The organism is Trinickia dinghuensis (assembly GCF_003367175.1).
Lineage (GTDB): Bacteria > Pseudomonadota > Gammaproteobacteria > Burkholderiales > Burkholderiaceae > Trinickia > Trinickia dinghuensis.
Genome location: NZ_QRGA01000016.1, coordinates 1 through 115343 on the forward strand (window position 1 = coordinate 1; position 115343 = coordinate 115343).

At 65.2% G+C, this 115343-nt stretch carries 96 protein-coding genes, 1 tRNA gene, 3 pseudogenes and 1 riboswitch (1 of these 101 running past the window's edge); of the genes and pseudogenes, 58 read left to right on the forward strand and 42 right to left on the reverse strand.

Annotated features, from left to right (window positions below; all coding sequences use genetic code 11):
• Positions 1-16 precede the first annotated feature (16 nt).
• Genes DWV00_RS34180 through DWV00_RS25020 form a run of 5 tightly spaced genes read left to right on the forward strand, consistent with a single transcriptional unit; the run spans position 17 to position 11439 of the window.
• Positions 17-5377 carry a beta strand repeat-containing protein gene (locus tag DWV00_RS34180; protein WP_220274733.1) on the forward strand — a complete coding sequence of 1787 codons (5361 nt, stop codon included), beginning with the start codon at positions 17-19 and terminating at the stop codon, positions 5375-5377.
• An 11-nt stretch (positions 5378-5388) separates the two neighbouring features.
• Positions 5389-6993: a TolC family protein gene (locus DWV00_RS25005; RefSeq protein WP_245965030.1), complete on the forward strand. Its 1605-nt coding sequence runs from the start codon at positions 5389-5391 to the stop codon at positions 6991-6993.
• The gene (locus tag DWV00_RS25010; protein WP_115536323.1) at positions 6990-7826 is read left to right on the forward strand and encodes an efflux RND transporter periplasmic adaptor subunit; all 837 of its coding nucleotides are present in this window, start codon (positions 6990-6992) and stop codon (positions 7824-7826) included. The genes DWV00_RS25005 and DWV00_RS25010 overlap by 4 nt, the downstream gene beginning before the upstream one ends.
• 12 nt (positions 7827-7838) lie before the next feature.
• Positions 7839-9287 carry an efflux RND transporter periplasmic adaptor subunit gene (locus DWV00_RS25015; RefSeq protein ID WP_115536324.1) on the forward strand — a complete coding sequence of 483 codons (1449 nt, stop codon included), beginning with the start codon at positions 7839-7841 and terminating at the stop codon, positions 9285-9287.
• A 40-nt stretch (positions 9288-9327) separates the two neighbouring features.
• Complete coding sequence (locus tag DWV00_RS25020; protein WP_115536325.1) at positions 9328-11439, forward strand: HlyD family efflux transporter periplasmic adaptor subunit; 2112 nt, start codon at positions 9328-9330, stop codon at positions 11437-11439.
• Between the two features lie 114 nt (positions 11440-11553).
• Here the strand turns inward: DWV00_RS25020 and DWV00_RS25025 are convergent, their stop codons facing one another.
• Complete coding sequence (locus tag DWV00_RS25025; RefSeq protein WP_115536326.1) at positions 11554-12411, reverse strand: hypothetical protein; 858 nt, start codon at positions 12409-12411, stop codon at positions 11554-11556.
• A 91-nt stretch (positions 12412-12502) separates the two neighbouring features.
• Positions 12503-14506, reverse strand: a complete 2004-nt coding sequence (locus tag DWV00_RS25030; RefSeq protein WP_115536327.1) for an MAC/perforin domain-containing protein — start codon at positions 14504-14506, stop codon at positions 12503-12505.
• A 274-nt stretch (positions 14507-14780) separates the two neighbouring features.
• On the opposite strand from DWV00_RS25030, the gene DWV00_RS25035 reads away from it, so the two are divergent.
• Positions 14781-18011, forward strand: a complete 3231-nt coding sequence (locus DWV00_RS25035; protein ID WP_115536328.1) for an ATP-binding protein — start codon at positions 14781-14783, stop codon at positions 18009-18011.
• A gap of 125 nt (positions 18012-18136) precedes the next feature.
• Here DWV00_RS25035 and DWV00_RS25040 read toward each other — a convergent pair whose 3' ends face one another.
• Positions 18137-19048: a LysR family transcriptional regulator gene (locus DWV00_RS25040; RefSeq protein ID WP_115536510.1), complete on the reverse strand. Its 912-nt coding sequence runs from the start codon at positions 19046-19048 to the stop codon at positions 18137-18139.
• Positions 19049-19153: 105 nt separating this feature from the next.
• On the opposite strand from DWV00_RS25040, the gene DWV00_RS25045 reads away from it, so the two are divergent.
• The gene (locus tag DWV00_RS25045) at positions 19154-20242 is read left to right on the forward strand and encodes a zinc-binding dehydrogenase (RefSeq protein ID WP_115536329.1); all 1089 of its coding nucleotides are present in this window, start codon (positions 19154-19156) and stop codon (positions 20240-20242) included.
• 53 nt (positions 20243-20295) lie between these two features.
• Here the strand turns inward: DWV00_RS25045 and DWV00_RS25050 are convergent.
• A pseudogene (locus DWV00_RS25050) lies at positions 20296-21516 on the reverse strand (multidrug effflux MFS transporter); the annotation flags it as partial.
• Between the two features lie 85 nt (positions 21517-21601).
• On the opposite strand from DWV00_RS25050, the gene DWV00_RS25055 reads away from it, so the two are divergent.
• The gene (locus DWV00_RS25055) at positions 21602-22519 is read left to right on the forward strand and encodes a LysR substrate-binding domain-containing protein (RefSeq protein ID WP_115536330.1); all 918 of its coding nucleotides are present in this window, start codon (positions 21602-21604) and stop codon (positions 22517-22519) included.
• Between the two features lie 39 nt (positions 22520-22558).
• Positions 22559-22711, forward strand: a pseudogene (locus DWV00_RS34705) (spore coat protein U domain-containing protein); the annotation flags it as partial.
• A 58-nt stretch (positions 22712-22769) separates the two neighbouring features.
• Here the strand turns inward: DWV00_RS34705 and DWV00_RS25060 are convergent.
• On the reverse strand, positions 22770-23063 hold the full coding sequence (locus tag DWV00_RS25060) for a response regulator transcription factor (protein WP_115536331.1): 294 nt from the start codon (positions 23061-23063) through the stop codon (positions 22770-22772).
• A gap of 464 nt (positions 23064-23527) precedes the next feature.
• On the opposite strand from DWV00_RS25060, the gene DWV00_RS25065 reads away from it, so the two are divergent.
• Positions 23528-24166: an FMN-dependent NADH-azoreductase gene (locus tag DWV00_RS25065; protein ID WP_115536511.1), complete on the forward strand. Its 639-nt coding sequence runs from the start codon at positions 23528-23530 to the stop codon at positions 24164-24166.
• A gap of 86 nt (positions 24167-24252) precedes the next feature.
• Positions 24253-24708, forward strand: coding sequence for a carboxymuconolactone decarboxylase family protein (locus tag DWV00_RS25070; protein ID WP_115536332.1), 456 nt, complete (start codon positions 24253-24255; stop codon positions 24706-24708).
• Positions 24709-24825: 117 nt separating this feature from the next.
• Here the strand turns inward: DWV00_RS25070 and DWV00_RS25075 are convergent, their stop codons facing one another.
• The 10 genes from DWV00_RS25075 to ybgC form a co-directional block, all read right to left on the reverse strand.
• Positions 24826-27090, reverse strand: a complete 2265-nt coding sequence (locus tag DWV00_RS25075; RefSeq protein ID WP_115536333.1) for a multicopper oxidase family protein — start codon at positions 27088-27090, stop codon at positions 24826-24828.
• Between the two features lie 251 nt (positions 27091-27341).
• Complete coding sequence (locus DWV00_RS25080; RefSeq protein ID WP_115536334.1) at positions 27342-27860, reverse strand: hypothetical protein; 519 nt, start codon at positions 27858-27860, stop codon at positions 27342-27344.
• 289 nt (positions 27861-28149) lie between these two features.
• Positions 28150-28225 (reverse strand) — tRNA-Lys (locus DWV00_RS25085).
• Between the two features lie 64 nt (positions 28226-28289).
• Positions 28290-29039, reverse strand: a complete 750-nt coding sequence (gene ybgF / locus DWV00_RS25090; protein WP_115536335.1) for a tol-pal system protein YbgF — start codon at positions 29037-29039, stop codon at positions 28290-28292.
• 22 nt (positions 29040-29061) lie between these two features.
• Positions 29062-29565, reverse strand: coding sequence for a peptidoglycan-associated lipoprotein Pal (gene pal, locus DWV00_RS25095; protein ID WP_115536336.1), 504 nt, complete (start codon positions 29563-29565; stop codon positions 29062-29064).
• Positions 29566-29584: 19 nt separating this feature from the next.
• Positions 29585-30877 carry a Tol-Pal system beta propeller repeat protein TolB gene (gene tolB, locus DWV00_RS25100; RefSeq protein ID WP_115536337.1) on the reverse strand — a complete coding sequence of 431 codons (1293 nt, stop codon included), beginning with the start codon at positions 30875-30877 and terminating at the stop codon, positions 29585-29587.
• Positions 30878-30987: 110 nt separating this feature from the next.
• Complete coding sequence (gene tolA, locus DWV00_RS25105; RefSeq protein WP_115536338.1) at positions 30988-32025, reverse strand: cell envelope integrity protein TolA; 1038 nt, start codon at positions 32023-32025, stop codon at positions 30988-30990.
• Complete coding sequence (gene tolR / locus DWV00_RS25110) at positions 32022-32471, reverse strand: protein TolR (protein ID WP_115536339.1); 450 nt, start codon at positions 32469-32471, stop codon at positions 32022-32024. Before tolR ends, tolA begins: the two co-directional genes overlap by 4 nt.
• A 10-nt stretch (positions 32472-32481) precedes the next feature.
• Complete coding sequence (gene tolQ, locus DWV00_RS25115; RefSeq protein WP_115536340.1) at positions 32482-33159, reverse strand: protein TolQ; 678 nt, start codon at positions 33157-33159, stop codon at positions 32482-32484.
• A gap of 154 nt (positions 33160-33313) precedes the next feature.
• The gene (ybgC, locus tag DWV00_RS25120; protein WP_115536341.1) at positions 33314-33784 is read right to left on the reverse strand and encodes a tol-pal system-associated acyl-CoA thioesterase; all 471 of its coding nucleotides are present in this window, start codon (positions 33782-33784) and stop codon (positions 33314-33316) included.
• 98 nt (positions 33785-33882) lie between these two features.
• Positions 33883-33982, forward strand: a riboswitch (ZMP/ZTP riboswitch).
• Between the two features lie 158 nt (positions 33983-34140).
• On the opposite strand from ybgC, the gene glyA reads away from it, so the two are divergent.
• The 7 genes from glyA to DWV00_RS25160 all read left to right on the forward strand — a co-directional run bounded on the left by glyA (position 34141) and on the right by DWV00_RS25160 (position 38968).
• Entirely contained in the window at positions 34141-35388 is a 1248-nt protein-coding gene (gene glyA, locus DWV00_RS25130) for a serine hydroxymethyltransferase (RefSeq protein WP_115536342.1), read from the forward strand.
• A 6-nt stretch (positions 35389-35394) separates the two neighbouring features.
• Positions 35395-35874: a transcriptional regulator NrdR gene (gene nrdR, locus DWV00_RS25135; RefSeq protein WP_115536343.1), complete on the forward strand. Its 480-nt coding sequence runs from the start codon at positions 35395-35397 to the stop codon at positions 35872-35874.
• A gap of 148 nt (positions 35875-36022) precedes the next feature.
• Positions 36023-36598 (forward strand): GspH/FimT family protein, encoded by a 576-nt coding sequence (locus DWV00_RS25140; RefSeq protein ID WP_115536344.1) that lies wholly within the window; start codon positions 36023-36025, stop codon positions 36596-36598.
• On the forward strand, positions 36595-37047 hold the full coding sequence (locus tag DWV00_RS25145; RefSeq protein ID WP_115536345.1) for a type IV pilus modification PilV family protein: 453 nt from the start codon (positions 36595-36597) through the stop codon (positions 37045-37047). The genes DWV00_RS25140 and DWV00_RS25145 overlap by 4 nt, the downstream gene beginning before the upstream one ends.
• The gene (locus tag DWV00_RS25150; protein WP_115536346.1) at positions 37044-37880 is read left to right on the forward strand and encodes a PilW family protein; all 837 of its coding nucleotides are present in this window, start codon (positions 37044-37046) and stop codon (positions 37878-37880) included. Before DWV00_RS25145 ends, DWV00_RS25150 begins: the two co-directional genes overlap by 4 nt.
• Positions 37877-38488 (forward strand): pilus assembly PilX family protein, encoded by a 612-nt coding sequence (locus DWV00_RS25155; RefSeq protein ID WP_147297973.1) that lies wholly within the window; start codon positions 37877-37879, stop codon positions 38486-38488. The genes DWV00_RS25150 and DWV00_RS25155 overlap by 4 nt, the downstream gene beginning before the upstream one ends.
• Positions 38489-38506: 18 nt before the next feature.
• On the forward strand, positions 38507-38968 hold the full coding sequence (locus DWV00_RS25160; protein ID WP_281272667.1) for a type IV pilin protein: 462 nt from the start codon (positions 38507-38509) through the stop codon (positions 38966-38968).
• Between the two features lie 78 nt (positions 38969-39046).
• Here the strand turns inward: DWV00_RS25160 and DWV00_RS25165 are convergent, their stop codons facing one another.
• The 4 genes from DWV00_RS25165 to DWV00_RS25180 all read right to left on the reverse strand — a co-directional run bounded on the left by DWV00_RS25165 (position 39047) and on the right by DWV00_RS25180 (position 41542).
• A complete protein-coding gene (locus DWV00_RS25165; RefSeq protein WP_115536349.1) occupies positions 39047-39511 on the reverse strand; it encodes a DUF3318 domain-containing protein in 465 nt (154 codons plus the stop codon).
• Positions 39512-39642: 131 nt separating this feature from the next.
• Positions 39643-40032 carry a phage holin family protein gene (locus DWV00_RS25170; RefSeq protein WP_115536350.1) on the reverse strand — a complete coding sequence of 130 codons (390 nt, stop codon included), beginning with the start codon at positions 40030-40032 and terminating at the stop codon, positions 39643-39645.
• Between the two features lie 151 nt (positions 40033-40183).
• Positions 40184-40486, reverse strand: coding sequence for an ElaB/YgaM/YqjD family protein (locus tag DWV00_RS25175; protein ID WP_115536351.1), 303 nt, complete (start codon positions 40484-40486; stop codon positions 40184-40186).
• 240 nt (positions 40487-40726) lie between these two features.
• On the reverse strand, positions 40727-41542 hold the full coding sequence (locus tag DWV00_RS25180; RefSeq protein WP_115536352.1) for an EAL domain-containing protein: 816 nt from the start codon (positions 41540-41542) through the stop codon (positions 40727-40729).
• 173 nt (positions 41543-41715) lie between these two features.
• Here DWV00_RS25180 and DWV00_RS25185 point away from each other — a divergent pair, with 173 nt between their 5' ends.
• Genes DWV00_RS25185 through fahA form a run of 3 tightly spaced genes read left to right on the forward strand, consistent with a single transcriptional unit; the run spans position 41716 to position 44615 of the window.
• The gene (locus DWV00_RS25185) at positions 41716-41961 is read left to right on the forward strand and encodes a DUF2783 domain-containing protein (protein WP_115536353.1); all 246 of its coding nucleotides are present in this window, start codon (positions 41716-41718) and stop codon (positions 41959-41961) included.
• 3 nt (positions 41962-41964) lie between these two features.
• Positions 41965-43305 carry a homogentisate 1,2-dioxygenase gene (gene hmgA / locus DWV00_RS25190; RefSeq protein ID WP_115536354.1) on the forward strand — a complete coding sequence of 447 codons (1341 nt, stop codon included), beginning with the start codon at positions 41965-41967 and terminating at the stop codon, positions 43303-43305.
• Positions 43302-44615, forward strand: a complete 1314-nt coding sequence (gene fahA / locus DWV00_RS25195) for a fumarylacetoacetase (protein WP_181885582.1) — start codon at positions 43302-43304, stop codon at positions 44613-44615. The genes hmgA and fahA overlap by 4 nt, the downstream gene beginning before the upstream one ends.
• A gap of 128 nt (positions 44616-44743) precedes the next feature.
• On the opposite strand, the gene DWV00_RS25200 is transcribed toward fahA, so the two are convergent.
• Positions 44744-45550 carry a crotonase/enoyl-CoA hydratase family protein gene (locus tag DWV00_RS25200; protein ID WP_115536356.1) on the reverse strand — a complete coding sequence of 269 codons (807 nt, stop codon included), beginning with the start codon at positions 45548-45550 and terminating at the stop codon, positions 44744-44746.
• 171 nt (positions 45551-45721) lie between these two features.
• On the opposite strand from DWV00_RS25200, the gene DWV00_RS25205 reads away from it, so the two are divergent.
• Both DWV00_RS25205 and DWV00_RS25210 read left to right on the forward strand, forming a co-directional pair.
• A complete protein-coding gene (locus DWV00_RS25205; protein ID WP_115536357.1) occupies positions 45722-46279 on the forward strand; it encodes a plasmid fertility inhibition factor family protein in 558 nt (185 codons plus the stop codon).
• 265 nt (positions 46280-46544) lie between these two features.
• Positions 46545-47762, forward strand: a complete 1218-nt coding sequence (locus DWV00_RS25210; RefSeq protein ID WP_115536358.1) for a pyridoxal-phosphate-dependent aminotransferase family protein — start codon at positions 46545-46547, stop codon at positions 47760-47762.
• Between the two features lie 101 nt (positions 47763-47863).
• Here the strand turns inward: DWV00_RS25210 and DWV00_RS25215 are convergent, their stop codons facing one another.
• The 3 genes from DWV00_RS25215 to DWV00_RS25225 all read right to left on the reverse strand — a co-directional run bounded on the left by DWV00_RS25215 (position 47864) and on the right by DWV00_RS25225 (position 51445).
• Complete coding sequence (locus tag DWV00_RS25215) at positions 47864-48505, reverse strand: hypothetical protein (RefSeq protein ID WP_245965032.1); 642 nt, start codon at positions 48503-48505, stop codon at positions 47864-47866.
• Positions 48506-48584: 79 nt separating this feature from the next.
• The gene (locus DWV00_RS25220) at positions 48585-49979 is read right to left on the reverse strand and encodes a selenium-binding family protein (protein ID WP_115536359.1); all 1395 of its coding nucleotides are present in this window, start codon (positions 49977-49979) and stop codon (positions 48585-48587) included.
• A gap of 260 nt (positions 49980-50239) precedes the next feature.
• Entirely contained in the window at positions 50240-51445 is a 1206-nt protein-coding gene (locus DWV00_RS25225; RefSeq protein ID WP_115536360.1) for an MFS transporter, read from the reverse strand.
• Positions 51446-51739: 294 nt separating this feature from the next.
• On the opposite strand from DWV00_RS25225, the gene xdhA reads away from it, so the two are divergent.
• The 7 genes from xdhA (at position 51740) to DWV00_RS25260 (ending at position 61187) form a co-directional block, all read left to right on the forward strand.
• Complete coding sequence (gene xdhA / locus DWV00_RS25230) at positions 51740-53299, forward strand: xanthine dehydrogenase small subunit (protein ID WP_115536361.1); 1560 nt, start codon at positions 51740-51742, stop codon at positions 53297-53299.
• A 73-nt stretch (positions 53300-53372) separates the two neighbouring features.
• The gene (gene xdhB / locus DWV00_RS25235; protein ID WP_115536362.1) at positions 53373-55784 is read left to right on the forward strand and encodes a xanthine dehydrogenase molybdopterin binding subunit; all 2412 of its coding nucleotides are present in this window, start codon (positions 53373-53375) and stop codon (positions 55782-55784) included.
• Complete coding sequence (gene xdhC, locus DWV00_RS25240; protein ID WP_115536363.1) at positions 55781-56338, forward strand: xanthine dehydrogenase accessory protein XdhC; 558 nt, start codon at positions 55781-55783, stop codon at positions 56336-56338. The genes xdhB and xdhC overlap by 4 nt, the downstream gene beginning before the upstream one ends.
• A 357-nt stretch (positions 56339-56695) precedes the next feature.
• Positions 56696-57811, forward strand: a complete 1116-nt coding sequence (locus tag DWV00_RS25245; RefSeq protein WP_115536364.1) for an NADH:flavin oxidoreductase/NADH oxidase — start codon at positions 56696-56698, stop codon at positions 57809-57811.
• Between the two features lie 2 nt (positions 57812-57813).
• Positions 57814-59499 carry a TAXI family TRAP transporter solute-binding subunit gene (locus tag DWV00_RS25250; protein WP_425452826.1) on the forward strand — a complete coding sequence of 562 codons (1686 nt, stop codon included), beginning with the start codon at positions 57814-57816 and terminating at the stop codon, positions 59497-59499.
• 51 nt (positions 59500-59550) lie between these two features.
• A complete protein-coding gene (locus DWV00_RS25255; protein WP_115536365.1) occupies positions 59551-60192 on the forward strand; it encodes a DsbA family protein in 642 nt (213 codons plus the stop codon).
• Positions 60189-61187: a LysR family transcriptional regulator gene (locus tag DWV00_RS25260; RefSeq protein WP_245965033.1), complete on the forward strand. Its 999-nt coding sequence runs from the start codon at positions 60189-60191 to the stop codon at positions 61185-61187. The genes DWV00_RS25255 and DWV00_RS25260 overlap by 4 nt, the downstream gene beginning before the upstream one ends.
• 100 nt (positions 61188-61287) lie before the next feature.
• Here DWV00_RS25260 and DWV00_RS25265 read toward each other — a convergent pair whose 3' ends face one another.
• From DWV00_RS25265 to DWV00_RS25275, 3 genes are all read right to left on the reverse strand, one after another.
• Positions 61288-62271, reverse strand: a complete 984-nt coding sequence (locus tag DWV00_RS25265; protein WP_245965034.1) for a helix-turn-helix domain-containing protein — start codon at positions 62269-62271, stop codon at positions 61288-61290.
• Between the two features lie 115 nt (positions 62272-62386).
• The gene (locus DWV00_RS25270; RefSeq protein WP_245965035.1) at positions 62387-64480 is read right to left on the reverse strand and encodes a hypothetical protein; all 2094 of its coding nucleotides are present in this window, start codon (positions 64478-64480) and stop codon (positions 62387-62389) included.
• A 147-nt stretch (positions 64481-64627) separates the two neighbouring features.
• Positions 64628-66667: a hypothetical protein gene (locus DWV00_RS25275; RefSeq protein WP_181885583.1), complete on the reverse strand. Its 2040-nt coding sequence runs from the start codon at positions 66665-66667 to the stop codon at positions 64628-64630.
• A 946-nt stretch (positions 66668-67613) separates the two neighbouring features.
• Here DWV00_RS25275 and DWV00_RS25280 point away from each other — a divergent pair.
• The 9 genes from DWV00_RS25280 to DWV00_RS25320 all read left to right on the forward strand — a co-directional run bounded on the left by DWV00_RS25280 (position 67614) and on the right by DWV00_RS25320 (position 79787).
• Entirely contained in the window at positions 67614-68612 is a 999-nt protein-coding gene (locus DWV00_RS25280) for a GlxA family transcriptional regulator (protein ID WP_115536518.1), read from the forward strand.
• Between the two features lie 15 nt (positions 68613-68627).
• Positions 68628-70133, forward strand: coding sequence for a mannose-1-phosphate guanylyltransferase/mannose-6-phosphate isomerase (locus tag DWV00_RS25285; protein ID WP_115536366.1), 1506 nt, complete (start codon positions 68628-68630; stop codon positions 70131-70133).
• Between the two features lie 37 nt (positions 70134-70170).
• A complete protein-coding gene (locus DWV00_RS25290) occupies positions 70171-71568 on the forward strand; it encodes an undecaprenyl-phosphate glucose phosphotransferase (protein ID WP_115536367.1) in 1398 nt (465 codons plus the stop codon).
• Positions 71569-71677: 109 nt separating this feature from the next.
• Positions 71678-72826, forward strand: coding sequence for a polysaccharide biosynthesis/export family protein (locus DWV00_RS25295; RefSeq protein WP_220274735.1), 1149 nt, complete (start codon positions 71678-71680; stop codon positions 72824-72826).
• 86 nt (positions 72827-72912) lie between these two features.
• Positions 72913-75156 carry a polysaccharide biosynthesis tyrosine autokinase gene (locus tag DWV00_RS25300; protein ID WP_115536368.1) on the forward strand — a complete coding sequence of 748 codons (2244 nt, stop codon included), beginning with the start codon at positions 72913-72915 and terminating at the stop codon, positions 75154-75156.
• A gap of 77 nt (positions 75157-75233) precedes the next feature.
• A complete protein-coding gene (gmd, locus tag DWV00_RS25305) occupies positions 75234-76361 on the forward strand; it encodes a GDP-mannose 4,6-dehydratase (RefSeq protein ID WP_115536369.1) in 1128 nt (375 codons plus the stop codon).
• A 37-nt stretch (positions 76362-76398) separates the two neighbouring features.
• Positions 76399-77352 carry a GDP-L-fucose synthase family protein gene (locus tag DWV00_RS25310; RefSeq protein WP_115536370.1) on the forward strand — a complete coding sequence of 318 codons (954 nt, stop codon included), beginning with the start codon at positions 76399-76401 and terminating at the stop codon, positions 77350-77352.
• Positions 77353-77358: 6 nt separating this feature from the next.
• The gene (locus DWV00_RS25315) at positions 77359-78546 is read left to right on the forward strand and encodes a glycosyltransferase family 4 protein (RefSeq protein WP_115536371.1); all 1188 of its coding nucleotides are present in this window, start codon (positions 77359-77361) and stop codon (positions 78544-78546) included.
• On the forward strand, positions 78543-79787 hold the full coding sequence (locus DWV00_RS25320) for a glycosyltransferase WbuB (protein WP_115536372.1): 1245 nt from the start codon (positions 78543-78545) through the stop codon (positions 79785-79787). The genes DWV00_RS25315 and DWV00_RS25320 overlap by 4 nt, the downstream gene beginning before the upstream one ends.
• A gap of 27 nt (positions 79788-79814) precedes the next feature.
• Here DWV00_RS25320 and DWV00_RS25325 read toward each other — a convergent pair whose 3' ends face one another.
• Entirely contained in the window at positions 79815-80372 is a 558-nt protein-coding gene (locus DWV00_RS25325) for a hypothetical protein (protein WP_147297974.1), read from the reverse strand.
• 138 nt (positions 80373-80510) lie between these two features.
• Between DWV00_RS25325 and DWV00_RS25330 the strand changes: the two genes are divergently transcribed.
• Both DWV00_RS25330 and DWV00_RS25335 read left to right on the forward strand, forming a co-directional pair.
• On the forward strand, positions 80511-81236 hold the full coding sequence (locus DWV00_RS25330; protein WP_245965036.1) for an LbetaH domain-containing protein: 726 nt from the start codon (positions 80511-80513) through the stop codon (positions 81234-81236).
• A gap of 140 nt (positions 81237-81376) precedes the next feature.
• Complete coding sequence (locus DWV00_RS25335; RefSeq protein WP_115536374.1) at positions 81377-83089, forward strand: FAD-dependent oxidoreductase; 1713 nt, start codon at positions 81377-81379, stop codon at positions 83087-83089.
• Positions 83090-83138: 49 nt separating this feature from the next.
• Here DWV00_RS25335 and DWV00_RS25340 read toward each other — a convergent pair whose 3' ends face one another.
• Together DWV00_RS25340 and DWV00_RS25345 are read right to left on the reverse strand one after the other, a co-directional pair.
• A complete protein-coding gene (locus DWV00_RS25340; protein WP_115536375.1) occupies positions 83139-84338 on the reverse strand; it encodes a glycosyltransferase in 1200 nt (399 codons plus the stop codon).
• Positions 84335-85723: a hypothetical protein gene (locus DWV00_RS25345; RefSeq protein WP_181885584.1), complete on the reverse strand. Its 1389-nt coding sequence runs from the start codon at positions 85721-85723 to the stop codon at positions 84335-84337. Before DWV00_RS25345 ends, DWV00_RS25340 begins: the two co-directional genes overlap by 4 nt.
• A gap of 328 nt (positions 85724-86051) precedes the next feature.
• Between DWV00_RS25345 and DWV00_RS25350 the strand changes: the two are divergent.
• Positions 86052-87167, forward strand: a pseudogene (locus tag DWV00_RS25350) (acyltransferase family protein); the annotation flags it as partial.
• Here DWV00_RS25350 and DWV00_RS25355 read toward each other — a convergent pair.
• The gene (locus DWV00_RS25355) at positions 87167-88408 is read right to left on the reverse strand and encodes a glycosyltransferase (protein ID WP_115536376.1); all 1242 of its coding nucleotides are present in this window, start codon (positions 88406-88408) and stop codon (positions 87167-87169) included. The pseudogene DWV00_RS25350 and the gene DWV00_RS25355 sit on opposite strands and share 1 nt — an antisense overlap.
• 293 nt (positions 88409-88701) lie before the next feature.
• Between DWV00_RS25355 and DWV00_RS25360 the strand changes: the two genes are divergently transcribed.
• The gene (locus DWV00_RS25360; RefSeq protein ID WP_115536520.1) at positions 88702-89916 is read left to right on the forward strand and encodes an oligosaccharide flippase family protein; all 1215 of its coding nucleotides are present in this window, start codon (positions 88702-88704) and stop codon (positions 89914-89916) included.
• 55 nt (positions 89917-89971) lie between these two features.
• Here the strand turns inward: DWV00_RS25360 and DWV00_RS25365 are convergent, their stop codons facing one another.
• Entirely contained in the window at positions 89972-90760 is a 789-nt protein-coding gene (locus DWV00_RS25365; protein ID WP_115536377.1) for a sulfite exporter TauE/SafE family protein, read from the reverse strand.
• A gap of 327 nt (positions 90761-91087) precedes the next feature.
• Between DWV00_RS25365 and DWV00_RS25370 the strand changes: the two genes are divergently transcribed.
• Positions 91088-92314: a glycosyltransferase family 4 protein gene (locus tag DWV00_RS25370; protein WP_115536378.1), complete on the forward strand. Its 1227-nt coding sequence runs from the start codon at positions 91088-91090 to the stop codon at positions 92312-92314.
• Here DWV00_RS25370 and DWV00_RS25375 read toward each other — a convergent pair.
• Positions 92259-93734, reverse strand: coding sequence for a sodium:solute symporter family protein (locus DWV00_RS25375; protein ID WP_115536379.1), 1476 nt, complete (start codon positions 93732-93734; stop codon positions 92259-92261). The genes DWV00_RS25370 and DWV00_RS25375 overlap by 56 nt on opposite strands.
• Entirely contained in the window at positions 93731-93946 is a 216-nt protein-coding gene (locus tag DWV00_RS25380) for a DUF3311 domain-containing protein (RefSeq protein ID WP_115536380.1), read from the reverse strand. Before DWV00_RS25380 ends, DWV00_RS25375 begins: the two co-directional genes overlap by 4 nt.
• Positions 93947-94297: 351 nt before the next feature.
• Here DWV00_RS25380 and DWV00_RS25385 point away from each other — a divergent pair, with 351 nt between their 5' ends.
• From DWV00_RS25385 to DWV00_RS25395, 3 genes are read left to right on the forward strand one after another with little or no spacing between them, the layout of a single operon-like run.
• Entirely contained in the window at positions 94298-94927 is a 630-nt protein-coding gene (locus DWV00_RS25385; protein ID WP_115536381.1) for an RNA polymerase sigma factor, read from the forward strand.
• Positions 94928-94955: 28 nt separating this feature from the next.
• On the forward strand, positions 94956-95408 hold the full coding sequence (locus tag DWV00_RS25390; protein WP_425452827.1) for a hypothetical protein: 453 nt from the start codon (positions 94956-94958) through the stop codon (positions 95406-95408).
• Positions 95405-95932, forward strand: coding sequence for a periplasmic heavy metal sensor (locus tag DWV00_RS25395; RefSeq protein ID WP_115536382.1), 528 nt, complete (start codon positions 95405-95407; stop codon positions 95930-95932). The genes DWV00_RS25390 and DWV00_RS25395 overlap by 4 nt, the downstream gene beginning before the upstream one ends.
• Positions 95933-95995: 63 nt before the next feature.
• On the opposite strand, the gene DWV00_RS25400 is transcribed toward DWV00_RS25395, so the two are convergent.
• Entirely contained in the window at positions 95996-96481 is a 486-nt protein-coding gene (locus tag DWV00_RS25400; protein WP_115536383.1) for an aminoacyl-tRNA deacylase, read from the reverse strand.
• Positions 96482-96621: 140 nt separating this feature from the next.
• Between DWV00_RS25400 and DWV00_RS25405 the strand changes: the two genes are divergently transcribed.
• From DWV00_RS25405 to DWV00_RS25435, 7 genes are all read left to right on the forward strand, one after another.
• Entirely contained in the window at positions 96622-96990 is a 369-nt protein-coding gene (locus DWV00_RS25405) for a YbjQ family protein (RefSeq protein ID WP_115536384.1), read from the forward strand.
• A gap of 201 nt (positions 96991-97191) precedes the next feature.
• Positions 97192-98580 (forward strand): DUF1800 domain-containing protein, encoded by a 1389-nt coding sequence (locus DWV00_RS25410; RefSeq protein WP_115536385.1) that lies wholly within the window; start codon positions 97192-97194, stop codon positions 98578-98580.
• A 53-nt stretch (positions 98581-98633) separates the two neighbouring features.
• Positions 98634-99731 (forward strand): DUF1501 domain-containing protein, encoded by a 1098-nt coding sequence (locus DWV00_RS25415; RefSeq protein ID WP_181885590.1) that lies wholly within the window; start codon positions 98634-98636, stop codon positions 99729-99731.
• Positions 99732-99849: 118 nt separating this feature from the next.
• Positions 99850-100077 (forward strand): hypothetical protein, encoded by a 228-nt coding sequence (locus DWV00_RS25420; RefSeq protein WP_115536387.1) that lies wholly within the window; start codon positions 99850-99852, stop codon positions 100075-100077.
• Positions 100078-100322: 245 nt separating this feature from the next.
• Positions 100323-101558 carry a paraquat-inducible protein A gene (locus DWV00_RS25425; RefSeq protein ID WP_115536388.1) on the forward strand — a complete coding sequence of 412 codons (1236 nt, stop codon included), beginning with the start codon at positions 100323-100325 and terminating at the stop codon, positions 101556-101558.
• On the forward strand, positions 101555-102862 hold the full coding sequence (locus tag DWV00_RS25430) for an MlaD family protein (RefSeq protein ID WP_115536522.1): 1308 nt from the start codon (positions 101555-101557) through the stop codon (positions 102860-102862). The genes DWV00_RS25425 and DWV00_RS25430 overlap by 4 nt, the downstream gene beginning before the upstream one ends.
• Entirely contained in the window at positions 102859-103488 is a 630-nt protein-coding gene (locus DWV00_RS25435; protein ID WP_245965037.1) for a PqiC family protein, read from the forward strand. Before DWV00_RS25430 ends, DWV00_RS25435 begins: the two co-directional genes overlap by 4 nt.
• Positions 103489-103528: 40 nt before the next feature.
• Here DWV00_RS25435 and DWV00_RS25440 read toward each other — a convergent pair whose 3' ends face one another.
• The 4 genes from DWV00_RS25440 to DWV00_RS25455 are packed head-to-tail and all read right to left on the reverse strand — an operon-like array spanning position 103529 to position 106599.
• Entirely contained in the window at positions 103529-104545 is a 1017-nt protein-coding gene (locus DWV00_RS25440; RefSeq protein WP_115536390.1) for an anti-sigma factor family protein, read from the reverse strand.
• Positions 104532-105164 carry an RNA polymerase sigma factor gene (locus DWV00_RS25445; RefSeq protein ID WP_115536391.1) on the reverse strand — a complete coding sequence of 211 codons (633 nt, stop codon included), beginning with the start codon at positions 105162-105164 and terminating at the stop codon, positions 104532-104534. The genes DWV00_RS25440 and DWV00_RS25445 overlap by 14 nt, the downstream gene beginning before the upstream one ends.
• Positions 105165-105184: 20 nt before the next feature.
• Positions 105185-105631, reverse strand: a complete 447-nt coding sequence (locus DWV00_RS25450; RefSeq protein WP_245965038.1) for a cupredoxin domain-containing protein — start codon at positions 105629-105631, stop codon at positions 105185-105187.
• Positions 105628-106599, reverse strand: a complete 972-nt coding sequence (locus DWV00_RS25455) for a metallophosphoesterase family protein (protein ID WP_115536392.1) — start codon at positions 106597-106599, stop codon at positions 105628-105630. The genes DWV00_RS25450 and DWV00_RS25455 overlap by 4 nt, the downstream gene beginning before the upstream one ends.
• A gap of 280 nt (positions 106600-106879) precedes the next feature.
• On the opposite strand from DWV00_RS25455, the gene DWV00_RS25460 reads away from it, so the two are divergent.
• Entirely contained in the window at positions 106880-107548 is a 669-nt protein-coding gene (locus DWV00_RS25460) for a DUF2239 family protein (RefSeq protein ID WP_115536393.1), read from the forward strand.
• 141 nt (positions 107549-107689) lie between these two features.
• Here the strand turns inward: DWV00_RS25460 and DWV00_RS25465 are convergent, their stop codons facing one another.
• A complete protein-coding gene (locus tag DWV00_RS25465; protein ID WP_115536394.1) occupies positions 107690-108283 on the reverse strand; it encodes an acetate uptake transporter in 594 nt (197 codons plus the stop codon).
• A 572-nt stretch (positions 108284-108855) separates the two neighbouring features.
• On the opposite strand from DWV00_RS25465, the gene DWV00_RS34185 reads away from it, so the two are divergent.
• Entirely contained in the window at positions 108856-109134 is a 279-nt protein-coding gene (locus DWV00_RS34185; RefSeq protein ID WP_181885585.1) for a hypothetical protein, read from the forward strand.
• Positions 109135-109155: 21 nt separating this feature from the next.
• Here DWV00_RS34185 and DWV00_RS25475 read toward each other — a convergent pair whose 3' ends face one another.
• Both DWV00_RS25475 and DWV00_RS25480 read right to left on the reverse strand, forming a co-directional pair.
• Positions 109156-110160 carry an LLM class flavin-dependent oxidoreductase gene (locus DWV00_RS25475; protein WP_115536395.1) on the reverse strand — a complete coding sequence of 335 codons (1005 nt, stop codon included), beginning with the start codon at positions 110158-110160 and terminating at the stop codon, positions 109156-109158.
• 309 nt (positions 110161-110469) lie between these two features.
• The gene (locus DWV00_RS25480) at positions 110470-112230 is read right to left on the reverse strand and encodes an eCIS core domain-containing protein (RefSeq protein WP_115536396.1); all 1761 of its coding nucleotides are present in this window, start codon (positions 112228-112230) and stop codon (positions 110470-110472) included.
• A gap of 347 nt (positions 112231-112577) precedes the next feature.
• Between DWV00_RS25480 and groES the strand changes: the two genes are divergently transcribed.
• Both groES and groL read left to right on the forward strand, forming a co-directional pair.
• Positions 112578-112868 carry a co-chaperone GroES gene (gene groES / locus DWV00_RS25485; RefSeq protein ID WP_102648303.1) on the forward strand — a complete coding sequence of 97 codons (291 nt, stop codon included), beginning with the start codon at positions 112578-112580 and terminating at the stop codon, positions 112866-112868.
• A gap of 50 nt (positions 112869-112918) precedes the next feature.
• Complete coding sequence (gene groL / locus DWV00_RS25490; protein WP_115536397.1) at positions 112919-114559, forward strand: chaperonin GroEL; 1641 nt, start codon at positions 112919-112921, stop codon at positions 114557-114559.
• Positions 114560-114718: 159 nt separating this feature from the next.
• Here groL and DWV00_RS25495 read toward each other — a convergent pair whose 3' ends face one another.
• Positions 114719-115343 carry the 3' portion of a nucleotidyl transferase AbiEii/AbiGii toxin family protein gene (locus DWV00_RS25495; RefSeq protein ID WP_115536398.1) on the reverse strand. The gene runs 449 nt beyond the window's last position, so only the last 625 of its 1074 coding nucleotides appear in the window; the start codon falls outside the window, past its right edge; the stop codon is at positions 114719-114721.

Consider the following 115343-nt stretch of genomic DNA (forward strand, 5'->3'; position numbering starts at 1 on the left):
GGGCGGCACGTCGGGTGTGACGATCGACAGCGGGGTCGGGGTCACCGACGCGGACAACACGACGCAAGCGTCGGCGACGGTATCGATCACCTCGGGCTTCCAAAGCGGCGATACGCTGAGCCTCACGACCAACGGCTCGACGATGGGCAACATCGCGGTGACGTCGTACGACTCGGTGCACGGGGTTCTGACGCTGACGTCGGCCAGTTCGACGGCGACGCTTGCGGACTGGCAGAGTGCGCTATCGGCAGTGACGTTCTCGAGCACGAGCACGACCTACGGCAATCGCACGATTTCGTTCGCGACGAACGACGGCACGAAGACGAGCGTGGCGAAGACCGACACGATCAACATGACGGCGCCGCCCGTGATCACGACCGATACGGGTTCGGCTGCGTTCGTGGCGGGCGATAACGTGGCGTCCACGCCGGTGGCGATCGATTCGGGCTTGACCGTGACCGACGGCAGCGCTTCGACGCTGGGCACGGTGACGGTGTCGATCACGGGCGGTTTCCATAGCGCCGAGGATAGCCTTGCCTTCACGAACGACGGCGTGACGATGGGCAACATCTCGGGCTCGTACAGCTCCGCGACGGGGATCTTGACGCTGACGTCGTCGAGTCACACGGCGACGCTCGGGCAGTGGCAAAGTGCGCTTCAATCGGTGACGTATACCGATACGGCTGTCACGCCGAACACTACGCCGCGCACGATCAGCTTCAACGCTACTGACGGTGCAGGCAATACGAGTAACGTAGCCACGCGTACGGTGACGGTCACTGACACCGACCAAACGCCTATCGTGACGACGACGGGCGGCACGACGAACTATGTGGGCGGCACGTCGGCGACGGCGATCGACGGCGGCATCACGGTTACTGACCGCGACAACACGACGGAAGTGACTGGCATCGTCTCGATCACGAGCGGTTTCCAAGGCGGCGACACGCTGACGTTCATCAATACGAACGTGCCGACATTCGGCAACATCATCGGCTCGTATGACCCGACAACGGGTGTGCTGACGCTGGTTTCGTCGGGAGGTACGGCGAACAACACGCAGTGGTCCGACGCATTTAGGGCGGTGACGTTCTTCGCCGGCTCGAGCGCCACACCGGGCAATCGCACCGTTTCGTTCACGGTCAACGACGGCACCAAAACCAGCGCGGTGGCGACCGATACGGTGACGGTGCTCGGCCCGCCGACCATCACGACCGATGGCGGTTCGGCTGCATTCGTCGCGGGTGACAACGTGACGTCGACGCCGGTGACGATCGATTCGGGACTGACGCTGACGGACGGCTCGTCGCCGACCTTGGCGCAGACCACCGTTTCGATCACGGGCGGTTTCCAAAGCGGCAGCGATGTGCTGTCGTTCACGAACGACGGCGCGACGATGGGGAACATCGCGGTCCAGTCGTACAACTCGGCGACGGGTGTGCTGACGCTGTCGTCGTCGGGTAACACGGCGACGATCGGGGATTGGCAGAGCGCGCTTCGTGCGGTGACGTATACCAATACTGCGATCACGCCGAGCAATACGACGCGCACGATCAGCTTCACGGCCGTCGACACCGGCGCGTTCACGAGCAACACGGCGACGCGCACGGTGACGGTGGCCGACACGGATCAAACGCCGGTCGTGACGACGACGGGCGGCACGACGGCGAATTACGTGGCGGGCACGACGGCCGCGACAATCGACAGCGGCATCACGGTTACCGACCGCGACAACCCGACGCAATCGTCGGGAACGGTGTCGATCACGACGGGCTTCAACAGCGGCGATACGCTTTCGTTCACGAACACGAGTTCGGCGACATTTGGCAACATTCTCGCTTCGTACAGTCCTACGACGGGCGTGCTGACGCTCACGTCGTCCGGGGCTTTGGCCAACGATACGCAGTGGGCGAGCGCGTTGAGCGCGGTGACGTTCTCGGCGAGTTCGACTGCAGTGCCGGGCAACCGCACGATTTCGTTCACGACGAACGACGGCATCAAGACAAGCGCGGTAGTGACCGACACGGTAGACGTGCTCGGCCCTCCCATCATCACGACCGATTCGGGCTCCGCCGCGTTCGTTGCGGGCGATAACGTGGTATCCACGCCGGTGACGATCGATTCGGGTTTGACCGTGACCGACGGCGGATCGCCGACGCTGGCCTCGGCCACGGTGGCGATCACGGGCAACTTCCATAGCGGCGAAGACGTGCTCGGGTTCACGAACACGAATTTGACGACGTACGGCAACATCGCCGGTTCTTACAACGCGACGACGGGTGTGTTGACGCTGTCGTCGTCGGGTAACTCAGCGTCGCTTACGCAATGGCAAGCGGCGCTCGATTCGGTGACGTACACCGACACGGCGATCACACCGAACAACGCGACGCGCACGATCAGCTTCACGGCCACGGATACGGGCGCTGTCACGAGCGCGACGTCGACACGCACGGTGACGGTAACGGACACCGATCAAACGCCGATCGTGACGACCACGGGCGGCACGACGAATTACGTGGCGGGCACGACGGCCGCGACGATCGACGGGGCGATCACCGTCAGCGATCGCGACAACACGACGCAATCGTCGGGAACGGTGTCGATCACGACGGGCTTCCACAACGGCGACACGCTTTCGTTCACGAACACGAGTTCAACGACGTTCGGCAACATCGCCGCTTCGTACAGCTCGACGACAGGGGTGATGACGCTCACATCGGCGGGAGCGTCGGCGACGGACGCGCAGTGGTCGAATGCGTTGAGCGCGGTGACGTTTGCTGCGGGCTCGACCGCGATACCGGGCAATCGCACGATTTCGTTCGCGACGAGCGACGGTACCAAGACGAGCACGGTCGCGACCGACACGGTGGACGTACTCGCTCCGCCGATCATCACGACCGATTCGGGCTCTGCCGCGTTCGTGGCGGGCGACAACGTTGCGTCCACACCTGTGACGATCGACTCGGGCTTGACCGTGACCGACGGTGGATCGCCGACGCTGGCTTCGGCCACCGTCGCGATCACGGGCAACTTCCACAGTGGCGAAGATGTACTTGGATTTGCGAACCCCAACGGGACGACGTACGGCAATATCGCCGGCGCCTACAACGCTGCGACGGGCGTGCTGACGCTGTCGTCGTCGGGTAACACGGCGTCGCTTGCGCAGTGGCAAGCGGCGCTCGATTCGGTGACGTACACCGATACAGCTGTCACGCCGAACAACGCGACGCGCACGATCAGCTTCACGGCCACGGACACGGGCGCCGTGACGAGCGCCACGTCGACACGCACGGTGACGGTGACGGACACGGATCAAACGCCGATCGTCACGACGACGGGCGGCGCGACGATTTTCGTCGCGGGCTCGACGACGCCGACGATCGTCAACCCGGGCGTGAGCGTGACCGACCGCGACAACACGACGCAATCGTCGGGAACGGTGTCGATCACGACGGGCTTCAACAGCGGCGATACGCTTTCGTTCACGAACACGAGTGCGACGACCTTCGGCAACATTGCCGCCACGTACAACTCGGCGACGGGCGTGATGACGCTCACGTCGGCGGGCGCGACGGCCACCGACGCACAATGGTCGAACGCGCTGAGCGCGGTGACGTTCTCCTCCAGCGGCACGACCTTCGGCAGTCGCACGATTTCGTTCGCGACGAGCGACGGCACCAAGACGAGCGCCGCGGCAAGCGCCACCGTCTCGATGTTCGACCGTCCGCATGTGACGACCGATTCGGGTTCCGCTTCGTTCGTTGCCGCCGACAACGCGACGTCGACGCCGGTCGTCGTCTCGCCTGGGCTGACGTTGACCGACGTCAGCGTGACCGGTGGCGCGGGCAGCCCGACGCTGCCCTCGGCAACCGTCGCGATCACGGGCGGCTTCCATGCCGGGCAAGACGTGCTCGCGTTCACGAACGACAACGCGACGATGGGCAACATCCAGGCGAGCTTCAATGCCACGACGGGTGTGCTCACGCTGACGTCGGCGGGAGGCAGTGCCACGCTGGCGCAATGGCGCTCGGCGCTCGCTTCGGTCACCTACACCGATACGGCGGTGGTGCCCGACAACAGCGCGCGCACGATCAGCTTCACGGTGACGGACAGCAACGGCGCGGCGAGTGTCGCCCAGTCGCGCACGGTGACAGTAACCGACACCGACCAAACGCCGACGCTCGCCGTCAGCGGCAGCGTGACGTTCACGTCGGACCCTTTCGGCTCATTGCCGGTGGCGGTGGCCCCGCAAGTGACGGTGGGCGATCGGGATGTCAACGCTGCGCTGACGTCGGCGCAAGTGGCGATCAGCGGCGGATTCGATCCGTCCCATGATCTGCTAGTCGCCTTCGGCCCGGCAACGAACGGCTTCACCTCGCACTACAACTTCCAAACCGGCGTGCTGACCTTGACGTGGGCCGGCAGCGGCAAGGCCTCGCTGGCGCAATGGCAGAATGCGCTGGAGTCGGTGACGTATTTCAATACGGGGTTCCGTGCGAGCGGCAACCGCACCGTGACGTTCACGATCACCGATGGTGTGAAGACGAGCGTCGCCGCGACGAACTCGATCACGATCGTCAAGGGGCGCACGCTCGGGACGCCGATTTCGACATCGCCGACTGCGCCAATCGATACGTCGACGGGCCCCTCGCCCTCGGCGGGCGCAACCAACAGCAGCGCGCCTGACGTGCTCGACGAACTGGGCAATACGCGCCCGATTGCCTCGGTGCCGGTCGTGCCGACGTTCACGTTCTCCGATCCGAGCGCGCCGACCGGCGAGTTTTCGATCGATCACGCAACGGTATCGCGCTTCGATGCGACCTCACTCGATGCGACGCTGGCCGTGACGCCCGCTTCGGATACGCCTTCGTCGCTGTCGGACGTGGCAGTTGCCGTGCCGCAAAACGATCCGTTCTCGGTCGAAGTGGCCACGCTGCTGCCGCCGTCGGTGGCGATGCAGGGCGGGGACGTTACCGTGCAGATGGCTAATGGCCGCTCGCTGCCCGGCTGGATCCATTACGACGCGGCGAGCGGGGCGCTGCGCGGCAAGGTGCCGCCCGGTGTCGAAGACGTGCGCATCGTCGTCGAGGCGCGCGATGCGGCCGGCAACGTGGTCCGTCGTGAGGTCGTGCTCGCGCCGCATACGGGTAACACCCGCCATGAAGCCAAGCACGACGTCGGGCATTCGCGTTCGCACGCACATCCGCAGCAACATCCGAATGCCAATCCGAACGGCCACGCGTCGCGCGATGTCGCGCAACCGCTCGCTTCGCGCGCGGCACGTCCCGTCGGCAAACCCTCGCTCGATCAGCAATTCGCGCAGGCGCGCGCGGCACTGCACGTGTCCCGTCCGTCCGGCGCTGGCCGTCGCGTATGAACTCGTCGCGTATGAACTCCCGTTATCTTCCCAGAACAATGACCTCACAATCGACCCTTGCCGAAGTGACTTCCTCCTCCACCGAAGCGCGTCCGTCGACGCGTTCGTCCCGCCTGGCGCGTCCGTCGCTGATCGCCGTCGCCGTGGCGGCGCTGTGGCTGTCGGGCTGCGCGATTCACCCGACGCCGTTCACCGACGCCGAGCGCGTGCAGAGCGCACACGACGACCGCACGGCGATGTTCGCGGGTCAGCCGGCGCTCTCGGGCCCGGTGACGCTGGATGAGGCGATGGCGCGTGCCATCCGCTACAACCTGGATCATCGGTTGAAGATGATGGAAGAGGCGCTGGCGCAGAAGCAGCTCGACCTGGCCAATTGGGACATGCTGCCGAAGCTGACGGCGGCGGCGGGCTATACGAATCGCAACAATCTGCTGGTGTCGTCCTCGGAGGACTACTTCACGCAAGGGCAGTCGCTGCCGCCGTCGTATTCGAGCGACAAGAACGATCGCACGGCCGATCTGACGTTCTCGTGGAACATCCTGGACTTCGGGGTGAGCTACTTCGAGGCGAAGGAGCAGGCGGACCGCGTGCTGGTGGTCGAGCAGCGCCGGCGCAAGGTGGTGCAGCTGATGATGCAGCAAGTACGCGAGGCGTACTGGGAAGCGGCTGGGGCGCAGCGTCTGGAGAGCCAAATCGGCCCGCTGCTGGCGCAGGCGAAGCAAGCACTCGAGGATTCGCGTAAAACGCAATCGGAAGGCTTGCGTTCGCCGCTGGACACGCTGTCGTACCAGCACGCGCTGCTCGACATCATGCGTCAGCTTGAACTGGTGCGCGATCAGCTCGAGGAGGCCAAGCCGCGGCTTGCTTCGCTGATGAATATCGCGCCGGGAACGGACTTCACGCTCGCGCCGCCGCAAGGGTTCGAGGTGCCGACGTTCGACATGCCGATGCCGCAGATGGAAGAGACGGCACTGGAGCGCCGCCCTGAACTCGTTGAGGCGAGCTACAACGACCGCATCAGCGTGAACGAAACACACAAGGCGATCGCCAAGCTGCTGCCGGGTATCGAGGTGCAATTCGGCCCGCACTACGACAGCAACAGCTTCTTGATGTTCCACTCGTGGCGCGCCGCCGGCGTGAACGTGAGCTGGAACCTGCTGAACCTGCTCAACGAGAAGAACATCCGCGGCACGGCCGATGCCCAGCACGACGTGGCGCATGCGCAGCAGCTCGCGCTGTCGATGGCGGTGCTGACGCAGGTGCACGTAGCGCGTGCCGAACTCAGCGCGAAGCAGCGCCAGTTCGACCTGTACAAACAGCTCAACGATGTCGACGCGCAGATTCTGCAGCACACGCACAACGCAGAGGTCGCCAATGCGCAAGGCAAGCTGGAAGAGATTCGGGCGGCGAATTCTGCCATGATGTCGGAGTTGCGCTTGTACCAAAGCTACGGCGAACTGGAGAGCGCATACGGGCAACTGCTTGCCACGCTCGGGCTCGATCCGTTGCCGGGCAGCGTGGGTAATGCCGATTTGAAGTCGATCGAGCAATCGATCGACAAGGAACAAACGCGCTGGGCCTCCTTCGGCGGCGCGAACGGAGTAAAAACGCAATGAATCGCTGGTGCATGGCAGGGCTACGCAGTGCGGCCCTGATGATGGTGATACACGGAGCATGGGCCGCGGCACCGCAAGCCGCCGCGCCTCATGCGCCGGCCCCGGCAGCCCCAGTGTCCGCGCAGCCGGCAGCCCCGGCGGCCGCAGTACCTGGACATACTCAGGACGACGGCCGTATTCGAATCCAGCTGGTCGCGCGCGATCAAGTCGACCTGTCGAGCGAAATCGGCGCGAAGATCGCCTCGATGCCGTTCCGCGACGGCGACGCATTCCGTGCCGGGCAGACGCTCGTTTCCCTCGATTGCTCGCTCTTCGCTGCGCAATTGCACAAGGCGCAAGCCGAGTCCGATGCGGCCGTGCAGTTGAAGCACGTCGACGATCGGCTGTCGCAACTGCACTCGATCGGTCAGATCGACGTGGACGAAGCCAGCGCCCGGGCCAAGGCGAGCGCCGCCGAAGTCGCCTATATGCAGGCGACGGTCCACAAATGCAGCATCGCCGCGCCGTTCGACGGGCGCGTGGTCAAGCGCAGCGCGGCGGCACAGCAATACGCCGAGCCCGGCAAGACGCTGCTCACGATCGTCGATACGGGCCACCTCGAACTGAAGATGATCGTGCCGTCGAAATGGCTCGTTTGGCTCAAGCCCGGCCATGCATTGACGGTCACCGTCGATGAAGTCGGCAAGACCTATCCAGCCACCGTCGCGCGAATCGGCGCACGGGTCGATCCGGTGACGCAGACGGTTGACGTCACGGCCGCGCTGTCGGGTCACACGCCCGAACTGCTGCCCGGCATGAGCGGCTGGGCGAGCTTCGCCGGCGCCGGCCACTAGCCGCGGGTCATCATGAACGCTCCGGTGCAGATCGACGCGGCCAGGCTTGCCGTCTTATGGCAGTTGTCGGCTCGCGCGCGCGAAGCGCAGACCGAGGAGACCCTCGGGTTCGTCATCGTCAACGAAACGCTCTCGCTCGTCCCGTACCGTCAGGCGGCATGGTGGCGCGCGCCGGCACCCGTGCCTGGCGCCGTTGCCGCCGTCTCGGGCCTGCCGCAGAGCGACCCGGGCGCACCTTACGTGCAGTGGCTCGGCGAGGTTTGCCGAGTGCTCGAGCGACGGACGACGCATCCCGCGGCCGAACCGTCGCCACAAGCCGAGGGTGACTCAGCCGGGGGAGCGGCGACGATAAGCGCCGGCAATGAGCCGTCCGCAGGCGCCACGGATCCCCTGTGGCCCCGTGCACTGACGGCAGACAGCCTGCCCGAAGCGCTTGCCGCCGATTGGGAAGCATGGTGGCCGACCCACGCCCTATGGGTGCCGCTCATCGACCGCGCGGACCGTTCGTTCGGCGGCGTCGTCTTTGCACGCGAACAGCCGTGGACGCACCTCGAACAAGCACTGTTCGCCGAACTCGGACGCGTTTGGGCACACGCGCTCGCGGCGTTTTCGCCGCGCAAGTCGTGGATCGAGCGTGCCAAGCTGACGCTGCGCGCGGGCAAGCATCGGCGCCGCGCGCTCGCGATCATCGCGTGCGCCCTGATCGTTCCCGTGCCGCTGACTATCCTTGCTCCGGCTGAGGTCACGGCAAAGGATCCATTCGTCGTGCGAGCGCCGCTCGACGGCGTCATCGACAAGATCTACGCGCAGCCGAATCAGCGTGTCGCGGCCGGCGCGCCGTTGTTCGCACTCGATTCGACGACGCTTGCTTCGCGCTACGCGCTAGCCAACAAGAACTACGCGACCGCGCAGGAGGAATACCGGCAGACCGCGCAGCTTGCCGTGACCGACGACAAAGACCGCCTCGACATGGCGCTGCGCAAAGGCAAGCTCGACGAGAGCGAGATCGACCTCGATTACACGGCGCGCGAGCTGGCACGCGTGCACGTGAATGCGCCGCGCGCGGGCGTGGCCGTGTTCTCCGATCCGAACGATTGGAACGGCAAAGCGGTATCGATCGGCGAAAAGGTGATGTTCCTCGCCGATCCCGCCAGCGTCGAGCTGACGGCCTACGTGCCTGTGGCCGACAACGTCGACGTCGTGCCGGGCACGACGCTCACGCTTTATCCGAAGAGTTCGCCGCTGGTCTCCTACGATGCGCGGATCGACACCGTGGCTTACCGTGCGGAGCCGACGCCGGAGGGCGTCGTCGCTTATCGCGTCAAGGCGACCTTCACGGGTGGCGTCAAGCCGCCGCTCGGCGTGATGGGCACCGCGCGCATTCACGGCCGCTGGGTGCCGCTCTCCTATTATCTGCTGCGCCGGCCGCTCGCGACCATGCGGCAGTGGCTCGGCTGGTAGGCCGCGCACGCCACCCGCTCAATGACGATTTAGCTCTTCGATGTCGCGCCTTCCGCCCCTTCGCCAAGAACTGAGCCTGACGCCCGGCGCCACGACGCCGGACGGCACACCGACGTGGATGCTCCACGATCCGGCGTCGAACCGCTTCTTTCAGATCGGCTGGCCCGCGTTCGAAATGCTCTCGCGCTGGCCGATCGACGACGCCGAAGCGATCGTCGCATCGGTCAACGCCCAGACGACGCTGACGCTGACGATGGACGACTTCGAGTCGCTCGTGCGAATGCTGCATCACCAGAATTTGCTGGTGTCGGCGAGCCCAGCCGATACGGGGCGGCTCAGCGGCGCCGCCTCGGCGAGCAAGCTGTCGCACGCGATGTGGCTGCTCAAGCATTACTTGATGATCCGCGTGCCGCTCTGGCGGCCGATGCCGTTTTTAAAGCGATTCGCGCGGTACGCCGAGATCGCCTTTCGGCCCGCGTTCTGGGCGGTCGTCGGGGTCGTTGCGCTGACCGGGCTCGTGCTCGTTTCACGCCGGTGGGACGAGTTCATTCACACGTTTCACGGCTATGCCGACCTGCGTGGGCTGCTTGCAATCGGTCTAGCGATCGGCTTCGCGAAGGTGCTGCACGAGTTCGGGCATGCCTTCACGGCGCACCGCTACGGGTGCCGCGTGCCGACGATGGGCGTGGCCCTGCTCGTGATGGTGCCCGTGCTCTATACGGATACGACCGAGGCGTGGAAGGTGCCGGGAAGAGCCGAGCGATTGCGGATTGGCGCGGCCGGCATGCTGACCGAACTGACGCTGGCCGCGTTTGCGACATTGGCTTGGAGCCTTTTACCCGACGGGCCGATGCGAGCCGGTGCCTTCTTGCTGGCAACGACCACTTGGATCGGCACGCTGACGATCAACGCCAGCCCGTTCATGCGCTTCGACGGCTACTTCTTGCTGTCCGATTGGCTCGACATGCCGAATCTGCACGACCGCGCGTTTGCGTTCGGCCGCTGGTGGATGCACGAGCGGTTGTTCGGTCTGGGTGCCCCGCAGCCTGAGCCGTGCGCGCCGCGGCGCCGGCGGTTTTTGATCGCATTCACGTTCGCGACTTGGCTTTATCGGCTGGTGGTGTTCTTCTCGATCGCGCTCATCGTCTATCACACGTTTTTCAGGGCGCTGGGTCTGGCGTTGTTCTGCGTCGAGTTCGGATGGTTCATCGCGCGGCCGATCGTGCGTGAAGTCATGGACACGTGGCATGCCCGCGCCGCGCTGCGCTGGTGCCGCGAGACGCGGCGCACGGCGGTCGTGGGGGCGATTTTGCTCGCGTTTTTCGTGCTGCCGTGGCACGGTGGCGTCGGCGCACCGGCCGTCCTCGGGCCGCTGCGCGCGCAGGGTCTCTATGCGCCCGAAGCCTCCTATGTCACCGCGGATGCGCCGATTGCGCACGATGGGCAGCATGTACACGCGGGCGACGTGCTGGCCGTGCTCGCTTCGCCCGATCTCACGCACAAACTGCAAACGGCCCAGGCCGATGAAGCATTGCTGCATTGGCAGGTCGATCAGCAGTCGTTCGACGATCGGCTGCTGGAGCAGGGCGTGGCGCTGCAGCGCCGTTGGGATGCGGCTCGGGAAACGGTGACGGGGCTCACGGCGCAAGTTGCACAATTGACGCTGCGTGCGCCGTTCGACGGCCTCGTGCAAACGGATGAAGACCTGGCTGCCGGTACGTGGCTGCCGCGTGGCGAGCACGTGTTCGACGTCGTGGGGCCGAAGGGCGTGAAGGGCGAGGCGTTCATCGGCGAGGACGATGCAGGGCGCGTGATGCCCGGCGATCGCGTCACCTTCGTTTCGTCATTGCCCGAACTCGGTGCCGTGGGCTGTACCGTGACAGCGGTTGACCGAGTCAACGTCGGCACGCTCGATGTGCCTTCGCTCGCGAGTATTTATGGTGGGCCGCTGCCGGTTCAGCAACAGCCGGGGACGCGGCAACTCGTGCCTCTTGCCGCGACTTATCGCGTGCGAATCGACGATTGTCCGGCGGGCAAGGCGTGGCCGCGCGAGATCGTCGGGACCGCGACGATCGGCGGCGCAAGGCAGAGCTTTGCCTGGCGCGGGCTGAAATGGCTCACGTCGGTGTTCGAGCGGGAAAGTGGGGCGTAGCTCGCACCGGCGCTCGCGCACAAAAATAAAAGCCCTGCATGCACAGGGCCTAGAAGAGGGCGAGAGTGGGTTTGAACCCGCGTACCGTGTTGGACGCGGCTCACCCAACGACGCTTAGTCGATACGCGGCGGCTGCGTGTGCAGCGTCGGCGTTTGCTCTTCGTGGTATTGCGGCCTCGTGGCGGGGGCCTTCATCACATCCGGATTGCCGAGGACCGTCTCGGTCAGCAACCTGTCCACGCCGCGCTGATACCGGCACGCTTGCGCCGCATTGCGATTGTTGTGCAAATTGGCCACAACCATCCACGCATCGTGCTTGGACGCGCCGGGAGGCGGGGGAGCGGGGAACCGTTGTGGCGGCAGGACCAGCGCATCGCCGGGCGCGACCCACAAGTCGGCGAGCGAGATCTCGTGCGCGAAAGGCCGCCAGCGGGCCACGCTCAGGACCAGCGGCAAGCATTCATGACGCGAAAAGAACACGTGCGGAAAGTCGTGGTATTCGAGGTCCGTGGGGTTGTAGGTCAGCAACTCGCACCGACGTCCAAGCTCGAGATACGGCGACTGGTGGCCAGCCCATTGGCCATACGTGTATTGCCCGCAGACAAGCCGATCGTATTCGAATCGAATGCATTCGCCGGCGCGCAGCAAGGTCATGCCGAAAGCCTGCGCCGTGGTCTCAGTGGCCCACAGCGGCTGATACTCGACGAGCTCGGCATGAAAATCGAATTCCTTGATCGTGTATCCGCCGTCGCGCGTCGGGATTCGTTTTTCCCGCCAACCGATGCCCGTGTACTTGGCGCCCATGTCCAACTGTCGATCGTCAGGCGCAAGTGTGATCTCCTTACCTCGAGGCTCCGCGTATTGCTCGCATTGGCCGTGATTGTTGTAGAGGTAAGGGAACCGTTCGCAGTCGAGCGCGTAGGCGTCGCCGTGATCGATGAGCAGCACGGGATCGAGGTGTGAAGCCGACATGGAGATATCTCGGGAAATAAACGGAAATGACAAGAAGCGCGGCAGCGCCGCGCTTCGGTCGTGACAGGCACGGTTGTGTGTGCCGCTGGGCTTACCAGTTGAGGTTATTAAACGCCTCGAGCGACCAGATCATATAGTCTTTTCGCCATTCCCTGACCGTTGCCGATTTCTCGTTTTGGGTAAGGTTCCAAGAGTCCATCCAGGCATGGAGCACCAGGAAATTCGTATTGGCCGGCGTGCCGCGGATGTCCCAGATGATGTCGTCGTGCCGGTACGGGTTGTCGTCGCCGTACGCCTGCAACTTGCAATTGCCCTTGTTTTGGATAAACGACTGCAAGCAAGCCCCGGTTTCGTAATTGATCAGAATGTGCGAATTGGGGGTTTCGTTGTACCTGGGGAAACGAAGGAAATACCAATACTGTCCGAGGTACGTTCCGCCATCGACTGCTTTCTCGCCCGCCCGCACCATCTCGATCGTCGTTTTCAGCTGTGTACCGGCCGCCAGCGCCGGCTTGTCCCCGTCGAGGTTTCGGATGACGTAAAGCTTGGTTTTGGTCTCCTCGCTCCAATCCGTAACCAGCACCCGAGAGGTTTCCGCGTCGCTGCCGATGAACCGCGCCGTCACCGTCACGGTCGGGCAAAGGTCTTGATCCACGCCGAAACCCGCCACGACAAAATCGGAGAGCTCCTTGTCCCGCGCTCTGCCCGCCAGCACGTAAGTCATGCCGGTGACGCTGCACCGCTGCATATGCCGCACGAGCTTGTGCCAGCGGTCGAGTGTCTTGTCGCTTGCTCCGTGGTCGCGCAGGAGATTGCGCGCGGCTTCCGAGGGGTAGTAACGCAAATCGCGGGGCCAGCGCGCGGTGGCGAGCAGGATCATCTCGTGACCCTCGGGTGCGACCGCACGGAGCTTTTGCGAGACGAGCGCCCAGAAATCCTCGAATGCTTTCTCGTTATCGTCCTTACCGGGAGCCGTCAACATTTCGTCGACTCGCACGTGGCGGCCCTTCCCGACGATCACGAGATGCAGGGCAGGCTTGCCGGCCGCGCCCGCTTGCACCTGCTGCCCGCTTGCCTCGGCCTGCATCAAGGCTCGATCGGAAGACCGTTTGATGCCGATATACGATCCTTGCCAGTCGGCCGTGATCTTCGCTTCGTAGCCCAGATACCATTCGCGCGCTTGTTCGACGGCGCGTCGTTGCTTTTCGTGGTCGTCCGGGATGAATTTATAGATCGCATCCAGCTCCATGTCGACGACTTGGGGCGCTTGCGACAGGCTCTTTCGCCAGTCTTGGAAGCCCGAATGGCAGTTGGCGGGCGCATTGTGATCGAAGACGATGTCCGCCGTGCCACCCCACGTTTTGATGACGACCTTTTGCTTCTTCGCCAGGTTCTTGTGTTCCTCGCTAATCGAGGTCGATGCGTTGGCGACGAACGCGCCGTACCCGACCGAAATTGCCGCGTCCAGATCGGTCTTTTTCGTCGACTGCGATTTTTGGATCATGACGGAGTAGGTCATGTTTCCACCGACCGTCACGTCGGTGACCACATCCGTGCCGAACTTGTCGAAGAAATCGACGAAGGCGTTGATGTTGCTGAGATCGTCCTTGAACGCCTCCGGAAGCGCTTTGACGGCCGTGATAAAATCGGCGCTTAGATTGCTCTTCAGGTTCTTGACCTGCAGGGTCCACAGCTGCTCGGTTTGATTGCGTACCCCCGCGTAGTACTCCTCGAGTTGAGAGATGCTCTGGCCGAAGGTGGAATCGAAACCCGCTGAAAACAGGCCGTAACTCCCTTTCGCGTTGGCTTTCACGCTGCTCTTCTTGTTGTACTCGGCCACCGATTCGAACGTGCTGATCTCCGCTTTGCTGCCGGTATTGCGAGTGAATTCGACGCGCTTGCCCATCGTATAGGTTTTGCCGTCGATCTCCTTCGTCACCTTGTCGCTCTGCGCGTCGAGCACTTGATTCAGCGACTTCACTTTGCCTGCCCACAGCAGCTTGTTGATCCCGCAGCCAAGCGCATTGATGCCGCCCACGACATCCAGCACGTTCGAATTGGATACTGCTACTGCATCGTTGACGCGATCGTTCATGGTGTTCCCCGTAGCGTTTTAAAAGAATTCGCGATGTTCACGGCCCTCGGTGGCCTAACTGGAACAGCAAGGCCAGTCTAAAAGCGCGGGGAATCGTCAGCAGTATCAGTTCGGTATCAGCTTGGTATCAGCTCGGCCCGAGGGCCGTTCGCGCAGCGTCCGGGCCCCGTCTTCGTGACGGCGATGCACGAAGCTGCGGCAGTACAATGGCGAGTCGTTCGCGATACGCATCGGACGGCTCAACCGTTGCGCTTCCTTTCATTTTTATTCGGCAATGCGCGAAACCGCTGTCACCGTCCACGACGGTCGTGTACTGCTCGATCCCGGCGTGCTCAAGACTCTGCGTAAAACACAGGGCCTCAGCCAGGAAACGCTCGCCTATGCTTGTCTGGATCGGCGTTTATGCGTTTCGGTTGCGTCGATCAAGCGGGCTGAGACGGGCAAGCCGGTGCTTTACCGGACGGCTCGTCATTTGGCGAGCATGTTCGGTGTCGAGATCGACATCTTGATCGGCAAGATTGGCGCGACGGCCGGTCAAAATGCGAAGCGTGCGGAATTGTCCCAGCCGGTGGAGCAACACGCAGGTTTTGCACAGGAAGACGTGATTCGCTATGGGGTGATCTTGCAATTCGCCCCTCTCGCGCGAATACCCATTCTGCAAATATCCGCATTGATCCGTCAGTTCGGTGGAGAGCCGCGTTACGACACCTGCATGACCGCGTGCTTCGGCATGCCGCAAGCCTTCGGTAGCGATAGCCGGCGCGCGCTGCTTTGTGCGATGGCGCTGGTGCGCGCTCTATGGGTGGATGCGCGCCAACCGATCGTGCTCGAGTTGCAGCGCTGGGGCGAGCCGGTCCGGAATCCTCCGGCGCGCGAGCCGCTCGGCAATGAGTCGAGCGAGCCGGTGGTGTACGTCGCTCGATCGCTCGTGGAGCAGTTATCTGCTTGGTTCGAATTCGGCGAGGCCGAATCGGCGTCGTCGCCCTACCGGATCTGCCTGCGGGTTCGAGAGCCGGGCGAGACGGCATTTAGAGGTCTGGCCGGAAGATCGATTGAAGTGCTGCAGTTCCGTGCCGTGCTCGATGCCGTGCTTGAGTGTCAGGACGGCCATGTGATCTACGTCCGCGGCATGGCGGGCATCGGCAAAACGCGCCTGCTCGAAAGCTTCCGAGTGATGGCACGAGACGAAGGATTCGTTTGCCACGACGGCGAATTCCATGACTTCGACGTCGACAACGGTTCGCTCTTGTTGACGCATTTGGTATTGAGCCTGGCGGGCTTGCCGATCGGCGCCGAGCAACGCGCTGCGAGCCACTCGCCGATGGCAGCCGCAGCGTTGCGCAACGAGAAGCTGCCGGCGGAATCGCTCGTTTTCCTCCAGGCGTTGCTGGGTGTGGCACTGGACGACGAGGTGCAGCGCGCACGCTATGCTGCGATGAGCGATCGGGAGCGCCGCGACGGGTTGCAGTTGGCGATTTGCGATTTGATGCTGAGGCAGGCGATTCGGCAGCCTCTCCTGATCGGCATCGAGGATCTCCATTGGGGCGACCTTCAAACGCTTGCGCTGCTGGGCCGGCTCATGGCGGCGACAAGCGATGCGCCGATCGTTTGGCTGCTGACCTCGCGCCAAGAGGGCGATCCGCTCGATGCGACGCTGCGGCCGAACTTTCCCGCCGCGCTGAGCGTGCTCGATCTTGCGCCGCTTCGGCCGCGCGAGGCCGTGTCGCTGGCGGCGCAGTTTGCCGACGTCGATCCCACCTACCGCGACGCCTGCATCGAGCGTGCGCAAGGCCATCCGCTCTATCTGACGCAGTTGTTGGCCAACCGCGAAAGCGAATTTCCCGATAGCCTGCGCCACCTCGTCCAGACGCGCATCGACCGATTGCCGCAGCCGTCGAGTAACGCGCTGCGTTATGCCGCCGTGTTCGGCCACCGGTTCGAGCTTGCATCGCTGCGCCGTGTGCTAGGCGACATCGCCTACGTGCCGGAGCACGAGGTTCGGCAGATGATGGTCAAGGAGATCGATGCCGACACCTATGCCTTCGTGCACGACCTCGTCATGCAATGCGTATACGAGAGCATACCCCCCGGAGCGCGTCAGGGACTTCATCGCGCGGTGGCCGCGATATACGCGGACACCGACTTGGCATTGCATGCTCAACATCTGGCGAGAGCGGGGGATGCGCAAGCGTGCCCTGCGCTGTTGGCGGCCATGCGCGAAAAGCTCGCCGACTATCGCTACACGCAGGCATTGGAGTTGAGCAATCTGTGCGAGGGTTTCGCGGCGCAAGCGGACGAACGTCATCAACTCGCTTTGCTGCGAGGGCGGGCTTGCGCGGGCCTGGGGCGGATGAGCGAGGCGTGCGACGGGTTTCAGGCTGCGCTGGATCTCGCTTCCTCGCCCGAGGCACGCATCGAGGCCGTGCTGCTGCTCGCTCCTGTCCTCAACGCGCTCGATCGTCTGGCAGACGAAGAGCGGCTGATCGAAGCGACGTTGCCGCTCGCGCGTGCGATCGCGGCGAATGTCGAAGTGGCGCGCTTGCTACAGCTACGCGGCAACATTCATTTTCCGCAGGGCGATTACCTGCTGTGCCGGCAATTGCATCGGGAGGCGCTGCGCCATGCAAGGCAGGCTCGGCATGCGCAGAGTGAAGCGCAAGCGCTCAGCGGTATCGGAGATTCGTACTACGCCCAGGGACGCATGGGGCGGGCTTATGCCATCTACGACCGGTGCCTTCGGCGCTGCGAAGCGGACGGCGCGGCCCATCTTGCCGCAGGGAACCTAGCCGCGCGGGCTTCGACGGCAGCCTACCTGGGTCTGCGCGAACAAGCTTTGCGCGACAGCGAAGACGCCGTTGCGCGTGCCGCCCGCATCGGTAATAGCCGCGCCGAAGTTTTCGCTCGTCTCACTGCCGTGTGGGCATTGAGCGACAGCGGGCAAGACGCCCAAGCGCAAGAAGCGGTGGAGCATGCGCTCGCACTCGCGCGGAGAATCGGCACGAGCCGCTTCGAGGCAATGTTGTTGGAGGCATCGGCAAGATTGGCGCTGCGGCGCGGCGACCGGCCGCTGGCTTGGGAATGGGTTACGCAGGCGGCGGTTTTGGTCGATCAGTTGCAACTGCAGCGCTACGTGGGGGCGTGGGTGCAAGGCAGCATCGCGCTGATCGCGCCGGAACCGGCGTTGCGCGATCGAGCGCTTGCCAAAGGCGAGGAGCTTCTGACGCAACGTTGCCTGGCGCATAACGCACTGCGTTTCCATCTTGCGGCGGCCGAACTTGCGTTGCTGGACAAACAGCCCGAGCAAGCTGTGTTGCACGCGCAACGGCTACGAGCACTGGCTCAGCGAGAGCCTTACGCGTGGATCGATCACCATGCGGATCTGATCGAGCAGGGCTCGCGCTGGCTTCAGACCGGATCGGCCGACATGTTGCGGGGCGTGGCGGGACTTCGGCAAGAAGGCTTCGCTGCGACGATGGCGACGTGGATTTCGACATTACCGTTTTGATGGCGTGCACCGTGGTGTATGCGAGCGGTCGGGTGCGCAACGCCCGGCAATGACATGACGTTCTATCATGCTATGCGGCCCGTCACCGCTGGACGCCACGCACGCAGTTGGCGCTATCCCGTCGCTCAGTTTCCCGCCATATCTACGAGTGTCTCCCTCAGCCAAACACTCGCCGGATCGAGCTGACTGCGCGGATGCCAGGCGGCGAACATCGTGAAGCCGCGCGCTTCGAACGGCAGGTCGAAGATGTCGAGCGTATCGCGGTAACGTGCTGCGAGGCGAGACGGCATCGTCGAGACATACTCGGTAAGCGCGACGAGTTCCGGTACGAGGGTGAAGTGCTGAACCGACAGCGCGACGCGCCGCGCCCGCCCGAGTGCTTGCAGATGTTCGTCCATGAAGCCGAAAAAACTCCCGCCGCTCGTCGACACGAGCACGTGATCGAGCGCGCAATAAGCATCGAGATCAGGCGGCGCGACCCCACGCGGGTGCCCCTTGCGCTGAACGAACACGAAGCGTTCGTCATAGAGCTTGCGCGCCTTGGCCCATGCCGGGACCATCCGCTCCGAACCGATCAGCAGATCGCGTTCTCCACGCTCGAAGCGCTCGACACTCGTCGACTGCTCGGCCGCCACGAACGCTAGCTGAACGTTCGGTCCCGCCCGCGTCGCCCACGACTGCATCAACCTGAACCCCAGCACCGCCACCGCTTGATCGCTGCCGGCGATCGTGAAGCGGCGCGTATCGGCGAACGGGTCGAACGAAGGCTGCTGGCGCACGACCGCCTCAAGCTGCGTAAGTGCGGCTTTGAGCGGAGCCATGAGTTCGGTCCCACGCACGCTGCGCGCCATCCCGCGGCCGCTCGGCGCCGGGATCAGCAGCGGATCGCCGAAGATCTGCCGCAGCCGCGCCAACTGCGTGGAGACGGCCGGCTGCGTCAGATGCAGCCGCTCGGCCGCTCGCGTCACATTCGATTCCTCGAGCAACGCGTCGAGCGAAACGAGCAGGTTGAGGTCGATCCCTCTGAGATCAATCATATTGATGGGTCGAATTTTGATAATTGATTTCAAGAATACGTCGGCCATCTCTACAGTTCAATCATCCGATCTCGATCGGTTCTCGAACTCAAGGAGGTAACGACGATGAAAGCCTGGATGCTCGACCAACCCGGCAAGCCCTTGGCGCTGCGTGACGAACCCGTGCCGCAGCCGCGCCGTGGCGCTGTCCTAGTGCGCATGGAAGCCGTGCCGCTGCTCAGCTATACACGTGCCTACCTCGAAGGCAAGCTGCCGTACGCCTTCCCGCCCGGACCGTTTTCGCCGGGAACGAACGGCGTCGGCTGCATCGAGGCGGTGGGCGAAGGGGTGTTCGGTTTCCGGCAAGGGCAGCGCGTAGCCGTGAACCCCTACTGGCGCGCCGACGAAACGGTGGCCGAGCCCGAACAAGTCTTGATCGGCCTGACCGGCATCAGTGCCGGCAGCGCACCGCTGCTCGCCGATTTCCCGCACGGCACGCTGCGCGAATTGGCGGAGTTTCCGGCATCGACGCTCGTGGCGCTCGACGGGCTCGACGCTGTGCCGTCCAAGCGGCTAGCCGCGCTCGGCAAGTTCTCCGTCCCGTTCGGCGGCTTGCGGCGCGGGCGGTTGGCCGCCGGCGAGACGGTTGCCGTCAACGGGGCGACGGGCTACTTCGGTTCGGCCGCGGTGCTCGCCGCGCTGGCGCTCGGGGCGAGCCGCGTGGTCGCGCTGGGCCGTCGGGCGCAAGCGCTGGCTCCGCTCGTCGAACTCGGCCGTGGCCGCGTGAAAGCCGTCGTGTTGACCGGCGATGCGGCCACCGACATCGCGGCAATTCGCGAAGCAGCGGGCGGCGGTGTCGACCTGGCGTTCGACATGGTGGGACACGCGACGGATCCGAACGCGACGCTCGCCGCGCTGCGCAGCTTGCGCCGCAACGGCCGGCTCGTGCTGATGGGCAGCATGGAAGTGGCGTTGCCGATCCCCTATCAGGAGATGCTGCTGAACAACTGGGAGCTGCTTGGCAACTTCATGTACACGCGTGCCGACTATCTGGCGCTCGTCACACTCGTCGCGTCGGGGCAGTTGTCGCTAGACGGTGTCGACGTCGCGGCGTACGCGTTCGCACAACTCGAGACGGCGATCGATGCGGCTGGGGCGGCCCAGGGCCTGCAGTGCACGGTCGTCACGGCCGAGGGCGAGCGTAGTTGGGGCTGAGCGAAAGGCATCCGCGACCCGCGCAGCAAGACGGGGAACGCGAGACATCCGATCGCCGCTACGACGGTAACGAATCCTGCAAGCGCCGCGACGGTGCCGGGCAGGGCGGCGACGAGATAAATCGCCAACGATCCCGCGATCATGTGCATCGCGCCCATGAGCCCCGATGCGGCGCCGGCGTTATCAGGAAAGCTCGTGACACCGCCGGCGAACGAGAGCGGCAGAATAAAGCCGTTCGCGAGCGTGACGATCGAGATCGCGAGAATCATCGGCAGCGGCGTCGTGCTGCCGAGCCCACCGGCGAGCAGCAGGCATACCGCACCGGCCGCGAGAATCGCGAACCCCACGCCGATCAGCCGGTCGATGCCGTACGTCTTCGCGAAGCGGCGCGAGGTCAGATTGCCGACGATGTACGTCACCGACAGGCTCATGTAGCAGTAGCTGATCGCCTTCGTCGACAACCCCATGTTCACGAGAATCACCGGCGAAGCGGCGAGGTACCCGAGATAGACCGCATAGCCTACGCACAGGTTGAGCGCGTACGACCAGAAGCGCGGCTTGGCGAGCAGCATCGGATAGCTGAGAAACGTGCGAGCGACGTTGCTGTGACGCGCGGACTTCGGCACCGTCTCCGGAATATAGACGGCGAGCAACAGCGCGGCGACGATACCGAGCGCGGCCGTGAACAGGAACGGTGCGCGCCACGATACGTAGGTCGTGATGTAGCCGCCGACGAGCGGCGAGAGCGCCGGAGACGCGCCGACGATCGGCATGATCGTCGTGAACGTGTGGGCAGCCTTCTTCGCGTCGAAGATGTCGCTGACGATCGCGCGGCCGATCACCATGCCGCCGCCCGCGCCGAGCGCTTGGATGGCGCGCGCGAGCCCGAATGTCTCGACGTTCGGCGCCAGTGCGCAGCCTATCGATGCAACGGCATAGAGCAGCATGCCGCCGATCACGAGCCGCCGCCGCCCATAGGCATCGGAAAGCGGGCCGTAGAGCGCTTGAGCCAGCGCAAGGCCGATGATGTAGACGCTGAACGTGTGCTGCAGCGCCGAGATCGGCGTGCCGAAGGCATGGGCCGCGAGCGGCATGCCGGGCAGGTTGATGTCCGAGGCGACGAGCCCGCTCGCACTGAGCAGCACGAGCGTCACTAGCAGTACGCTTTGGGGAATGGCGATTCGAGGCTGGTTCATGAGTTGTTCCTTTTTTGGCGGCCCATCTTCGAGCGACGGTCGGCTGCTAGGCCTTGGCGTCTTCGGGGCCGGATGCATCGATCACAGGAACAAAGCTTATTGACTGGATATAATGCCGTCCAAGACTTAATGCATCAGAGTTGATGCGAAAAAGGACATAACCATGGAGCTGCAGCAACTGAGGTACTTCGTGGCGGTGGCGGAGACCGAGCACGTGGCGCGTGCCGCCGAGCGGTTGCATATTTCGCAGTCGCCGCTCTCGCGGCAGATCCGTCAACTCGAGGATCAACTCGGACTGCAGCTGTTCGAGCGCATCAAGCAGCGCGTCCGTCTGACGCCGGCCGGGCACGACTTTCTCGACCAAGCGCGCGATCTGCTGAATCAGGCGGAGCGCGTCGAGGAGCGGGCGCGACAAGTGGGCCGGGGCGAGGCTTGCTCGGTGTCGATCGGCTATTGCGAAGGCATCGTCCACAACGGGTGGCTGCCGGCTGCGCTACGGCACTTTCGTGCGACGCATCCGCGCGTGAAGCTGAAGCTGGCCGCGATGCGCTCGGGCGAGCAGATCGATGCGCTCGAGCGTTCGTTGATCGACATCGCGTTCGTCTACAACTTGCCGAAGCCGAGCGAGTCGCTCACGAGCCGTTTGCTCACGAGCGAGTCGTTCGTAATCGCGCTGCCGGACGATCACCCATTGGCCGCGAAAACTGAAATCGCGCCGAACGATCTCGATGGCATGCCGTGGGTCGCATTGCCAAAGTCGATCAATCCCGCCGCGCGCGAGCGCTTTCTCGCGGCGTGCGCGGCATCTGGATTCACACCGGATATCCAGTTCGAAGTGCCCAATATCTCGACCACGCTCGGGCTCGTCAGTGCGCGGCTGGGCGTGGCTATCATGCAGGCGAGCATGCAGCGCATGAGTCCGCCCGGTGTCGTCTTCAGGCGCATCGATTGGCTGCCGCTCGTCGTGGAGATTCATCTGCTGTGGCGCACCCGGGCGCAAACGGCGGGCGTGCATCACTTCATGAAAGCCATCGAAGAGACAGAGGGCATCGCGGCGCAAGCGCTCGCAGCGATCGCGTAGGCGTCTCGTTCAAGTCGCGAGCTTCGATAAAAAAACCACTTATGGGGTGACGGCACCGGCGGCGCGACGATGGAAACCGGCACGGGCACAGGAAACGCGTCCGCGATTACCGTTTAAGGGCAGGTCCCGGCGCAGCCGACGCCGGCGCCGGGCAGCGATAGCGACACGATCACCGCGACGATTAGCTTTTGAATCTCGGCTTCGGAGTCGTGCGGTGCGCGGATCCGCGCCGGACATGACGCAACGCGCCTCACCGCTTGATCAGATTATGCGAATACGCCAACGCCACCGCATGGCTGCGGCTGGATGCGCTTAATTTCGAGCGAATGTTCGCGACGTGGAATTTGACCGTGCGCTCGCTGATTCCGAGAATCGCGGCAATCTCCCAATTCGTTTTACCTTCCTTCAACCAATCCAAGACCATGAATTCGCGATCGGTCAGCGGCGTGAAGGCGGCCGGTGGTTCATTCGCCATTTCGACGTGAATATCGGCGTCGCGCGGGGGAAACGAGACTCCGCGGTACGGCTCGTTGGAATTGCTCATCACTCCTCCGGTTGCTGGCACTCAAGCACGCTTTCGGCACGCGTGGCGGGTGGCCCGTCGATAGGGCACACGTCGAATATTCATATGAAACGCTGGAGCGCTCTCAGGCTCGCGCGCCGAATCGTCGTTCGGCAATCGGCTTATGGGAATCCGGAGGCGGGCATCGCCCGACCGTGGACCGAACCCCCCGGCTGAGCCGATGCCAATGCCTAACGGCATACGGTAAACAGCATATAGCGGCGGACCCCGCCAATGCCATCGGCAAGTTCACATGCAGGATATGCGTGATTGCCGATGCTCCTCAGCCTGCGCAGGCGTGGGCGGCAGGGGGTCAAAACACTGCTCCAAAGGACAGGTGCCTGCCTCATGCCCCTTCGCTTAAGCTTGCGGCGCATTCGGCGGCGTCGACGCGACGCCGTCTTCCTATTCCACGGATGTTCCACCGATCCACGGAGACCGACCTCGTGAACCACATCCTGCATATCGAGTGCAGCCCGCGCGGCGCCGCATCGTTCAGCAGCCAAGTCGCTCGACATGCCGTGCAGGCATTGCTGCGCGAGCACCCCAACGCCCGCGTGATCGAGCGCAGCCTCGGCGACGAGCCGCCGCCGCACATGAGCCTCGGCTTCATCGGCGCGGCGTTCACCGAGCCGCATGCCCGCACCGAGGCGCAGCGCGGCCTCCTCGCGTATTCCGAAGCCCTGATCGCCGAACTCGATGCGGCCGACGTCGTCGTGATCGGCACGCCGATGCACAACTACACCGCGCCGTCGTCGCTGAAGGCTTGGATCGACTATGTCGTTCGGGTTGGGCGCACGTTCAACGTCACGCCGCAAGGCAAGGTCGGCTTGTTGGGGGATCGCCCGGTGCTGGTGGCAATCGCCTCGGGCGGATTCTTCAGCGAAGGCGAGCGGGTGCGGCAGCCCGATTACCTCACGGGCTACCTACGGGCGGTGTTCGCGACGATCGGGATACGCAACGTCGAGTTCGTCACCGTCGAAGGCATGGGACGCGACCGCGAACGTGAAGCGGCAATGCTCGAGCGGGCACGCCATTGGATCGATGCGAACGTCGGGCGTTTGGCGCGGACGCAGGCCGCTTGAGGTGCCCGGTGTGAAGTACGGATTAAGCACGTACGTGCGTGATCCGCGGATGAAGCTGTTCAACCCTTTCTTAGGAATTTCCCCGTATGCCAGAACGCATTTCGTTTGGACAATTGCCGGCCAAACTGCTCGAGGTCGTGATCGACGTCGAGCAGTATGTGAACAGCGTCGGCTTCGACGTGAAGCTCGTCGAATTGGTCCGTGCGCGCGTCTCGCAGCTGAACGGCTGCGCATATTGCCTCGACCGTCACATCAAGGAAGGGATTCATGCGGGCGAAGATCCGCTGCGCTACAACCTGTTGCCGGTATGGCACGAGACGCCGCATTTCTATAGCCCGAAAGAGCAGGCTGCGCTGCGCTGGGCCGAAGCGCTCACGTTGATCAGCGAGAACGAAATCGGCGACGAACTCGTCAAGGCCACCTACGAGCACTTCGACCGGAACGAGTTGGCGAACTTGACGATGATCGTCGCGCAGATCAACACGTGGAACCGGCTCGCGAAGCCGTTCGCCTGGGAAGCCGGGGTGTTTCAAGCGGGTTGATACCTTGGCCGTGCGGCGGCGCCAGCGAAAGCGAGAGCGGTCTGCCCCGATGCCCGGACGATGACCGCCTTCGACTCATCGCAGCGGACCGTATCGTATCGATCCGCCGCGCCGCTGCTACTTCGTCACGATCGTTTCGACGTTGCCGGCGCCGCAGATCGGCGCCGTGAACGCCAGTTGCGTCGGGCGCTGCCTGCCATAGCGCAACGCGTCCACGAACGCATCGACGTCCGCCTTGGCTCGGGCGAGCGGCGTGGCAATGCGCGAGATCAGCGCGGTTGTCGGCGTGACGATTTGGACGTTGCCCATCATTCCCGCATCCTCATGGTCGAGGATGTGACAGTGCATGACGAATTCGCCCGTGAAATCCTTGTACTGCGTGCGCATGACGACCGTATAGCCGGGCTTGACGAAGATCGTGTCGACGAATGCATCGTGCAGCGCGCAGTACTCCTGATCGCCCGTGGCGATTTCCGCGGCTGTGCAATGGCCGCTCGAATCGTAGATCGAGACGCCGTGCGGATCGAGGATGTCGACGATCTCGAACGGATTCACGTGAATGTGAAACACGTGGCCGCCGGTGGCGCCGGCCGTGATGTGCCATTCGTCCGTCGTGCCGAGCACGCCGGTGTAGTCGATCCGCGAAGGATCGTAGGACTGCCCGTTCATCGTGAACTGGGCCGCGCCATTCGCGAAGCCGATATTCATCAGCATCGGCACTTGTTTGTTGATCGGCCCGACCAGCGGCTTGTGCGGCGCATAGGCCTGCGTGTCGAGCATGCGCAGATTCGCCAGGACGTCGGGCGGCAGGTCGCGATTCGCGTCTACGAGGCTATTGCGCACATATTGCCAGTACTTCGAATGGCCGAGGCCGTCGGGCGCGTAGTCGGGGATGTCGTTGCCCGGGCCGACACGCACGAAGGCGAGCAAGCGCCGGTCTTTTACCTTGCTCGCGCCGGGGCGGTAGGCAATCGTCGTGGAGGCGTCGGCGCCTTCGTCGAGCATGCAATACAGGCCCGGCTTCGGAAACGCCGTCAGCACGTCGCGGCGATAGCCGGGATCGAGCGTGGTGACATCCTGCTCGACCATCGCGTTGCGCGTTAGGCCATCATCGGCGATATCGATCTGCTTCACGACTTCGCCGCTGCACAGCTGCTCGAGCGTCGTCAGGCGTTGCGTTCGGCTGTGCTGGCCGGCTAGGAGGGCGTTCGCCGCGTCGGTCGCGGCATCGACGTCTTGCGCGCTGAGCGCGGCCGAGTTGCCACGGCCCAGTGCGGCAAGGTTCGCTTGGACGACTTTCAGGTTGATCGTGTCGCGATCGCCGCCGTGGACGAGGCGCCACCGCTGGATCTGGCCGGCGGGCAGGAAGCCGCTGGCGGATGGAAAGAGCGGCTGCACGACGCCGTTGATCTGGGTGTAGCGGCCAGAGACTTCCCACGTCGAATTGTGCTCGCCGGCATGGCCCGGGCGCGGATCGGCGATGAAGTTCAACTGGTTCGTGTAGTTGCGTATTTCGCCAACGCTGCCGGTTGGGCAAATCCACTGAAAAGTCGTGGGATCGGCAAGCGGTGCCGTGGCCTGAGCATTGGCGAAACAGCCGTACTCGATTTGTTGAAACAGGAAGACGTGCTCGGGGAACGCCACGCCTCGGCGATCGTGAAGGATCGTATCGATGTCGGCCATGCCGCCGTTGGCCACGCGACGCGCCGCAGTGCGGTGGCCGCGGACGATCAGCACGCCCTCCATGCCGCTCGCGGCATCGATGGCTACCGAGCCGTGATGGTGAGCGTGATACCAGAAGGTCCCGGCCGGGTGATCGGCCGGGATTTGATAGACGTAGTTGGCCGAGCCGCCCGGCGGGACGCTGATGAACACATTGTCGCTATTGCCCGACGGCGAGACGTGCATCCCGTGCGTGTGCAGATTGATCGTGTTGAAGCAATGAGGCGAGTCGTGGGCGGCATTGGGCGGACACGTTGTGGCCGATTCGGGCGGCAGCTTATTGTTGAGCCGCACCTTGAGCGTTTGTCCCGGATCGACGTTGATCGTCGGGCCCGTCGGGCAGCCGTCGTAGGCGCGGAGCTTGACTTGATCGTAGGCGTTCGTCGACGGATTGTAGATGCTGTAGGACGAGTAGCCGGCATCGAGCGTGATCGTATGGGAGGCGTCGGCGACGTAGCCGGGGCCGCTGCAGCGGGCGGGGATGCTGGGCACTTGCGTGCCGCGCGTGAGCGGCTGTGCGACACCGGGGGCGGCGGCGCCTGAGGTGTCCTCCAAATCGACGAACGAACGCGCCGAGCCGGGTGCCGCGAATGCAAGCGTGCAAAGCGATAAGGACGCACAAGCCGCCACCGCGGCGATTAACCGAGTGAATAACCGCATGAATACGCTCCGCGAGGCAATTTATTGTGGAGTTTTGTAGTGCAAGCGCGGCGTGCGGGGATTGCGATCACCGCCGATCGCTTGGCTGGAAGGCTAGCAATCGGGCGATCGAAAAAAATTGGATGTACCTAAAAGGAATATTTATTGTCCGAAAAGGGCGTTTTTATTTGGGCGGGGAGGGCGGGCAGATGAAGAAAACCCGCCTGATGGCGGGCGGGCGGGCAGTGCGGTGCGGTTTGGCGCGGTGCCGTTCAGGGGAAGTAGAGCTTGACGAGGGCGATGCCTACGCCAAGCAGGCCGGCCCCCTCGATCATCGGCAGCCACCGAGTTTGAAGATTTAGCTTGCGCGTCTCTGCTCTCAGCTTCGCTTTTTCGGCATAGTGCTTTGATTTTTCTGCATCCGCTCTCGATTTTTCCGCGTCGGCCATCAATTTTTCGACATCGGCTCTCGATTTCTCGATGTCTACCATCAGCTTTTCGACGTCTGCTCTCGATCGCTCGGCGTCTGCCCTCGATTTTTCGGCGATCGGCAGCCAGCGAGTTTGGAGATTCAGCTTGCGTCTTTCGGCGTTCAGCTTTGCCTTTTCTGCGTCCAGCTTTGATTTCTCAATGTCCAGCTTCGACGTTTCGGAGTCGAGCTTTAGCTTTTCAGCCTCCGCCTTCAACTTTTCGGCGATGAGCTTCGTGGTTTCCACTTGCAGCCGTTGTATGTCGGCGTTAAGCCTGGCGATCTCAGGGTCGGCCATCGGCCTGTCTATCGTGCTTTCCATGTCTGTCCTCTCGAAATGGGCGGCGCGCGCGGCGATACCTCTTGGGCGTCATGCTCAGCCCCGTGGATGCCGACAACGGCGGACAACTAGTCCGGCAACTCCGGCAGTTTGGTCCATGCGCGGGCGACACAAGCGAGGAACGTCGTTTTTTCAGACGAAGTGCCGTTAGGAGGAGACCGCTTCGATGTGTGAGGAGGGGAGGCAGCGCGTGCTGCCTGCACGCGCTCGAACAGCGCCGTAAACGGACAAAGGGTTACAGCCCAGAAGCGCTGTAACCCTTTGAATTTCTTGGTAGGCCGTACGGGATTCGAACCTGTGACCAACGGATTAAAAGTCCGCTGCTCTACCAGCTGAGCTAACGACCCAAAGAGGCGAAATTATAGCTGCCTCAGCAGGGCCCGTCAACCTCGAGCCCCTTGGCCTCGCTCGCTACTTCGTCTGCGCGAGCTTTTGCTGCGCCGTCTGCGCCACGTCCGAGCCGCTGTACTGCGAAACGATCTCTTGCAACGTCCTGCGAGCCGCGGCCTTTTGGCCCTGCTCGAGTTGGTTGTTCGCGATCGCCAGCAGCGCTTCGGGCGCACGCGGGTGCTGCGGATAGTTCTTCACGATGCCTTGCCAAATGGCCGTCGAACCCTTGTAGTCGTGCAGCGCGTACAGCGCGTTGCCCAGCCAATACTGCGCGGTCGGCTGGTAGGGGCTCTGCGGATATTTGGCGATGAAGCTGCGGAATGCCGCCGCCGCACCTTTGAAATCGCCGCTGCGGAACTGCTGCGATGCCGCGTTGAACGCATCCGTTTCACCGGGCTGCACCGTGCCTTGGACCCCGTCGACCGTTTCAGACTGCGGCTCCAGCTTCTTGAGCCGCCCGTCCAGATCGGTGTAGGAATCCTTTTGCTGCTTCTGCAAGGTGGTGACCTGGTTGGCCAGATCCTCGTTTTGCCCCCGCAGCGTCGCGATCTGCTGGTTGAGCTGATCGAGGCGCCCCTGTTGATCGATCAAGGAGCGCTGAGCCGCCGACAGTTGACTCGTGAGGTTATCCGTCTTCGCGCGCAAGTCGAGGATCGCTTGGCGTGCCTGATCGTCGTCGAAGATACCGGCGTGTGCCGGCCCCGCGACGAGCGCCGAGGCTGCCACGCATGCGGCTGCGGTACCGTGCAGCCAGGAGAAACGGTGCGTCATACGCGTTGTCACCCGTTACGAATTACTGATAGATGATATCCGCGCGGCGGTTTTGCGCCCACGAGGCTTCATCGTGACCTTGCGCCATCGGCTTTTCCTTGCCCAGGCTCACGGCTTCCATTTGCGATGCCGGCACGCCGTCGGCTTCGAGCGCTTGCAGAACGGCTTGCGCACGCTTTTGGCCCAGCGCGAGGTTGTACTCGGCCGTGCCGCGCTCATCCGTGTTGCCTTGGATCAGGATGTGGCGTTGCGGATGGCTTTGCAGGTATTGCGCGTGCGCTTGCAGCAGCGACGTGTATTGGCTCGACACGTCGTACTTGTCGAAGTCGAAGTACACGCTGCGCTTGGCCAGCGGGCTGTTCGGGTTGTTCAGCTCGTCAACCGTGACCGGCGCGACTGCGTTCGGGTTCGGCTGCGTGCTGACCGCGCCTTGCGTCGGGTTTTGGTTCAGCTTCGTGCCCGAGTGGCAAGCCGCCAACGCACCGACCATCGCCACGGCACATGCGATACGAAGTTTGGACATCATTTTTTACTCTCCTTGTGTGTCATTGCATAAAGGGACCCCAAGACGGCTCGGTCACGGTGCCGCCCCGAACGGACAGGATTTGCCGCGTCCGACCATCGGTCGAAACAGCGGCCAACACGCCACGGCCGTTCACCTGAGTGGCGTAAAGGATGTACTGACCATTCGCCGCGAAGCTCGGCGATTCGTCATGTGTCGTGTCGGTCAGCGCCGTAGCGACGCCGGTCTGCAGGTCCTGGATGTACAGCTTGAATTCCCCGCCGACGCGCGAAATATAGGCGAGCTCCTTGCCGTCGGGGCTCACGCGCGGGCTCGTATTGTAGTTGCCCGTGAACGTCACGCGCTGCGCGCCGCCGGCGCTTTCGCCTTGCGCGGGCATCTTGTAGATCTGCGGCTGGCCGCCCCGGTCGCTCGTGAAGTAGATCGACTGGCCGTCGGGCGAATAGAACGGCTCGGTATCGATCGACGTGCTGTGCGACAGGCGACGCAGGCCCGTGCCGTTCGCATTGACGGCGTAGATCTGCGTATTGCCCGTCAGCGTCAGTGCGACCGCGACCGTCCGGCCGTCCGGCGACCAGCTAGGCGCGCTGTTGCTGCCCTTCTGATCGGAGATGATCACGCGGCGCCCCGTGGGCAGATCGTGGATGTAGACGATCGGCTTGCGCTTTTCGAACGAGACGTACGCGACCTTCGTGCCGTCGGGCGACCAGGCCGGCGAGATGATCGGCTCGGGGCTCGACAGGGCGACGTGCGCATCCTGGCCGTCCGAATCGGAAATCTGCAGCTGATAGCGGTTGCCGACCTTGACGACGTACGACAGCCGCGTCGCGAACACGCCGCGCGTGCCGAGCAGCTTTTGATAGATGTAGTCGGAGATCTTGTGCGCGGTCAGCCGTAAGCTGTCCTGAGGCGTCGTGAAAGACAGGCCGCCCAGGCTTTGCCCCTTGACCGTGTCGTACAGCCTGAACCGAATGTCGTATTGGCCGTTGGCATTGCGCTGAACGCTGCCCGCGACGAACGCGTTGGCGCCCTTGGCCTTCCAGGCGCCCAAATCGACGGAATCGGTTTCGGAGACGGGCGTCGAACCCGCATCGACGATCGAGAACTTGCCGCTGCGCTGCAAGTCCTGGCGCACGATCTCGCTGATGGACTGCGGTGCGTTCGTTTCGCCCGCGAAGTTGGCCGTTGCGATCGGGTACTGCGTGGAGCCGACGCCCGTGACGAGAACGTTCAGTTGCGCGTGTGCCGCGCCTGCGGCCGCGATCAGGCACGACGCAAACAATGTTCTCAAGCCTAGCTTCGTCATCAAACTCATGCTGGAAATCCCATAAAACGAAAAAATGGCACGACAGCAAAGAGACTACGTAGTGCAGGAATCGTTCCTGACGGGGTCGGATTCGTCGAGTCTTGCATCTAGGCTCCCGGTCAGCCGCCCGGCTTGAGCGTGATCGTGAATGTCGTCGGCGGCGGTTTCCCGTTGTCGAGCGGCATCGGATTCGATGCGTTCACGGCGTTCAGCGCTGCCTGATCCCATTGATCGTTGCCGCTGGCCTTTTGGATCGTGGCCGACAGCAACCGTCCGTCGGGCGCGCAGCGAACCGCGACGATCGTCTCGAGCCCTTCGGTCGCGCCAGGCCAGGTGACGTGTCGCAGCACGAGCCGGCGGACCTTGTCGGCATAGCCGGGGGAGGTGGACGTGCCGCCGGAGCCGCTACCCGTGCCGCTCTTCGCGAGACCGTTGCCGCCTTCGGTTTGGCCTGCCATGCCTTGCAATTGGGCGAGCCGCGCGCGCCGCTCTTGCTCGAGCTGCTGCTTCTGCTTGGCCTGCTGCTGAGCGAGCGCTTTCGCCTTCGCGGCTTTTTCCGCCGCGGCCTTCTGCTCTTCGGCCTTTTGCTGGGCCTGCTCCTGCTGCTGTTTCAACTGCGCTTGCTTTTGCTGTTCCTGCTGCTTTTGCTGGGCTTGCTTCTGCTGTTCTTGCTGTTGCTCGCGCAACTTCTCGGCTTGGGCCTGCTGCTGCTTGAGCTTGTCGGCCGCGGCTTTTTGCGCGGCAAGCTGCGCCGCCTGCTGGCGAGCGAGGGCTTCCTGACGTTTGGCTTGCTCCTGCTGCTGCTCTTGCAGCGCCTGCTGACGCTGCTGCTCGGCCAGCTGGGCAGCGCGCTGCGCTTCCTGCTCTTTACGCTTCTTTTCCTGCAAAGCGATGTCAGCTTGTTCCTGGTCGACGGGCGGCGGCGGCTGCACACGCACGGGCGGAGCCGGGGGCGGGGGCTGCGTCGTCGGCGGCGGTGGCGTGACGTCAGTCCAAAGCTCGGCCTCGGCGCCGGCCGGCGTGCTGTTCTGCCAGTGGATGCCGTGATAGAGGAACAGCCCGAGCAGCACGTGCATTACGACCGCGAGGGCAAAAGCGCGCCAAGTACCGCGCTCGCGAGGCGGTTGAAGCGGGTAGACGGACTTCGTGCGATTCATTGCGATTTGACGAGCAGGCCCACGCGCTTGACGCCGCGCGCCTTCAAGTCGGACATCACTTTCATGACCGAGTCGTATTGCACGGTCTTATCGGCGGCGATCACGACCGGTTGATCCGGATGCGACGCTTCCCGCTCCGTGACGAAGGCGTCCAGATCGGCGCGCGTCATTTGCTGCTCTTGGGAGCCGCCCGAATCGTCCTTGTAGCGCACGCTCATCTTGCCGTCGGCGCGAATGTTGACGACGACGGGGGGCGTTTGCTGCTGGGGCGCCGCACCGCCGACCGTGGGCAGATTCACGATCGAGGGGGCGACGAGCGGCGCCGTCACCATGAAGATGACGAGCAGAACCAGCATGACGTCGATGTACGGGACGACGTTGATGTCGGCCATCGCGCGGCGCGAGCGGCCGCCGCGCATGCTGGATCGGTTGGTGGAGCCGGCCATCGCGTACTCCTTAATGCGCCTGGCGCTGCAAGATGTTCGAGAACTCTTCGATGAACGTTTCGAAGCGGATCGCGAGGCGATCGATGTCGTGCGCGTAGCGGTTGTAGGCGACGACGGCCGGAATCGCGGCGAACAGGCCGATCGCGGTGGCCGTCAGCGCTTCGGCGATGCCGGGGGCGACGTTGGCGAGCGTGGCCTGCTGCACGTTCGCCAAACCGCGGAACGCGTTCATGATCCCCCAAACCGTGCCGAACAGGCCGATATAGGGGCTCACCGAGCCGACCGACGCGAGGAAGGCGAGATTGGCCTCGAGCACGTCCATTTCACGCTGGAAGGCGGCGCGCATCGCGCGGCGCGCACCGTCGAGGATCGCGCCCGGATCGTTGATCCGCCTTTCCTTGCCTTTCAAGAACTCGCGCATGCCCGACTCGAAGATCCGCTCGAGCCCGCCGATCGTGTGGCGGTTGTTCGCCGCGCTTTGATAGAGCGCCTGCAGATCGCCGCCCGACCAGAAATCGCGCTCGAATTGTTCAGTTTGCGCCCGCGCGCGCCGGATGGCAAACCACTTGCGGAAGATGAACGTCCACGACATCAGCGACAGCAGCAGCAGCAGCCCCATCACCGCTTGCGCGAGCACGCTCGCGTTGAGGACGAGGGTAATGATCGACAAATCTTGTGCGTTGTTCATAAAAAGTTTGGCTTTGCGTCAGAACGGCGAGGGTCGCTGCAAGCTGCGTAAAGGGTATTGGTAGGCCGCTTGAAAGCCTTGCCGCATCAAGGCGGAACCCCGTTTGGTATCGACCGGCACGATACTAGTTCATTGACGTAGTCCTCAACGGAAATCATGCGTTTGCCGTTGACACGCCCTCGATAAATGCTTGGGGATCGCGCCGCAGCGCATCGGAAACCGATGCGGGCAGGGCGACCGGCTTGAGCGTGGCAAGCTCGACGCAGCCGACGCGAATCTTGCCGACGGCGAGGATGTCTTCACCGCGCCGCGCTTCCTGGACGAACTCGACACTCGCTCGCCCCAGGCGCTCGATGCGGCTCGCGACCGTTAGCTGATCGTCAAGCCGCGCCGGCGCGCGGTACTGCACCGTCGTTTCGCTGACGATGAAGACGACACCGTTTTCCTCGGCGAGCTTGCGCTGATCGATCCCGCACGCCCGAAGCCATTCGGTGCGTGCGCGCTCGAAGAACTTCAGATAGTTCGCGAAAAAGACGATGCCGCCCGCATCGGTATCTTCGTAGTAGACGCGGATCGGCCAATCGAAGCTGAATTGCACGCCGCGATGGCTGGTAGGCTGGTTCATGGCCCGGCATTTTACCGGATGTGCGAGCTGGTATCGAAATTGCGTGGGCCGGCCCCGGCCAATTGCCTAATAGGTGCGCTTCACATACACTAACGCGCTCATCCCTGCGTGACTGGCGATAGAACCCTTCGGGGTCAAGGTGGAGCGACCCACCGTGAAGCGCAGGGTGCCGTTTTGCCGTTCGCCTGGGCAGCCGAGTGATGGTGCGCCGCGTTTGCGCCGCCAGCGGTTGCCTCGCCCGCGTAACGGAATCTTCCGCCACGTCCGGGCTGGCCTGCCGCCAGCCGCGCAAGCGTACGTCCGGTACGTATCCCGCGCACGATTCGGCCAACCTGTTCACCCTTAACGGAACGCGTATGTTTGACAGAGCCCAAAGCACCATCGCCAACGTCGATCCTGAGATCTGGAACGCCATCCAGCAGGAAAACCACCGTCAAGAAGAGCACATCGAGCTCATCGCGTCGGAAAACTACACGAGCCCGGCCGTGATGGCCGCGCAGGGCTCGCAATTGACGAACAAGTATGCCGAGGGCTATCCCGGCAAGCGCTATTACGGCGGCTGCGAATACGTTGACGTGGTCGAGCAACTGGCAATCGACCGCGTGAAGGCGCTCTTCGGCGCCGAGGCCGCGAACGTGCAGCCGAACTCGGGATCGCAGGCGAACCAAGGCGTGTTCTTCGCGATGCTCAAGCCCGGCGATACCATCATGGGCATGAGCCTCGCCCATGGCGGCCACCTGACGCACGGCTCGCCCGTGAACATGTCGGGCAAGTGGTTCAACGTGGTCAGCTACGGCCTGAACGAAGCCGAAGACATCGATTACGACGCCGCGGAAAAGCTCGCGAACGAGCACAAGCCGAAGCTGATCGTGGCCGGCGCGTCGGCCTTCGCGCTGCGCATCGATTTCGAGCGCTTGGCGAAGATCGCCAAATCGGTCGGCGCTTATTTGATGGTCGACATGGCGCACTATGCCGGGCTCATCGCCGCGGGCGTGTACCCGAACCCGGTGCCGCACGCGGATTTCGTCACGACGACCACGCACAAGAGCCTGCGCGGCCCGCGCGGCGGCGTCATTCTGATGAAGGCCGAGTTCGAGAAGCCAATCAATTCGGCGATTTTCCCGGGCATTCAAGGCGGCCCGCTGATGCACGTGATCGCCGGCAAGGCGGTGGCGTTCAAGGAAGCGGGCTCGCCCGAGTTCAAGGCCTATCAGCAGGCGGTGGTCGAGAACGCGCGCGTGCTGGCCGAAACGCTGGTCAAGCGCGGCCTGCGCATCGTCTCGGGCCGCACCGAAAGCCACGTGATGCTCGTGGATCTGCGCGCCAAGAACATCACGGGCAAGGCCGCGGAAGCCGCGCTCGGGGCCGCGCACATCACGGTCAACAAGAACGCGATTCCGAACGACCCGGAAAAGCCGTTCGTGACGAGCGGTATCCGCCTGGGCTCGCCCGCGATGACGACGCGCGGCTTCGGCACGAAGGAAGCCGAGCAAGTGGGCAACCTGATCGCCGACGTGCTCGAGCACCCGGAAGACGCCGCGACGATCGAGCGCGTGCGCGCACAGGTGGCCGAGCTCACGAAGCGATTCCCCGTCTATCGCTGATCGGCCATGCGCTGCCCCTTCTGCCGGCATGAAGATACGCAAGTTGTCGACTCGCGCGTATCCGAAGACGGCGCCGCGATTCGGCGGCGCCGCCGCTGCCCAGCCTGCGACAAGCGTTTCACGACGTACGAGCGGGTTGAGCTGATGCTGCCGGCGGTGGTCAAGAAGGATGGCAGCCGCAGCGAGTTCGACCGCCGCAAGATCGCCGCGAGCATGCAGCTCGCGCTGCGCAAGCGCCCCGTCGCCGCCGAGGCGATCGACGCGGCGGTGGCTCGCATCGAATACCAGCTGCTCGGCAGCGGGGAGCGCGAAGTTCGCAGCGAGCGGCTTGGCGAACTCGTGATGAACGAGCTGCTTCAGCTCGACAAGATCGCCTACGTGCGTTTTGCTTCCGTGTACCGGCGCTTCGAAGACGTGTCCGAATTCGAGGACGTGATCGAGGAGTTTCGCCGGCCCAAGCAAGAGAAGACCACGCGCAAGCGCTGATTCCGTTTTCCGTTTCGCTCGCCTCGCCACGCTCGTTTTGCTCCCGCGGTTCACTCGATCGATGCGCCATTCGGCCGAACGGGCGATGGTGCGGCTCGCGTACTCCCGCTAGATTGGCGGCGTGCCGATCGAACGGGAGCGACGCAACATGCAAGACGGATTCGAACGCGGCCGCGCAGGCCGGCGTAGGCGATCGCGCTGTCGCGGGTTCTCGCTCGTCGAGCTGCTCGTCGTCACCGTGCTCGTGGCGTCCGCCGCGATGGCGGCCGCTCCCGTTTTTTCCGAATGGCACGCTCGCGATCGCGTCGACGGCGCGGCCAGAGCGCTGCTCGCCGGTCTCACGCTCGCACGCGGCGAGGCGATCGCCCGTGGAGCCCGCGTCGTCGTCTGCGCGGCCGACGGCGCGCCTCGCTGCGTGCCGTCGGGACATGCTTGCGCGCGCGGTGCGCTGGGCTGGTCCTGCGGGTGGGCGGTCGTCGTCGAACCCAGGCGCAATGGGCAAGCGCTGCGTATTCATCGGCGCCTCGCCGGTGTTTCGATCGCCACCGCGGCGGCCCGCGTCGAGTTCACGCCGCCGGCCGGGCAAGTGATCGGAGGCTTTCGCAAGTTCGAATTTTCGGTCGCGGGCCGCAGCGACGATCGGTTGCGCCGATGCGTGCGCATCGCGGCGGGAGGGCGTTCGCGGCTCGAGGCCGGCGGCTGCGGCAGGCGGGCCGGAGCATGAGCGTCATTCGCAAGAATGGGCACGCGTGCGCCGGGGCTTCGTTGCTGGAAGTCTTGATCGCCTTGTCCTTGCTTGCCGCCTCCGTGCTTGGCATGGCCGCGTCTCAATTGATGTCGCTGCGCGAGTCCGACGCGCGGACAAGCCACGCGCACGCTTCTTGGACGGCCTCATCCGTCGCTGAAGCGATGCGTTGGCCTGAACTGGCTTCGCCGGTCCTCGCGCGCCGGCGAGCGTATGTCGTGGCGGCGCTGCCCGGCGGGCGAATATCGGTTGTCGACGATGCGGGCGGGTCCGGCGCAGTGCTCGTGCAGTGGGCATCGGGCTCGGGCTCGGGCTCGGGCTCAGGCCCCTCGGAACAACGACAACCGGCGGATGCGGGTCTTTGCATGCGTGTCGATAGCCGTGCATCCGCGCGTTGCATCGCGATGCCCTTCGCGAGTGGCGAATGATAGGACGGCGCGCAACGGGCGGCCGCAACACGACCAGGCAGGCGGGGCACATGCTGCTCGAATGGCTGGTCGCGTCGGCGCTCGGGCTCGTCGTGCTGGCCGGCACGCTGACGCTCTATCGGGTGCAGCGCGAGTCGTTTGCCGGGGCGGCCGAGCGAGCGCGCATGCTCGAGGCGGGCGCGGCTGCGCTGATGCTCGTCGGGCAGCAGATCCAAATGGCGGGTTATGCGCCGCTCGATCAGCCGGCGCTGCGGGCGCGGGTCACGCCGGGCATCTTCGGCTGTCAGTCCGGGCGGCCCAAGGCGACCGAAACGGGCGGCGATCTCGCCTGTACGGCCCGCTCCTCGGATCGCCTGAACTCGGATGGGCTGATCGTGCGCTACGCCGACGACGCGGTCGCGACGTGGCATGGCGCATCCGGTGAGCCGACCGATTGTCTGGGGCAAGGCGTGGCGCGCCATGGCGAGCACGCCGTGATCGTCAATCGGTTCTATGTCGCGCAGCCCGAGCGACGCGACGAGCCCGAGCTGTATTGCGACGGCAGCGGCAATGCTGGGCACCCGCAGCCCGTCGTCGAGGGCATCGATCGCATCGAACTCAGTTACTGGCTGCGCGGAGCCGAACAGCCGATACGGGCACGCGCCCTCGCGCCGATGCAATGGGCCGACGTCGTGGCCGTCGATCTATGCGTCGTTGTGCTGGGAAGGGGAGCGTCCGGTGCACGCGGTTTCGTCGATTGCGGCGGAAATCGCGTATCGAGTTTGGACGGGCGCCGGAGGCTGTCCCTGTCGCGTCATTTGGTGCTGCGAAATCGACAGGAGCCGCCGCCGTGACGAATGTCCGAAGAAAGGCGCAAAGGCCGTGCGCGATCCGCCGCGGTAGGCGGGCGTGCCGGCTTGCCGCCGAAGCCGCCGGCCGCGCGGGCACTGGTGCCGGCACGGCGGCTCGGCATCGGCATCGAGGCGTCGCGTTGCCGAGCGCGCTGATGCTCGCATCGATGATGCTTACGACGTCGGCTGTCTGGCTCGAGGCGTCGATCGCGCACGGGCGTTACGACGCGAATGTGTACGACCATCTGCGCGCGACGCAAGCGGCGGACGCCGCATTGATCCTTTGCGAGCGCGACTTGCGCGCCGGCGTCGCGCCGGTGCTGCCCGCATCCCGGGGGGCGCCGGTGCAGTGGACGAAGGCCGAGACGTTCGACGGATCGTTGGCGTACACGCCCGTGCCGTCATGGCCCGGGTCGGCTCGTTCGCCGCAATGCGCGATCGAAGCGGCATTCGTCGAAGGAGAGTCCGATGCGCACGCGTATTGGATTACCGCACGCGGATTCGGCGCGGCCGAGTCGACTCAGGCGTGGCTTCAACTGACGATCGTGCGCGAGGCAGGCCGCGAGCGACGGGCATGGCGGCGCATCGTGGCGGCGCCGACGGCAAGCTGAACGAGAAAAGGGAAGGCCATGGAAGCAAGCGGATCGTCATCGTTATCGTCACCGTCACGTGGTTTCTCGATGCTCGAGGTCGTCTTGACACTCGCAATGGCGGCGGTCCTGGCCGCCTACGCCGTGCCGTCGTATCGTGCCTACGCGGCCCGCGGGCATCGGATCGATGCGGTCATTGCCCTGCATCGCGCCGCGCGATACATCGCCGCGAACGCGTTTGCTCCAGGATCGATGCCGGGTTTGGCGCCCGGTCTCGATCGTGTTCCGGAGCACGGGCGTGTCGTTTATCGGCTGGAACTATCGCCCGCCGCGGAGGCCAGCGGCGGTTACGAGTTGCGGGCGATGCCTGTCGACGGTGGCCCGATGCAAGGCGACGGATGCGGGACGTTCGTGCTCGACGGTCTAGGCATGCGCTCGAATCTGGGGCCGAGCGTTGACGGTGCAAGCGTCGAGCGATGCTGGTCGGGACGCGCTGCGTAAGAAGCGTGCGTAGGAAGCCCCGCCACGACACGCGGCAGCGATGCAATGCACGCCTGGGCGCGCCCCGGTGACCCTCCGCTATGACTCGTCGCTTGCCTCGTCCTGCTCCCGGTGTTCGTCCCGCTTGCGCGAAAAGTGGCTCCAGGCCTGCACCCCGGCCCAGGCGGCAGCGCCAATGGCTCCCCACTTGAGTACCGGTTTGGCGCCCGCGGCCACGGTCGCGCGCAACGGTTTGCCCAATGCGATCGACGCGAGCGAGCTGACGAGCGGATGCTGCAGCACCCAGTCGCTGATCGACGCGTTGACGCCGCGTCCGGAACGCTTGCCGCGCATGACGCCGAACCCGGGCACGAGCAGCTTGATCCAGCCGAAGTTGGCGAATTTTCGATGAAGCTCCATGCGCGCTTGCACGAACTCGGCACGTTCGACCTCCGCGCGCAGCAACAGCAGCTCCTTGCGGACCGCGCGCATCTGCGGGGTGCTCGCGTCCCGCACGGGGGAGCGCCTGCGGTGAGCCGAATTGGGCGAAGTGGATTCGTTCATAGTGGCGAGGGTTCGATGGGCCAAAAAGGAAAGGCCGGGAATCGAGGGGCGGGCATCGCGGCGAGCCGCACGGCGCCATGCGTCATGGGGCTGCCGCCTGGCGCCGGCACCTTGAGCGAGCAAGCCTGCGCTCACGGCTCGCGGAACATGTCGCGGTCCTTCTCGAATTCGTGCAACGTAGCTTCGAAGACGATCGGCGCCGCGCGCAAGCCGCTGCGCGCTCGGACCGCGCAGATCGCGGCGCCGATCGCGTAGACGGCCGTAATGCCGGCGAGCACCTGCAAGCGGTCGTTGTCCCAGAAGGCCACGGCGATCAGCGCGGTCAAACTGATGAGCGCCATCATCGCGAACATCACGGAGACGAGCCCAAGGAAAATCACGGCGAGGAACCGCTCTCGCTCCTCGGCCAGCTCGATGCCGATCAGCTCGAGACGCGCATGGAGCAGGGCGACCACCGATCCGATCATGCGGCGCAACGGCCCATGGCCGGCATGCTGCTGCGAATGCGTATCGTTTGACATGGATTGGCAATGGCAAAAAAGCATGCAATGCGACGGCCGGCCGTGGGAGCGGTGCGGGGCGGGGCGCTAAGATCCGCTGCCCGGCACCGGCCACGTCCGACAAAAACGCGCAAATAGGACGGACGCGGGCCGCCCTTCGCGCGCGAGGCGGTTACTTGCGGTTGATCAGCAGGCCGACGAGCACGCCGACGCCGGCCGCGATACCGATCGCCGTCCAAGGGCGTTCGTGAACGTAGTCGTCGGTGGCGCGCACGGCCTTCTTGCCTTTCTCGACGACGACCACCTGCACGTCCGCCGCTTTTTCCTTCGCTTGCTTCAATCGGGTCAGCGCGGTTTCGCGCAGTTCGGAGGCGCGTTCGCCCGTCGCGCTCGCGGCTTGCTTCAACAGATCCTCGGCGTCCGCGAGGACGTTTTTGATGTCGGACATTAATCTCTCCTTGTTGACTTCTGACATAAGAGCCCCCTTGTTTCTTCTACGCGAGCATCGTACCAAAGATAGGCCGGTCGGCGGCGCACCGCAGCAATTGGTTTGCTGCCGCGCACGAATTGTTCCTGTCCGCTAGCTTGCGGCAGGCGCGCGCCGTTACGGGAAAACGGGTGGGATGACGAATGGGAAGACGATCGGCCCGGGAGGCGGGCCGCGATGCGCAGGCGCGGCGAATTTACAACAAGGAGAGGGGCTGAGCGGGAGCGCTCAGCGCTCGACGCAAGCCTTCTTCGGTTCGAACAACGGGCCTTGAACGAAGCGCGCGCCGAATTGAGCCAGCGCGTCGAACTGCATTTCCGTCGCAACGCGATCGAAGATGAGCGGGATGCCGAGCCGGTTGGCGTAGGCGATCAGCGGCTTGGCCATCGCGTCGCGCAGCACCGCGCCGCCGTCGATCTTGATGAAGTCGAGCCGGGCCATGTCGGACACCGACAAGATGTGCCCCGCATTGGGTAGATTGCCCGCCACCTTGAAGCCGTAGCGCTGATAGCTGTTGGCAAGGTAGCCGAGAAACGTGCGGTGCGCGACGGCCGCGCTCGGCAGTTCGATGACCACGCGCCCCGGATTGAGCCCGAACGAGACCAGCACCGAGGAAAAGTGCTGCCCATGGTCGTACTTCACGCTCTTGAGCAGCCGCTCGTGAACCCGCAGGAACAGCATGCCGTGACGCTGGGCGCCGAAGAAGTTGATCGCGTGCAGCGTGCGCGCGAGGCGGTCCAGCGCGACGAGGTCGCGGTCGTCGTCCGCGGTGTCGAACGGATCGAACGCCACGCCGTCGGCACGCTCCGTCAGCGCTTGGAAGCCGAGTTCGTCGCCGAAGCGGTCGGCTTGCTCGGGCGAACTCCAGAGCGTCTGCATGCCGCTCATGCTCACGTCGAAAATCGGCTGATAAATACTTTGCAGCCGCACGTCCCGAAAGCGCGCAAAGGCACCCTCCTCGCGTTCGTCGAGCGATAGGTGCTCGCGCAAAGTGGGGTGGTCGGCGGCTCGCGCAACTAGCGCGGGAATGGTCGGCGGAATCATCGGGGAAATGGGGAACGCAGCGTCGATAGTACCAGGCTGCGCGTCATCGGCATCAGCCAAATACTTATATCGACAGTATCGGCAGTTGTTCCATCGGGGTTTACGTTGATTTAACTATACGTAATCCGTTTTACTATTCGTAAATCCGATTTTGACGGGGGGAGGGCTCGCCGATGGCTTCGCGCACGACACCCGGGCGCTTGCGGACCGATTCGCGGCTACCCGATCCCGATGCCTTCTACGAAGCGTTGATCGACATGCACCGCGGCCTCACCGAGGCCGCGAGCGCGCACGTCAACGCCAAGCTGATCCTGCTGCTCGCCAATCACATCGGCGATCTCGGCGTGTTGCGCGAGGCCATGGCATTGGCTCGGCAGGACGCGCCGGGCGCCACGTTTATCGATTCAACGGAGAACTAAGTCATGCAGGATGTCTCTCGCCGCGACACGGAGGCCGGCTATCAGTCGGGCTTCGCGAACGAATTCGCCACCGAGGCGCTGCCCGGGGCACTGCCCGCCGGCCGCAACTCGCCGCAGCGCGCGCCCTACGGGCTCTATGCCGAGCAGCTCTCGGGCACGGCCTTCACGGCGCCGCGCGCGCATAACCGCCGCACGTGGCTCTATCGGATCCGGCCCGCGGCGGTGCACCGGCCGTTCGAGCCGTTCGAGGCGAGCAACGGGGCGGCGGCGCCGCGCCTCGTCGCCAACTTCGCCGAAACGCCACCCACGCCGCCGAACCAGCTGCGCTGGGATCCGCTGCCGATGCCGAGCGAGCCGACCGACTTCGTCGAGGGCCTCGTGACGATGGCCGGCAACGGCGCGGCCGAGGCGATGTCGGGCTGCGCGATTCATCTGTATGCCGCGAACCGGTCGATGCAGGACCGCTTTTTCTACAACGCCGACGGCGAACTTTTGATCGTGCCGCAGGAGGGGCGTTTGCTGATCGCGACGGAAATGGGCGTGCTCGACGTCGAGCCGTCCGAAATCGCCGTGGTGCCGCGTGGCGTTCGCTTCGCCGTCACGCTCGTGGACGGCCGCGCGCGCGGCTACGTTTGCGAGAACTTCGGCGCGCTGTTGCGTTTGCCCGATCTCGGGCCGATCGGCTCGAACGGCCTTGCCAATCCGCGCGATTTCCTGACGCCGCATGCGGCCTACGAGGATCGCGAGGGCGCGTTCGAACTCGTCGCGAAACTGAATGGACGCTTGTGGCGAGCCGACATCGGCCATTCGCCGCTCGACGTGGTTGCGTGGCACGGCAACTATGCGCCGTACAAGTACGATCTGCGCCGCTTCAACACGATCGGCTCGATCAGCTTCGACCATCCCGATCCGTCGATCTTCCTCGTGCTGCAAGCGCCGAGCGACACGCCGGGCGTCGACACGCTCGACTTCGTCATCTTCCCGCCGCGCTGGCTCGCCGGCGAGGATACGTTCCGCCCGCCCTGGTTCCACCGCAACGTCGCGAGCGAATTCATGGGGCTCGTGCATGGGGTCTACGACGCCAAGGCTGAGGGCTTCGTGCCGGGCGGCGCGAGTCTGCACAACTGCATGTCGGGCCACGGCCCCGACGCCGGCACGTTCGAGAAAGCCTCGAACGCCGATACATCCAAGCCGCAAAAAGTAGGCGACACGCTCGCGTTCATGTTCGAGACGCGCACGCTGCTCAAGCCGACGCGATTCGCGCTCGACAGCGCGCAATTGCAGGCGAACTACTTCGAGTGCTGGCAGGGACTGAAAAAGCATTTCAACGCGGAGCGGCAATGAGCATGACGAACGATTTTTCGAAGGAACTCGCGGCGGCGAGCGATCCTGCCAAGCGCAGCTGGCTCGCATCGGCGAATGAGCCGCGATGCGACTTCTCGATTCAGAACTTGCCGTTCGGCATCTTCAGCGATGCGCGCGATGCGGCGCCGCGCGCGGGCGTGGCGATCGGCGATGCGATCGTCGATCTAGCCGCCTTGCGGTCGGCGGGCCATCTTTCGCTCGATGCCGATGAAGACGTTTTCGCCCGTCCGTCGCTCAACGCGTTCATTGCGCTGGGCCGCGGTGCCTGGCGCGGCGTGCGCGTTCAGCTGAGCGCGCTCCTCGATGCCGCCTGCCCCACGCTGCGCGACGATGCGGCTTTGCGCGAGCGCGTGCTCGTGCCGATGCAAGGCGCGACGATGCATCTGCCCGTCGATATTCCCGGCTATACCGATTTCTACTCGTCGAAGGAACACGCGACGAACGTCGGCTCGATGTTTCGGGATCCTAAGAATGCGCTGCTGCCGAATTGGTCGGAGATGCCGATCGGCTACAACGGCCGCGCGTCGTCGGTCGTCGTCAGCGGCACGAACGTGCGCCGGCCGATGGGGCAGTTGAAGCTGCCCGATCAGGACCGCCCGGTCTACGGCGCATGCCGCAAGCTCGACATCGAACTCGAGACGGGCTTCATCGTCGGAAACGGCAACGCGCTCGGCGAACCGATCGCCTGCGGCGAGGCGGAGGACCGGATCTTCGGCATGGTGCTGCTCAACGATTGGAGCGCACGCGACATCCAGCAGTGGGAGTACGTGCCGCTCGGTCCGTTCAATGCGAAGACGTTCGCGACGACGATCTCGCCGTGGATCGTGACGCTCGACGCGCTCGAGCCGTTCCGCGTCGCGCAGCCCGAGCAGACGCCGGAGCCGCTGCCCTATCTGCGGCACGCCGGGGCGCACGCGTTCGACGTCGCGCTCGAGGTGCTGCTTCGGCCCGAAGGCGCCGGAAAGGCAACGACGATCTCACGCACGAACTTCAAGCACATGTACTGGACGATGGCGCAGCAACTCGCGCATCACACGGTCTCGGGCTGCAACACGCGCGTGGGTGATCTGATGGGCTCGGGGACGATCAGCGGGCCGACGACCGATTCGTTCGGCTCGCTGCTCGAACTCACGTGGAACGGCACGCGGCCGCTCGAGTTGGAAAGCGGCGGCACGCGTACCTTCATCGCCGACGGCGACGAGCTGACGCTCGCGGGATGGTGCCAGGGCGAGGGCTATCGCGTCGGCTTTGGCGCCTGCGTCGGGAAGATTTTGCCCGCTCGCGGTTAAGCGGGGATTCGGCGGGGATTCGGCGGGGATTCGGCGGGGATTCGGCGGGGATTCGGCGGCGATAAGACGTCGATTCGGCGCGGGTTTAGCGGCGCTCTGGCGGCTGCTAAGCCGCGGTCAAGCCGTGGTTACTTAGTCTCGTCCGCCGGGTTGCCGTGGCGCCCGGCACCGGCGGCGAAGCGCGCCGCGCCCGCCACGCCTTCGTCGAACACGGCGCGATAGCCGCCGGCGCCTTCGCGGCGCAGCGCTTCGGCCAGATCGTCCAGCGCGCTGTGCTCGATGGCGGAGCGGCGATCGGCCAGCAGCGCCGCCTGCGGAAACGCGGCGAGCTGCGCCGCGAGCGCTTCGGCGGCTTCCCGCGCCGCCCCTTTCGGGACGACCCGGTTGGCCAGCCCGATCGCGAGCGCTTCCCGGGCATCCACGGCTCGCCCGGTCAAAATCAAGTCGAGCGCGCGGGAAAGGCCAATCAAGCGGGGCACCCGAATCGTTCCGCCGTCGATGAGCGGCACGCCGAACCGGCGGCAAAACACGCCGAGCACCGCATCTTCTTCCACCACGCGCAGGTCGCACATCGCCGCGAGTTCGAGCCCGCCCGCGACGGCGTGGCCCGCGATCGCCGCGACGACGGGCTTGGACAGCATCATGCGCGTCGGCCCCATCGGGCCCGGGCCGCTGCCGTCGGGGCGCACCTCGTTGCGGCGCGCGTCGTCGTCCAAGGCCGTCAAATCGGCTCCCGCGCAGAACGTGCCGCCCGCGCCGAACAACACGCCCGCGCGCCATGCCGGCTCGCCTTCGAACCGCGCGAACGCGCCGGCCAGCGCCGAGGCGGTCGGCGCATCGACGGCGTTCCTGCAGGCGGGCCGATCCAGCACGATCGTTGCAATACCGTTGGCGGATGGCTCGATCCGAACATGCGGCCCAAAGCGCTCTTGCATCTTTCGTCTCTCTGTGTAGGACAGAACGCGTACAAAAGCTCAGACGAATTTGTCATATTCGTCACGATTCTGTCACGATCGGCAGATAATCTTCTGCACTTTCCTCGGCGATATGAACGCCGATGAGCCCGGCGCAACGGCACCGGGGATTCCAACAATCATACGTTCGTCATGTCCACATCCGCATCGATCCATGCGGTAGCTCTCGCACCTTCGGCCGGTCCCGGCTCGATTTGGCTCGTCCCGCTTCCTCTTCATTCCCACTACGACCACGTGCGCCTGAAACGCGTCTTCGAGGACGACCAGAGCCGCCACCGCGTAGTCGTCGTCGATGCGCGCAAGCTGCTCGAGTGCGCCGATCGCGACGATACCGACTACGTGCTGCCGCCCGTCGGCAATTGGCACAGCGGCAAGGTCAAAGGGATTCGGGATTTTCTCGATCCCGAGAACGAGCGTATTCCCGCCATGCCTTACGTGACGGTCGATACACGGCGCGCGCGCGGCCTGCTCGGTTGGTTCGGGTTCCACCGCGAAGGCGTCGTCGCGTTCCGCAACGGGCAGCACCGGGCACGCTATCTGGCCCATATGGGCGCTGTCGCGTTTCCGGTCGAAGTGCATGAGCGCGAGGCGGATCGGCTCACGAGCTTGTGCGGATATGTTGCGCCGCCCGCTCCGATCGTCGACGGTGCGTCGGCGCGGCCGCCGGAATCGCCGGCATCGGTTGCGTGACGGGCTTGGGCTAGGTCGCTCGCACGCAGCGGCTTAAGCGCGCCGTCCGAAGTGGGCGGGGGCGGCCGGCATGGACCCGCTCCGGCCGACCGGCACCGCGTTCGGTCGAAAATACTTGCGGGCGGTCGGAAATGGGGCAATGATCGTCCTTCCCTTCGCCGCATCGCACCAATTCGAGCCTCCTCGATAGCACGAGCGCCCGAATGCTGAACGCGTAGCGCGGCGAGGCGGAAACCCTTCCCTCGAACCGCCTTCAAGCGTAGCCATGCCGACCACCGAGCCTTCCATCCCTTGCCCCGACGTCGTGTCGCTCGACGCGATCCTCCCCGAAGAACCGCTGTTGATGATGGGCGCCGGCCCGGTGCCGATTCCGGCCGCCGTCGCCAAGGCGAACGCGATCGTCATCAATCACCTCGGGGCGACGATGTCGAAGGTGATCGGGCAAGTGAAGGAGATGGCGCGCTACGTTTTCCAAACGCGCTCGAAATGGGTCTTGGGCGTGGCCGGCCCCGGCTCGGCGGCGATGGAGATGGCGATCTCGAACCTCGCTTGGTCCGGCACGCGCGTGCTCTCGATCAAGAACGGCTTTTTCAGCGCGCGCATGGCCGAGATGGCCAAGCGCTGCGGCGCGCACGTGGCGATGCTCGACGTCGCCGACGGTGCCGTGGCGAGTCTGGCCGATGTCGAACGGGCCCTTGCCCGCGAACGGCCCGAGATCGTCACGATCGTTCAAGGCGAGACGTCGAATACCGTCTGGAATCATCAGCTCAAGGAGATCGCGGCGCTGGCGAGGGCCGCCGGCGCGCTCGTGGTCGTCGACGCCGTCTGCACGCTGAGCACGATGCCGCTCGAGATGGATGCTTGGGGCATCGACGCCGTCATCACGGGCGGGCAGAAAGGGTTGTCGTCGATTCCGGGTGTCTCGCTGATCGCGTTTTCGGACGCGGCCTGGGAGCGCATGAAGACGCGCGCGCAACCCAACGCCCACTGGTGCCTCGACGCGTCGCTTGCAGAAAACTTCTGGCACAACGCCGGCTATCACTACACGGCACCTGTCTCGGGCGTGCTCGCGCTGCACGAGGCGCTGCGGCTCGTGTGCGCCGAGACGCTCGAAAAGCGTTTCGCGCGCCACCTCAAGTGCTCGTTGGCGCTGCAGGCGGGGGTCTCGGCGATGGGGCTCGCGCTCTTCGCCCCCGAGCCGTGCCGGCTGAACTCGGTCGTCGGCATTTCGACGCCGGCGGGGTTGAGCCCGGCCGACGTCTGCGGCCATATCTCGAGCCAGCATCAAGTCGAAATCTCGGGGTCGTTCGGGCTGCCGATCGTGCGCATCGGACAGATGGGCGAGCAGTGCCGCGAACACAACCTGTTTCGCACGCTGCATGCGCTCGGCCGCACGATGGTCGAACTCGGCGCACGCGTCGATTTGCCGGCGGGCGTGGCGGCGCTCGAACAGTCGTTGTCGGAAAACGCGCGCGGGCGTTGACGTTGAATAGGGCGGCGGGCCTCGGCGCTCGCCGCGAACGTGCGGCTACGCGGGCGCGTTGGCGCTCTTGCTCGTGTTCGTGTCCGTGCTCACGCTCGCCCTCATGCAAGCGCCAGCAGCGCCGCGCCCGTTAGCGCGAGCGCGCCCGACCAGATCCAGTCGAAATTGATCCAGCCTCGCCGGAGCATGCTCAGGCCGAGGTACTCGTAGGCGGCGAACGCGATCGCCGCGCTCGTGGCCGATGCCACGAGCGTGTGCACGACCGTGACGAGCGCGGCCGGGCCGAGCGTGCCGGCCAGGCCCGCCTTGGCCGCGGCGCCGCAGATCGGCATCAGCGCGGGCACGAGCATGAGCCCCGCGCCATGAACGGTGGCCGTGGCCGCCGACCACAGCGCGAGCCCAGCCGCGCCGGCCGTCATGCCCACGCGGACGCGATGCCGATGACCGTAGCGCAGGTGATAGGCGGCCCATCCGAGCAGGACGACGCCGGCGCCGATCTTCAGCGACGCCGCGTGCAGCGCGAGCCCGAGCACGAGCGCCGACGAGGTGACGGCGAAGATCGACACAGCATGGCCGAGCGCGAGCGGCGGCAAGGCCGCGGCCAGCGCCTTGCGGTTTCCGCGCTGCAATCCGAGCGCCGTGGCGAACAGCCAGCCCATCGCGGGATTGACGCCGTGAAACACGCCGCTGCCCACTACGGCGAGCCAACCCATCGCGGCGTCCGCGTGCGGGGCCAAAATCATCGCCGCGACTCGGCGGCAGCCATCGCCCTCATCGTCTGCGCGGCGGCTTGCTCTGCGCTTGCGGGTCGCATCGGCGTGCTCACGGATAGCAGTAGGAATCGGACGAGGCGTCGCCGCCTTCGAGCCTGATCTGATGCGGCCGATGCGTGTCCGGCCATTCCAGATAGAACTCGCGGTCGAACGCGAGCCCGCCGCCTTCGGGCGCGTCGAGCTTGACCATCCAGCCGTCGATGCCGTCGGGGTAGAACTGCTCGTCGATGGCGCCGTACAGCGAGTTCGTGAAATAGACGCGGCGGCCGTCGCGGCTCACCTCGACCATCTGCGGCCCGCCGTTCAACGGCCGATTCCCGCTGCTCGGATGCGGCGCGCGCCCGGCAATGCCGCCGATTCTCACCGAGCCGACGAGTTCGGGGTGGTGCGGATCGGAAACGTCGTAGCGGCGCATCTCGCCCGTGCCCCAGCAGGCGACGTAAAGGAAGCGGTCGTCGAGCGAGAGCGCGATGTCGGTCACGAGCGGCGGCACGGCGCTGAAGCGTTTGAGCATCGGCGGCAGCAGCGCCGGATCGGCGGGTTCGGCCGGAATTTCGATGACCTTGCGGGCCGCCCAGCGATCGCCGTCGCGATACCAGGTCCAGATCGACGCCGAGAGGTCCTTCAAGCTGATGACGGAATTGACGAAGCCGTGCGCCTTGGTGGGATCGTGCGCGGGGCGCAGTTCGAAGACGAGCTGGTTTTCCTCGCCGAAGTCGATCGTCTGCTTGTGCTTGCGCGTGTTCAAATCCCAGAAGTGCAGCCGATGGCCGTACTGGCCGCCCAGCAGGATTTCCGGCACGAGGCCGTTCTCGAACGTGGCGGGCAGCCCCCATTCGCTCGAGACGAGCGTGTCGAAGCCCAGATGCCACCAGGCGTCGTAGGCGAGCTGCTGCGGGCCGCGGTCGATCTCCCATTGGCCACGGATGTCGAACGTGTCGTGATCCATCAGGAAGATGCCGCCCGGGGCGTCGCCTTCGGCATTCGCAAGCGAGACGACGAAGATCCCTTGCGGGCCGCAATGGACCGTATGCGGGCGCGTGTAGCCGGAGCGGCGCGCCACTTCGTCGGGTTCGAGCACACGCACGATGCGCGGCCGGCGCAGATCGGGTTTCGTATCGAGCACGTGAATGCGCGAGCTGCGCAAGCCCGGCACGATCAGATAGCGGCGCTCCGAGTGCGGATGCGGTGCATTAGGACAAAGATGCGAACTGCACGCGTTCCAGCCGAAATGATGCAATTCGTCGCCGGTATTGGGCATGGCGACACGTTCCACGATTTTGCCGTAATCGGGTGAGCCGGGATCGAGATCGACGACGGCGATTTCGTCGGGAATGCGCCGCGCCGGATCGAAGCTGGCGACATAGGCCAGTGTCTCCTTCGGGGCCTGCGCGGCCAGGCGTGCGGAAGGGTAGAACGTCGGATCGGGTTTCCAGGACGACATGAGCCTCTTCCTCTTGTTACGGGACGAAGCAAATATCGTAGGATTCGGGCGATCAAAAAAGCAAGAAACGAAATGGAATAAGAATAAGAGAAAAGTGTAATGATTTTTTTACGCCATTTTCCCTATCGATTCTGGCGGTTGTTATTTGACGATCGGTATGAATCGGTATGAATTGGCTCGACAGACCAATTTGTATTTCGAATGAAGCAAAAACGTCGAAGGGCCGCGGCAGCCGCGCCGCGGTCCCGGTTCGCCGGCGCTTAGGCAGCTGCCGCGATGCCGCGCCCCGTATATCGCGCATGCAGCGCGAGCGAGAGCACCGCCCCCGCGGCCGCCGCGACCGCCGCGACGAAGAACACGGAGGGGTAGCCGAACGCGCCGGCCACGTAGCCCGCCAGCGGCCCCATGATGCCGAGCGAGAGATCGAAGAAGACCGAGTAGGCGGCCAGCGCCGCGCCGCGGCTGGCCGGCGGAACCAGCTCGACCGCTTCGACGCCAAGCGACGGAAACACGAGCGCGAAGCCGAAACCCGTCACGGCCGCGCCGATCAGCGCGGCGTGCGGCGCATTGGCGAGCCATAGCGTCACGAGGCCCGCGCATTCCAGCGAGAGCGAGACCAAGGCCACGCGAAAGCCCCCGTAGGTGCGAATGGCGTTGGAGAACAGCAGGCGGGCGGCGATGAAGAACGTGCCGAATAGGGTCAGGGCAAGCGCTGCGTGCGACCAGCCGCGTGCCTCGTAGTAAAGCGCGATGAACGTCGCGATCGAGCCGAAGCCGGCCGCGCCCAGCGCCAGCCCGACGCCGTGCGGCATCACGCGCATGAATACGCTGGCGTAGCCCATGCGTTCACCGTGAACGATCGGCACGGCTTGCATCCGGCGTGCGAACGCGTAGCCGAGCACACCGAGCCCGATCGTCACGGCCCCGAGGGCCCAGGGCCCGACCGCGTGGTCGAGCGTGGCACCGATAGGCGCGCCGATCGCCAAGCCGGCGTAGGTGGCGACGCCGTTCCACGAGATCACGCGGGCGTTTTGCGCGTTGCCGACCCGGCCGATGCCCCACAGGATCGCTCCCGTGCCGACGCAGCTTTCGCCGAAACCCAGCGCGAAGCGGCTGGCGACCAGCACCGCGAGGCTCAGGACCGGCCAGGCGTGGCACGCCACGGCCAGCGCGAGCAATGCGCCGCTCCCGCCGCAGGCGATGAGGCCGATCGCGACCGTGCGCTTCGGACCCAGCGTGTCGGAGAATCGTCCGGCGTACCCCCGCGAAAACAGCGTCGCGGCGTACTGCACGCTGACCGCCGCGCCGGCCAGCACGGAACCGAGGCCGAGCTGGCTTTGCACGAAACCGGGCAGCACGGGCAGCGGCAGGCCGATGATCAGGTAGCAGATGAACGTGAAGAAGACGATGGGGACGATTTGCGCCGTGGCGGCACGATCGGACAGGGCGGGAGAGGCGCAGGACATGGGCGGACGAAATAACGGTGCGGCGGCGATGGTAAGGGAAAACCAGACTTGAAGCCAGGCCGACTGTATGGCGTGAAGCGCAATTGTGCCATGGAACCGGTTTCCGTGCACTGCAACATCGTCAAAAGACGATGAAACAGGGGCAAAACAGCATGTCGACATATCGGTTCAAGAATATGAGCGGCATGCGATCCCACCTATGGGTTGTGCATATTGGTGGTGTTAATTTTCCATCGAACGACAAACACAAGTGACACGTGTCTTCCGTCTTCCGGTTTCCAGCTTTCCACGACCATGAGCCAATCGATCCGTTTCTATCATCGCAACGCCATCCGCGAAGTCAGCGATGTGCCCGTCACGCGTACGCTCCTGCAATACCTGCGCGAGGACGTGCACTGCACCGGCACCAAGGAGGGCTGTGCGGAAGGTGACTGCGGCGCCTGCACCGTCGTCGTCGCCGAGCCCGACGGGGCGGGCAGCCTGCGGTTTTCGGCTGTCAACGCCTGTATCCAGTTTTTGCCGACGCTCGACGGCAAGGCGCTGTTCACGGTCGAGGATCTGCGTCAGCCCGACGGTTCGCTGCACCCCGTGCAGCAGGCGATGGTCGACTGCCACGGTTCGCAGTGCGGCTTTTGCACGCCGGGCTTCATCATGTCGATGTGGGCGCTCTACCGCAAACATGGCGGCGAGGGTGCCGCGCCCGGCGAGCCGCCGGCTTGCGGCGGCGCGGGCGGCTGCGGTAGCGGGAGCGCCTGCGCGCCGTCGCGCACGGAAATCGCCGATGCGTTGACGGGCAATCTGTGCCGCTGCACGGGCTATCGTCCGATCATCGAGGCCGGCGAACGGATGTTTGAACTGCCGAGCCCGAAGGCGCCGATCGACATCCCGGCGCTGACGCGTACGTTGGCGACGATCCAGCGCGACGAGACGTTCCACTACGAAAACCGCGGCGACGCGTTCGACGCGCCGCGCACGGTCGAGGCGCTGGCCGCCCTCAGGGCTGAGAAGCCGGCCGCGCGCCTGCTCGCCGGCAGCACCGACGTCGGCCTGTGGGTGACCAAGCAGATGCGCGCGCTCGGCGACATCATTTATGTCGGCCGGGTCGCTGCGATGCAGCGCATCGAGACGTCGGCCGACTGGATCGAAATCGGCGCCGGCGTGACGGTCGAGCGCGCTTATGCCGAACTCGCCCGCCATTACCCCGAACTGACCGAAATGTGGAAGCGTTTCGCGTCGCTGCCGATCCGCAACGCGGGCACGCTCGGCGGCAACGTCGCGAACGGTTCGCCGATCGGCGATTCGATGCCGGGCCTGATCGCCCTGGGCGCGCACGTGATCCTGCGCGGCGTGGACGGCGAGCGCGAATTGGCGCTCGAAGACCTCTACCTCGCCTACCAGAAGAAGGACATGGCCGAGAACGAGTTCGTGGCCGCGCTGAAGGTGCCGACGCGCACCGGCGCGCGCGAGGCGCTGCGCTTCAAGACCTACAAGCTGTCCAAGCGCTTCGACTCCGACATCTCAGCCGTGTGCGCCGCGTTCTCGTACATCGCGGACGGCGACGAAATCCGCTCGCCGCGCATCGCGTTCGGCGGCATGGCCGCCACGCCGAAGCGCGCCTCGCACGCGGAAGCCGTGCTGGCCGACGCGACATGGCACGAAGCGACCGCGCAGGCGGCGATGAAAGCGCTCACGAAGGACTATGCGCCGCTGTCCGACATGCGCGCGACGAGCGACTATCGCCTGCAGACCGCGCAAAACCTGCTCTACCGCTTCTGGCTCGAGACGCGTCCGCACGATCCGTTGCCGCCCGAAGCCCTGAACGTGCGCCTGGTCGATCTCGACACGCCCGCCTGAGGCGAGCCGTCCGGCGCTGCCCGCCGGACGAATCGCGGAGAAGAGCCCAGAAAAGCCAGTAAGAGAGACAGCAATGAACAAGCAAGCCGAACCGTTTTTGACCGATCTCATCGAGAACGAGCGCGAGCGCGCGGCATTCCGCCAAGTGCACGTGTCGCGTCCGCACGAATCCGCGCACTTGCACGTGAGCGGGCGCGCCACCTACACCGACGACATTCCGGTTGTAGAAGGCACGCTGCACGCGGCGCTCGGCATGTCGCCGAAGGCGCACGCGAAAATCGTGTCGATGAACTTCGATGCCGTGCGCGCCACGCCCGGCGTCGTGGCGGTGTTCACGGCCGACGATATCCCCGGCGTCAACGAGTGCGGACCGATCATCCATGACGATCCGATTCTGGCCGAAGGCATCGTGCAATACGTCGGGCAGCCGATGTTCATCGTCGTTGCCACGTCGCACGACACGGCGCGCCTCGCCGCACGCCGCGCGCAGATCGAATTCGAAGAGCTGCCGGCCGTGCTGACGGCGCAGGCGGCGCGCGCGGCCAATCAATCCGTGCTGCCGCCGATGAAACTCGCGCGCGGCGAGCCCGCGGCGAAGATTGCGCGCGCCCCGCACCGCGACGGCGGCGAAATGCTGCTCGGCGGCCAGGAACAGTTCTACCTCGAAGGGCAGATCTCCTACGCGGTGCCGAAGGACGACGACGGCATGCACATCTGGTGTTCGACGCAGCACCCGTCCGAGATGCAGCACCTCGTTGCCCACGCGCTCGGCGTCCATTCGCACAACGTGCTGATCGAATGCCGGCGCATGGGCGGCGGTTTCGGCGGCAAGGAGTCGCAATCGGGGCTGTTCGCCTGCTGCGCGGCGATCGCCGCTTGGAAACTGCTGTGCCCGATCAAGCTGCGTCCGGACCGCGACGACGACATGATGATCACGGGCAAGCGCCACGATTTTCATTTCAAGTACGACGTCGGCTACAGCGACGACGGCATCATCGACGGTGTCGCCGTCGACATGACGTCGCGCTGCGGCTTCTCGGCCGATTTGTCCGGCCCCGTGATGACGCGTGCGGTTTGCCATTTCGACAACGCTTACTGGCTGCCCAACATCGACATCGCGGGCTTCTGCGGCAAGACGAACACGCAGTCGAACACCGCGTTCCGCGGCTTCGGCGGCCCGCAAGGCGCGTTCGCGATCGAATACATCATGGACAACGTCGCGCGGTCGCTGAAGCTCGATCCGCTCGAAGTGCGCCGCCGCAATTTCTACGGCAAGACCGAACGCAATGTCACGCCGTACGGACAGACGGTCGAGGACAACGTCATCCACGAGCTCGTCGAGGAACTCGTCCGGACGAGCGACTATCACCGCCGCCGCGAGGCCGCGCGCGCGTTCAATGCAACGAGCCCGATCCTGAAGAAGGGCATCGCGATCACGCCCGTGAAGTTCGGCATCGCGTTCAACGTCGCCCACTTCAACCAGGCCGGCTCGCTCGTGCACATCTACACGGACGGCTCGGTGCTCGTGAATCACGGCGGCACCGAGATGGGCCAGGGTCTCAACACGAAGGTCGCGCAGGTCGTCGCGCACGAACTCGGCATCAGCTTCGGACGCGTGCGCGTGACGGCGACCGATACGAGCAAGGTGGCCAATACGTCGGCCACGGCCGCTTCGACGGGCTCCGACCTGAACGGCAAGGCGGCGCAGGACGCGGCGCGCCAACTGCGCGAGCGGCTGTCCAAGTTCGCGGCCGACACCTTCGGCGAGGGCAAGGTGCAGCCTAGCGAGGTCATGTTCGAAAGCGACACGATCTACGTCGGCGAGCGCGCCCTCACGTTCGAGGAAGTCATTGCCAAGGCCTACGTCGCACGCGTGCAGTTGTGGTCGGACGGCTTCTATGCAACCCCGAAGATCTACTGGGATCAGTCGAAGCTGCAGGGCCGGCCGTTCTACTACTACTCGTACGGCGCCGCTGTGTCGGAAGTGGTGATCGATTCGCTCACGGGCGAAATGCGCGTGGTGCGCGCCGATGCGCTGCACGACGTCGGCGACTCCCTGAACCCGGCGCTCGACGTCGGGCAGGTGGAAGGCGGCTTCATCCAAGGCATGGGCTGGCTCACGACCGAGGAACTCTGGTGGAACGCGGGCGGCAAGCTCATGACGCACGCGCCCTCGACCTACAAGATTCCGACCGTCAACGATTGCCCGCCCGATCTGCAAGTGCGGCTGTTCAAGAACCGCAACGCCGAGGACAGCATCCACCGCTCGAAAGCCGTCGGCGAGCCGCCGCTCTTGCTGCCGTTCTCGGTGTTCTTCGCGATCCGCGACGCGGTCGCGGCCGTGGGCGACTACGAGGTCAACCCGCCGCTGAACGCGCCGGCCACCGCCGAAGAGATTTTGAAGGCGGTCTCCGCCGTGCGCGCTGCCCGGGCGGGCGTTCAGCAAACCGCCGGTGTCGAGGCGATCGCCGAGGCCGCGAAATGACTGGGTGCTCGTTCGTGCCGAGCCGAACCGGGGCGCCGCTGCACGTCGTGCTGTTCGGCGCGGGGCACGTCGGCCATGCCCTCGTGACGCTGTTCGGCACGCTGCCGTGCGTGGTGGAGTGGGTCGACGCGCGCGACGAGTGCTTTCCCGACGAAGTCCCGGCCAACGTGCAGATCGAAGCCACCGATACGCCCGAGGCCGTGATCGACGCCGCCCCTGCCGGTGCGTGCTTCCTCGTCATGACGCACAATCATGCGCTCGACTTCTCGCTGGCCGCGCATATCATGCGGCGCAAGGATTTTGCCTATTTCGGCATGATCGGCTCGAAAACCAAGCGCGTGAAGTTCGAGCGCCGCTTGATCGAGCGCGGCGTCGAACGCGAGCGGATGCCCGAGATGGTCTGCCCGATCGGCGTGCCGGGCATCGTCGACAAGGCGCCGTCCTCGATCGCCGTCTCCGTCTGTGCTCAGCTGATGCAAGTCCGCGCGCATGTGACGAGCATGGCGGCTTCGGCCGCCGGAACCGTCCAGGCGTTCGCGCCGGCGCATTCCTAGCCGGTACAGCCGCACTTCGGCCATCCGCCCGGCGGCGGCTCGCCCGAGCACCGCGCCGCCGCTTTTAGGCGGTGCAAGCCTTCGTGTCTAGCCGTGCCGCTCTCCGGTCATGTGCCGGCGCGGCATTCCCGGCGATCCGTCCCCACTGAGACCACGCTCGCACTGCGCTTCCGGCGTCGTTCATCGATGCCGCGCGAGCGCCGGGGCAGCATTTTCCGTCGTCATCCCTTATGCTGCTCGGCGATGCGTCGCGCAGCGGGCATCGCTTGCGTCCGGGCGCCGGTCCCGGCCGCCGTGCCCGCCCGCGCGCCGCCGGCTCCCGCCTGCCGCGGGCGCCAACCGATCGAGGAGTCCGCCATGAGCCGTTTGTTCGAGCCGATGACCATCGGCAACCTTGCCTTGTCGAACCGTATCGTCATCGCCCCGATGTGCCAATATTCGGCCGAGGCCGGATCGGCCACGGACTGGCACATGATCCACTTGGGCCACCTCGCGCTGTCGGGCGCGGGCCTGCTGATTCTCGAGGCGACGGCCGTCTCGCCCGAAGGCCGCATCTCGCCGGGCGATCTGGGCCTGTATTCGGACGAGAACGAAACGGCACTGGCCCACGTGCTCAAGGCCGTGCGTACGTACTCCCCGATCGCGGTTGCCGTGCAGCTGGCCCATGCGGGACGCAAGGGATCGAGCCATGCGCCGTGGGATAGCGGGGCCCAGATCCGTTCCGACGAACCGCTCGGCTGGAAGACGGTCGCGCCTTCGGCCGTGCCGCATGCCAAGGATGAAGAAGTGCCGGTCATGCTCGACCGGGCCGGCCTCGACAAGGTGCGAGCCGATTTCGTGGCGGCGACGAAGCGGGCGGCGCGGCTCGGCGTCGACGGCATCGAAATCCACATGGCCCACGGCTATTTGCTGCACCAGTTTCTCTCGCCGATCGCCAATCATCGCGATGACGAGTACGGCGGCAGCCTCGAAAACCGCATGCGTTTCCCGATCGAGGTGTTCGACGCCGTGCGCGCGGCGTTTCCCGCCGAGCGTCCGGTCTGGGCGCGAATCTCGGCCACGGACTGGGTGCCGGACGGATGGGATGTCGAAGGCACCGTCGCGCTGTCGAAGGCGTTGAAGGCACGCGGCTGCGCGGCGATTCACGTGACGACGGGCGGGGTTTCGCCCCAGCAGGCGATCAAGCTCGGCCCCGGCTATCAAGTGCCTTACGCCCAGCGCGTCAAGTCCGAGGTCGGCTTGCCGACGATCGCAGTCGGTCTCATCACCGAGCCGGAGCAGGCCGAGGCGATCATCGGGAACGGCGAGGCCGACGCGGTCTCGCTCGCGCGGGCGATGCTCTACGATCCGCGCTGGCCGTGGCATGCCGCCGCGCAGCTGGGTGCGCAGGTCCATGCGCCGAAGCAATACTGGCGCTCGCAGCCGCGCGAATACAAGGATCTGTTCCTCGGCGCAGGGTTCGGTCAGCGATAACGATGTCGGACAACCACGAGAATCACCACAACCACGACGGGCAGCGCAAGTCGAGGCTGCCGCGCATGCCGAAGGTGCCGCGCATGCTTCTCCCGGCGCGTCCGCCGCGCTTCGTGGCGCGCGTGATCGCCGTCTCGTGGCGCGATCTTGCGGTCTCGACGGGGCCGATCTTGCTGATCTCGGCCGCCGCGATCTGGCTCGCCATCCATTTGATTCAGCCCGCGCCGCCCGATACGCTGACCATCTCGGCCGGGCCGCAGGGCAGCTCGTTCTGGAACGACGCGCAGCGCTACAAGGCGATCCTCGCGCGCAACGGCATCACGCTGAAGGTGTTGCCGTCGGCGGGATCGCTGCAAAACCTCGAACGGCTGTCCGATCCGAACACGGACGTCGACGTCGGCTTCGTCCAAAGCGGTGTGACGCTCGTGGCTCAAGGGGCGGCGGGCGCGAGCGCACCCTCGGCGCCCGCGGCGAGCGGGGCGGCGGGCACGGCGGGAAGCTCGGCTTCGGCGGGGCAGCCGAATTCGCCGCAACGAGCGAGCGAGGCAAGTCCGGCTAGTGGATCGAACGCGGCAAGTCCGTCGAGCGTTTCGAGCTCGGCTAGCGGATCGAGCACCGCCAACGGATCGAGCACGGCGTCGAGCGCAACCGCAACCGCTAGCAACGAACCGGCGGAGAACCTCGTTTCGCTCGGCAGCGTCTCCTACGTGCCGCTCGTGATCTTCTACGAAGGCGGCGAGCGTTCGCGCTTGAGGGCCTTCGCCGGCGAGCGGATCGCGATCGGTCCCGAAGGCAGCGGGACGCGTGCGTTGGCGCTGGCGCTCTTGAAGGCGAACGGCATCGTGCCCGGCGACGGCACGACGCTGCTGCCGCTGACGGGCGAGGCGGCGGCCCGGGCCTTGACGGCGCACGAGATCGACGCGGCGTTCCTGACCGGCGATTCGGCGCAGCCGCCGGTCATGGCAAGGCTATTGCGCACGCCGGGCGTGCGCTTGTTCTCGTTCTCCCAAGCGCAAGCCTACGCGCGCCGCTTTTCGTACCTGACCGACGTTAAGATGCCCATGGGCGTGTTCGACCTCGGCAAGAATCTGCCGCCCGCGACCGTGCACACGGTGGCGCCGACGGCCGAACTCGTCGCGCGCGATTCGCTGCACCCGGCGCTGTCCGATCTGCTGATCGAAGCGGCCAAGGAAGTGCACGGCCGCGCGAGCCTGCTGCAAAACGCGGGCGAATTCCCCTCGCCCGTGATCCACGATTTCCCGATCAGCGACGATGCCGCGCGCTACTACAAGTCGGGCAAGAGCTTTCTGTACCGCCTGTTGCCGTTCTGGCTGGCCAGTCTCGTCGATCGCCTGATCGTGCTGATCGTGCCGATCGTCGTCGTGCTGATTCCGGGCGTGAGGCTCATTCCGTCCCTTTACGCGTGGCGTGTGAAGTCGCGCATCTATCGCTGGTACGGCGCGCTGATCGCGATCGAGCGCTCGGCGCTCGACGAAACGGCGACCGAGGAGGAGCGGGCCACGTCGATGACCAAGCTCGTCGAGATCGAAGCCGCCGTGAACCGGCTCAAGATGCCGCTCGCCTATGCCGACCAGTTCTACGTGCTGCGGCAACATATCGGATTCGTACGGGCGCGGCTGGCCCAAGCGTACGACGAGCGCACCCACACGGAGGCGGGCGGCGCGTAAGATGCTTGACATGCGGCACACGAGCAGCAACCGGACCCACCGGAGATTTTAATGAACCCATCGATCGACGCGGCCTCGCCGCTGTGGCTTTACGATTTCGTGTCGCCTTTTTCCTACCTGCTGCTCGAACAGCACGACAAGTGGCCGAGCATGCCGTTTTCGCTCGTGCCCATTTCTGTCACTGCGCTCTACCGGCACTGGGGCCAGCGTCCCGCGAACGAGGTCCCGCAAAAGCGCATGTTCGTCCATCGCCATGCGCTGTTTCGGGCCGAGCAGCTCGGCATTCCGTTCAAGATGCCGCCGGCTCATCCATTCGACTCGACGAAGGCGCTGCTGCTCGCCACGGCGATCGAGGCCGACCTGCCGACGGTCTGCGCGATGTTCCGCTTCATCTGGCGCGACGGGCGCGATCCGTCGACGCCCGACGGCTTCGCCGATCTGTGCCAGTTGCTGAATTTGCCGCACGGCGAGCGGCTCATCGAGCATCCCGATACGAAAGCGCGCATGCAGCGCAATTTCGACGATGCGCTCGCGCTCGGCGTGTTCGGCGTGCCGACGTTCCGGCTCCATCGGCAATTGTTCTGGGGCGAGGACGCGCTGCCGATGGTGCTCTACTGCGCGCGTTCGCCGGGCTGGCTCGAATCGCCGGAGATCAAGCGCATCAGCGCACTGCCGAACGGGATGGCCTCGTGACGCAGCCGACCCGCCGCGAAACCGACAACGAACTGTCGTTCGACGAGGGCCGCAGCGCCGACGCGCTCGACATCTGGCTGCTGCGCGTGCTGCGTACGCTGCTGACCGAGCGCAGCGTCACGCAAACGGCGCTGCGCTTGAACCAGACGCAGCCCGCGATCAGCACGGCGTTGCGCAAGCTGCGCGAGACGCTCAACGATCCGATCCTCGTGCGCGGCAAGACGGGCATGGTGCCGACCGAATACGGCGCCTCGCTGCTCGGGCCGACCCAACGCGCGCTGCGCGACGTTGATTTCGTCGCCACGCCGCACGGCAACTTCGACCCAGCCGTCACGCGCCGCATGTTTCGCATCGCCGCGCCCGATTATCTGAACGACTTCTTCATGCCAACGCTGATCTCGCGTTTTCGCGAGGCGGCGCCGCAGGCGCGGCTCGAAATCGATTCGCTCAATCCCGCGCTCGATCATGGCGCGGCGCTCGAGGCCGGCGAACTCGATCTCGTCGTCGGCAATTGGCCGAAACCCGATGCCCGCTTCGAGCGCAGCGATTTGTTCAGCGATACGGTCGTGTGCATGATGCGCGCCGACCATCCGCTCGCGCACGAACCGCTTACCGTCGAGGCATACCTCGCCGCGGCGCATCTCGCGCCCACGCCTTACAGCGGTGCGCGGCGCAACGCGATCGAGATCGGGCTCGCGCGGGCCGGCGCCTCTCGGCGCATCGTCACGACGCTGCCGTACTTTGGCCTGGTGCCGCAAGTCCTGCTCCATTCGGACTTGATCTTCACGACGACACGCCGTTTCGCGATGCACTATGCACGCATGCTGCCGCTTGCCGTATGCGACGCGCCGATTCCGTTTCCGCGCATCAAGTGCTATCAGATGTGGCATCCGCAGCCCGACCGGCCGCATGACCTCGCGTGGCTGCGTGCGCTCATCGACGAAGTGTCGATGCAGTTGACCGTGCGTGCGCGCCGCGGCGACGAGCCAGTCTGACCGCGCAGGCCGGGCGCGCGCCGCGGTGCGTGCCATGCCTCCCGTGTATCCCCGTGTATCTCGCGTATCCGGTGCTCGAATTCGCACCGGCCCGCCGCGTTTATTGGTGCCGCGCTCGCCGCCGCTCCGCGAGCCGATATTCGGTCGGGGAAATCGACAGGCGCTTGCGGAACATCTTGGCCAATCCGTCGCCGCTGCCGACGCCGCAGCGGCGCGCGATCTTGTCGACGGGCAGGTCGGTGCCGACCAGCAGCGAGCAGCTTGCGTCGAGCCGCGCCCGCAGCAAATACTCCGATGGTGTGATGCCCATCTGCGACTTGAAGCGCCGCAAGAAGCTGCGCTCGCTCATCGCCGCCACTTCGGCGGCCTTGGCCACCGAGATTGGCTGGCCGTAGTTTTCGCGGATCCAGCGTGCGGCCGTATCGATCTTCTCGCGCGTGCCGCCGTCGTCGAGCTCCCCGAGCACGGCACCGAGCCGGCGCCACGCGCCCGGTGCGGCACGGTCCGCAACCGTGCGCGCCGCCTGAGCGCCGCGGTCGCGTTTGACGATCGACAGCGCGGCGGCGACGGGGCCGAGCGGATCGTCGAGTGCGACGGGACCCTCGGCGTGTGTCGCCGCGTGCGTAATCTGAGGTGCGCCGAGCACGGCAGCCGCGCTCGCCGCGGAGCCGGCCGGCCCGGCTGCCGCCACGGCGGCGAGGATCGCGGCGCCGTCCCCGATCGCCTTGACCGCGTGCGTGTGCTGCATCAGTGCGCGCAGACGGCGCAGGAACGAGTCGTCGGTCGCGAGATGCGAGGCGCCGCCTCCGCCCGGGATGAACAACGCGTGCAGGCCCGAGGCCGCATGGGCGTCGAGATTGTCCGACCATACGCGCATCGTCGCGCTGCTCGCGATGCTGCCGCCCGTGCTCGAAACGACGGCAAGGGCATACGGTTCCCCGGGTCCGCCTTCGAGGTCGTCGGCGAGCCGGAACACTTCCGCGATGGAACTCGCTTCGACGAGCGAAAATCCGTCGAAGATGAGGATAGCGATGCGCTTGGCCATGGGCGGGCAGGCGAGACGGGCCGCGCGCACGCGCGTCACGCGGCGCGAGTCCAATGCGTCGCATGGTATGCGCGAGCGGCGCGCGCACTGCAAGCGAGTCGGAAAAACGCGAGATGTTGGCAGATCGCTTCGATAAGATCGTTCATTTGATATTTCATTTGCCGAGCGAGCCCGCCGGCGCGGTGACGTTCGCCTTAGCCGCCGATGCGTTCGTCGAAACCACGTAAATCGGCGACTCGCTCAAAGCGAGCGCGACACGGCCGTCGCGGTAAGGCAGCTCGGCGGCGTTGCCCATCGCATCGAACACAGTGACACGTCCGGTCGTTCCCTTTGCATCGACTTGCAGCGTGTAAGGGACGCTGTAGGTTTCGCTGAAGCCCGAGGTCGCGTTCCAGTGCCCGTTGTCGTGCGTCCAGAGGGCCGTCACGATCTTGCCGCCGGTAAGCCGCTGGAACGCGTAGCCGTAGATCCCGGCGGGCACGTGGTCGAGGTGGCCGAGCGTCTTTGTCCCGTCGATGATCCGCGTCATCGCGCAGACAACCATCGCGGCCGGCTTCGGACTGATGTCGCTTGCCCCGTAGGCGCCGTTCGCATGCTCGAGATCGAAGAACAGGCCGTATCCGGGCGGCGACTCGGGTATATCGGATGAATAGAAGACGTAGGTCATGTCGGCGCCTTCGCCGAGCAGGATCAGATGCGTGCGCGCGACGACGGCGCCTTGCGCGAACAGCACGTTTTGCGTCGGGAAATCCGTGCCGTATTGGGTGCCGATGTCATAGCTGATCCCCGTTTCGGTGGCGAACAGCTTCGCGCCGGGCTTCAGAAGATGCGTCATCAACGTGCGCAGCGCGCGCATCGAAGCAGGCAGCGCGTTCGCGGCCTTGGCCGGATCGGGATCGGTTGCAAGCCGTTCCGGCGGATGCGAGGGCGAGGTGCCCACGTCGTAGTAGCCGTGAATCGTCAGGCCGTCGAGGTAGCGGCCGATGCCGAGCGGGGCGAGGCGCTCGAGCCAACGCACGTTCTCGCGAACCGATGCAATGGTCGGACCCATGACGACCGCATGCGGATCCGTTGCATGAATCGCCTCGTAGGTCGCGCGGTACAGATCGACGAAATGCGCGTCGGAGTCGCGCCAGGGCAGGCCGCCGTCGTAGTCGGGCTCCCAGGTGACTTGGTAGTAGTTATGCGATTGGTCGGGAAAATAGGCCGCGCGAATGCGAGCCGAATCGGTGCCGACGCGGCTCAGGTAGCTGCGGTAGGCCGTGTCCGATACGGGGGCGTAGCTGTGGGTCGCCGAGCCGGTCGGACTGGCCCATCCGGGAATGCCGTCGAGTTGGATCAGCCGCATGATGTCGCCCGGTTTGAAATAGGGCGCCAGCGTCGAGAGACTCGGCTTGAAGGTGTCGGGATGACCGGGCTCCTCGATGTACCAATTGCGCGTGTCGTTGGCCCACGACAGTCCGAGCACGCGATAGAGCGGACGATAGCCGTCGCCGTCGCAGCATCGCTGGCCGGCGCGCAGATAGTTCGCGCCCTGCCCCCCGAAGCGATGCTGATCCTCGTGAGCATACGAAACCGGCGGCAGCACGTTCGATACGTCGGGCAGTACGCCGAACGTCGCGATGCCGCTTGGACGCGTGCCGCGCCGCGGCAGCCGTTCGCCGCCGTGAACGAGCGAGGCGAGCAGGGCGAAGTAGCCTGCGCGCGACGACGTGCAGCGCAGCGAGAAACGCTGCGCGCCAGCGCCGACGTTCACGCGTCCCGCGGCGCGAACGACGTTCCAGGCATCGCGTATCTGCCATTCGACGACGTCCGCTTTCGGGCTATCGGTCGCGAGGGTCGCCGTGATTGGCGCGCCGAGCGCGAACAGCCGCGTGCCGTCTTCGCTCGGCGTGTCGGCGACGATCCTGTCGTCGAGCACGGGTGCTTGCGGATCGGACGAATCCGCCGCCGTTGCGGGGAGGGCCGCGCAGTTCAATGTTCCTTGGGTGGGCAGTGCGCCGGCGAGTGCGGAGGAGGCGGATGCGTCCGGCGACGCCGGGTCGGCGGTTGTCGTGTCGGAGCCGGCGCGTCCGCAGGCGGCGAGCGAGACGCATAGAAGCGGGATGGCGCCGAGGATCAGCCATAGGCGGCCGCGGCGCGCGCTATCGTTTGGCTCGCTCGGCATGCTTCGACCGCGCGCGGCCGGCATCGCGGGGTCGAGGCCGCATTCGTTCCGTGCGCGAACGGCGGGGGCGGAGACAGGCATGAGTCGACTCGGGCCGATGGACGACCCCCGACTGCATCACGCCACGCGAGTCACGTCCGTGGCCGAGCGAACGAAGCGCGACGAAACCGGACGAGACGGGACCGACTGCGGGACGGACTGCACGGGCGGTTTCGTTCCGCGCTACCGTCACTGGCCGACGTACCCCGCCGGCACCGTGACGTTCGCCTTCATCGCGGACGCGTTCGTCGAGACGACGTAGATCGGCGATTCGCTCAGCGTGAGCGCGACCTGGCCGTTGCGGTAGGGCAGCGTCGCGGCGTTGCCCATCGCATCGAGCACCGTCACTTGCCCCGAAGTTCCCTGCGCATCGACCTGCAGCGTGTAGGGCACGCTGTAGGTCGCGCTGAAGCCCGAGGCCGCGTTCCAGTGCGCATTGTCGTGCGTCCACAGCGCGGTCACGACCTTGCCGCCGTTCAGCTTCTGAAACGCGTAGCCGTAGATGCCGGCGGGCACGCCGTTCAGATAGCCGAGCGTCGTCGTGCCGTCGACGATGCGCGTCATGGCGGCCACTTCCATCGCGGCCGGCTTGGGGCTGATGTTGCTCGCGCCGTAGGTGCCGTTCGGATCGTTCAGATCGAAGAACATGCCGTAGCCGGGCGGCGAATCGGGCGTGTCAGACGAATAGAAGAGGTAGCTCATGTCGGCGCCTTCGCCGAGCAGGATCAGCTGCGTGCGCGCGACGACGGCACCGTGCGCGAACAACACGTTCGGCGTCGGATAGTTGGGGCCGTAGGACGTGCCCGCGTCGTAGCTGATCCCGGTTTCAGTGGCGAACAGCTTCGCTCCGGGTTTGAGCATGCTCGTCATCGTTGCGCGCAGTTCGCGCATCGAAGCGGGCAGCGCGTTCGCGGCCGTGGCCGGATCGGGATCGGTTGCAAGCCGTTCCGGCGGATGCGACGGCGAGGTGCCCGCGTCGTAGTAGCCGTGAATCGTCAGACCGTCGAGATACTGGGCGATCCCGAGCGGGGCGAGCCGCTTGAGCCAAGCGGTGTTCGAACGCACCATCGAAGCGGTGACGCCCATCACGACGCCGTTCGGATCGGTCGAATGCAGTCCGTTGTAAGCGGCCTGATACATGGCGACGAAATTCGCGTCGGTATCGACCCATTGGGTGGGGCCGCCGCCGTCCGGCTCCCAGGTGATCTGATAGTAGTTGTGCGCTTGATTCGGAAAGTAGGCCGCGCGAATCTGCGCCGAATCGGTGCCCACGCGGCTCGCGTAGTTTTGAAAGGCGGCTTCCGAGGCCGGGGCGCGCCCTTCCGTTTGCGCGCCCGTGGGGCTGGCCCAGCCCGGGATGCCGTCGAGCTGGATGAGCCGCATGATGTCGCCCTGCTTGAAGTAGGGCGCGAGCGTGTTCGTGCCGGGCACGAACGTGTTCGGCCCGTTCGGCTCCTCGACGTACCAGTTGCGCGTATCGTTGGCCCACGACAAGCCCAGATCGGTATCGAGCGGACGATAGCCGTCGCCGCTGCAGCAAGTTTGGCCCGGCTCCAGATAATCGGTGCCCTGGCCGCCGAAGCGGTGCTGGTCTTCGTGCGCGTAGGCCACGGCCGGCAAGATGGCGGACACGTCGGGACGCACGCCGAACGTCGCGATGCCGCTCGGACGCGTGCCGAGCGAGGCCAGCGAAGTGCCTGCCTGCGCGAGCGAGGCCGATACCGAGAAGTAGCCGGCCAGCGTCGACGAGCAGCTGAGCGTCACCGTCTGCGCGCCCGCGTTCACCGGAAAGTGCCCGCTTGCGCGCACGACGTTCCAATCGTCGAGCACCTGCCACGACACCGTATCGCTCTTCGTGGCGCGCGTCGTGATGGCGAGCGCGAATGTGCTCTTCAGCGTGAACGTGCGCGTGCCGTCGCTGCCCGGCGTATCGGCGGCGATCGTCGCGCCCGTGCCGGCGGCGCTCGCGGGCGCGGACGGCTGGCCGCACGTCAATGCCTGACCGCCCGCCGCGACGATCGGTGCGACCGCGGCGGAAGCCCCCGGTGTCGCCGCGCTTTGCGTGCTGGGCGTGCCGCCGGCCGCGGCGCTCGAGGTGCTGCCGCTTCCCGTGCCGGTGCCTGAACCGCTGCCGCCTCCGCCGCAAGCGGTCAGGAGCGAAAGGGTAGCGACGGCTGCGCAGCGATGCAGGTACGCACGGCGCGCATGAGGGGAGAGGTTGCGTGTCATCGATCGTGTCGTAGTGGGGCGTCGGCGTCGGCCTGGTCTGATGAAACCAAGCTTCACACGAATCGCAAGGCGGGAGCAGCGAGACTACAAGTTTTGCGGCGGATTGAGGAGCGTTCGATCTAGTCGATTTGCGCATCGCGTGCTGGCGGATTTTTACGCGTGGCGGGCAGTGTTCGCACCCTGCATACGTTGCGTGATTCGATATCGGCCGACGAATGAAAACGATCGCGTGCGCGACGGACCGTTCCCGAATGGCCATCGGATGGAAAATGAAAATGCGTTGCTTTAAAAAATAGATCCTGAATTGTTTAATTCGATGGATGGAAAACGAATCGAGAATGAAACATCGCGTGTAATTATTTCGGCAAGATGTCGTCGAGCGAAATGAAGAAAACGCGGGCGCACGGCCGCTTCGATCCGCCAAATCCCCGTCATTATCTGTCCGCCAATGTGGTCTCAACAACACACCGAGGACAGTGCAGCCTTTATCGTTTCTTTCGTGCGTCGGCGCGTACGCCATGGCCTCCGGGCCACGGCGGAACTCGTGCGGACCATGGGCGCGCGCACCGCTCCGCGCAGATCGCCCGATCGGCTCGTTCGAAGCCGACTTCTTCAAGCATCACCTTGTCCGCATAAGACGAATCGGGGAGTTAGAGCGTCGAGCACGCGTTGCATCCGGCATGCATTTTGCCGGCGCGGCTTGGCGCTTTTCGGCTAAATACCGGGTGAAAGAGACGGCTTTCGTATCGATTTGTCCGATTTGCCTAGGCATGGGCGACGGGCCGTGAACATCGGCTAAATCATTCGGCCGTTTAGGTCGGATTCAATCCGACAAGATGTCGCCGAATTACGTCACGGTATCCGCAACGCGTATCGGCACTGCCTACGATGCACTGCACGCGAGAGGATCCGCGCCATGCCGGCGATGATTCGTGAGGGAAATGTCATGCCTTACGCGAGTACCGAACCCGCACTCATGGGATGGTGGCGCGCCAGCGCGGAAAATGCGCCGAGCGCGACGCGGCGCATCGCGATCGTGCTGTTCGACAGCTTTTCGCTGCTCGGCGCAGGTCTGGTCGCCGAGGTCTTCCATGCCGCCAACGAGCTTGCCTCGACGCTCGCTCATCGTACCCAAGCCTACGACATCTCGTTCCTGTCGGCCGAGGGCGGCAACGTGCGTTGCGCGTCGTCGGTGCGGGTCTGGACCGACGGTCTCGACGCCCGCCACTACACCGGCTTCGACGCGCTGTTCATCGCCGGCGGCAAGGGTGCGCGCGCGGCCGCGAGCGACGAGCGGCTGATCGGCTGGCTGCGCCGCGTTCAAACGAAGACGGCCAACATCCGCTCGATCGGCGAGGGCAGCTTGCTGCTCGACGCGGCCGGCATCGGCGGCATCGACAAGGTTTACCACTTCGGCTCCTATCTGCGTCAGTCGAATCAAGAAGACGAATCGATCGATGCCGACGAGCGGCTCGAGCCGATGAAGGGTGCGCTCTCGATGGTCAAGCGCGACCTCGGCCTCGACGTCGCGCGCGGTGTCGCCGAACGGCTGATGCCGGGATCGAGCGCGCGCTTCGTGCCGCTGCTCGGCGACGGATGCTCGGCCAGCCCCGGCGACAAGATTCGCGCGGCGGCGCGCTGGCTGCAGGACAACTGCGAGCGGCCGATCTCGATTGCCGACGCGGCGCAGGTGGCCGCGATGAGCGAACGCAATTTCCTGCGCCGGTTCAAGCTCGAACTCGGGATGACGCCATCGGACTACCTGCTGCAGGCGCGTCTGGCCATCACCTGCAGCCTGCTGATCGATTCGGAGCTGCCCGTCGACAAGATCGCGCGCCGCAGCGGCATGGGCAACGGCGACCGCCTCGCGAAAATCTTTCGCAAACGGATGATGATTTCGCCGACCGAGTTCCGGATGCAAAGCCGCCGCGGGACCGGCGGCTAAGCGGGGGGCAGCGGCATGAAGTTCGATCTTCGCGATCCGGCTTGCCAGCCGTGCCGGCGTTTGGTTCCCGTCGTCCTCGCGGGCGGTTCGGGCACGCGCTTATGGCCGATGTCGCGCGAGCACTACCCGAAGCAGCTGATCGACGTGATCGGCTCCGATTCGCTGCTGCAAGCGACCGTGCGCCGCATGGACGGCTTCCCCGATGACTGGGAGGTGGCCGATGCGCCGCTCGTCGTCTGCGGCGACGAGCACGGCTTCATCATCGACGAGCAACTGCGCGCGAGCGGCGTGACGCCGCATCTGATCGTCGAGCCCGCGCGCCGCGATACCGCGCCCGCGTTGACGCTTGCGGCGGCGTTCACCTGCGGGCCAGAGAAGAATAACGATGCGATCCTCGTCGTGATGCCGGCCGATCATGCGATCGCCGACGTGAAGGCACTGCAGCGCGCCGTCGAGCTGGCCGCGCGGCATGCGCAGCGCGGCGAGATCGCGACGCTGGGCGTACCGCCGACGCGTCCCGATACAGGCTTCGGCTATGTGCGCGTCGGCGAGCCGCTCGGCGACGGCGCTCACCTGATCGAGCGCTTCGTCGAAAAGCCCCCCGCGGAATTGGCCGCGCAGTACGTCGCGAACGGCGCCTACTGGTGGAACAGCGGCATCTTCGTCATGCGCGCCTCGACTTGGCTCGACGCCTTGCGGCGTATTCGGCCCGAGATGCACGCGGCCTGTCTCGCCGCGGTGGCCGAAGGCGCGATGCACGGGACGCGTTTCGATCCCGCCGCCAAAGAATTCGCGCGTGCGCCGGCCGATTCGATCGACTACGCGGTGATGGAGCGCATGGGCGGTCCCGACGCACCGTGCACGGGCGTCGTCGTGCCGCTCGATGCGGGCTGGTCCGACCTCGGTTCGTGGGACGCCGTATGGGATGCCTTGAACAAGGACGCCGACGGCAACGTCGCGAGAGGCCGCGTGGTGCTGGATGGGGCGATGTCCACCTTCGTGCATGCCGAGACGCGTCTCGTCGCCTGCGTCGGCACCACGAACGTCGTCGTCGTCGAGACGCCCGATGCCGTGCTCGTGGCCGACCGCTCGAACGTCCAGCGCATCAAGGGGCTCGTCGCGCGGATCAAGGCCGAGCACGCGCCCGAGGCCGAGACGCATCGCAAGGTGCGGCGCCCGTGGGGCTTTTACGACTCGATCGATCACGGCGACCGTTTTCAGGTCAAGCGCATCGTGGTCGCGCCGGGGGCGCGCTTGTCGCTGCAGATGCATCACCACCGGGCCGAGCACTGGGTCGTCGTGCGCGGCACCGCGCTCGTCACGCGCGGCGACGAAGAGTTTTTGCTGAGCGAGAACCAATCGACGTTTATTCCGCTCGGCGTGCGGCATCGGCTCGGCAATCCGGGCAAGGTCCCGCTCGAAATCATCGAAGTGCAGTCGGGCGCCTATCTAGGCGAGGACGACATCGTGCGCTTCGAGGACAACTACGGCCGCTGTGCGAGTGATCGGGCCGCCCCGTGAAGGGCGAGGCGGGTCCGGTTCGTTGCGGAGAGAGCAGATGCGTGAAATTCAAGCCTTTGTGGCGCGGCTGTCCGACATTGCCATCGTGGTCGTGGCGGCGACCTTTGCGTCGCGGATTCGTTTCGCCGACGCGGGGCCGCACGAATTCGTCGCGCCGTTCGTCGTGCTGACGGCGGCCTGCGTGGTCGTGCTGTTTCCGGCGTTCGGCGTCTACGACTCGTGGCGCGGACGCGCCAAGCGGATGCTGGCGGGACAGGTGGCGCTCGCATGGGTCGTCGTGCAGGCATGCGCGCTGACGGCGATGTTCTCGCTGCGCGAGATCGACTACGTGTCGCGGCTCTGGTTCGTCTATTGGAGCGCACTCGCGGGCGCGCTGCTGATCGCCTATCGGCTCGCGGTGCACGGCGTGCTGGCTCGCTTGCGCCACGCCGGCATCAACCTGCATCAAGTCGCGATCGTCGGCGCCGGGCCGCATTGCGAGGCGATCTTGCGGCGTATCGAGGCGGCCCCGGCTACCGGCTTTCGCGCGGCGGCCGTATATGTTCCGCGCCCGGAGACGCCGGCGCTCGCGCAAGCGTTCCGCGGTGCGAGGCTGCGGCGCTTCGACGATCTGGCGGCATTCGCGCGCTGCGTGCGCAGCAGCGATCTGCACGAAGTGTGGCTCGCGCTGCCGCTGCAGGAGGAGCGCACGATCCTGCGCGTCGTCGCCGAGTTTCGCGACGATCTCGTCAACATCCGCTTCATGCCCGACGTGCGCTCGCTCGCCCTGTTCGAGAGCGGCGGCGTGATCGATCTGCTCGGCGTGCCGGCCATCAACCTCGTGGCTTCGCCGCTCTCGCCGAGCGCGCTGCTGGCGAAGGACATCTTCGACCGTATCTTCGCGGCCTGCGCACTGATCGGTCTAGCGCCGGTGCTGATCGCGATCGCGGCGGCCGTCAAGCTGTCCTCGCCCGGTCCCGTGTTTTTCAAGCAAAAGCGCAAGGGCGCGGACGGACGCGTCTTCACGATGTACAAGTTCCGCTCGATGCGCGTGCATAGAGAACCGCCCGGCGTCTTGCACCAGGCCGTGCACAACGACCCGCGCGTGACGAAGCTCGGCGCTTTCCTGCGGCACACGAGCCTCGACGAGCTGCCGCAGTTCTTCAACGTGCTGCGCGGCGAGATGTCGGTGGTCGGCCCGCGGCCGCACGCGCTCGAGCACGACGATCTCTATCGCAAGGTGGTGGCGGGCTACATCCATCGCTATCGGATCAAGCCCGGTATCACGGGGTGGGCGCAGATCAACGGCTGCCGCGGCGAAACCGATCGCGTCGAAAAGATGGAGCGGCGCGTCGCGCACGATCTGTATTACCTCGGCAATTGGTCGTTCGGTCTCGACATGCGGATCATCGCGACGACGATCGTCAAGGGGTTCGTCCATAGCAATGCTTATTAGTACGCAGCCACGGTAGCTACAGTAGCCACGGTTGCCACAGTCGCCCCGGCGGTTACGGTGGCCGCGGCGGCCGCAATCCAAGCAACGAATAACCGGCACGGAGGACATCATGTCTGACTCGGCCTCGCGCATTCGCAGTGCGTTCTCGTTAGCAGTCCTTAGCTTCATCGCCATGTTGCCGGCTTGCTCGATCGTGCCGGGCCAGCGCATGATAACGCCGCCCACCGTCGCCGAGACGGGCGGCGAGTACAGTTCCGAGCCGGCTCAGAACGTCCAGGTACCGATCACCGACATCAACCTGAAGCTCATTCGGACGATGAACGATCAGGCCGTGCAGCATCCGATCTCGGACCAGACGCAGACCTTGTTCGGCACGCCCACGCCGTATCGAGTCGGTCCCGGCGACGTGCTCCAGATCACCGTCTGGGACCACCCCGAACTCGCCGCCGCGCTCGGGCAGATCACGCCGACGACGCGTACCGACGATGCGGCCCCGGGCTTCGTCGTCGACGAAAAGGGCAACGTGCAGTTCCCGTACGCGGGCACCGTTCACGTGGCCGGCGACAGCGTCGAGCAGATCCGGCACAAGATCGTCTCGCGCATCAGCAAGGTCTACAAGAGCCCCGAAGTGACGGTGCGCGTCGCGTCGTTCCGCGCGACGGAGATCTTCATCGACGGCGACGTCGGCAAGCCCGGTTCCGTGCAGATCAACGACATCCCGATGACGCTGACCGAGGCGATCGGCCGCGCGGGCGGTTTCACCGATGCGGCGGACCAAAGCCGCGTGACGCTGATCCGCGGCGGCAAGCGCTACCCGATCAGTTTCGCCGAACTGGTAAGGGGGGGACACAGCCCTTCAGAAATCGTGCTGCGGCCCGGCGACATGGTGCATGTGGGCTCGCGCGACGAAAACGGCGTCTACCTCATGGGCGAAGTCAACAAGCCCGCGACGATCCTGCCGATGCGCGACGGCCGGCTCACGCTTGCCGAGGCGCTGTCGCAGGCGGGCAGCCTCAACCCCGGCACGGCCTACGCCAAGCAGCTGTTCGTCATCCGAGATTCCACGGGCAGCAATCCGCAGATCTATCACCTCGATGCGACTTCGCCCGTTTCGATGGTGCTCGCCAACCAGTTCCAGCTCGAGCCGAAGGACGTCGTCTACGTCGATAACGGTGCGCTCGTGAAGTTCAACCGTGTGCTGAGCCTGTTCCTGCCGGCGATCAATGCGGGCCTGACGGCGGCGATCGTAACGAAGTGACCAACCGGCGCGCGTCGCCCGTTCACGACTGTGCGGATCATTCACGGTCGCGGCGGGACAGCGCGCAAACGATGCGAGCGAGGACCATGGCTATCAATTTCGAACATCGCTACGGCGATTTCGCGGCCGGCGACGAGTTGCGCCTTTCCGACTATCTGCAGGCGATCGCGACGAACTGGCGGCTCATCGCCACGATCACGCTGGCCGTGACGGTGCTCGGCTCGGCGTACGCGTTTCTGGCGCGGCCGGTCTACAAGGCCGACGCGATCATTCAAGTGGAGGAGACGCCGAATGCCGGCAACGGCGCCGCCGACGATCTGCGCCAGCAGATCGAGCCGCTTTCGCGGATGTTCGAGACGAAGGCGACGACCGCGGCGCAGATCGAGCTGCTCAAGTCCCGGCTCGTCACCGAAGCGACTGTGCGCGATTTGCACCTCGACATCGCCGGGGAGCCGCGCACGCTGCCTGTCCTCGGCCACCTGATGACGGCGCTGACGACGGGCAAGTTCGGCTTCAAACTCCCGCCCTTCATGGATATCGGTGGCTTCGCCTGGGGCAACGAGCAGATCGAAGTGTCGAGCATGGACACGCCGAGCGCGCTCTTCGGCAAGACGTTCACGCTGACGCAGGGCGAAGGCGGCGCGTTCACGCTGAGCGACCCCGACGGCATCGCCATTGCGAGCGGGCGCGTGGGCGAGGATGTGACGGGCACGACCGCGGCCGGTCAAGTGCGCGTGCACGTCGATCGGCTGACGGGCCGTCCGGGAACGCGATTCGATCTGACGCGCTCGTCGACGCTCGATACCGTCGAGCGCCTGCAAAAAGAACTCAGCATCAAGGAGACGGCCCTGCAATCGGGCGTGATCGCATTGAGCCTGCAAGGCGCGAATCCGCTGCTGACGGCCGACGTCGTCAACGGCATCGCGCGCCACTTCATCAAGCAAGACGTCGACCGCCGCTCCGCCGAAGCCGAACATACGTTGGCCTTCCTCGATCAACAGCTGCCCCAATTGCGACGCGAACTCGACGCGGCCGAGCAGCGCTACAACACGTTCCGCAACGCTCACGGCACGGTCGATCTCAGTGAGGAAAGCCGGTTGCTGCTGCAGCAAGTCGTCGACAACAAAACGAAGCTCGCCGATCTGGAGCGCCAGCGCGCCGACCTCTCGCAGCGGTTCACGCCGAGCCATCCGGCCGTCGCCGCGCTCGACGCGCAGATCGCCCAATTGAAGGGCGATCAGTCGCAGATGACGAAGAGTGTGGCCGAGCTGCCCGATACCGAGCAGACGGCGTTGCGGCTGCTGCGCGACGTGCGTGTCGATACGGAGCTCTACACGAACATGCTCAACAGCGCGCAGCAATTGCGCGTGGCCAAGGCGGGTCAAATCGGCAACGTGCGCGTGGTCGATTTCGCGGAGACGCCCGATAAGCCCATCTGGCCGAAACGCGCGATCGTGATTGTGTTTGCATTCGGCGGCGGGCTCTTCGTCGGTGTCGTCGCCGCGTTCGTGCGCAAGTCGCTCTATGGCGGCGTCGAGCGCGCCGACGAAATCGAAAGCGCGCTCGGCGTGCCCGTGTTCGCGGTCGTGCCGCGCAGCGGCTTGCAGTTGCGGCTTCAGCAGAACGTGATGCTGCGCCGGCAGGGCTTGCACGTGCTCGCCGCGCAATCGCCGCAGGACATCGCCGTCGAGGGCGTGCGCAGCCTGCGCACGACGCTGCAGCTGTCGCTCGACCAGGCGTCGAACAACATCGTCATGCTGACGGGTTCGCGCCCCGATGCCGGCAAGTCGTTCCTCTCGGTCAATCTCGCGGCGCTCGTCGCATCGGCCGGCAAGCGCGTGCTCGTGATCGACGGCGACATGCGGCGCGGCGAAGTGCATTCGCATTTCGGGGTGCGGCATCAACCGGGGCTGTCCGACGTGCTGCGCGGCGCCGACGTGCAGGCGGCGATTCAGCGCGAAGTGCTGCCGGGGCTGGACGTGCTGACGAAAGGCGCGCTGCCGTCGCATCCGTCCGAACTCTTGATGAGCGATCGCTTCCGCGAGGTGCTGCAAACGCTTGCGCGCGGCTACGACCTCGTTGTGATCGACACGCCGCCCGTGCTCGCCGTCACCGATTCGACGCTGATCGGCAAGTACGCGGGCACGGCGCTGCTCGTCGTGCGCTACGGCAGGCATCCGATCGGCGAAATCGGCGAGACGGCCAAGCGGCTCGAGACCGGCGGCGTGAACTTGAAGGGCGTGCTGCTGACCGACGTGCCGCCGGCCATGCCGCTGCTCGGCGGTTCGTACAAGGGCGGGTACTACGGATACGAGAGCATCGCCGAGTGAAGCCGAAGCGGAAGCGAACCGCATGACGCGAATACAAACGCAAACACAAGCACAAACACAAACACGAGGATCAGAGCATGAAGCGCAAGGTCGCATTGATCACGGGCGTGACCGGGCAGGACGGGGCATACCTCGCCGAGTTGCTGCTCGACAAAGGCTACGAGGTGCACGGCTTGAAACGCCGCACCTCGTTGTTCAATACCGATCGCATCGATCATCTCTATCACGATCCTCATGAGGTGGACGATGCGGCCAAACAATTGCATCTGCATTACGGCGATCTGACCGATTCGACGAGTCTTGTGCGCGTGATTCAGAGCGTCGAGCCCGACGAGATCTACAACCTCGCCGCGCAGAGCCATGTGGCGGTGTCGTTCGACGAGCCCGAGTACACGGCCAACGCCGACGGGCTCGGCGCACTGCGCATCCTCGAGGCGATCCGCATGCTGGGCCGGCACCAAAGCACGCGGTTCTATCAGGCATCGACGTCAGAACTCTACGGCTTGGTGCAGGAAACGCCGCAGCGCGAGACGACGCCGTTCTATCCGCGCAGCCCCTACGCGGTGGCGAAGCTGTTCGCCTATTGGACGACCGTCAATTACCGCGAGGCGTATGGCATCTATGCCTGCAACGGCATTCTGTTCAATCACGAATCGCCCGTGCGCGGAGAGACGTTCGTCACGCGCAAGATCACGCGTGCGCTGGCGCGCATCGCCGTGGGATTGCAGCGCGAGCTGTATCTCGGCAATTTGTCGGCGCTGCGCGATTGGGGCCACGCGCGCGACTACGTCGAGATGCAATGGATGATGCTGCAGCAGGCGGCGCCCGAGGATTTCGTGATCGCCACGGGCGAGCAATACAGCGTGCGCGAGTTCGTTCAGCGCGCGGCGCTCGAACTCGGCATGACGATTCGCTTCGAGGGCAGTGGACTCGATGAGGTCGGCTTCGTCGAACACGTGGGCAGCCGAGAGACCCGCGTGTCGCCCGGCGACGTCATCGTGCGCGTCGATCCGCGCTACTTTCGCCCGACCGAAGTCGAGACGCTGCTCGGCGATTGCTCGAAGGCGCGCGAGAAGCTCGGATGGCAGCCGCGTACGCCGTTTTCGGCGCTGGTGCGTGAAATGGCGCTGGCCGATTATCAAATTGCGCGGCGCGACGCGCTCGTGACCATGGCCGGCTTCAAAACGCTCGAGCATCACGAGTGAGGGCAGTGAGGGCAGCACATACAGCGAGGGCCGGAAGATGAACGCTCAGTCACGCATCTTCATCGCAGGGCATCGCGGCATGGTAGGTTCCGCGCTCGTGCGCGAGTTCGAGGCGCATGGCTATCGCAACCTCGTCACGCGCGGGCACGATCTGCTCGATCTGACCGATCAACGCGCGGTACGCGCTTTTTTTGCGGATGAGCGTATCGACGTGGTGCTGCTTGCCGCGGCCCGCGTCGGCGGCATTCTCGCGAATTCGATGAAGCCCGCGACGTTCATCTACGAGAACCTGGCGATCGAAACGAACGTGATCGATGCCGCTTATCGAGCGGGTGTCGAGCGGCTCGTGTTCTTCGGCTCGTCGTGCATTTATCCGAAGCTGTGCCCGCAGCCGATCCTCGAATCGTATTTGATGAGCAGCGCGCTGGAACCGACGAACGAGCCCTACGCGATCGCGAAGATCGCGGGGCTCAAGCTGTGCGAGGCATACAACCGCCAACACGGCACGCGCTATGTCGCGTTGATGCCGACGAATCTCTATGGCCCGAACGACAACTACGATCCCGCGAGCAGTCACGTTCTGCCCGCGCTGATTCGCAAGGCGCATGAGGCGAAGCTCGCGAACGCGCCGGCACTGACCATATGGGGCACGGGGGTGCCCCGCCGCGAGTTCATGCACGTCGACGATTTGGCGAGCGCGACGCGCTTCGTGCTCGAGCAGGCGTTGAACGACGGCGTCTACAACGTCGGCGTCGGCACCGATCTGACCATTCACGAGTTGGCCCAGCATGTTGCTCAGATCGTAGGTTTCAAGGGTGAACTGATTTTCGACCGCTCGAAGCCCGACGGTACCCCACGCAAGCTGCTCGACGTCTCGCGGCTGGCGCAGCGAGGCTGGCACGCGACGATCGGGCTCACCGAAGGCCTTCGCGCGGTCTACGCGCAATACGCCGCGCAGCATCCCATACTCGATGCGGTATCGAACGGATGAGCGAGCATGACTACAACAGTGACGATCTTTCACAACGTCGTCTGGTCGCGGCACAAGGGCGCCGTGTTTTCCGCGCTCCACAACTTGTCGACCGCGGGAACGATTCGCTACGCGATGGTGCAGATCGCCGATACCGAGGCGGATCGCATCGGCTTCTCCGAGGTCGACTACTCGTTCCATCGCTATCCGATGCGCAAGCTGTTCGACGGCTGCTATGAAGATGTGCCCACGTGGAGGATGATCGCGCGGCTTACGTCGGAGGTGTTGACGTCGAAGTCGGCGCTTGTCGTGTTGCCGGGCTACCATCGCCCGGAATATTGGGCGATGCTGGCCGCATGCATCGTCACGCGCAAGCGACGCGCGGTGTTCTGCGATTCGACCGCTTTCGATCGGCCCCGGCGGCTGCTGACGTCGATTCCGAAGCGTCTGTTCTTTTCGCTTTGCGACGGCTATTTCGGCTTCGGCGAGCGTAGCCGCGAGTATTTGATGTCGCTGGGCGCCAAGCGCGAGCGGATCTTCGTGCCTTGCCAGGCGGCTGCCTTGCCTCGATCGTTCTCGCCCGAGCGTGCGCTCGGCGAGCGCTTGGCCGCGCGCCGCCTGGGCCGTCCGGTGCTGCTCTATGTGGGGCGGCTGTCGGAGGAGAAGTCGATCGATACGCTGCTGGATGCATTCGTGCGCGTGTGGCAGGCCGTGCCCGAGGCGACGCTGCGCATCGTCGGCACAGGCGGTTTGCACGATGCGCTTGCCGCTCGAGTGAGCGCGCTCGCGCTCGACGGCGCCGTGCAATTCGTCGGCAGTCTGCAGGACGAACCGCTCTCGCGTGAATATTTCGGCGCGACTTGCCTCGTGTTGGCGAGCCATAGCGAGCCATGGGGGCTCGTCGTCAACGAGGCGTTGAATCATGGGTGTCCGGCCGTTGTCAGCGATCGATGCGGCTGCGTGCCGGAATTGATCGTGGAGGGCAAGACAGGGCTCTCGTTTCCGGCCGGCGACGTCGATGCGCTCGCGCGGACGCTGATCGACGCGATCGGCTGTTTCGACGATGCGGAGAGCACGGCGCACGCTTGCATGGCGCGTATCGCGCGTTTCGATCCGCGTTCGGCCGCGGTGAACATCGAGCGCGGCTGCGCGACGATGCTGCGCGAGCCCGGCGATAGACACACGGCTTCACGCGCGAGCGGCATCGGGCGATGAAACTGCTCATCTACGGCCTCAATTACGCGCCCGAACTGACTGGGGCGGGGAAATACACGGCTGAAATGGCCGAGGCGCTCGCCGCTCGCGGGCATGACGTGCACGTTGTCTGTGCTCCGCCGTATTACCCCGCATGGCACGTCGCGGCGGGGTGGTCGGCGTGGCGATATGCGCGCGAGGAGCGCGGCGGCGTGGCGGTGCGGCGCGCGCCGCTGTGGGTGCCGTTGCATCCGCGCGGTGTCACGCGGGTGGTGCACTTGGCGTCGTTCGCGTTGTCGTCGATCTTGCCGATGCTGGCCCAGTGGCGCTGGCGGCCCGACGTCGTGTTGGCGATCGCACCGACGCTGCTTTGTGCCCCTGCCGCGCTGGCGCTGGCGCACGTGACGCATGCGAAGGCTTGGCTGCATGTTCAGGACTTCGAGGTGGACGCCGCGTTCAAGCTCGGGCTGCTGGCAAGGCGCAACGCCGCGCGTGCCGCGCATGCGTTCGAGCACTCGATGCTGCGCCGCTTCGATGTCGTTTCGTCGATTTCCGAGAAGATGGTCGAGCGGCTGGTGGCGCTGGGCGTGGATGCGTCGCGAGCGCTGTGCTTGCCGAATTGGGTGGATGTGGAGACGATTCGTCCGCTCGAGCGGCGCAGCGGGTATCGCGCGTCGCTGGCGATCGGAGAGGGCGAGAAGATCGTGCTTTATGCGGGCAACATGGGGGCGAAGCAGGGGCTGGAGTATTTGATCGCGGCTGCCATGCTGCTCGTCAGGCGCCCCGATATCCGATTCGTGTTTTGCGGCGACGGCCTCGCGCGCGATGAAGTGGCTCGGCAGTGCGCGCGGCTTCCGAATTGCATGCTCATCGGCCTGCAGCGCGCCGATCTGCTCAACGAATTGCTCAATGCCGCCGATGTGCATGTGTTGCCGCAGCGTGCCGATGCGGCCGATCTCGTGATGCCTTCGAAGCTGACGGGGATGATGGCGAGCGGCCGCGCGATCGTCGCGATGGCGGGCGAGGGGACGGAGCTTTGGAGCGTGCTTGCCGGGCGAGGGATGACGGTCGAGCCGGAGGACGGGGCAGCGCTCGCTCACGCGATCGAAGTGCTCGTCGACGACGCGTCCATGCGAGAGCGGCTCGGTGCCGCTGCCAGGCGATATGCGGTGTTGATGCTTTCGCCTGAAGCAGTGATGGAGCGGCTCGAGCGGCGGCTGTATGCATGCCTCGACGAAGAGAAGGAAGCGGTGGAGATGTGACGGGGGGCTGATTCAAAGCACGAGATCCTACCAAGGCATCTTATAGACCTGCCCCACGGCCTTTCCGACGTCCCCCGGTCCGTGATAGATCGACAGCGCCGATTCCGTCGGCGATTGGGTACCCGGGTCCGCTTTGTCTACCTTTGCTTTCCGGGCGGCTTTATCGACTGGCATCCCCGGCAGCGGCGCCGGCGGTTTATCGGCAGGCTGAGGCCCATAGCGTCCGTCCGCCAGCGCGCCGCGCGGCACGCGCTCCGTACCGGTCAACGCTTGCTCCCTGGCCCGGGTTGAATCGAAGGCCGCGCCGTAAGGGTCGCCGGGTTGCGCCGGTGCGCCGAGCAAGGCTTCAGGGTCGCCGCGGAGCCCTTCGAGCCGATCGGCCTCGGTGCCTGCCGCCGCATCGCGATCCTCGGGCGCCATTCGTTGCGTCTGCGTGTCCGCTTTGCCGCGGCCGTCTGCGTTCTGTTCCGCCTGAGCAAGAGCTGCCCCAGCGGTGCCGAGCAACGCACCGAACAACGCCGTGCATATCCATCGGCAACCGATACCCACGGCAGCCTCCATTGCGCCCATTGGCCCGTCTTTCATGCTCCCGCACGAGCGGCTCCGTACCCCGCCAAAACACCATCGGCTGCCGCCATACGACGCCGGCGCGAGATACATCGCCCCACGCCGAGCACGATAATCGTCGCTGAAACCGACCAATTCCTCGTCGCACGAACTGAAATGGATCGCCCGATCGAACCTATCGAGCGCGCACAGTTGCACGCGCGGCAGGACGTGTTCGTATCCGATTCTGAGTTGTCGAATCGGGCGAGCGCCGACGGCGTATCGCCCGCGTTCGCCGCAACGAGCGATACACAGACTCGACCTACCCGACATACCGAGGCAAGCGGCATCCCGGTCATCGACCTAAGCTGTGCGGGCAAGGGCAACTACGTCGCCAAACGCAGCCTCCCCATGCAAGCGCTCTGGTTCGTCGTCGAAGCCTGCCTCATCAACAACAAACTCAACCCAAGCTCCGCCTTGCGGGTCGCGCTGCTACGCCTATTCGGCGCCAAGATCGGCACGGGCTGCTGCTTCGTGCATCCGGTGCGAGTCAAAGCCCCATGGAATCTCGAGGTGGGCGACCACTGCTGGTTCGGCGTCGACGTCTGGCTCTACAACCAAGCACCGATCCGCATCGGCTCGCACGTGTGCCTGTCGCAAGGCACGTTTTTGACGACAGGCTCGCACGAGGCGAGTACCACGATGGACCTGCGCGTTGCGCCGATCGTCATCGAAGACGGCGTCTGGATCACCTCGAAATGCGTCGTCCAAATGGGCGTGAGAATCGGCCGCTCGGCGCTCGTGACACCGCTGTCGGTCGTCCACTGCTCGCTCGCGCCCGGAGGCGTCTACGGCGGCAATCCTTGCCGTTTTCTTCGCTCTCGATTCCCCTCCGAAGATTGATTTTTGCGGTTGGAAAACCTCGGCGTCATGCGCGGCCGCAAGATGAGTGCGCACGCCCACCGCCGTGGCGGTAGCCGCAGAAATCTTGTCGGGACGACACGCGTCGTTAGCCTGAAGATTGGGGAAACGGAGCATGGGTCATGTTCATCGATACGCGTGGCATCGACGAAGGCCGAGAGATCGAAACGACGGTGTGCATCGTCGGTGCGGGCGTCGCCGGCATCACGCTCGCGCTCGAACTCGACCGCTGCGGGATCGATACTTGTCTGCTGGAAAGCGGCGGCTTTCGGCCCGACGACGATACGCGCGACCTCTATCGCGGCGAGAACGCAGGCTTGCCCTATGCGTTCGCCGACGGCAGCCGCAGCCGCTATTTGGGCGGCAGCAGCAATTGCTGGGGCGGCTGGTGCAGGCCGCTCGATCCGTGGGACTTCGAGCAGCGCGATTGGGTGCCGGACAGCGGCTGGCCGTTCAGGATCGACGAACTCGAGCCGTACTACGCGCGCACGCATGCGCTGCTCAAGCTAGGCCCGAACAACTTCGACCCGCCGTTCTGGGAGCACGCGATCGGACGTGCCGACGTGCGGCGGATCCCGCTCGTCACGGGCAACGTGCGCGATACGATCGCGCAATTCAGCCCGCCCGCGCGCTTCGGCAAGCTCTATCGCGGCAACCTCGAGCGATCGCCGCATATCCGCGTGTTCCTGCATGCGAACGTGGTGCACGTCGACACGGATGCCGACGCTTCGCACGTCACGCGCGTCGACATCGCAACCTTGACGGGCCGGCATATGACCGTGACGGCCAAGCGCTTCGTGCTGGCGGCGGGAGGCATCGAGAACGCGCGCCTGCTGCTCGCGTCGAACCGCGTGCAGGCGGCGGGCCTTGGAAACGCCTACGACAACGTCGGGCGGTATTTCATGGATCATCCTCGCATCATGTCGGGCAGCGTGCGCTTCTCGCCGGCATGGGCGCGCAACAAGCTCTACGACATCAAATTCCACTATCAAAATGCGGCTGTCTCGGCGCACGGTACGCCGATCTCGTCGCAATTCGCGTTGACGCCGGAGGTGCTGCGCCGAGAGCGGCTCCTTAATTCACGCGTGTGGTTCTTTTCGATGTTTTACGGCGAGGGCAGCGCGGGCGCGGAGGCGTTGATCCGGTGCAAGCAGGCGTTGCTGCATAAGGACCAGCCCGATCGGCGCTGGAGCGAAGATTTGGAGACGATGCTTAGGCATCCTATCGATACGGCGGGATTCGGGTTGACGCGGCTATTGCAGCCGCGCGCGCTGATCCGGGACGTCAAGCTGCAGGCGATCGTCGAAGCGCAGCCGAACCGCGATAGCCGAGTGACGCTGGGCGAGCAACGAGATCGACTCGGGATGCCGCGCGTCAAGGTCGCGTGGCGTCTGACCGAACTGGCGCAGCGCACATTCGATCGCACCTTTGAGCTCGTCGCCGACGAATTGCATACGAGCGCAGTCGCGCAGGTCGAACTCGATGCGCCGCTCGAAGGGCATGCATGGCCTACGACGCTGGAAGGAACGTGGCATCACATGGGTACGACCCGGATGCACGACTCGCCGCGGGGGGGCGTTGTGGATCGCCATTGCAAGGTGTACGGCGTCGACAATCTGTACGTTGCGGGAAGTTCGGTGTTTCCGACCGTCGGTGCGAATTTCCCGACGATCACCATCGTCGCGCTGGCGCTGCGGTTGGCCGGTCACCTCGTGCAGTCGCTGCATGGGCCCGATGCGGTCGCGGTTCTGAAACCGGCGTGCGACACCGAGAAAGACGATGTGGGTACGGCGCTGCCGTTTGCGTCGGTGCTCGGACGCATCGTCAAACATTGACGCAAAGCGGGGGCACTCCGATCGATGGCGGCACCGTCGAGGATGTTTCCTATACAAGATGCACCCGGGTCGCTGCCTTTTCGGATCGGGCTTGCTCGACCCGATCGTCTTCGAGCGTCTGAAGCAGCTTGCGTATATGGGCGTCGATCGTGAATCGCGCGATGAAGGCGGCGTGCGCTCGTTCGCGCATATGCATACGCGAAGACGCGTCGAGCGCGAGCCAACGGCGCAAATTCATGGCGGTGCCTTCAACCGTATCGGATGCCACCAGACCCGCCCCGTCGGCGTCCACTTCCCGCCAAATATTGATCTTGTCGGAGATGAGCGCCGGCATGCCGCTCGCGAGCGCTTCGACCACGGCGATGCCGAAGTTTTCTTGATGCGACGGCAGAACGAACGCATCGCTCGCGCAGAATGCCCCCCATTTGAGGTCGCCTTGCAGCAGACCGGTCCACGTGATGCGATCGGCGATATTCAACTCGAGCGCGAGCGCATGGAGCCGGGCAACCGTTTCGTCATTGCCCGTGCCGGCGATGACGAGGTGCAGAAGCGGCTCGCTCGGCGCAACGCGCGCGAACGCGCGCAGCAAGATGTCACAGCCTTTTTTCGGGTGGATTCTGCCGAGAAAGAGCAGCAAGCGCCGCGAGGCCAGCGCCGGATAGGCGGAAAAGAAGGCGGCCCGCAAGCTCGCCGGGTCGTCCTGCGGCTCTACGGTGCCGTACGAGACAACGCGTTCGCGCACGCGATAGAGCCAGAACGATTGCCGGGCGAGCAGGCGTTCCTCCTCGGTAGTAAAGAGGACGGCGCGCGCATCGCGCAGGACGCGATATTCGGCCCACGGCCAGTAGAGCCACTTCTTCAGATGCTTGAGCGGAAACGTGTGCTTGAACCAGGGATCGAGCATGCCGTGCGCGAATACGTAATAGGGGACCGGCAAGCCCCGCAGCGCTTGTCGCGTCGCGAAGCCGTGGTATTGCCAGAGGCCGTGGACAATCACGGCATCGAATCGCGGCGCGTGCTCGCGCAGCCAAGACGGCGCGCGCGGCGCAAGGCCGTACCTCGCGCGTCCGGGACCGAGCGCCTTGACGGGGGCGGGCACGTCCGAGAGAAAGGGCGCGTCGGGCGCATCGAGCGTAGCGATTTCGACGACATGACCGAGCTTGCCCAACGCGAGTGCGCATTGACGCACGCCTTCCACCGGTCCGCCGGCTGCAGGGTCGAACGTAGCCAGGACGTGCAGGAGTCTCACGAGGCCATCGCATCGATGCGTTCACGGGCCGGGCGCTCCGTGGCCGCACGCGTGGCAGCGCGCACCTCGCACCGCGACAGCTGCGCGTGCATGGCCACCATCAATCCAAGCCCGATGCCGAACACGAGCCCGGAAAACCGCGGACCGAGCGGATTGCCGCCGATAGACGCGGCCGGCAATGCCGCGGTCATCAAGATCGCACGCCCGAGTACGGGCAATTGCGGCGTATCGGGAGCGTGCATGTGCCAGCGCCGATACGTGATCGAGCAGCGGATCAGTGCATAGAGCAGCGCAAGCGGGAAGGCGAGCCCGAACAGCAGGCCGCCCGCAAAGAATTGATAGACCCAGAAGTTGTGCCCGGCGGCCCAATCGCGCTGCGCGTAGAACTCCTTCTTGCTCATCTGCCCGGCAAGATCGCTCAGGTAGGCGGGGGAATAGCGATAGTCGTGGCCGTATCCCTCGCCGACGAGCAGCGAAACCGGCGACGAAACCACTTGATCGTATTGATCGCGCATTTCGGCCAGGCGGGTGATCGTCGTCGGATCCATGCCCGTTTCGGTCGAGAGCTTCGCGAAGTCGATGCGTTGCACCCAGTGTTCGGCCACGTCCGGGAACCATGCGGCGGCTGCGAACGCCATGGTGCCGAGCATGATGGCGGCGAGGGCGGCGCCTAAGAGTGCCCGTGCGAGACGACGCGTTCCGGCCGCGCTCATCCAGACGGCTAGCACGAACAGCAATCCCGTACCGACGACGAGCGAACGGGTGACGCTCAGCAATTCGATGACGACGGTCGCCATGAACATGCCGAGCGTGAGCGCCGTATAGCGCTTGGCGATGACGAACTCGTGCAGCAGGACGCCTTGCAGGGCGAGGAAGGTGACCGAGACGAGCCGATAGCGCACGTCGGCGAGCGACCCGGCGACGACGAGTCCATACAGGCATGTGAATCCGAGGCTGACGGCGTTGGCCCAAAACAGCGCCTTCTCGAATTGCTCCAAGCGCACTTCTTGCCAGGGCCGGCAGGCGGCGATGAAGCCCAACTGAAACAAGGCGAACGGCAGCAGCACGCGCAGGTATTGACCGACGGTGTTCTGTTGCAGCCATTGCGTGAAGACGCTCGCGGGTACGGCGAGCATCAGCGATACCGTCATCAACGCGCGCAGCGCGCATCGATCTCGCAGCCGCGGCCCGATCAGCATGAGGACGAGGCCGGCCGCGACGACCGGGATGACCAGCAGAATCTGCGCGGCATGGCTGTCGCCCGTCGCGGCCGCTTTGTAGTCCATCGCGAGTGGAAGCGCGAACAGCCAGATCCATAGATTTGCGAACGGATTGGATGCCGTGCGGCGTGGGCCCGATGCGAATCGATATCGCGCCTCTCTCATGACGGATCGGCTCCTTTCGCGTTGGCGGATCGCCCGTTGACGGTCTCGGGCGCGATTCACGAGGCGACTATAGGCGAGCGCGTATCCGCGGAGTGGCTGCTTGGCGGCGCTCGGCTAGCGTTAGGCGGGGATGGACGGGTATCGACGGATACCGGGACACGCTCGGCGGCCGGTCGCGCCGCCGCTCACCGGGCACGTGCGGCTATCCCCCCGCATGAAATCCAACTTGTCGCCTGCCGCCGGGATATTGGCGGATCCCCGCTCATGTCGAAGCCGAAGATCGAAGGGCCGCATCGAAGCCGGCATCGCTTCGCTGAAGGAATCGCCGATGATCAAGAATCCGTTCGGAGGAGCGAAGGCGATCGTTCGCGATCGGGCGATCGAGCTCGACTTCCTGCGCGGGATCGCGATCGTCGCCGTGATGGGGTATCACTTCCGCTCGGTCGATCCCGGCGTCGCGATCGTGTCGATTGTCCAGTATCCGTTCACGCACTTCGGCAGAGAAGGCGTCAATTTGTTCTTCACGCTGAGCGGCTTTCTCGTCGGCGGGCTGCTGCTCAAGCAATACGCCGAGCACGGTTCGATCGACGCCCGCCGCTTCATCGTGCGGCGGATCTTCAAGATTTGGCCGGCCTATTACGTGCTGATCGCTTTCCATGCGATCGTCCGGCGCCATCCGCTCGACAGTTTTCTCTGGCAGAACCTCACGCATTTGCAAAACTATTTCGGCACGTCGATTTCGCAGACGTGGTCTCTCGCCGTCGAAGAGCATTTCTATCTGTTCCTGCCCGCCGTGCTGCTCCTGCTCGTGCGGTGGCGGCTAGGCGCGCGCGCGATTCTCGGGACGCTGGGCCTCGTCTGCCTCCTCGTGCTCGTCATCCGTTCGATCGCCGTGGCCGGCGGGCACCTCGACGCCGCGTTCGCGTACACGCAATACCGCATCGATAGCTTGCTCGCCGGCGTGATGCTGGCCGTCGTCTATTGGATGGCGCCCGGCACCTATCGCCGTCTTGCGCGGCAAACCGGGCTGCTCGTCGCGCTCGTCGCCGGACTGATCGCGTGGCTCGGCTTCGGCACGCCGCACTACGCGCTCGACGAAAGCATCGGCTACACGATTCAGTCGATCGGCTTCGTTGCGCTGATCGTGCTGATGCTCGAGCACGCCGGCAGGGTACGCGGGACATGGTGGTTCCGCGCCATGGCGTGGGTCGGCGTCTATTCGTATGGGATTTACCTGTGGCACTCGATCGCGCTCGCGCCGGGCGAGATGTTCATCGGCAAAGCCACGGCCGCGGGTGCGCCTCGCCTGGCCGTCTGGGGCGGCGCGCTCGTCTTCCAAGCCGCGATTGCGATCGGCGTGGGTTACGTCACGACACGCGCGATCGAGTTTCCGTTTCTGAAGTTGCGCAATGCGATGTTCCCTGCCGCGCGTGGCGCGCAAGTCTACTCGTCGAGTGCGGGCGCCGAGACCGAGGCTGAGACAGAGACCGCCGCTGCGTCCCGCAAAGTCCGCTTGAACGCGTCGAGCGTGTTGAGTGCCAGCAACGCCCCGTGGCTGCCCAAGATCGTTCGGCCGCCGGCATCGGCGGCTTCCGCCAACGCTTCTGCGATACCGCAAACAATGGCCTTGGGCGAAAGATCGTCGAGCACGGGTCCGAGCTTGCCGCCCGCGCAGAACCAGCCGATCAATCCCTCGGACGTCGCAACGACGCGCTTGCCGAACCGATAGGCTTGCACGAGCACGCCGCTCATGCCGTAGTGGCCCTTGTAGCCGAGCCAAACGACGTCGCATGCGGAGAAGAGATCGAACTCCACTTCATCCGTGATGAAGCGATCGATGACGATCGGCTTGGGCGTCAAGCGAGGCGCCTGCGAGCGCAGGAACGCTCGCATCGATTCGTCCTGCTCGCCCGCGACGACGAGTGTCGGTGCGTGCGCCATGTGTTCGAGCGCGGTCACGAGTTCGCGGATGCCTTTGCGGTCGGTCATCGATCCGTAGACGAGCAAATGCGGCCCCGGCCCGAAGTTCAGGCGAGAACGCGCCGCCGCCGGATCGTCGGCTCGCGCGTCGGGGAATGGATCGGCAAGATAGGCGATCGTCGCGTGCGAACGCGAACGCGCTAGCGCATGCGTGCTCCATTCGGGCAGGGTCGGGTCGATCGAGAGCAAGGCATTCAGCCCGCGTGCCTTGACGGCGCGTCGAAATAACCGCGCTTTGATCGCATTGACGAGCGGGCGATCGGGAGCCTTCACGCCGACATCGCGATGATGGAACGTCGCGCGCATCGTGATGCCGATCCAAGGGGTGTCGTCGAACGGCGATCCGAGCAGCGGCAGGGCATAGAGAAAATAGTCGACGTAGGGGACGACCACGAGCGAGACCGGCATGCAGGCACCGACGCGCGCGAAGGCGTGCGCGAAGTACCGGTGGTACCGCGCATACGAAACGCGCATGGCGGGTGCCGCGATCGAAGGCGCGGGCGGCGGGGAATCGACGAATGCGATCTCGAGCCCCGGCCTGCGCTCTTCGACGATCTTGCGCGCCAACGGGTGGTCCTCGTTGGACGGCATCGTTGCGATGACGCAAGCCAGGCCGGCTTCCTCGAAGGCTTGCGCGGCCCACTGAGCGTAGCGCCATCGATGGCCGGTGAAATTGGGTTCGATGATCAGCACGGCCTGGGTCATCGTCGATGGGCTCCGTATAACGGCGCACGGCGCCGCTCGCGAGAACGGTATCACCGGCCGCTAGGTGTCGGCCGCCAATCTGCCGTCGGTTTGCGCATCGATGTCCTGCCGGGCAGGCATTGGCGGATCGCCACTACTTGATGGCGCTTTTCGGCGGCGCGGGCGCGTTACTTTGTCGTTCGCGACGCGTTTTGAAGCGCGGTGCGCGATTCGTTCAACGACGCGGATTGGGGTCCAACGTGAACACAGTGCGCGGCAACCGGGCGAGATCGACGCGGCTTGCGGCATCGTCGATGCGCGCGAGCCTTGCGCCGAGCGCCGCGACCTGGGTGCTCGCGCAGCAGGCCGCCGTGCGCGGCCTCGTCGCGATCAAGTTTCTGGCGATCGGCCGCATTCTCGGGCCGGCGGCGATCGGCAGCGTCAGCGTGGCGCTATTGGCCGTCGCGATCGCCGAATCGCTGTCGGACACAGGGCTTGCGCAGGCGATCGTGCAAGGCAAGGACGCGCCCACGCGGAACGAACTCGGCGCCGTGTTCGCCACGCTCGTCGTGCGGGGGCTAGGTGTCGCGCTCGTGCTGCTCGCGTTGGCGCCGTTCATGGCGAGCCAGTTTCATCTGGGCCGGTCGCTCTTGCCGCAAATGGCCGCGGCGCTGCCGCTCGTGCGCGGCGTGGCATCGCCGGGCTACTACGTGGCGCAGCGAGAACGCCGGTTCTCGAGCCTCGCGGCGATCGAGATCGGCGCCGCGTTCGCCGATTGCGGGGTCGGCCTCGCGTTTGCGCTCTCCGGGGCGGGCGCCTACTCGGTGCTGGTCGGCATGCTGCTCGGCGAAGCGCTCAAGAGCACGCTGACTTGGGCGGCGCTCGCGCCGCGTCCGCCGCTCGCGCTTCGCTGGTCCGGCATCGGCCATTACATCGGTTTTTCGCGGTGGATCTGGGCGGGCAGCGTCGTCAATCTCGTCCTCAATCAGTTCGACAAGATCGTCGTCGGCAGGATGCTCGGGCCCGCGCAGCTTGGGGCCTACCAGATGTCGTCGCGCTTGGCGCAACTGCTGTTGGCCGATGCGGCGATCGCGCTGTCGCAATACCTGTTTCCCACCTTCGCCGCCCGTCATCGCACCGATGCGAACGAAGCCGCGCGGCTGTTCAAGCGCTGGCTCGCGCTCGGTGCGGGCGCGGCCGTGCTCGTCGTGCTCGCATTGCGCGCACTTGCCGCTCCGCTGTTCGCGCTCGTGCTCGGGCCGCAGTGGCGGCCGGCCGTCCCGCTGTTTCGCATCTTCGTCGTCAACATGGCACTCGGCGCACTCATCGCCGTGCTCGTCGCTTATCTGCGCGCGCGCGGCGATGCACGCGCGCCCGCGCAGGCCTCGGCGATGCAGGTCGTCGTGCTGATTGCCGTCGTGCCCGCGGCCATGCACGAATGGGGCGTGATGGGCGTTGCTCGCGGGATGACGGCGGGGCTCGCGACGGCCGGCGCTTGGATGCTCTATCGGGCCTTCAAATCACGATAGTTGTAAGCGAACTAAGCGAAGTAGTTGAAGCCGCCGAAGCAGCGTCAAGCCGGCGTCATGCCCAGACGAGCCGCACACCGACGAGCACGAGGACCGCCGCGAGCAGATTGCGCAGCAGCGCTTCGGGCGAACGCGAGGACAGGTGGCTGCCGAGCGCGATCCCGGGCAGCGAACCGATCAGCAGCGAGAGCAGCATGGCGACGTCGACCGAGCCCAGCAGCCAATGGCCCATGCCGGCGACGAGTGTGAGCGGCACGGCATGCGCGATATCGGAGCCGACGATGCGCGAGGTGGCGAGCGCCGGGTAGAGCAGCAGCAAGACGGTCACGCCGATCGCGCCGGCGCCGACCGACGTGAGCGACACGAGCACGCCGAGCACGACGCCGGTCAGTACGGTCAGCGGCACCGTGCGCGCGGCGTTGACGTCGCGCGGCGCACGCGTGGCGAGCGCCGCGAGTTTCGGCCGGAACACGAGCGCGATCGACGTGATCAGGAGCGCGGCGCCGAGCACGTGCTGAATCAGCGACATCGCCGCCTTCGACTGCATGCCGTAGCGATGGAGCAGCCACAGCGTGATCGCCGCGGCCGGGACGCTGCCGCACGCGAGCCGGCCCGTCACGCGCCAATCGATCGAACCCTTGAGGCCATGCACGAGCGTGCCCGTCGCCTTCGTGACGGCGGCGTAAAGCAAATCGGTGCCGACGGCCGTGGCCGGATGCACGCCGAAGATCAGCACGAGCAGCGGTGTCATCAACGAGCCCCCGCCGACGCCCGTCAAGCCGACGAGAACGCCGACGCCGAGGCCGGAGACGGAATACAGCCAATTGATGTGGGGCATGAGCATCGGGCGACTCGAAATCGGCGGCGTGGCCGCGTGGATATGAGTGCCCGATTGTACGGGGGGGCCGTAAGCTTCGTTAGAATGATCGGCCATATCGTTAGCAGATACGAAGATAACGGCGATGCGTCGTTAGAACGCACGGCGATAACGACGGCGGGCGGCGCCACGGCCGAGGACGGCTAGAAGATGGCGCACGCGGGCATGGGGCGGCGGTTACCGTTCGCAGTGGTACTCGCCGGTATGCACGGCCCCCGGCGATGCGATGGGGCGCACCGCGCACCGCGCGGCGAGCCGCGATAGGCCCCTCACGCGCGCTGCGCGACGAACGTCATGCGCATTCTTCAACTCGTGCTTGCGCCTCGGTTGTCCGGCGCGGAAATGCTCGTCAAGGGCATTGCGATCGGCCATCGGCGCGGCGGCCACACCGTCGGCATCGCGTCGCTGCTGCCGGCCGAGGACGATTTCGCCGATGCGGCCCGCGAACTCGCCGCGCAGCAAGTCGCCTGCCTTTTTCCTTCCAAGCGAAACGATCGTTTCGCCCGGCTCGTTTTCCTCTACCGCACGATCCGGCACTTCGCCCCCGATATCGTCTTCGCTCATACGACGATTCCCGCGCTCTACGTGCGTGCGCTGCCGCTGTCGGTGCCGATCGTCTTCGTCATGCACTCGGGAATGAACGACTTCACCGAGAACCGGCGGCTGTGGTGGGCCGAACGTTTGCTCGCCCGCCGAGCGAGGGCCTTGATCGGCGTCACGCAGCGCAATGTCGATCAATATGCGGCGACGATCGGCTCGCATGGCGAGTCGTTCGTGGTGCCGAACGGTGTGGACGTCGAGCGGTTTCGGATCGGCCGAACGAGGAATGACGCGGAAAACGTCGCGTACGCCGACGATGCCGAGGACTTCGAGAACGCCGAGGCGAGACGCATGAAGCGAATCGTTCAGATCGGGCGCTACATGCCGGAGAAGGGGCAGCTCGATACCGTGCGTGCGTTTTACGAAGTACTGAACGTAACGGAAGCACTGAAGCTGAACCGCGGGCCGAGCGAGCGATCGCAGCCGCAACAAAGGCCGCAACGACGACCAGAGCCTTTCCTCCATCTATGCGGCGTCATCGAGGATCGCGGCTATCACGCGCGCGTCGTCTCGCTCGTCGAGACGCTCGGCATCGCGGCCAACGTGCGGATCGAAGGACCGCGCACGGATGTCCCCGATCTGCTCGCGCAAGCGGACGTCTTCGCCATGCCGTCGCGTTTCGAGGCGCACAGCATCGGTTTTCTGGAAGCGCTCGCATCGGGCATCCCGATCGTCGCCAACGCGATCGGCGGGTTCGCGTTCGCGCGCGGCTACCCGAGCGTGTGCCTGGTGGATACGGAGGATGCTGGGCGATTCGGCCGAGCGCTGGCCGATGCGTTGGAGCAGCCGCGCTGCGCACGGCCGCTCGATGGGCTGACGCTCGAAGAGACGGCCGGGCGCTACCTCGAGATCGCCCGGCGGGTGGTTACAGGGTGTGGGCGTGCGAATGCTCCGCGGCGCGAGGCTGCGTCACGGCGCTGACCAAAACGAGCACGACGATGTTCAGCGCAAGCGCGACGAGGCCGATGTTCACGTCCTTGAGCTTCTCGGGCAGGGACGGGAACCATTGGCCGATGCTCGCGTGCGTGAGCGTCGTGTAGGCGACGACGGCCACGCCCGCCACGATGCCGGCGAACGCGCCTTGCTTGGTCACCCAATTGCGGGCGGCCAAGCTCGTCACGATGGCCGGGAACAACTGCGTCACGAAGCTGTACCCCATCAGCAGCAGCGCCACGATCGTCTCGCCGCCGCGCAGCGTGAAAAACACGGCGACGAGCGCGATGATGGGGACGAGCACGCGCGCGGCCTGCGTGACGGCCGCATCCGACGCTTGCCGGTTGACGCCGCCGCGGTAGACGTCGTTGGCGAGCAGCGTCGCCGCCGCATTGAGGATCATCGAGCCCGGCACGAGCGCGGTCAGGACGCCGGCCGCGCCGATCACGCCGATGAACCACGGATCGAACGTCTGCAGCGAGAGGTGAAACAGCGACAAGTCGATGTCGCTGCCTTTCAGGCCAGGCACTTTCAACGACGCCGCGAAGCCCACGAAGAAGACGAACAGCAGGATCAGCTGATAGAGCGGCAGCACGGCCGCGTTGCGGCGGAAGATGCGTTCGTCGCGCGCCGTATAGATCGAGCCGAACGTATGCGGCCACATGAAGAAACCGAGCGCGGTCAGCAGCACCGTCGATTGGAACCACGTCACGCTCGAGCCCTTGGCCGGGAACGTCAGGAAGCCGGGCTTGGCCGTGTCGATGGCATGGAACATCGACGAGAAGCCGCCGTAGAAATGGATCGGCAGGTAGATGCCGAGGAAGATGACGATCGCGAGAATCATCGTGTCTTTCATCACCGAATTCCATGCCGACCCACGCACGCCCGAGACCGTCACGTAGGCGGTGACCACGATCGCGCCGATCCAGATGGCGGCCGTCGGCGAGATCGCGCCGTAGGACGCCGTCGTCACGATGATGCCGAGGCCCTTGAACTGCAGCACCAGATACGGCACGAGCGCGACGACGTCGACGATGGCGACGAGCACGCCGAGCGAGGGGCTCGAATACTTGCTCGAGAGAAAGTGGGGCTGCGAGACGAGACGATGCGATTTCGCGTAGCGCCAGATCGGCGGCAGCATCCAATACGAGAGGATGTAGGCGAGCGTGCCGTACGACAGGATGTAATAGGCGGCCGCGCCCTTGCCGTAGGCGAAGCCGCTGCCGCCGAGGAACGTGAACGTCGTATAGATTTCGCCTGCCATCAGCAGAAAGACGAACGCGGTGCCGAAGCTGCGTCCGCCGACCGACCACTGCTCGAGGTTCATGTCGTGGCCGCGCCGGGCGCGTACGCCGAGCCCGAGCGCGACGAGCGTGACGGCGGCGATGATGAGAAGGGCGCTGCTCATGATCGGGCCTCCTCGTTGGCTTGGGCACCGGCCCGATTGGTCGGATCGAGCTTGTAGACGATCGCCATGATGACGGCGGCCAAGACGACCCAGAGAACGATCCACGCGAGCACCAGCGGCATGCCGAATACGAGCGGCTCGACGCGATTGACGAATGGGACGCCTAGCAAAATGCCGATGAACGGCAGCGCGGCGAGTAACCGAAGAACCATGAAAACACTCCTCGAGGCAAAAGGTAGTGCGGGTGAACGACGGCCTAGCGTTCTGACTCTATGCCGTTTCGGATTGCGTCGTAAACATTTTCAAAAATATGTGCGATGAATAGGACGAATGCTGCGGTAGCCTGCGAGTCGCGGACAGCGACGGGTTTTTGCGGCAGCCCCCGTTTAAAGGAGGAGCCGGTGTCGAAAGCCGGGATGAGAAGGTCGAAAAAGGGTGGCCAGGGCGATGACGACGGGAGTTCAGACGGTGAAACGCGAACGCGCGGCGCTCATGCGGCAGTGCCGCATGGCTAGGACTGCCCGATCGGGCGGGCGCCGCGCGCGTGGCGGGGAAGGCCGGCGTTGAACGAACGCGACCCCGATGCCGAGCTGGTCGAGCGCGTGGCGCGCGACGACGCGTCGGCGGTGCGTCAGCTCGTCGCGCGCAAGCTGCCGCGCCTGCTGGCGCTGGCCGCGCGCATGCTCGGCGATCGCATGGAGGCGGAGGACGTGGCGCAGGAGACGTTCGTGCGTGTTTGGAAGCAGGCGCCGCATTGGCGCGAGGGCGAGGCGCGTTTCGACACCTGGCTGCACCGGGTGGCGATGAACTTGTGCTACGACCGGCTGCGGATGCGGCGCGAGACCCCCGACGACACCGTGGCCGATACGCTCGCCGAGGATGAGGCGTGCGCGCCGAGCGGCCCCGAGGCGGCGCTCGAAGCGCGCCAGCACGGCGCTCGCGTGCGCTCGGCATTGGCGGCGCTGCCGCCGCGTCAGCGCGAGGCGCTCGTGCTGACCTACTACCAGGAACTGTCGAACGCGGAAGCGGCCGGCCTCATGGGCCTCACCGTCGAGGCGCTCGAAAGTCTGCTCGTGCGTGCCCGGCGCGGCGTGCGTGCCCAACTGGCCGAAGGCGGGCCGGCGCCTAAAGGCGGCGAGCGCACGGGCGCGGCGCGCGACACCGAGACGGTTCCCGCACTGCGGAAACGATGATCAGCAAGGAATTCGCAAGGATCGATGTATGACGACGATGACTCCTCGACGCTTCGCCCAAATCGTCGACGCCTATGGCGCCGATCCGAGCCGCTGGCCCACCGGCGAGCGCGCGGCGGCATGCGCGTTCGCGCAAGCCTATCCGGACGAGGCACGGACACGGCTCGAGGAGGCGGCCGCGCTCGACGCGTGCCTCTCGGCCGATATCGTCGAGCCGGCCAGCCGTTCGCTGCAGCGCCGCATCGTCGCCTCGGCGAAGCCGCCCGGCCACCGTCCCGCTCGCGGCGCCCGGGCCGCGCGCTGGTGGCTGCCCGGCGCCGCGATCGCGGGCGCGGGCGTGGCGGGGCTCGTCGCCGGCGCACTGGCGATGTCGTTTCTCATCGTCGGGGCGGGCGAGGGGCCGGGCGCGGTGCACGAGCCGTCCTATATGTCGACGGCTTTCGGATTCGATACGTCGAGCGCCGAGGGGAGCATCGAATGACGACGCGTGCAATCAAAGCCCTTTGCGTCGGCTCGATCGTGCTCAACGTATTTCTGGTCGGGGCGATCGTTGGCGGGACCTATCGCTGGTTCACGGCCGAGCGGGGCCTGCCCGCCGCCGTCAAGACGAAGGGCGGAGCGCCGCAGGCGCTGCGTTTCGCGGCGCAGGACCTTTCGCCCGAACGGCAGCGTCAGTTTCTGGACGCGTTGAAGCAGGCGCGCCGCGACGGGCGGCCGCTTGCGCAGCAAGCGCGCGAAGGCCGGCGCGACGTGCTGCGGCTCGTGGGAGCGCCGCAGTTCGACCGGCAGTCGCTCGACGACGCGCTCGCCAGTACGCGAGACGCCGACCGCGCGCTGAGGGAACGCGTCGAAACGGCGGTTGCCGATTTCGTCGCGACGTTGACGCCGGCCGAGCGTGCCACGTTCGCGCAGAGTTTGAGGCTGCACGGGCAATGGCGGCAGCCGAAGCCGCCCGCGAACGCGAAGAAGCCGCGCGCGCCGGACGAATCGTCCGGCGCGCACTGACACGGACACTGACGCGCCAACCGGCCCAGCCCGGCGGCCGGATGGGTAACGCGCGTCGCCGTGCTACATCGAAATGCCCTGCATTCGATGGGCGAAGCGTGCCCGTTCGGCGCGATCCATCAACGAAAGGAATTGGTCGACCTGCATCCGGATCAATTCCTCGTGGTCGCCGGCTTCGAAAAAGACCTCGGGCTGCTGGGTCAGGCTTTCGTCGAGATAGGTGATCATCCCGTACTCGGTGCATACGGGCGGCAGGGCGCCGGGCTCGCAATCCTTGAACAGCTCGCGCATGTCCGTTTCGCTTGCGAGCGTCAGATGGCGGCCGGTCATCTCCCAGATCTCGGAGAGGCGGACGGCGTGCGTCGACGGCAGCACGGCCGCGACATAGCCTTTTTCGTCTTCCAGCAGAACCGTCTTGGCGAGACGTTCGCCGGGTACATGCGCGGCCGAAGCCGTTTCGATACTCGAGTGGCTGTAAGGGTGGTGGAGGACTTCGTAACGGCAGCCCTTGTCCTGCAGGCATGCCTCGAGGGTGGCAGACATCGACATGGCGGACCTCCGTCGAGGAAAAGAGCGAAAGTGCGATCGGCCGCGCTCGACACGTGCTTGATGCCAACGCGAGCACGGCGTTCTCCTAGAATAGGCTCTTTGCACGATAACGAAAAATCATGACCAATCCGCTCTCCTCCATGTCATCTCCCCTTCATCGCTCGGTGCGCCTCCAGCGCGAGCACGTCACGACAGCGTTCGATCTGCCCGGCTACCGCGTCGAGCGCTCGCTCGGCGTCGTGCGCGGCATCGTCGTGCGCTCGCGCTCCATCGTCGGCGCCGTGGGCGCGTCGCTGCAGACGCTGTTCGGCGGCAACATCACGCTTTACACGTCGCTGTGCGAGCGCGCGCGGGCCGACGCCTACGAGCGGATGGTCGAGCACGCGGCCGACCTCGGCGCGAACGCCGTCGTCGCCGTCCGGTACGACGCCACCGAAATCGCGTCGGGCGTCACCGAAGTGCTGTGCTACGGCACCGCCGTTCAGGTGCGGCCGTCGGCGCAGTTCTGACGTAGCCCGGCGTGTGACGGGGCGTAAGCGGCGCTGCAAGCGGGCTTTTAAGCGGGCTGGTAAGCCGATGCCGTAGCGCGTCCGGCCGTTTCCCAAAAATTTTCTCTCTCGATGCGACGGGTCGCTCGGGTTCGCTCCGTTTAAGCAGCGTACCGACGCAAACGTCGACACGTCGACACCTCGACAGGGAGTGAGGGGAACATGACCGATTCACCGCATCTGACCGAAGCGGCCATCGCGCTGAACCGCTTCGGCCTCGGCGCGCGCGGCGACGAGTCGCCGCCGTCCGACCCTAAAGCGTGGCTGCTGAACCAATTCGACCGCTACGATCCGAAGCCGGCCGCGTTGGCCCAGCAACCCGATTCGCCGGCCGTGGCGCAGGAACTCGGCGCCGCGCGGCAGCAGGTCGCGAGCGGCGCCGATCAAGACGCGAAGCTCGCAGCCCGCAAGATGCTGCGCACCGAAGTGCGCGACGCGTACCGCGACGCCGTCGACGCGCGCGTGCAAAGCGCGCTGACGACGCAAACGCCGTTCGTCGACCGGCTCGTGTACTTCTGGAGTAATCACTTCGCGATTTCGACGGAGAAGCCTCAGGTGGCCGCGCTGGCCGGCGCGTTCGAAACCGAGGCGATTCGTCCGCACGTGCTCGGCCGTTTCGAGGACATGCTGCTCGCCGTCGAACGCCATCCCGCGATGCAGGTATTCCTCGATCAAGTGCGCTCGATCGGTCCGGACAGCCGTGCCGCGATGCGTGCCGACGCACGCGATCCCCAGCATAAGCGCGGCCTGAACGAGAATCTCGGGCGCGAGATCATGGAGTTGCACACGCTGGGCGTACGCACGGGCTACACGCAGAGCGACGTCACCGAATTCGCGCGCGCGCTGACGGGCTGGAGCATCGTCGGCCCGAAAGGCGCGGGCGGCACGCCCGGCACGTTTATTTTCCGCCCCGCGCTGCACGAACCGGGCGATCGCACGATCATGGGCCGTCGCTATACCGAACCCGGCGAGGCGCAAGCGCGGGCGGTGCTGCACGATCTAGCGTCGGCGCCGGCCACGGCCAATCATGTCGCGACCAAGCTCGCGCGCCACTTCGCCGGAGACAACCCGAGCCAGGCGCTCGTCGCCCGGCTGGCCCAGGCGTTTCAATCGAGCGGGGGCGATCTGCCCACCGTCTATCGCGCGCTCGTTGCCTCGTCCGAGGCGTGGACGAGCACGCCCGTCAAGTTCAAGACCCCCTGGGATTGGACGATCTCGACGCTGCGCGGCCTCGGCGTGCAGGAGATGCCCGGCATCAAGGCCGCGCCGATCCTGACGCAGCTCGGGCAACCCGTATGGCGCCCGGGTTCGCCCGCCGGCTATGACGATATCGCCGCAAGCTGGGCCGCGCCCGATGCACTGATGCGGCGCGTCGACCTCGCGCAGCGGATCGGGGCGCGTGTCGGCGACCGCGTCGATGCGCGCACGCTCGGCCCGAAACTGACCGCGGGTTCGCTCGATCCCGCGACGGCGCTGGCCGTCTCGCGCGCCGAAAGCGCACAAACGGCGCTCGCGCTGCTGCTCGTGTCGCCCGACTTTCAAAGGAGATAAGCGTGATCTCTCGCCGCAAGTTCCTGAGCGTCACGGCCGCCGGTGCCGGCGCGATGCTCGTCGCGCCGCAACTGGTGTTCGCCAGCGTCCAATCGGAGCGCCGCTTCGTCTTCATCATTCAACGCGGTGCCGCCGATGGCCTGCACATCGTCGTGCCCTACGCCGAGCCGGCTTATGCGACGCTGCGCGGCCCGATCGCCGTCGATGCGTCCACGGCCACGCGGCTCGACGGGACGTTCGCCTTGCATCCGTCGCTGCAGCGCACGGCGCAGTTCTATGCGGACAAGCAGGCGATGTTCGTGCATGCGGTGGCCACGCCTTACCGCGATCGCTCGCACTTCGACGGGCAAAACGTTTTGGAAACGGGCGGCAACGCGCCTTACAGCCTGCGCGACGGATGGCTGAACCGTCTCGTCGCGCTCGTCGGGCCGAGCCGTGCGCAGGCCATTGCCGTGGCGCCGACGGTCCCGCTCGCGCTGCGCGGCAAGGTCGACGTGGCGTCGTACGCGCCTTCGGCGTTGCCGAGCGCATCGGACGACTTGCTGATGCGCGTCGGCGCGCTCTACGAGCACGATGCACAGCTCGGGCCGCTCTGGCATTCGGCGATGGCCGCGCGCGACATGGCGGGCGGCGAGCGGGCGCGGGGCGATGCCGCCGGCATCGGCAAGGTCGCGGCGAATTTTCTGGCGCGGCCCGACGGCCCGCGCATCGCGATGATCGAGACGCTCGGGTGGGACACGCATAGCGGCCAGAACCCGCGCTTGACCGCGCAGCTCAAGGCACTCGATGCGATGGTCGGCGCGCTGCGCGACGGCCTCGGGCCGGTGTGGGACAAGACGACGGTCGTCGTGGCGACGGAGTTCGGCCGCACGGCCGCGGTCAACGGCACGGGCGGCACCGATCACGGCACGGGGACGGCGGCGATGCTCATGGGCGGGGCGGTGCGCGGCGGGCGCGTACTGGCCGATTGGCCGGGGTTGCGTACGGCGGATCTCTACCAGGGGCGGGACCTGCGGCCGACGACGTCGCTCGACGACGTCATCGCCGGCGCCGCGAGCGAAACGTTCGGGCTCGATCCGCATCGCACGGCCGCGGCGCTCTTTCCGCAGACGAAGGAGAGCAAACCGGTTGCCGGGCTCGTCGCCGTTTGACCGAGGACGGCCGAGCGATCGGCTAATCGGCTGCCGCCTCGGCCCGCCGGCCGCCCCCTATGTTGGATTTTTCAACCCTGCTGTACCGCTTGGTTCCGCGTTTCTGGAGATTGATCCGATGACGATTCGATTTACGTTCCTTCGTTCGCGCGCCGCGCTTGCGCTCGTCGTGTCGGCGGCCGCGATGTCGCTTGCGGCTTGCGTCGTCGAGCCCGCTCGTCCGCCGCAGCCCGCGCCGCTCGTCGAGGTCATGCCGGCGCCGCAGCCCGGCTATCACTGGGTCAAGGGCCACTACGTGTGGCGCGGCCGCTGGGAATGGATCCGCGGCCACTGGGCGCCGAACTGACCGCGCGGTGGCGTGCGGTGTGAAGAATTCGATCGACGTCGTTGCGCCGCCAACTCCGTGGATGCTTTCCGGATGATCGTGCCGATGTGATCCGGGAACGTTGTGTGCTTGCCTCTGTGTTTGTCCCCCCTTTGTCCCTGATTGCCGGGGTAGCGAGCACGGAGGCCGCACCGCATGAAGATCCGCTGTTTCCGTTGGCCAGCCGCCGCCGGCGCGGCGCGATGCCGGTCGGCACGTGAGGCCGCATGACCATCGGCTGTCCCGAATGCGGGGCGCTCGAAGACACCTCGGAGCTGGCCGGGCGCACGCTCGCGCGGTGCCGCGTCTGTCACTATCCGCTCGAGCGCACGAGCGGCCGTTCCGTCGGCGCGGCGCTGGCATGCTCGCTCACGACCTTCGTCCTGCTGCTGCCCGGTAACCTGTCGCCGCTCATGACGGTCCACCTGCTCGGCGCCGAGCGTTCGGCGCAGCTCGGCACGGGCATCGTATTGATGTGGAAAGAGGGCTTTCAGCTGTTGGCCGTCGTTCTCGGCATGACGGGCATCGTGTTGCCCATCGTGCGTTTTTCCGCGCTGTCGGTCGTGCTTTCGGCCGTGCTCCTCGGCTGGCGCCCTCGCTGGCTCGGCCGCTGCTACCGCTGGACCCTATGGCTCGATGCCTGGGCCATGCCCGATGTTTTCCTGATCGGCTGCTTCGTCGGCTACTCGCGCGTGACGCAGCAGTTGACGGGCTCGATCGATGCGGGCGGCTACTGCTTCATCGCAGCCGCATTCATGTCGATGCTGACGCGCGCGACGCTCGACCGGCGCACCGTCTGGCGTGCGATCGCGCCCGAGCATCAGCTGACGCCCGGCGAGCGTGTGCTTTCATGCACGGCATGCGATTTGATCGCGCCGGTCGAGCTGGCCGGGCACCCCTGTCCCCGTTGCGCCCTGACGCTGCGCAAACGCAAGCCCGGTGCCATTTCACGCGCCGCGGCGCTCAGTGTGGCCGCATTCGTGCTCGCCTTCCCCGCGAACTTCTATCCGATGACGATTTCGTACCAGCTCGGTCACGCGGTCACGCACCGCATCGTCGACGGCGTCGCCGAACTATTCCAAGCGGGACTCTGGCCGTTCGGCATTCTGATTTTTTGCACGAGCATTGCGATTCCGTTCGTGAAGCTCGCGGGTATCGCCTGGTTCGTCGCATCGGTGCTGCGCCGTTCCGACCGGCATCTGCGGACGAAGACGCATCTGTACCGGCTCATCGACGAACTCGGACGCTGGTCGAACGTCGACGTGTTCACGATCGCCGCGTTCGTGCCGCTGATCCGGTTCGACGGCATCGCGAATGCGCGGCCCTATGATGGCGCGACCGCATTTGCACTCGTCGTCATCCTGACGATGGCGGCTTCGCGCGCGTTCGATCCGCGCCTCATGTGGGACGCGGCGCAAGAGCGGCACGCGCAAGCTGGACCCGCGCAAGCGAGGCACGCGTGAACGAGCCCGCCGAAAAGCGCACCGAAGGGGCGGACGTGAAGCGCTCGCGTTGGCCGGGCTGGATTTGGGCCGTGCCGATCGCCGCGATCGGCGTGGCCGGCTGGCTCGGCATCCGTGCCCTCGTGCAAGGCGGCGAGACCGTGACGATCGTATTCGACGATGCCTACGGCATGCAGGCCGACAACACGGAAGTTTCGCTGCACGGCGTCAAAGTGGGCGAGGTCAGGGACGTCGCGCTCGACGGCGACGGCCGCCACGTCGACGTCAAGGTGGAGATTCGCCGCAGCGCCGATCCTTACTTGCGCACGGGCACGCGCTTCTGGGTCAAGGGCGCGCGCTTCGATTTCAGCGACCCGTCCTCGGCGAAGGCGTTGCTCGGCGGCCCCGAAATCGTCATGCAGCCGGGATCGGGCGCAGCGACGCGAAAATTCGAAGGCAGCGACCGCGCGTATTCGCCGGCCGCGGCGGTGAGGTACGTGGTCCGCTTTCCGGGCGCGGTCGGTCAGCTCGACGAGGGCGCTCAGGTGCGGCTGCGCGGTTTTCGCGTCGGCGAAGTCACACAGGTCTCGCTCCATTACGACGCGAGCACCGGCACGCTCGACACGCCCGTCGAGATCGTGCTCGATGCGACGCAGCTCGGTTTTGCCGAGAGCGCCAAACCGGCCGACGGCAACTGGCGTCCCGTCGTCGACGACATGCTGCGGCACCTGATCGCCACAGGGCTGCGCGCTCGGCTCACGCAAGATCCGCCGCTCGTCGGCTCGCACGAGGTGACGCTCGATTTCGTGCCGGGCGCGCCGAGCGCGACGCTGGCCGCACGCAACGGCGAGACCGACATTCCGAGCGCGCCCACGGGCGACGTCGACGCGATCGTCGCGCAGGCCGGCGACGTCATGTCGAAGGCCGACCACATCATGACGAAGATCGACGCGTTGCCGATCGAAGAGACGGGCGATAACGTTCGCCGCATCACGGCGCGTATCCGGGCGTTGTCGTCGTCGCCTCAGATCGCTGACAGTCTCGACCACATCGACCGCTCGGTGGCGCAGATCGACAAAACGCTGAACCAGGTTTCGCCGCAGATCGGGCCGCTCGTGACGCAGTTGCGGCAGACGGCGCACGAGGCCGACAGCGCCGTGGCGGCCGCCAACCGGACGATCGGCGGTGATCCGATGCGGCAGAACGATCTGCCCGCGGCATTGCGCGAGCTGACCGACATGGCCCGTTCGGTGCGCGCGCTCGCCGACTATCTCGAGCGGCATCCGGAGGCGCTCGTGCGCGGCAAGGGAGGGAAGGGGCAATGACGCCGAGAGCGACGACATCGACGAGAACAATGGGGGCGACGAGGGCGTTCGCCTGTATCGCCGCGTTGACCGCGTTGGCCACTTTGACCGCCTGCGGCCACAGCCCCCCGACGCGCTATTTTTCTCTCGATGCGGTGCCGCCGAGTGCGCCCCTCTCGACGGACGCTGCTCACATGGCGCCGGTCCAGTTGGGTGCCGTGCGGATTCCGGCCTCGCTCGACCGGCCCGAGATCGTCGCGCAGGATGCGCAATACCGGCTCTCAATACGCGAGAACGATCACTGGGGCGCGCCGTTCGCGCAGATGATACGCAGCACACTCGCGCAAGATCTGCTCGCGCGCCTGCCGCCCGGTTCGTTCGTGCTGCCCGGCGCGCCGGCGCCGCCGGGCGCGCGCGGTATCGTCGTCACTGTCCTCGATCTGCGCGCGAACGCACAAGGAGAGATGACGTTCGAAGGCAGCTGGACGCTGACGGCGGGCGAGAACGCGACGGCCGTGATGACGCAGGAAGTCTCGTTGACGGAGCCGATGCCGTCCGGCGATTCCGCCGCGATTGCGGCCGCGCTAAGCCGCGTGGTGGGTCGATTGGCCGACCGGATCGCCGCGTCTCTCGCCGCGCAGCGGTGAGCGAACGCCGCTGCATGGCGATGTGCGCGGCCGTTCCCCCTCATTGCACCGCGCCCGTCGGCGGCCGGCTCAAGCGCTCCGTCAGCGCCGCGTGCAACTTCGCGAGCACGGCCGGTTCGGCATCGCTGACGGCCCACCAGAGCATGCCTTGGTCACGCCAGCGCGCGATCGCGTAGCCGTCGCTCGTCAGTGCGGGCGGCGCGCGCAGTGTGCCGGCGTCCGTCTCGGGCATCACATAGACGTCGATGACGTGCTTGCGATAGCGATAGACGAGCACGGCGACGCGCCGATGGCCGACGTAGTCGAGGCGGCCGCCCGTCAGCGCGAAGCCGGCGTCGGCAAGGTCCTCGACGGGCGGCGCATAGTCGAGCCGACCGTTGAACCAGGGCTTGACCGTATGCTGATCGGACGAGACCACGTCGATGTCGTGTCCCGACAATTGCGCGCGGACATGACTCTGAACGAGTTCGTCGACGAAGGCCGTGTTCGTCCTTTCAGTGCTGCCGGGCCGATTCACGACGAGCGCGACGCTCGCGATCAGCGCGACGGCGGCGACGGCGATGCCCATCGGCCATCCGAACGCGGAGGAGGATCCGCCGGTCGGACGAGCGGCTCCGGCTCCGGCTCCGGCTCTGCGCGGTGCGCGCCACGCGTTCCAAGCCCAGCCGAAGCCGCCGGGCACGCGTCGCTTGTCGCGGGTGCCATGGCTGTCGCGCGTGTCGAGTGATGGCTTAGGTGCTTGACCGGAGTTGCCTGGGCGCACGCGCGGTTCTTGTGCTGATGCCGCTGCTGCTGCGTCTTGGTCCTGATCTTCGTTCCGATGCGAAGGCGCGACCTCTACGGCCGGCAGTGCCGCGAGCATGCGCGCGCGCAGCGCGTCGGGCGCGTGAAAGTACTCGGCTGTGCGCGTCGCTTGGCTGACGGCCAGCAGCGCTTGCGTTTCGCGCCGGCATTCGGGACACGTCGTCAAATGCTGCTCCACGCGCAGCGCCTCCGCGGCCGACAGCTCGCGGTCGACGGCGGCACCGAGGAGCGGTCGGGCTTCATTGCAGTCCATCTGGGCTCTCCTTGGCGATCGTGTCGATGCGTGCGGGACGCTCGTCGCGCAAAGGCGCGAGTAGCACGGCCAGCTTGCGCCGGCCGCGCGCGAGGCGCGACATGACGGTGCCGATCGGCAGGTCGGCGATGATCGCGATATCGCGATAGCTCATGTCTTCCAATTCGCGCAGGATCAGGACCTCCCGATACTCGACCGGCAGGCGTTCGAGCGCTTCGCGCACGAGCCTCGTGTTCTCGCCTTGCAGCAGCAGCGTTTGCGGATCGGCGCAGATCGACGAGACTTCGTCGAAGATGCTCGTTTCGTCGAGTTCGTCGTCGAACTGCGCCACCTCGCGCGAATTCGTGCGCCGTCGCCATTCGGTGTACCAGGTGCGCCGCACGATCGCGAGCAGCCAGGGCCGCGCGTTCTCGCCTCGGAACGTGCCGAAGAAGCGAAAAGCCCGCACGAAGGCTTCCTGAACGACGTCGTCGGCATCGCCAGCGTTGCCGCTGAGCCAGCGCGCGAGGTTGTATGCCGCATCGAGATGCGGCAGCGCGAGTTGTTGAAAGCGGCGGCTGCGCTCGGCTTCGTCGTGCTCGCCGGGCGATGTGTTCGCGTGCTTGTCGGTTTCGGCCACCTGGAACGCCTCCTTGACCCTCAATGCACGACGATCTTGCCGACCATCATCGGGTGGATACCGCAAAAGTAGGCGTAGGTGCCCGGCTTGTCGAGCACCGTCGCGAACGAATCGTCGGTATCGAGCGCTTGCGACGGCTTGAACGCGCCCCCCGCGCTGATGACGGTATGCGGCTCGTCGTCGCGATTGGTCCAGACGATGCGGGCGCCGGCCGGCACCGTCAGTTCCTTCGGCGAAAACGCGAAGTCGTGAATATCGATGCGATAGGTGGCGCCGCCGTTGCCGGAGGCAGTCGCAGTGCCGGTGTCGTTCGATGCGGCGGCGGCCGAGCCGGCCACGCAAAGCGCGGTCGATACGGCGAGGGGGACGACGACGAGCGCCCGCAACAGCGTAAGCAAACGCATGCGCGAGCCCGAGCCCCTGCTTGTGCCCGTGCCTTTATCGGGAGCGTGAGCGAACGTTCTCATGACAGCGCCTCGTCGGTCAGCGCGAGCGTACGGCCCGCGTGTACGTGGCGCACCTCGCGCACGCCGAGATAGGCCGCGAGTTGCCCGGGCGGCACGTCCTTGAGCGGACCGGGCCCAGGGCCCACACCCGGTGCGGGTTGCGGATAGGCGGTCGAGCGCGCCGTATAGAACGTGACATGGCCTTCGACTTTCTGCTGAATTTGGTGGATGTGACCGTTCAGGACCGTGACCGAGCCGAAGCGGCGCAGCATCGCGAGCGCTTCGCCCGCATCGTCGGTGCCCCAGCCCCATTGCGGGTAGAGCGACCACATCGGCATGTGCGCGAACACGACGATCGGCGTTTCAGACGTGCGCGCCGCGAGATCCTGCTTGAGCCACGCGAGCTGATCGGGCCCGAGCCAGCCGAGGCCGCCGCCTTGCAAGTTCAGCACGTTGATGAGCGCGACGAAGTGCACGCCGCGATGATCGAAGCTGTACCAGCCGCCTTCGGTTTGCTTTTCGCCGAAGCGCTCGAAGAAGGCGCGGCCGTTGTCGCCGATGACGTCGTGCTCGCCGGGCACGAAGAACGCGCGCCGCGTGCTCGAGCCGCGCACGAGCTGGTCGACCGTATCGAATTCGTCGGGCCGCGACAAATGGGTGAGGTCGCCCGTGTGAACGATGAAGTCGGGTTGTACCGGCTGCGCGTCGATGCGCGCGAGCGCGGCCTTGAGTGTGCCCGTGACGTCGGGATTCGGCGCTTTCGTGAAGCCGATGTGCGAGTCGCTGATTTGCACGAAGCTGAACGTGGCGTCCTTCAGCGCGTCGGCCGCAGCTTGGGTGTCAGCATCGGCATCGCCGCCGAGCGTGCGCGCCTGCAAGACGCCGCCGTGCATCGTCCAAAGCGTGCCGGCGCCGGCCCACGCCATGCATTTGAGAAAACGGCGGCGGTTCGTCGCCGCGCGATCGTCGGGGTGGTCGTCGTGATCCATGTTGCTCTCCTGGGAAATGAGCACGCGGTGCGTGATCGGGGGGCAGGCGTGCGACGGCAGCGCGGCCCTCGGAGAGCGTTACCGGGTGACCTCGCCAAATATTCCCGCGATCGGTGATGGTCTCTGATCGCTCCGATCTGAGGGACTGAGGGACTCGCGATTTGCAGGGAGGCGGGCCAGCGGATGTTCGAGCGATAATTTTATCCGGGTGTTATTGATTTATGATTTTTGCCCGGATATTATTTGTGCATCTGTTGATTTGTTCTCATGGGAGCCCTTCATGGCGCATCGGCCGGAGCCTTGTTTATTCACGATTTTTGACGGTCATCGCCATTTGGCGTCGGGAACGCTGCCGACTGTCGCGCTAGCCGGCAAGCACGCAGCCGCTGAGGGTGCGCCTGGGCCGATTCTGATTTTCGACAACGGAACGGGGCGCTCGATCGACGTCGATACGCGCGGCACGGACGAGCAGGTGCGCGAGCGCTTGAGTCGCGCGCCCGGCGCTTGTGCGCCGATCGCTCAGGAAGAATCCGGCGAGGAACCGGCCGCAGCCGGCGAAGGCGCCGCGCCACGCGGGCGCGGCCGGCCGAAGCTGGGCGTGATCGCCCGCGAGGTCACGCTGCTGCCGCGGCATTGGGAATGGCTGGGTTCGCAGCCGGGCGGGTCATCGGTGGCGCTGCGCAAGCTTGTCGAGGAGGCGCGCCGCAACCACGCGCGGCGAGACGAGAAGCGCGCCGCGCACGAGCGGGCCTATCACTTCATGTCCGCGATGGCGGGCAATTTGCGAGACTTCGAGGAAGCGACGCGCGCGCTGTTCGCCGATGACGCCTCTCGTTTCGCCACGCTTGCGGCCGATTGGCCGGCGGACATTCGAAGCCACGCCGAGTGGCTTGCGTTTGGCGACACGGCACAAACTAATACCCCGGCTGCTGCCGGCCCGCGGTCCTGAGCGGCGCGGGAAACGCCGGGTCGGTACACCGCGGGACGAGCAGGCCGGTGCTGCGTCGATTCGCTCGCCGACTATTCGTCGACTTCGCGTCGAATTGGCTCGAATCGGGTCGTACAACCCGATTCGAGCGCGAGGATTGCGTCAGCGGGCCAGCGTAGGCGCGGGCGTCGCGGTGCTTTGCCCGATCGGGAAGACCGCTCGGCCGTACATTTCGATCTGCATCTCGGCGGCCGACAGATAGAAGGCCAGGATCGCCGTGAGCAGGCCCGCGTAGCCGCCTGCCGCGTGGAGAGCAGCCGAACCCGTCCATTCACCGAACGCCAGCAGGAAGAACGTGATCCACAGAACGAGGAAGACGCCTTGCAGGACCTTCGGCGAGCGGAACGTGGCAAGCCACATGTAGAACGTGAACACGCCCCACAGGCACAGATACCAGCCGACGAAGGCTGCCGGCACCTTGTCGTGCAGGAACAGCACGAACAGTGCGAACGACCACCAGAAAGCGCCGTAGCTGACGAACGCCGTCGCGCCGAACGTGTTGCCGCGCGGCACCTCCATCACGCCGGCGATGATCTGCGCCGTGCCGCCGAAGGCGAAGGCGCACGCGAGCACCATGCCGATGGCATCGCCCGTGAACCAGCCCGCGTTGATCATGCTGAGAAGCCAGGTGGTTAGCGCAAAACCCGCCAGACCGAGCGGCGCCGGATTGGGAAACTTCTTTGCTTCGTTGCTCATTGCCGTGCCCTTGATAGTGGGATCAACGTCCCGTTAATTGACGCATTGAGTTTTGAAACGTGGGCGGCATGGGCTGCCGCCTTGACGGACGGGGGAGAACGCAGTCTTCCCGTAATCCGGATTTCTGAAGTTAATAGTCTCCTTCGTTGTTTTCATCGCGATGCAAGTAGCGGAAACCCTGTATTTATTTCATTCTGGATTTCAGACCGCTTCATTTACGTCGAAACACATCGCATGCGTCATTAATACGCCGGCTCACTTACCCAAAACTTACGCCTGGCCGACCTAGAGGGTGCGACCGAACATGGGGGATTGCGCTGACGAATGTGCCGCGCAACCGCGGCGCGCAACGAGTGAACGGACAACGCTACCCGTCTGCCTCGAGGCCGCGCGAAGGCGCTGACAGGTCCGCCTGCCTGCGCGGCGGACCTAATCGATTGCGGTGTGGCTTGATCGTCGCGCTCGGGAGCGCTGAAAGCCTCGCCCCTTAGGGGCGGGAATGTCACTACTTGGGTTGGGTGCCGGCGGGCGGTCGACGGGCGATAGGGTCGTTGGTTGGCTTTTGCGGCCGCTTGATCGGCATGTTGTCCGGATTGTGGGCATTCGCGCCGCTGACGGGTGACTGTGGTGGTCGAACCATGGATGCACCGACATCCGCCGCCGGCCGTCGCGCCCAAGCCGCGTCGGCCGCGCATGCGCAGATGCATGCCAGCGCGGCCAGCATCGCGGCGCGGGCCGATATTCGCTTGATTGAGTCCATCGAATCCTCCTCGTCGGTCGAACGGGACCCCGCAGGCGCGATTCGCGCCTGGCGCTGGCGTCCCGATCAGCACCGATCGAGCAGCAATTGAAAGACCTGCTCCCCCTACCGTTCAACGCCCCGCGGAGGCAGCCGCCATCGCATCGCGCACCTGTGTCCCGATTTCGAACGAGCGCAGCCGCGCGGCGTGATCGTAGATCTGCGCGGTCAGGATCAACTCGTCGGCCTGGGTTTGGGCGATGATCGATTCGAGCGCCGCTCGCACGGTCTCGGGGCTGCCGACGGCCGAGCAAGCAAGCGAGTGCCGCACGTTGGCCAATTCCATCTCCGATGCCTCGAGTTGGTCGACCGGCGGCGGTAATTGTCCGGGCGTACCGCGCCGTAGTGCGATGAATTGCTGCTGCAGCGACGTGAAGAGCCGCTCGCCTTCGGCGTCGGTTTCGGCCGCGAACAGATTCACGCCGACCATCGCATAAGGCTTGGCGAGCGCGGCTGACGGGCGGAATTGCGAGCGATAGACGTGCAGGGCGGTCAGCAGATGATCGGGGGCAAAGTGCGAAGCGAAGGCGAAGGGTAGACCGAGTCCTGCAGCCAATTGCGCGGAAAACAGCGACGAGCCGAGCAGCCAGATCGGCACGTTCAGCCCGGCGCCGGGTACGGCCCGCACGCGTTGACCGCTCACGGGTTCGGCGAAATAGCGCTGCAACTCGACGACATCTTCGGGAAACCGATCGGCGCTTTCATGCATGTCGCGCCGCAGCGCGCGGGCCGTCGTTTGATCGGTGCCTGGGGCGCGCCCCAGACCCAGATCGATGCGATCCGGGTAGAGCGAGGCGAGCGTACCGAACTGTTCGGCGATGACGAGCGGGGCGTGGTTCGGCAGCATGACGCCGCCCGAGCCGACGCGGATCGTCTTCGTGCCGCCGGCGATATGGCCGATCACGACGGCCGTTGCCGCGCTCGCGATGCCGGGCATGTTGTGATGTTCGGCGAGCCAGAAGCGCTGGTAGCCCCAGCGTTCGGCGTGCTGGGCGAGGTCGAGCGAGTGGCGGAAGGCGTCGGTCGGCGTTTTGCCGAGCGGGATCGGGGCGAGGTCGAGGACCGAGAAGGGGATCATCGTCGTGAGGCGCTTCTAGGGCGCTCGGCGCGGGCGGATATCGGCGCGGAACACCGCTGGGCGGCAGCGAGAAAAAGGAGAGGGCATTGTGCCAAACGACCAAGATTGCCGCTGTCGGCTGAAAAAAGGCCATGCCCGCCGCAGGGACTCTTCGGTACTCGACGGCGAGTTCGGGGCGTTCGCACGCATCGGGCCGTGTAACGGGCGAACTGCGCCCTGAGAAAACTAGCCGATTCCTATATTCCGTTCCCCGCCATGGCACGAATATCCGGCGCTTGATAGGGGGCTAGTCCCGTATTTCTCTTCATCCTATCTCGGCTCATTGTCCGTCACCCGGAACCAAGAATTTCCATTATTCACTTGGGTTTTTCCTTTGTCATTCGAGGCATAATAGATCTTATCAGCCGGTATCGGGGTAAGAAAATCATATTCCGTGAATTTTACTGTACCTGTAGACTTCGCGCTCTGCGCGACAGCCACTATCTGTGCTCCAGAAGGAGACGCATAAAGCCCGGTTGTAGGCGATGCTGATATACAAGTAAAGATCTCATCGACCTTAATTAAATATGATGTGGTCCCGGCGCCAGTCTCGGGTCCTGAGCAAACATAGTTAAGCAAAATAATCTTCTTTCCGCCTTCGATTTCTATTTTCGTCAATGAGTGCACCAAGTCTGTAGGCGGCCGCTTTTTTCCGTCATCGTTATTATTTATATCTTGCCCAGATTCGCGGGCAATCATGGTTCGGGCGTCTTTTTCGGCTTCTGCACTGCTGCGAGTCCGCAAGTAAGCAGCCAGCTTTGCAACGTAACCTGCCGGCTTCTCCCCGGGTCGAAATCCAGTTTCCTTTATGACTGCTTGCAACCTGCTATCGCCTCTGAACAGATTTTTAATTGCCAAATATTTTGGAATTAGCACATGCGTTTCATCCGCTCCATGGCTGACTATATTGTGAGCGCCAGAGCTGTGTTCAGGGGCTCCTGCCGCGGACCCAGCTGCGGCCGCCGCCCCGCTTACAGGTCCATCTCTTTTGGCCGGTGCAGGTATGTGGGGGCTGCTTGATGCTGCGCTTGATGATGAGCTTGATGCCGCGCTTGATGCTGAAGCCATGCCAGACAAAGCCATAGGTGGCGCTGACTGCGCGGCGGTTTTCCGCAGTACACTGAGCAGATCTTTCTTCGCGATAGCAGCGTCAAAAACTCCTTTGTAGAATTCTCCTCGCAGATAATTGGCGGCGGCGGCCACCTTCGGTTCGTGCCTGCAAAGCAGATTCAGGGCGTTATTAAAATATTCTTCCCCTTCGCGTGTGAATTGCATAGGGGCATGCGATGAAGCGGCACCAAGTTGCGCTGTCATTGACGTTCCGCGCATGGTTGCCGCAGACGCAACCGAGGTCATCTCCGTTCGCTGTTTCAGCTGGGTCGCCGCAGGCGAGCTATTCTCCAATTGTTGATGGCGTTGCGCGGCTTTCTCGCCCATCACGTCGGCCTCTTTCTCCAGTGAAGGATCGTCGTTGACCGCGCCTGCCTTAGTTTGCAAAGTAGGCCGAACCCGCCCCTGAGCTTGCTGCACGATATGCCAAGCCTCATGCGGCAAATGCCTTTCCTGCCCAGGCCCCACATGAATCTCACTGCCCTGGGCATAAGCATGCGCTTGCAGCTGCGCCGGCTTATCCGAGTTATAGTGCACCTTCACATGATCCATGCTCATGCCGGAGAGCGACTCTATTCCCGACTTCAATTGATTGGGCAAGCCGGTATTGTTGGGATTTTCATCGCGCTGTACGGGCGACAATTGAGCGGGTATTGTGCCGTCTTCGTGTCGTTGAACTATTCCGCCAAAGAGCGTATTTATTTTATGGCGTTGCGCCACCAACTGCGGGCTGTTGTGAATGGCGTCCCCCAACGCCCGTTGCTGTAGCATCCGCGGGCTGTTATTCGTCATGTCGGTGAGTTTGCGTTGCGCCACCGCCGCTGGACGGTTGTCCACCGACATCCGCTCGTGCGTTTCCGTCCCGGCAGCTTCCGTTTGGACGGCATCGGCGTCATTTCTTGATTGCAGTGGTGCACGCATGGGGTGGCCTTCGTCGACGAGGGGCGTTATCGGTATGACTGCATGATCGTGACCTCATTTTACCTTTACTCGACCTGGGCGCTTTCGAATGCCGCTAGACGGCCGGGCCAGGACGCGCGGGTGATATACGGGATTTCCCTATGTTCGAATCGGAAGGGCACGCGGCGGACAGCCGGCCTCTGATTTGCCATGCCCTCAAATTCTCCCTGCCACCCCTCCTTGAATTTGCCATAGTCGGTCCATATAATTAGCACTCGCTGCACATGAGTGCTAACAAGTTCCGTCCGGGTCGCTACCTGGCGGCCTCAACTTCAGCGTCCTTCAGTCTCAAACCAGAGAGGAAATGTATGAACCTTCGTCCTTTGCACGATCGCGTCATCGTGAAGCGTTTGGATCAAGAAACCAAGACTGCCTCGGGCATCGTGATCCCTGACGCCGCCGCCGAAAAGCCGGATCAAGGCGAAGTGCTCGCGATCGGGCCGGGCAAGCGCAACGACAAGGGCGACCAAATCGCTCTCGACGTCAAAGTCGGCGATCGCGTCCTGTTCGGCAAGTACGCCGGCCAAACGGTCAAGGTCGACGGCAACGAACTGCTCGTGATGCGCGAAGAAGACATCATGGCGGTCGTGCAGAAGTAATTTCCGCCGTCCAGGTCGATATTTCACAAAGAATTTCAAGGAGTTAGAAGATGGCAGCTAAAGACGTCGTATTCGGCGACAGCGCTCGCGCCAAGATGGTGGAAGGCGTGAATATCCTTGCGAACGCAGTGAAGGTCACGCTGGGCCCGAAGGGTCGCAACGTTGTCCTCGAGCGTAGCTTCGGCGGCCCGACGGTCACGAAGGATGGCGTGTCGGTCGCCAAGGAAATCGAGCTCGAAGACAAGCTCCAGAACATGGGCGCGCAGATGGTCAAGGAAGTCGCTTCCAAGACCAGCGACAACGCCGGCGACGGTACGACGACGGCCACGGTGCTGGCTCAGTCGATCGTGCGCGAAGGCATGAAGTACGTCGCATCGGGCATGAACCCGATGGACCTGAAGCGCGGCATCGAAAAGGCCGTGGCAGCGGCAGTGGAAGAGCTGAAGAAGATCAGCAAGCCCTGCACGACGAACAAGGAAATCGCGCAAGTCGGCGCGATCTCGGCGAACAGCGACACGTCGATCGGCGATCGCATCGCTGAAGCGATGGACAAGGTCGGCAAGGAAGGCGTGATCACCGTCGAAGACGGCAAGTCGCTGGCCGACGAGCTCGACGTCGTCGAAGGTATGCAATTCGACCGCGGCTACCTGTCGCCGTACTTCATCAACAACCCGGACAAGCAAGTCGCCGTCCTCGACAACCCGTTCGTGCTGCTGCACGACAAGAAGGTGTCGAACATCCGCGATCTGCTGCCGGTGCTCGAGCAAGTCGCCAAGGCTGGCCGTCCGCTGCTGATCATCGCTGAAGACGTCGAAGGCGAAGCGCTCGCTACGCTGGTCGTCAACAACATCCGCGGCATCCTGAAGACCGTTGCGGTCAAGGCGCCTGGCTTCGGCGATCGTCGCAAGGCGATGCTGGAAGACATCGCGATCCTGACGGGCGGCCAAGTGATCGCCGAGGAAACGGGCCTGACGCTCGAGAAGGCAACGCTGGCCGAACTGGGCCAAGCGAAGCGCATCGAAGTGGGCAAGGAAAACACGACGATCATCGACGGCGCAGGCGAAGCCGCGAACATCGAAGCGCGCGTGAAGCAAGTGCGCACGCAAATCGAAGAAGCGACGTCCGACTACGACCGCGAAAAGCTGCAAGAGCGTGTCGCTAAGCTGGCTGGCGGCGTGGCCGTCATCAAGGTCGGCGCTGCGACCGAAGTCGAAATGAAGGAAAAGAAGGCACGTGTCGAAGACGCACTGCACGCAACGCGCGCGGCTGTGGAAGAAGGCATCGTGGCCGGCGGCGGCGTGGCGCTGATCCGCGCTCGTACGGCGATCACCGGCCTGACGGGCGCGAACGCCGATCAAGACGCCGGCATCAAGATCGTGCTGCGCGCGATGGAAGAGCCGCTGCGTCAGATCGTGACGAACGGCGGCCTGGAAGCCGGCGTTGTCGTGGCAGCCGTTGCTGCGGGCAAGGGCAACTACGGCTTCAACGCTTCGACGGAAGAGTACTGCGATCTGGTGGAAGCCGGCGTGGTGGATCCGACGAAGGTGACGCGTACGGCCCTGCAAAACGCCGCTTCGGTGGCGGGCCTGCTGCTGACGACGGACGCAGCCGTTGCCGAACTGCCGAAGAAGGATGCCCCGATGCCTGGCGGTATGCCCGGTGGCATGGGCGGCATGGGCATGGACATGTAATTTCGGCGTTGCGGCCCGCTCGGGCTGCAAACCGGGATCACATGAAGGGCGCGCCGCGAGGCGCGTCCTCCAGCCAAAGAAACCCCGCAGCAACGCGGGGTTTTTTACATGTGGGTACGCACCCAGTTGCGGGGCGTTGCAGAATGATCACGCGAAAATTCAGACAGCGTTTGCTGTGATCATGTCGCTATCGAGAAGTCGCGTGGCGACCTCGGTGAAGGACGCAAAACAAACTTCGAAGTCCGGCTTGCTGCTCGTGAACAGCAGTGGCTTAAGGCGCTGCTCAAAGTCTTTGCGCAATTCGTCATGCGTGCGGGAGCGCTCCAGTGTCCGGCGTAATACTCGGTAAGGCTGCTGATTGAACTCGGGATGCTGCTTTCGAAACTCTTCCGCGTCTGTCGCGATCAGTCCGGCGAAGATGGTCCGTCCCTGCTCAATCGATTCCGGATGGCGCTCAGCGATACGCCAAACGTCGTAAATGTGGCGAACGAGCGCGCTGTCGTACGTACCGCGTTGATGACCGTCCCATTTCCACGCGCAGCGCCGAAGCAGCGACAGCACCTTTTCCGCTAACGTCTCTGCCGTCGAGATGGCCACCATCGAGAACCGGTGAGGCTGCTTCCGAGGAACGAATCTGTCCAGCAGGTAGCCCATTTCCAATTCCTGCACCCTCAACTTCGGCGGACGGTGAATGAGTTCTAGCTTCAGTTGCGGCCGTAGCACGCCTGAGACGTCCCGGAATCGCCCTTCGTACGAGAGTGCGAGGCAGTAATAACGGCGACTG

Excerpts from the sequence above, each read along its gene's own strand:
- DWV00_RS25075 (WP_115536333.1), bottom strand. The coding sequence starts at position 27,090 with ATGCGGTTATTCACTCGGTTAATCGCCGCGGTGGCGGCTTGTGCGTCC.
- DWV00_RS25205 (WP_115536357.1), top strand. The coding sequence starts at position 45,722 with ATGTCCACATCCGCATCGATCCATGCGGTAGCTCTCGCACCTTCGGCC.
- DWV00_RS25275 (WP_181885583.1), bottom strand. The coding sequence starts at position 66,667 with ATGACACGCAACCTCTCCCCTCATGCGCGCCGTGCGTACCTGCATCGC.
- DWV00_RS25255 (WP_115536365.1), top strand. The coding sequence starts at position 59,551 with ATGAACCCATCGATCGACGCGGCCTCGCCGCTGTGGCTTTACGATTTC.
- groL (WP_115536397.1), top strand. The coding sequence starts at position 112,919 with ATGGCAGCTAAAGACGTCGTATTCGGCGACAGCGCTCGCGCCAAGATG.
- DWV00_RS25015 (WP_115536324.1), top strand. The coding sequence starts at position 7,839 with ATGAACGCTCCGGTGCAGATCGACGCGGCCAGGCTTGCCGTCTTATGG.
- DWV00_RS25370 (WP_115536378.1), top strand. The coding sequence starts at position 91,088 with ATGCGCATTCTTCAACTCGTGCTTGCGCCTCGGTTGTCCGGCGCGGAA.
- DWV00_RS25300 (WP_115536368.1), top strand. The coding sequence starts at position 72,913 with ATGGCTATCAATTTCGAACATCGCTACGGCGATTTCGCGGCCGGCGAC.
- DWV00_RS25215 (WP_245965032.1), bottom strand. The coding sequence starts at position 48,505 with ATGATTTTGGCCCCGCACGCGGACGCCGCGATGGGTTGGCTCGCCGTA.
- DWV00_RS25290 (WP_115536367.1), top strand. The coding sequence starts at position 70,171 with ATGCGTGAAATTCAAGCCTTTGTGGCGCGGCTGTCCGACATTGCCATC.
- DWV00_RS25150 (WP_115536346.1), top strand. The coding sequence starts at position 37,044 with ATGATAGGACGGCGCGCAACGGGCGGCCGCAACACGACCAGGCAGGCG.
- DWV00_RS25390 (WP_425452827.1), top strand. The coding sequence starts at position 94,956 with ATGACGACGATGACTCCTCGACGCTTCGCCCAAATCGTCGACGCCTAT.
- DWV00_RS25425 (WP_115536388.1), top strand. The coding sequence starts at position 100,323 with ATGACCATCGGCTGTCCCGAATGCGGGGCGCTCGAAGACACCTCGGAG.
- DWV00_RS25285 (WP_115536366.1), top strand. The coding sequence starts at position 68,628 with ATGAAGTTCGATCTTCGCGATCCGGCTTGCCAGCCGTGCCGGCGTTTG.
- DWV00_RS25170 (WP_115536350.1), bottom strand. The coding sequence starts at position 40,032 with ATGTCAAACGATACGCATTCGCAGCAGCATGCCGGCCATGGGCCGTTG.
- DWV00_RS25380 (WP_115536380.1), bottom strand. The coding sequence starts at position 93,946 with ATGGTTCTTCGGTTACTCGCCGCGCTGCCGTTCATCGGCATTTTGCTA.
- glyA (WP_115536342.1), top strand. The coding sequence starts at position 34,141 with ATGTTTGACAGAGCCCAAAGCACCATCGCCAACGTCGATCCTGAGATC.
- DWV00_RS25045 (WP_115536329.1), top strand. The coding sequence starts at position 19,154 with ATGAAAGCCTGGATGCTCGACCAACCCGGCAAGCCCTTGGCGCTGCGT.
- DWV00_RS25160 (WP_281272667.1), top strand. The coding sequence starts at position 38,507 with ATGGAAGCAAGCGGATCGTCATCGTTATCGTCACCGTCACGTGGTTTC.
- DWV00_RS25420 (WP_115536387.1), top strand. The coding sequence starts at position 99,850 with ATGACGATTCGATTTACGTTCCTTCGTTCGCGCGCCGCGCTTGCGCTC.
- DWV00_RS25245 (WP_115536364.1), top strand. The coding sequence starts at position 56,696 with ATGAGCCGTTTGTTCGAGCCGATGACCATCGGCAACCTTGCCTTGTCG.
- DWV00_RS25055 (WP_115536330.1), top strand. The coding sequence starts at position 21,602 with ATGGAGCTGCAGCAACTGAGGTACTTCGTGGCGGTGGCGGAGACCGAG.
- DWV00_RS25415 (WP_181885590.1), top strand. The coding sequence starts at position 98,634 with ATGCTCGTCGCGCCGCAACTGGTGTTCGCCAGCGTCCAATCGGAGCGC.
- xdhC (WP_115536363.1), top strand. The coding sequence starts at position 55,781 with ATGACTGGGTGCTCGTTCGTGCCGAGCCGAACCGGGGCGCCGCTGCAC.
- gmd (WP_115536369.1), top strand. The coding sequence starts at position 75,234 with ATGAAGCGCAAGGTCGCATTGATCACGGGCGTGACCGGGCAGGACGGG.
- ybgC (WP_115536341.1), bottom strand. The coding sequence starts at position 33,784 with ATGAACCAGCCTACCAGCCATCGCGGCGTGCAATTCAGCTTCGATTGG.
- DWV00_RS25210 (WP_115536358.1), top strand. The coding sequence starts at position 46,545 with ATGCCGACCACCGAGCCTTCCATCCCTTGCCCCGACGTCGTGTCGCTC.
- DWV00_RS25400 (WP_115536383.1), bottom strand. The coding sequence starts at position 96,481 with ATGTCGATGTCTGCCACCCTCGAGGCATGCCTGCAGGACAAGGGCTGC.
- groES (WP_102648303.1), top strand. The coding sequence starts at position 112,578 with ATGAACCTTCGTCCTTTGCACGATCGCGTCATCGTGAAGCGTTTGGAT.
- xdhA (WP_115536361.1), top strand. The coding sequence starts at position 51,740 with ATGAGCCAATCGATCCGTTTCTATCATCGCAACGCCATCCGCGAAGTC.
- DWV00_RS25175 (WP_115536351.1), bottom strand. The coding sequence starts at position 40,486 with ATGTCAGAAGTCAACAAGGAGAGATTAATGTCCGACATCAAAAACGTC.
- hmgA (WP_115536354.1), top strand. The coding sequence starts at position 41,965 with ATGCAGGATGTCTCTCGCCGCGACACGGAGGCCGGCTATCAGTCGGGC.
- DWV00_RS25270 (WP_245965035.1), bottom strand. The coding sequence starts at position 64,480 with ATGCCTGTCTCCGCCCCCGCCGTTCGCGCACGGAACGAATGCGGCCTC.
- DWV00_RS25395 (WP_115536382.1), top strand. The coding sequence starts at position 95,405 with ATGACGACGCGTGCAATCAAAGCCCTTTGCGTCGGCTCGATCGTGCTC.
- DWV00_RS25450 (WP_245965038.1), bottom strand. The coding sequence starts at position 105,631 with ATGAGAACGTTCGCTCACGCTCCCGATAAAGGCACGGGCACAAGCAGG.
- DWV00_RS25220 (WP_115536359.1), bottom strand. The coding sequence starts at position 49,979 with ATGTCGTCCTGGAAACCCGATCCGACGTTCTACCCTTCCGCACGCCTG.
- DWV00_RS25465 (WP_115536394.1), bottom strand. The coding sequence starts at position 108,283 with ATGAGCAACGAAGCAAAGAAGTTTCCCAATCCGGCGCCGCTCGGTCTG.
- nrdR (WP_115536343.1), top strand. The coding sequence starts at position 35,395 with ATGCGCTGCCCCTTCTGCCGGCATGAAGATACGCAAGTTGTCGACTCG.
- DWV00_RS25330 (WP_245965036.1), top strand. The coding sequence starts at position 80,511 with ATGGATCGCCCGATCGAACCTATCGAGCGCGCACAGTTGCACGCGCGG.
- DWV00_RS25070 (WP_115536332.1), top strand. The coding sequence starts at position 24,253 with ATGCCAGAACGCATTTCGTTTGGACAATTGCCGGCCAAACTGCTCGAG.
- DWV00_RS25435 (WP_245965037.1), top strand. The coding sequence starts at position 102,859 with ATGACGCCGAGAGCGACGACATCGACGAGAACAATGGGGGCGACGAGG.
- DWV00_RS25475 (WP_115536395.1), bottom strand. The coding sequence starts at position 110,160 with ATGATCCCCTTCTCGGTCCTCGACCTCGCCCCGATCCCGCTCGGCAAA.
- DWV00_RS25405 (WP_115536384.1), top strand. The coding sequence starts at position 96,622 with ATGTCATCTCCCCTTCATCGCTCGGTGCGCCTCCAGCGCGAGCACGTC.
- DWV00_RS25455 (WP_115536392.1), bottom strand. The coding sequence starts at position 106,599 with ATGGATCACGACGACCACCCCGACGATCGCGCGGCGACGAACCGCCGC.
- DWV00_RS25005 (WP_245965030.1), top strand. The coding sequence starts at position 5,389 with ATGAACTCCCGTTATCTTCCCAGAACAATGACCTCACAATCGACCCTT.
- DWV00_RS25010 (WP_115536323.1), top strand. The coding sequence starts at position 6,990 with ATGAATCGCTGGTGCATGGCAGGGCTACGCAGTGCGGCCCTGATGATG.
- DWV00_RS25320 (WP_115536372.1), top strand. The coding sequence starts at position 78,543 with ATGAAACTGCTCATCTACGGCCTCAATTACGCGCCCGAACTGACTGGG.
- DWV00_RS25185 (WP_115536353.1), top strand. The coding sequence starts at position 41,716 with ATGGCTTCGCGCACGACACCCGGGCGCTTGCGGACCGATTCGCGGCTA.
- DWV00_RS25080 (WP_115536334.1), bottom strand. The coding sequence starts at position 27,860 with ATGGAAAGCACGATAGACAGGCCGATGGCCGACCCTGAGATCGCCAGG.
- xdhB (WP_115536362.1), top strand. The coding sequence starts at position 53,373 with ATGAACAAGCAAGCCGAACCGTTTTTGACCGATCTCATCGAGAACGAG.
- DWV00_RS25180 (WP_115536352.1), bottom strand. The coding sequence starts at position 41,542 with ATGATTCCGCCGACCATTCCCGCGCTAGTTGCGCGAGCCGCCGACCAC.
- tolA (WP_115536338.1), bottom strand. The coding sequence starts at position 32,025 with ATGAATCGCACGAAGTCCGTCTACCCGCTTCAACCGCCTCGCGAGCGC.
- DWV00_RS25310 (WP_115536370.1), top strand. The coding sequence starts at position 76,399 with ATGAACGCTCAGTCACGCATCTTCATCGCAGGGCATCGCGGCATGGTA.
- DWV00_RS25145 (WP_115536345.1), top strand. The coding sequence starts at position 36,595 with ATGAGCGTCATTCGCAAGAATGGGCACGCGTGCGCCGGGGCTTCGTTG.
- DWV00_RS25315 (WP_115536371.1), top strand. The coding sequence starts at position 77,359 with ATGACTACAACAGTGACGATCTTTCACAACGTCGTCTGGTCGCGGCAC.
- DWV00_RS25200 (WP_115536356.1), bottom strand. The coding sequence starts at position 45,550 with ATGCAAGAGCGCTTTGGGCCGCATGTTCGGATCGAGCCATCCGCCAAC.
- DWV00_RS25375 (WP_115536379.1), bottom strand. The coding sequence starts at position 93,734 with ATGAGCAGCGCCCTTCTCATCATCGCCGCCGTCACGCTCGTCGCGCTC.
- DWV00_RS25250 (WP_425452826.1), top strand. The coding sequence starts at position 57,814 with ATGTCGGACAACCACGAGAATCACCACAACCACGACGGGCAGCGCAAG.
- DWV00_RS25360 (WP_115536520.1), top strand. The coding sequence starts at position 88,702 with ATGCGCGCGAGCCTTGCGCCGAGCGCCGCGACCTGGGTGCTCGCGCAG.
- DWV00_RS25020 (WP_115536325.1), top strand. The coding sequence starts at position 9,328 with ATGTCGCGCCTTCCGCCCCTTCGCCAAGAACTGAGCCTGACGCCCGGC.
- DWV00_RS25460 (WP_115536393.1), top strand. The coding sequence starts at position 106,880 with ATGGCGCATCGGCCGGAGCCTTGTTTATTCACGATTTTTGACGGTCAT.
- DWV00_RS25410 (WP_115536385.1), top strand. The coding sequence starts at position 97,192 with ATGACCGATTCACCGCATCTGACCGAAGCGGCCATCGCGCTGAACCGC.
- DWV00_RS25060 (WP_115536331.1), bottom strand. The coding sequence starts at position 23,063 with ATGAGCAATTCCAACGAGCCGTACCGCGGAGTCTCGTTTCCCCCGCGC.
- ybgF (WP_115536335.1), bottom strand. The coding sequence starts at position 29,039 with ATGACGCACCGTTTCTCCTGGCTGCACGGTACCGCAGCCGCATGCGTG.
- DWV00_RS25365 (WP_115536377.1), bottom strand. The coding sequence starts at position 90,760 with ATGCTCATGCCCCACATCAATTGGCTGTATTCCGTCTCCGGCCTCGGC.
- pal (WP_115536336.1), bottom strand. The coding sequence starts at position 29,565 with ATGATGTCCAAACTTCGTATCGCATGTGCCGTGGCGATGGTCGGTGCG.
- DWV00_RS25140 (WP_115536344.1), top strand. The coding sequence starts at position 36,023 with ATGCAAGACGGATTCGAACGCGGCCGCGCAGGCCGGCGTAGGCGATCG.
- fahA (WP_181885582.1), top strand. The coding sequence starts at position 43,302 with ATGAGCATGACGAACGATTTTTCGAAGGAACTCGCGGCGGCGAGCGAT.
- DWV00_RS25035 (WP_115536328.1), top strand. The coding sequence starts at position 14,781 with ATGCGCGAAACCGCTGTCACCGTCCACGACGGTCGTGTACTGCTCGAT.
- tolR (WP_115536339.1), bottom strand. The coding sequence starts at position 32,471 with ATGGCCGGCTCCACCAACCGATCCAGCATGCGCGGCGGCCGCTCGCGC.
- DWV00_RS25325 (WP_147297974.1), bottom strand. The coding sequence starts at position 80,372 with ATGAAAGACGGGCCAATGGGCGCAATGGAGGCTGCCGTGGGTATCGGT.
- DWV00_RS25345 (WP_181885584.1), bottom strand. The coding sequence starts at position 85,723 with ATGAGAGAGGCGCGATATCGATTCGCATCGGGCCCACGCCGCACGGCA.
- DWV00_RS25025 (WP_115536326.1), bottom strand. The coding sequence starts at position 12,411 with ATGTCGGCTTCACACCTCGATCCCGTGCTGCTCATCGATCACGGCGAC.
- DWV00_RS25280 (WP_115536518.1), top strand. The coding sequence starts at position 67,614 with ATGCCTTACGCGAGTACCGAACCCGCACTCATGGGATGGTGGCGCGCC.
- tolB (WP_115536337.1), bottom strand. The coding sequence starts at position 30,877 with ATGAGTTTGATGACGAAGCTAGGCTTGAGAACATTGTTTGCGTCGTGC.
- DWV00_RS25440 (WP_115536390.1), bottom strand. The coding sequence starts at position 104,545 with ATGGACTGCAATGAAGCCCGACCGCTCCTCGGTGCCGCCGTCGACCGC.
- DWV00_RS25030 (WP_115536327.1), bottom strand. The coding sequence starts at position 14,506 with ATGAACGATCGCGTCAACGATGCAGTAGCAGTATCCAATTCGAACGTG.
- DWV00_RS25040 (WP_115536510.1), bottom strand. The coding sequence starts at position 19,048 with ATGATTGATCTCAGAGGGATCGACCTCAACCTGCTCGTTTCGCTCGAC.
- DWV00_RS25480 (WP_115536396.1), bottom strand. The coding sequence starts at position 112,230 with ATGCGTGCACCACTGCAATCAAGAAATGACGCCGATGCCGTCCAAACG.
- DWV00_RS25335 (WP_115536374.1), top strand. The coding sequence starts at position 81,377 with ATGTTCATCGATACGCGTGGCATCGACGAAGGCCGAGAGATCGAAACG.
- DWV00_RS25295 (WP_220274735.1), top strand. The coding sequence starts at position 71,678 with ATGTCTGACTCGGCCTCGCGCATTCGCAGTGCGTTCTCGTTAGCAGTC.
- DWV00_RS25225 (WP_115536360.1), bottom strand. The coding sequence starts at position 51,445 with ATGTCCTGCGCCTCTCCCGCCCTGTCCGATCGTGCCGCCACGGCGCAA.
- DWV00_RS25165 (WP_115536349.1), bottom strand. The coding sequence starts at position 39,511 with ATGAACGAATCCACTTCGCCCAATTCGGCTCACCGCAGGCGCTCCCCC.
- tolQ (WP_115536340.1), bottom strand. The coding sequence starts at position 33,159 with ATGAACAACGCACAAGATTTGTCGATCATTACCCTCGTCCTCAACGCG.
- DWV00_RS25355 (WP_115536376.1), bottom strand. The coding sequence starts at position 88,408 with ATGACCCAGGCCGTGCTGATCATCGAACCCAATTTCACCGGCCATCGA.